This is a genomic window from Herbidospora cretacea (assembly GCF_001570605.1).
GTDB lineage: Bacteria > Actinomycetota > Actinomycetes > Streptosporangiales > Streptosporangiaceae > Herbidospora > Herbidospora cretacea.
This window is the reverse complement of record NZ_BBXG01000003.1, coordinates 1-113,208: the sequence shown is the minus strand read 5'-3', so window position 1 is coordinate 113,208 and position 113,208 is coordinate 1. Positions and strand designations below refer to the sequence as shown.

At 71.3% G+C, this 113,208-nt stretch carries 108 protein-coding genes and 1 tRNA gene (1 of these 109 only partly in view); 55 read left to right on the top strand and 54 right to left on the bottom strand.

Going from position 1 to position 113,208, the window contains the following annotated elements; all coding sequences use genetic code 11:
• From AW270_RS06410 to AW270_RS06370, 9 genes are all read right to left on the bottom strand, one after another.
• Positions 1 to 100, bottom strand: the 5' end (the start) of a protein-coding gene (locus AW270_RS06410; RefSeq protein ID WP_061291682.1) for a VOC family protein. Its footprint begins 257 nt before the window's first position; the window shows 100 of its 357 coding nt (coding positions 1-100); its start codon is at positions 98 to 100; the stop codon falls past the left edge of the window.
• Positions 101 to 122: 22 nt separating this feature from the next.
• The gene (locus tag AW270_RS06405) at positions 123 to 485 is read right to left on the bottom strand and encodes an SSI family serine proteinase inhibitor (protein ID WP_061291680.1); all 363 of its coding nucleotides are present in this window, start codon (positions 483 to 485) and stop codon (positions 123 to 125) included.
• An 84-nt stretch (positions 486 to 569) separates the two neighbouring features.
• Positions 570 to 1,676, bottom strand: a complete 1,107-nt coding sequence (locus AW270_RS06400; protein ID WP_082801387.1) for an ATP-binding protein — start codon at positions 1,674 to 1,676, stop codon at positions 570 to 572.
• A gap of 5 nt (positions 1,677 to 1,681) precedes the next feature.
• Positions 1,682 to 2,335, bottom strand: a complete 654-nt coding sequence (locus AW270_RS06395; protein WP_061291676.1) for a response regulator transcription factor — start codon at positions 2,333 to 2,335, stop codon at positions 1,682 to 1,684.
• Between the two features lie 35 nt (positions 2,336 to 2,370).
• On the bottom strand, positions 2,371 to 3,561 hold the full coding sequence (locus tag AW270_RS06390) for an ABC transporter permease (protein ID WP_061291674.1): 1,191 nt from the start codon (positions 3,559 to 3,561) through the stop codon (positions 2,371 to 2,373).
• Complete coding sequence (locus AW270_RS06385; protein ID WP_061291672.1) at positions 3,554 to 4,222, bottom strand: ABC transporter ATP-binding protein; 669 nt, start codon at positions 4,220 to 4,222, stop codon at positions 3,554 to 3,556. The genes AW270_RS06390 and AW270_RS06385 overlap by 8 nt, the downstream gene beginning before the upstream one ends.
• Complete coding sequence (locus AW270_RS06380) at positions 4,219 to 5,238, bottom strand: peptidoglycan-binding protein (RefSeq protein ID WP_245674588.1); 1,020 nt, start codon at positions 5,236 to 5,238, stop codon at positions 4,219 to 4,221. Before AW270_RS06380 ends, AW270_RS06385 begins: the two co-directional genes overlap by 4 nt.
• Positions 5,235 to 5,738: a hypothetical protein gene (locus AW270_RS41035; RefSeq protein ID WP_063819118.1), complete on the bottom strand. Its 504-nt coding sequence runs from the start codon at positions 5,736 to 5,738 to the stop codon at positions 5,235 to 5,237. The genes AW270_RS06380 and AW270_RS41035 overlap by 4 nt, the downstream gene beginning before the upstream one ends.
• Before the next feature lie 170 nt (positions 5,739 to 5,908).
• Positions 5,909 to 7,591, bottom strand: coding sequence for a S1 family peptidase (locus AW270_RS06370; protein ID WP_061291668.1), 1,683 nt, complete (start codon positions 7,589 to 7,591; stop codon positions 5,909 to 5,911).
• 126 nt (positions 7,592 to 7,717) lie between these two features.
• On the opposite strand from AW270_RS06370, the gene AW270_RS06365 reads away from it, so the two are divergent.
• Together AW270_RS06365 and AW270_RS38515 are read left to right on the top strand one after the other, a co-directional pair.
• Positions 7,718 to 9,571, top strand: a complete 1,854-nt coding sequence (locus AW270_RS06365) for a C1 family peptidase (RefSeq protein WP_061291666.1) — start codon at positions 7,718 to 7,720, stop codon at positions 9,569 to 9,571.
• A 270-nt stretch (positions 9,572 to 9,841) separates the two neighbouring features.
• Positions 9,842 to 10,477, top strand: coding sequence for an Abi family protein (locus tag AW270_RS38515; protein ID WP_061291664.1), 636 nt, complete (start codon positions 9,842 to 9,844; stop codon positions 10,475 to 10,477).
• A gap of 136 nt (positions 10,478 to 10,613) precedes the next feature.
• Here AW270_RS38515 and aceE read toward each other — a convergent pair whose 3' ends face one another.
• Entirely contained in the window at positions 10,614 to 13,361 is a 2,748-nt protein-coding gene (aceE, locus tag AW270_RS06355) for a pyruvate dehydrogenase (acetyl-transferring), homodimeric type (RefSeq protein ID WP_061291662.1), read from the bottom strand.
• A 270-nt stretch (positions 13,362 to 13,631) separates the two neighbouring features.
• Here aceE and AW270_RS06350 point away from each other — a divergent pair, with 270 nt between their 5' ends.
• The 5 genes from AW270_RS06350 (at position 13,632) to AW270_RS06330 (ending at position 16,373) form a co-directional block, all read left to right on the top strand.
• Positions 13,632 to 14,042, top strand: a complete 411-nt coding sequence (locus tag AW270_RS06350) for a secondary thiamine-phosphate synthase enzyme YjbQ (protein WP_082801354.1) — start codon at positions 13,632 to 13,634, stop codon at positions 14,040 to 14,042.
• A 122-nt stretch (positions 14,043 to 14,164) separates the two neighbouring features.
• Positions 14,165 to 14,590, top strand: a complete 426-nt coding sequence (locus AW270_RS06345; RefSeq protein ID WP_174549852.1) for a DUF3052 domain-containing protein — start codon at positions 14,165 to 14,167, stop codon at positions 14,588 to 14,590.
• 65 nt (positions 14,591 to 14,655) lie between these two features.
• Entirely contained in the window at positions 14,656 to 15,099 is a 444-nt protein-coding gene (locus tag AW270_RS06340; protein WP_061291658.1) for a peroxiredoxin, read from the top strand.
• Positions 15,100 to 15,111: 12 nt separating this feature from the next.
• Complete coding sequence (locus tag AW270_RS06335; protein WP_061291655.1) at positions 15,112 to 15,444, top strand: hypothetical protein; 333 nt, start codon at positions 15,112 to 15,114, stop codon at positions 15,442 to 15,444.
• A gap of 14 nt (positions 15,445 to 15,458) precedes the next feature.
• Complete coding sequence (locus AW270_RS06330) at positions 15,459 to 16,373, top strand: ROK family protein (protein WP_061291653.1); 915 nt, start codon at positions 15,459 to 15,461, stop codon at positions 16,371 to 16,373.
• Between the two features lie 116 nt (positions 16,374 to 16,489).
• Here AW270_RS06330 and AW270_RS06325 read toward each other — a convergent pair whose 3' ends face one another.
• Complete coding sequence (locus AW270_RS06325; protein WP_157521735.1) at positions 16,490 to 17,881, bottom strand: amidohydrolase family protein; 1,392 nt, start codon at positions 17,879 to 17,881, stop codon at positions 16,490 to 16,492.
• Between the two features lie 119 nt (positions 17,882 to 18,000).
• Between AW270_RS06325 and AW270_RS06320 the strand changes: the two genes are divergently transcribed.
• The 7 genes from AW270_RS06320 to AW270_RS06290 all read left to right on the top strand — a co-directional run bounded on the left by AW270_RS06320 (position 18,001) and on the right by AW270_RS06290 (position 22,994).
• Positions 18,001 to 18,810: an IclR family transcriptional regulator domain-containing protein gene (locus tag AW270_RS06320; protein ID WP_061291651.1), complete on the top strand. Its 810-nt coding sequence runs from the start codon at positions 18,001 to 18,003 to the stop codon at positions 18,808 to 18,810.
• Positions 18,811 to 18,879: 69 nt separating this feature from the next.
• Positions 18,880 to 19,986, top strand: coding sequence for a CaiB/BaiF CoA transferase family protein (locus AW270_RS06315; protein WP_061291650.1), 1,107 nt, complete (start codon positions 18,880 to 18,882; stop codon positions 19,984 to 19,986).
• On the top strand, positions 19,983 to 20,735 hold the full coding sequence (locus AW270_RS06310) for a citryl-CoA lyase (RefSeq protein WP_157521762.1): 753 nt from the start codon (positions 19,983 to 19,985) through the stop codon (positions 20,733 to 20,735). The genes AW270_RS06315 and AW270_RS06310 overlap by 4 nt, the downstream gene beginning before the upstream one ends.
• Before the next feature lie 13 nt (positions 20,736 to 20,748).
• Positions 20,749 to 21,612, top strand: coding sequence for a DODA-type extradiol aromatic ring-opening family dioxygenase (locus tag AW270_RS06305; protein WP_061291646.1), 864 nt, complete (start codon positions 20,749 to 20,751; stop codon positions 21,610 to 21,612).
• The gene (locus tag AW270_RS06300; RefSeq protein ID WP_061291644.1) at positions 21,609 to 21,971 is read left to right on the top strand and encodes a hypothetical protein; all 363 of its coding nucleotides are present in this window, start codon (positions 21,609 to 21,611) and stop codon (positions 21,969 to 21,971) included. Before AW270_RS06305 ends, AW270_RS06300 begins: the two co-directional genes overlap by 4 nt.
• Positions 21,968 to 22,903: a quinone oxidoreductase family protein gene (locus tag AW270_RS06295; RefSeq protein ID WP_061291642.1), complete on the top strand. Its 936-nt coding sequence runs from the start codon at positions 21,968 to 21,970 to the stop codon at positions 22,901 to 22,903. Before AW270_RS06300 ends, AW270_RS06295 begins: the two co-directional genes overlap by 4 nt.
• A gap of 16 nt (positions 22,904 to 22,919) precedes the next feature.
• Positions 22,920 to 22,994, top strand: a tRNA-Val gene (locus AW270_RS06290).
• Positions 22,995 to 23,532: 538 nt separating this feature from the next.
• On the opposite strand, the gene AW270_RS06285 is transcribed toward AW270_RS06290, so the two are convergent.
• The gene (locus AW270_RS06285) at positions 23,533 to 24,162 is read right to left on the bottom strand and encodes a hypothetical protein (protein WP_157521734.1); all 630 of its coding nucleotides are present in this window, start codon (positions 24,160 to 24,162) and stop codon (positions 23,533 to 23,535) included.
• A gap of 207 nt (positions 24,163 to 24,369) precedes the next feature.
• Positions 24,370 to 25,098, bottom strand: coding sequence for a LysR family substrate-binding domain-containing protein (locus AW270_RS06280; RefSeq protein ID WP_061291638.1), 729 nt, complete (start codon positions 25,096 to 25,098; stop codon positions 24,370 to 24,372).
• A gap of 55 nt (positions 25,099 to 25,153) precedes the next feature.
• Here AW270_RS06280 and AW270_RS06275 point away from each other — a divergent pair, with 55 nt between their 5' ends.
• On the top strand, positions 25,154 to 25,525 hold the full coding sequence (locus AW270_RS06275) for a DUF5997 family protein (protein ID WP_061291636.1): 372 nt from the start codon (positions 25,154 to 25,156) through the stop codon (positions 25,523 to 25,525).
• 414 nt (positions 25,526 to 25,939) lie between these two features.
• Here AW270_RS06275 and AW270_RS06270 read toward each other — a convergent pair whose 3' ends face one another.
• Positions 25,940 to 26,326: a hypothetical protein gene (locus AW270_RS06270; RefSeq protein WP_061291634.1), complete on the bottom strand. Its 387-nt coding sequence runs from the start codon at positions 26,324 to 26,326 to the stop codon at positions 25,940 to 25,942.
• 526 nt (positions 26,327 to 26,852) lie between these two features.
• On the opposite strand from AW270_RS06270, the gene AW270_RS06265 reads away from it, so the two are divergent.
• From AW270_RS06265 to AW270_RS06240, 6 genes are read left to right on the top strand one after another with little or no spacing between them, the layout of a single operon-like run.
• Positions 26,853 to 27,248, top strand: a complete 396-nt coding sequence (locus AW270_RS06265; protein ID WP_061291632.1) for a GntR family transcriptional regulator — start codon at positions 26,853 to 26,855, stop codon at positions 27,246 to 27,248.
• The gene (locus AW270_RS06260; RefSeq protein WP_061291630.1) at positions 27,245 to 28,102 is read left to right on the top strand and encodes an ABC transporter ATP-binding protein; all 858 of its coding nucleotides are present in this window, start codon (positions 27,245 to 27,247) and stop codon (positions 28,100 to 28,102) included. Before AW270_RS06265 ends, AW270_RS06260 begins: the two co-directional genes overlap by 4 nt.
• Positions 28,099 to 29,139: an ABC-2 membrane transporter-related protein gene (locus tag AW270_RS06255; RefSeq protein ID WP_061291628.1), complete on the top strand. Its 1,041-nt coding sequence runs from the start codon at positions 28,099 to 28,101 to the stop codon at positions 29,137 to 29,139. The genes AW270_RS06260 and AW270_RS06255 overlap by 4 nt, the downstream gene beginning before the upstream one ends.
• Positions 29,136 to 30,434 (top strand): S41 family peptidase, encoded by a 1,299-nt coding sequence (locus tag AW270_RS06250; protein ID WP_061291626.1) that lies wholly within the window; start codon positions 29,136 to 29,138, stop codon positions 30,432 to 30,434. Before AW270_RS06255 ends, AW270_RS06250 begins: the two co-directional genes overlap by 4 nt.
• On the top strand, positions 30,434 to 31,537 hold the full coding sequence (locus AW270_RS06245) for an alpha/beta hydrolase family protein (protein WP_061291624.1): 1,104 nt from the start codon (positions 30,434 to 30,436) through the stop codon (positions 31,535 to 31,537). Before AW270_RS06250 ends, AW270_RS06245 begins: the two co-directional genes overlap by 1 nt.
• Complete coding sequence (locus tag AW270_RS06240) at positions 31,534 to 31,878, top strand: hypothetical protein (protein ID WP_061291622.1); 345 nt, start codon at positions 31,534 to 31,536, stop codon at positions 31,876 to 31,878. Before AW270_RS06245 ends, AW270_RS06240 begins: the two co-directional genes overlap by 4 nt.
• Before the next feature lies 1 nt (position 31,879).
• Here AW270_RS06240 and AW270_RS06235 read toward each other — a convergent pair whose 3' ends face one another.
• Positions 31,880 to 32,353: a MarR family winged helix-turn-helix transcriptional regulator gene (locus AW270_RS06235; RefSeq protein ID WP_061291619.1), complete on the bottom strand. Its 474-nt coding sequence runs from the start codon at positions 32,351 to 32,353 to the stop codon at positions 31,880 to 31,882.
• Positions 32,354 to 32,411: 58 nt separating this feature from the next.
• Here AW270_RS06235 and AW270_RS06230 point away from each other — a divergent pair, with 58 nt between their 5' ends.
• Both AW270_RS06230 and AW270_RS06225 read left to right on the top strand, forming a co-directional pair.
• Positions 32,412 to 33,296 (top strand): LLM class flavin-dependent oxidoreductase, encoded by an 885-nt coding sequence (locus AW270_RS06230; protein ID WP_245674587.1) that lies wholly within the window; start codon positions 32,412 to 32,414, stop codon positions 33,294 to 33,296.
• A gap of 65 nt (positions 33,297 to 33,361) precedes the next feature.
• Positions 33,362 to 33,898: a PDDEXK family nuclease gene (locus AW270_RS06225; protein ID WP_061291617.1), complete on the top strand. Its 537-nt coding sequence runs from the start codon at positions 33,362 to 33,364 to the stop codon at positions 33,896 to 33,898.
• On the opposite strand, the gene AW270_RS06220 is transcribed toward AW270_RS06225, so the two are convergent.
• The 3 genes from AW270_RS06220 to AW270_RS06210 are packed head-to-tail and all read right to left on the bottom strand — an operon-like array spanning position 33,895 to position 35,805.
• The gene (locus AW270_RS06220) at positions 33,895 to 34,272 is read right to left on the bottom strand and encodes a hemerythrin domain-containing protein (protein ID WP_061291616.1); all 378 of its coding nucleotides are present in this window, start codon (positions 34,270 to 34,272) and stop codon (positions 33,895 to 33,897) included. The genes AW270_RS06225 and AW270_RS06220 overlap by 4 nt on opposite strands.
• A gap of 22 nt (positions 34,273 to 34,294) precedes the next feature.
• A complete protein-coding gene (locus tag AW270_RS06215; RefSeq protein WP_061291613.1) occupies positions 34,295 to 34,753 on the bottom strand; it encodes a helix-turn-helix transcriptional regulator in 459 nt (152 codons plus the stop codon).
• Positions 34,754 to 34,800: 47 nt separating this feature from the next.
• Positions 34,801 to 35,805 (bottom strand): PHP domain-containing protein, encoded by a 1,005-nt coding sequence (locus AW270_RS06210; RefSeq protein WP_061291611.1) that lies wholly within the window; start codon positions 35,803 to 35,805, stop codon positions 34,801 to 34,803.
• Between the two features lie 94 nt (positions 35,806 to 35,899).
• Here AW270_RS06210 and AW270_RS06205 point away from each other — a divergent pair, with 94 nt between their 5' ends.
• From AW270_RS06205 to AW270_RS06190, 4 genes are read left to right on the top strand one after another with little or no spacing between them, the layout of a single operon-like run.
• Positions 35,900 to 36,349 (top strand): hypothetical protein, encoded by a 450-nt coding sequence (locus AW270_RS06205; protein WP_245674586.1) that lies wholly within the window; start codon positions 35,900 to 35,902, stop codon positions 36,347 to 36,349.
• Between the two features lie 3 nt (positions 36,350 to 36,352).
• Positions 36,353 to 37,522 carry a glutathionylspermidine synthase family protein gene (locus tag AW270_RS06200; RefSeq protein ID WP_061291607.1) on the top strand — a complete coding sequence of 390 codons (1,170 nt, stop codon included), beginning with the start codon at positions 36,353 to 36,355 and terminating at the stop codon, positions 37,520 to 37,522.
• Positions 37,519 to 37,962: a DUF350 domain-containing protein gene (locus AW270_RS06195; protein ID WP_061291605.1), complete on the top strand. Its 444-nt coding sequence runs from the start codon at positions 37,519 to 37,521 to the stop codon at positions 37,960 to 37,962. The genes AW270_RS06200 and AW270_RS06195 overlap by 4 nt, the downstream gene beginning before the upstream one ends.
• 56 nt (positions 37,963 to 38,018) lie before the next feature.
• On the top strand, positions 38,019 to 38,405 hold the full coding sequence (locus AW270_RS06190) for a VOC family protein (RefSeq protein ID WP_061291603.1): 387 nt from the start codon (positions 38,019 to 38,021) through the stop codon (positions 38,403 to 38,405).
• Here the strand turns inward: AW270_RS06190 and AW270_RS06185 are convergent.
• The gene (locus AW270_RS06185) at positions 38,365 to 39,039 is read right to left on the bottom strand and encodes a helix-turn-helix domain-containing protein (RefSeq protein WP_174549851.1); all 675 of its coding nucleotides are present in this window, start codon (positions 39,037 to 39,039) and stop codon (positions 38,365 to 38,367) included. The two genes, AW270_RS06190 and AW270_RS06185, sit on opposite strands and share 41 nt — an antisense overlap.
• Positions 39,040 to 39,152: 113 nt before the next feature.
• Here AW270_RS06185 and AW270_RS06180 point away from each other — a divergent pair, with 113 nt between their 5' ends.
• The 6 genes from AW270_RS06180 to AW270_RS06155 all read left to right on the top strand — a co-directional run bounded on the left by AW270_RS06180 (position 39,153) and on the right by AW270_RS06155 (position 45,243).
• Positions 39,153 to 40,253 carry a PucR family transcriptional regulator gene (locus AW270_RS06180; RefSeq protein WP_061291602.1) on the top strand — a complete coding sequence of 367 codons (1,101 nt, stop codon included), beginning with the start codon at positions 39,153 to 39,155 and terminating at the stop codon, positions 40,251 to 40,253.
• Positions 40,254 to 40,369: 116 nt separating this feature from the next.
• Positions 40,370 to 41,281 (top strand): ACP S-malonyltransferase, encoded by a 912-nt coding sequence (locus AW270_RS06175; protein ID WP_061291600.1) that lies wholly within the window; start codon positions 40,370 to 40,372, stop codon positions 41,279 to 41,281.
• Positions 41,278 to 42,234, top strand: a complete 957-nt coding sequence (locus AW270_RS06170; RefSeq protein WP_061291598.1) for a beta-ketoacyl-ACP synthase III — start codon at positions 41,278 to 41,280, stop codon at positions 42,232 to 42,234. Before AW270_RS06175 ends, AW270_RS06170 begins: the two co-directional genes overlap by 4 nt.
• Positions 42,235 to 42,289: 55 nt before the next feature.
• A complete protein-coding gene (locus AW270_RS06165; RefSeq protein WP_061291596.1) occupies positions 42,290 to 42,529 on the top strand; it encodes an acyl carrier protein in 240 nt (79 codons plus the stop codon).
• A 40-nt stretch (positions 42,530 to 42,569) separates the two neighbouring features.
• Positions 42,570 to 43,802 carry a beta-ketoacyl-ACP synthase II gene (gene fabF / locus AW270_RS06160; protein ID WP_082801350.1) on the top strand — a complete coding sequence of 411 codons (1,233 nt, stop codon included), beginning with the start codon at positions 42,570 to 42,572 and terminating at the stop codon, positions 43,800 to 43,802.
• A 16-nt stretch (positions 43,803 to 43,818) separates the two neighbouring features.
• Positions 43,819 to 45,243 (top strand): acyl-CoA carboxylase subunit beta, encoded by a 1,425-nt coding sequence (locus AW270_RS06155; RefSeq protein WP_061291594.1) that lies wholly within the window; start codon positions 43,819 to 43,821, stop codon positions 45,241 to 45,243.
• A gap of 352 nt (positions 45,244 to 45,595) precedes the next feature.
• On the opposite strand, the gene AW270_RS06150 is transcribed toward AW270_RS06155, so the two are convergent.
• On the bottom strand, positions 45,596 to 46,294 hold the full coding sequence (locus AW270_RS06150) for a DUF305 domain-containing protein (RefSeq protein WP_061291592.1): 699 nt from the start codon (positions 46,292 to 46,294) through the stop codon (positions 45,596 to 45,598).
• A gap of 226 nt (positions 46,295 to 46,520) precedes the next feature.
• Here AW270_RS06150 and AW270_RS06145 point away from each other — a divergent pair, with 226 nt between their 5' ends.
• Positions 46,521 to 47,912 (top strand): LVIVD repeat-containing protein, encoded by a 1,392-nt coding sequence (locus AW270_RS06145; protein ID WP_061291590.1) that lies wholly within the window; start codon positions 46,521 to 46,523, stop codon positions 47,910 to 47,912.
• A 465-nt stretch (positions 47,913 to 48,377) separates the two neighbouring features.
• On the opposite strand, the gene AW270_RS06135 is transcribed toward AW270_RS06145, so the two are convergent.
• Positions 48,378 to 48,875, bottom strand: a complete 498-nt coding sequence (locus AW270_RS06135; RefSeq protein WP_061291586.1) for a DUF3145 domain-containing protein — start codon at positions 48,873 to 48,875, stop codon at positions 48,378 to 48,380.
• A gap of 300 nt (positions 48,876 to 49,175) precedes the next feature.
• On the opposite strand from AW270_RS06135, the gene AW270_RS06130 reads away from it, so the two are divergent.
• The 3 genes from AW270_RS06130 (at position 49,176) to AW270_RS38510 (ending at position 52,652) form a co-directional block, all read left to right on the top strand.
• Complete coding sequence (locus AW270_RS06130; RefSeq protein ID WP_061291584.1) at positions 49,176 to 49,733, top strand: RNA polymerase sigma factor; 558 nt, start codon at positions 49,176 to 49,178, stop codon at positions 49,731 to 49,733.
• A gap of 53 nt (positions 49,734 to 49,786) precedes the next feature.
• A complete protein-coding gene (locus tag AW270_RS06125; RefSeq protein ID WP_245674585.1) occupies positions 49,787 to 50,248 on the top strand; it encodes a hypothetical protein in 462 nt (153 codons plus the stop codon).
• Positions 50,249 to 51,641: 1,393 nt separating this feature from the next.
• Positions 51,642 to 52,652 (top strand): CHAT domain-containing protein, encoded by a 1,011-nt coding sequence (locus tag AW270_RS38510; protein ID WP_157521733.1) that lies wholly within the window; start codon positions 51,642 to 51,644, stop codon positions 52,650 to 52,652.
• Positions 52,653 to 52,656: 4 nt separating this feature from the next.
• On the opposite strand, the gene AW270_RS06115 is transcribed toward AW270_RS38510, so the two are convergent.
• The 5 genes from AW270_RS06115 to AW270_RS06095 are packed head-to-tail and all read right to left on the bottom strand — an operon-like array spanning position 52,657 to position 58,752.
• The gene (locus AW270_RS06115) at positions 52,657 to 53,637 is read right to left on the bottom strand and encodes an endonuclease/exonuclease/phosphatase family protein (RefSeq protein WP_063819131.1); all 981 of its coding nucleotides are present in this window, start codon (positions 53,635 to 53,637) and stop codon (positions 52,657 to 52,659) included.
• Positions 53,638 to 53,643: 6 nt separating this feature from the next.
• Positions 53,644 to 54,450 carry a sulfurtransferase gene (locus tag AW270_RS06110; protein WP_061291579.1) on the bottom strand — a complete coding sequence of 269 codons (807 nt, stop codon included), beginning with the start codon at positions 54,448 to 54,450 and terminating at the stop codon, positions 53,644 to 53,646.
• Positions 54,447 to 55,535, bottom strand: a complete 1,089-nt coding sequence (locus AW270_RS06105) for an alkaline phosphatase family protein (protein WP_061291577.1) — start codon at positions 55,533 to 55,535, stop codon at positions 54,447 to 54,449. The genes AW270_RS06110 and AW270_RS06105 overlap by 4 nt, the downstream gene beginning before the upstream one ends.
• Positions 55,532 to 56,116, bottom strand: coding sequence for a DUF5998 family protein (locus AW270_RS06100; RefSeq protein WP_061291576.1), 585 nt, complete (start codon positions 56,114 to 56,116; stop codon positions 55,532 to 55,534). The genes AW270_RS06105 and AW270_RS06100 overlap by 4 nt, the downstream gene beginning before the upstream one ends.
• A gap of 56 nt (positions 56,117 to 56,172) precedes the next feature.
• On the bottom strand, positions 56,173 to 58,752 hold the full coding sequence (locus AW270_RS06095; protein ID WP_061291574.1) for a bifunctional acetate--CoA ligase family protein/GNAT family N-acetyltransferase: 2,580 nt from the start codon (positions 58,750 to 58,752) through the stop codon (positions 56,173 to 56,175).
• A gap of 148 nt (positions 58,753 to 58,900) precedes the next feature.
• Between AW270_RS06095 and AW270_RS06090 the strand changes: the two genes are divergently transcribed.
• On the top strand, positions 58,901 to 59,794 hold the full coding sequence (locus AW270_RS06090) for a carbohydrate kinase family protein (RefSeq protein WP_061291572.1): 894 nt from the start codon (positions 58,901 to 58,903) through the stop codon (positions 59,792 to 59,794).
• Positions 59,795 to 59,888: 94 nt separating this feature from the next.
• Positions 59,889 to 60,500, top strand: coding sequence for a DUF2306 domain-containing protein (locus AW270_RS06085; protein ID WP_061291570.1), 612 nt, complete (start codon positions 59,889 to 59,891; stop codon positions 60,498 to 60,500).
• Here AW270_RS06085 and AW270_RS06080 read toward each other — a convergent pair.
• The 4 genes from AW270_RS06080 to AW270_RS06065 are packed head-to-tail and all read right to left on the bottom strand — an operon-like array spanning position 60,484 to position 65,452.
• On the bottom strand, positions 60,484 to 61,122 hold the full coding sequence (locus AW270_RS06080) for a response regulator (RefSeq protein WP_061291568.1): 639 nt from the start codon (positions 61,120 to 61,122) through the stop codon (positions 60,484 to 60,486). The genes AW270_RS06085 and AW270_RS06080 overlap by 17 nt on opposite strands.
• The gene (locus tag AW270_RS06075) at positions 61,119 to 62,186 is read right to left on the bottom strand and encodes a sensor histidine kinase (protein WP_082801349.1); all 1,068 of its coding nucleotides are present in this window, start codon (positions 62,184 to 62,186) and stop codon (positions 61,119 to 61,121) included. Before AW270_RS06075 ends, AW270_RS06080 begins: the two co-directional genes overlap by 4 nt.
• A 4-nt stretch (positions 62,187 to 62,190) precedes the next feature.
• Positions 62,191 to 63,381, bottom strand: coding sequence for an endo-1,4-beta-xylanase (locus AW270_RS06070; RefSeq protein ID WP_061291564.1), 1,191 nt, complete (start codon positions 63,379 to 63,381; stop codon positions 62,191 to 62,193).
• Positions 63,382 to 63,394: 13 nt separating this feature from the next.
• A complete protein-coding gene (locus tag AW270_RS06065; protein WP_061292380.1) occupies positions 63,395 to 65,452 on the bottom strand; it encodes a RecQ family ATP-dependent DNA helicase in 2,058 nt (685 codons plus the stop codon).
• A gap of 44 nt (positions 65,453 to 65,496) precedes the next feature.
• On the opposite strand from AW270_RS06065, the gene AW270_RS06060 reads away from it, so the two are divergent.
• On the top strand, positions 65,497 to 65,985 hold the full coding sequence (locus AW270_RS06060; RefSeq protein WP_218009112.1) for a GNAT family N-acetyltransferase: 489 nt from the start codon (positions 65,497 to 65,499) through the stop codon (positions 65,983 to 65,985).
• A gap of 28 nt (positions 65,986 to 66,013) precedes the next feature.
• The gene (locus AW270_RS06055) at positions 66,014 to 68,464 is read left to right on the top strand and encodes a DNA gyrase/topoisomerase IV subunit A (protein ID WP_439649041.1); all 2,451 of its coding nucleotides are present in this window, start codon (positions 66,014 to 66,016) and stop codon (positions 68,462 to 68,464) included.
• Positions 68,465 to 68,713: 249 nt separating this feature from the next.
• On the opposite strand, the gene AW270_RS06050 is transcribed toward AW270_RS06055, so the two are convergent.
• The 4 genes from AW270_RS06050 to AW270_RS06035 all read right to left on the bottom strand — a co-directional run bounded on the left by AW270_RS06050 (position 68,714) and on the right by AW270_RS06035 (position 70,298).
• Positions 68,714 to 69,205: an SRPBCC family protein gene (locus tag AW270_RS06050; RefSeq protein ID WP_061291561.1), complete on the bottom strand. Its 492-nt coding sequence runs from the start codon at positions 69,203 to 69,205 to the stop codon at positions 68,714 to 68,716.
• A gap of 3 nt (positions 69,206 to 69,208) precedes the next feature.
• Positions 69,209 to 69,511, bottom strand: a complete 303-nt coding sequence (locus AW270_RS06045; RefSeq protein ID WP_061291559.1) for an ArsR/SmtB family transcription factor — start codon at positions 69,509 to 69,511, stop codon at positions 69,209 to 69,211.
• A 32-nt stretch (positions 69,512 to 69,543) separates the two neighbouring features.
• The gene (locus tag AW270_RS06040; RefSeq protein WP_061291557.1) at positions 69,544 to 69,906 is read right to left on the bottom strand and encodes a VOC family protein; all 363 of its coding nucleotides are present in this window, start codon (positions 69,904 to 69,906) and stop codon (positions 69,544 to 69,546) included.
• A gap of 104 nt (positions 69,907 to 70,010) precedes the next feature.
• On the bottom strand, positions 70,011 to 70,298 hold the full coding sequence (locus tag AW270_RS06035; protein WP_061291554.1) for a hypothetical protein: 288 nt from the start codon (positions 70,296 to 70,298) through the stop codon (positions 70,011 to 70,013).
• Positions 70,299 to 70,435: 137 nt separating this feature from the next.
• Between AW270_RS06035 and AW270_RS06030 the strand changes: the two genes are divergently transcribed.
• Positions 70,436 to 70,954 carry a beta-class carbonic anhydrase gene (locus AW270_RS06030; protein ID WP_061291552.1) on the top strand — a complete coding sequence of 173 codons (519 nt, stop codon included), beginning with the start codon at positions 70,436 to 70,438 and terminating at the stop codon, positions 70,952 to 70,954.
• Positions 70,951 to 71,700, top strand: coding sequence for a GNAT family N-acetyltransferase (locus tag AW270_RS06025; protein ID WP_061291550.1), 750 nt, complete (start codon positions 70,951 to 70,953; stop codon positions 71,698 to 71,700). The genes AW270_RS06030 and AW270_RS06025 overlap by 4 nt, the downstream gene beginning before the upstream one ends.
• A gap of 1,371 nt (positions 71,701 to 73,071) precedes the next feature.
• Here the strand turns inward: AW270_RS06025 and AW270_RS06020 are convergent.
• Positions 73,072 to 75,138, bottom strand: coding sequence for a DNA gyrase/topoisomerase IV subunit B (locus AW270_RS06020; RefSeq protein ID WP_245674584.1), 2,067 nt, complete (start codon positions 75,136 to 75,138; stop codon positions 73,072 to 73,074).
• A 248-nt stretch (positions 75,139 to 75,386) separates the two neighbouring features.
• On the opposite strand from AW270_RS06020, the gene AW270_RS41030 reads away from it, so the two are divergent.
• Both AW270_RS41030 and AW270_RS06015 read left to right on the top strand, forming a co-directional pair.
• Complete coding sequence (locus AW270_RS41030; protein WP_082801348.1) at positions 75,387 to 75,617, top strand: DUF7455 domain-containing protein; 231 nt, start codon at positions 75,387 to 75,389, stop codon at positions 75,615 to 75,617.
• A gap of 362 nt (positions 75,618 to 75,979) precedes the next feature.
• Positions 75,980 to 76,711: a YaaA family protein gene (locus AW270_RS06015; RefSeq protein WP_061291547.1), complete on the top strand. Its 732-nt coding sequence runs from the start codon at positions 75,980 to 75,982 to the stop codon at positions 76,709 to 76,711.
• Here the strand turns inward: AW270_RS06015 and AW270_RS06010 are convergent.
• The 4 genes from AW270_RS06010 to AW270_RS05995 form a co-directional block, all read right to left on the bottom strand.
• Positions 76,701 to 77,603: a hypothetical protein gene (locus AW270_RS06010; protein ID WP_245674583.1), complete on the bottom strand. Its 903-nt coding sequence runs from the start codon at positions 77,601 to 77,603 to the stop codon at positions 76,701 to 76,703. The genes AW270_RS06015 and AW270_RS06010 overlap by 11 nt on opposite strands.
• Positions 77,604 to 77,803: 200 nt before the next feature.
• Entirely contained in the window at positions 77,804 to 79,471 is a 1,668-nt protein-coding gene (locus AW270_RS06005; RefSeq protein WP_061292376.1) for an RNA polymerase sigma factor, read from the bottom strand.
• A 218-nt stretch (positions 79,472 to 79,689) separates the two neighbouring features.
• The gene (locus AW270_RS06000) at positions 79,690 to 81,783 is read right to left on the bottom strand and encodes a SpoIIE family protein phosphatase (protein WP_061292374.1); all 2,094 of its coding nucleotides are present in this window, start codon (positions 81,781 to 81,783) and stop codon (positions 79,690 to 79,692) included.
• Between the two features lie 177 nt (positions 81,784 to 81,960).
• The gene (locus AW270_RS05995; RefSeq protein ID WP_061291543.1) at positions 81,961 to 82,527 is read right to left on the bottom strand and encodes an HhH-GPD-type base excision DNA repair protein; all 567 of its coding nucleotides are present in this window, start codon (positions 82,525 to 82,527) and stop codon (positions 81,961 to 81,963) included.
• 170 nt (positions 82,528 to 82,697) lie between these two features.
• Here AW270_RS05995 and AW270_RS05990 point away from each other — a divergent pair, with 170 nt between their 5' ends.
• From AW270_RS05990 to AW270_RS05970, 5 genes are all read left to right on the top strand, one after another.
• The gene (locus tag AW270_RS05990; RefSeq protein ID WP_061291541.1) at positions 82,698 to 82,940 is read left to right on the top strand and encodes a hypothetical protein; all 243 of its coding nucleotides are present in this window, start codon (positions 82,698 to 82,700) and stop codon (positions 82,938 to 82,940) included.
• A 126-nt stretch (positions 82,941 to 83,066) separates the two neighbouring features.
• The gene (locus AW270_RS05985; protein WP_061291539.1) at positions 83,067 to 84,569 is read left to right on the top strand and encodes a hypothetical protein; all 1,503 of its coding nucleotides are present in this window, start codon (positions 83,067 to 83,069) and stop codon (positions 84,567 to 84,569) included.
• 10 nt (positions 84,570 to 84,579) lie between these two features.
• Positions 84,580 to 85,320, top strand: coding sequence for a LamB/YcsF family protein (locus AW270_RS05980; RefSeq protein WP_061291537.1), 741 nt, complete (start codon positions 84,580 to 84,582; stop codon positions 85,318 to 85,320).
• Positions 85,317 to 85,904, top strand: a complete 588-nt coding sequence (locus tag AW270_RS40460; protein ID WP_061291534.1) for a 5-oxoprolinase subunit B family protein — start codon at positions 85,317 to 85,319, stop codon at positions 85,902 to 85,904. The genes AW270_RS05980 and AW270_RS40460 overlap by 4 nt, the downstream gene beginning before the upstream one ends.
• Positions 85,901 to 86,749 carry a 5-oxoprolinase subunit C family protein gene (locus AW270_RS05970; protein WP_061291532.1) on the top strand — a complete coding sequence of 283 codons (849 nt, stop codon included), beginning with the start codon at positions 85,901 to 85,903 and terminating at the stop codon, positions 86,747 to 86,749. Before AW270_RS40460 ends, AW270_RS05970 begins: the two co-directional genes overlap by 4 nt.
• Here AW270_RS05970 and AW270_RS05965 read toward each other — a convergent pair whose 3' ends face one another.
• Both AW270_RS05965 and AW270_RS05960 read right to left on the bottom strand, forming a co-directional pair.
• Positions 86,750 to 87,379, bottom strand: coding sequence for a response regulator (locus AW270_RS05965; RefSeq protein WP_218009111.1), 630 nt, complete (start codon positions 87,377 to 87,379; stop codon positions 86,750 to 86,752).
• A complete protein-coding gene (locus tag AW270_RS05960) occupies positions 87,376 to 89,328 on the bottom strand; it encodes an ATP-binding protein (protein ID WP_157521731.1) in 1,953 nt (650 codons plus the stop codon). Before AW270_RS05960 ends, AW270_RS05965 begins: the two co-directional genes overlap by 4 nt.
• Before the next feature lie 132 nt (positions 89,329 to 89,460).
• Between AW270_RS05960 and AW270_RS05955 the strand changes: the two genes are divergently transcribed.
• Complete coding sequence (locus tag AW270_RS05955) at positions 89,461 to 89,874, top strand: hypothetical protein (RefSeq protein WP_061291528.1); 414 nt, start codon at positions 89,461 to 89,463, stop codon at positions 89,872 to 89,874.
• A 7-nt stretch (positions 89,875 to 89,881) separates the two neighbouring features.
• The gene (locus AW270_RS05950; protein ID WP_157521730.1) at positions 89,882 to 92,335 is read left to right on the top strand and encodes an AfsR/SARP family transcriptional regulator; all 2,454 of its coding nucleotides are present in this window, start codon (positions 89,882 to 89,884) and stop codon (positions 92,333 to 92,335) included.
• A 7-nt stretch (positions 92,336 to 92,342) separates the two neighbouring features.
• On the opposite strand, the gene AW270_RS05945 is transcribed toward AW270_RS05950, so the two are convergent.
• From AW270_RS05945 to AW270_RS05885, 13 genes are all read right to left on the bottom strand, one after another.
• Positions 92,343 to 93,416, bottom strand: a complete 1,074-nt coding sequence (locus tag AW270_RS05945; RefSeq protein ID WP_061291524.1) for a DNA glycosylase AlkZ-like family protein — start codon at positions 93,414 to 93,416, stop codon at positions 92,343 to 92,345.
• Between the two features lie 38 nt (positions 93,417 to 93,454).
• Positions 93,455 to 95,128, bottom strand: a complete 1,674-nt coding sequence (locus AW270_RS05940; RefSeq protein ID WP_061291522.1) for an ABC transporter family substrate-binding protein — start codon at positions 95,126 to 95,128, stop codon at positions 93,455 to 93,457.
• Positions 95,125 to 96,804 (bottom strand): dipeptide ABC transporter ATP-binding protein, encoded by a 1,680-nt coding sequence (locus AW270_RS05935; RefSeq protein ID WP_061291519.1) that lies wholly within the window; start codon positions 96,802 to 96,804, stop codon positions 95,125 to 95,127. Before AW270_RS05935 ends, AW270_RS05940 begins: the two co-directional genes overlap by 4 nt.
• Positions 96,801 to 97,676 (bottom strand): ABC transporter permease, encoded by an 876-nt coding sequence (locus AW270_RS05930; protein WP_061291517.1) that lies wholly within the window; start codon positions 97,674 to 97,676, stop codon positions 96,801 to 96,803. The genes AW270_RS05935 and AW270_RS05930 overlap by 4 nt, the downstream gene beginning before the upstream one ends.
• Positions 97,673 to 98,617 (bottom strand): ABC transporter permease, encoded by a 945-nt coding sequence (locus AW270_RS05925; RefSeq protein WP_245674582.1) that lies wholly within the window; start codon positions 98,615 to 98,617, stop codon positions 97,673 to 97,675. Before AW270_RS05925 ends, AW270_RS05930 begins: the two co-directional genes overlap by 4 nt.
• 50 nt (positions 98,618 to 98,667) lie before the next feature.
• A complete protein-coding gene (locus tag AW270_RS05920) occupies positions 98,668 to 99,621 on the bottom strand; it encodes an ABC transporter permease (RefSeq protein WP_061291515.1) in 954 nt (317 codons plus the stop codon).
• A gap of 3 nt (positions 99,622 to 99,624) precedes the next feature.
• Positions 99,625 to 100,545 (bottom strand): ABC transporter permease, encoded by a 921-nt coding sequence (locus tag AW270_RS05915; protein WP_061292368.1) that lies wholly within the window; start codon positions 100,543 to 100,545, stop codon positions 99,625 to 99,627.
• A 117-nt stretch (positions 100,546 to 100,662) separates the two neighbouring features.
• Positions 100,663 to 101,625: an ABC transporter ATP-binding protein gene (locus tag AW270_RS05910; RefSeq protein ID WP_218009109.1), complete on the bottom strand. Its 963-nt coding sequence runs from the start codon at positions 101,623 to 101,625 to the stop codon at positions 100,663 to 100,665.
• Positions 101,622 to 102,551 (bottom strand): ABC transporter ATP-binding protein, encoded by a 930-nt coding sequence (locus tag AW270_RS05905; RefSeq protein WP_061291512.1) that lies wholly within the window; start codon positions 102,549 to 102,551, stop codon positions 101,622 to 101,624. The genes AW270_RS05910 and AW270_RS05905 overlap by 4 nt, the downstream gene beginning before the upstream one ends.
• Entirely contained in the window at positions 102,548 to 104,305 is a 1,758-nt protein-coding gene (locus AW270_RS05900) for an ABC transporter substrate-binding protein (protein ID WP_061291510.1), read from the bottom strand. Before AW270_RS05900 ends, AW270_RS05905 begins: the two co-directional genes overlap by 4 nt.
• Before the next feature lie 59 nt (positions 104,306 to 104,364).
• The gene (locus AW270_RS05895; RefSeq protein WP_061291508.1) at positions 104,365 to 106,710 is read right to left on the bottom strand and encodes an AAA family ATPase; all 2,346 of its coding nucleotides are present in this window, start codon (positions 106,708 to 106,710) and stop codon (positions 104,365 to 104,367) included.
• A 55-nt stretch (positions 106,711 to 106,765) separates the two neighbouring features.
• Positions 106,766 to 108,553: a tetratricopeptide repeat protein gene (locus tag AW270_RS05890; RefSeq protein ID WP_157521728.1), complete on the bottom strand. Its 1,788-nt coding sequence runs from the start codon at positions 108,551 to 108,553 to the stop codon at positions 106,766 to 106,768.
• A 60-nt stretch (positions 108,554 to 108,613) separates the two neighbouring features.
• Entirely contained in the window at positions 108,614 to 109,645 is a 1,032-nt protein-coding gene (locus AW270_RS05885; RefSeq protein WP_061291504.1) for an alpha/beta hydrolase, read from the bottom strand.
• Positions 109,646 to 109,800: 155 nt separating this feature from the next.
• On the opposite strand from AW270_RS05885, the gene AW270_RS05880 reads away from it, so the two are divergent.
• The 3 genes from AW270_RS05880 to AW270_RS05870 all read left to right on the top strand — a co-directional run.
• The gene (locus AW270_RS05880) at positions 109,801 to 111,324 is read left to right on the top strand and encodes an MFS transporter (protein ID WP_061291502.1); all 1,524 of its coding nucleotides are present in this window, start codon (positions 109,801 to 109,803) and stop codon (positions 111,322 to 111,324) included.
• Between the two features lie 66 nt (positions 111,325 to 111,390).
• On the top strand, positions 111,391 to 112,143 hold the full coding sequence (locus tag AW270_RS05875; protein ID WP_061291500.1) for a DoxX family protein: 753 nt from the start codon (positions 111,391 to 111,393) through the stop codon (positions 112,141 to 112,143).
• Between the two features lie 130 nt (positions 112,144 to 112,273).
• On the top strand, positions 112,274 to 113,208 hold a 935-nt coding region (locus AW270_RS05870; RefSeq protein WP_061291499.1), incomplete at its 3' end, for an isopenicillin N synthase family dioxygenase.

Genomic DNA, 113,208 nt, shown 5'->3' with positions numbered 1-113,208 from the left:
TCGGGAAGAAGGTGGGCGCGCCGCCGAGCAGTCTCTCGTACCAGTCGACGGCCGCCGCGAAGTCGGAGACCGGGATCCCGGCGAACAGATCGAGTTCCATCCGGCCATCCTAGGAACCGCTTCTAGAAATCGAAGACGCTTCCGGTGGCGCCGGACATCACGCAGCGGTTGCCGAAGGTCTTCCGCCAGACGACGAGCCGGCCCTGCCAGGCGCCGAGCGCGATGGCCGTGTGCGGCAGATACTCCTTGGTGCAGATGGCGTCGGGTTTGACGTTGAGCGCCTCGAAACGGCCGCCGGCCCGGCGCAGCTCCGCACACGCCTCGGCGGCGCGCGGATGGGTGCTCCCGGCGCCGTCGCAGACCAGCGTGGTGGTCACCTGCGTCTGACCGTCGACGCTCCTGGCCAGCACGAACGCCGACGGCGTCTCGGCGGCGGCGGGCGTGGCGGTGAGCATGACGAGGGCGGCGGCGAGGACGGTGCGCACGTGATCTCCTTCTGATTCCTTGATCACTACGGACAGTAGCCGCTAATGATCATGGAGTCACGCGCGCCGTGAGCCGTGTCCCGGTCAGCCGGGCAGAGCGGCCGGCAGGCGGATCGTCACGAGCAGGCCGCCGCCCTCGCGCGGGCGGGCCTCCGCCGTGCCGCCGTGGGCGCGGGCGATGGCGCGGACGATGGACAGTCCCAGGCCCGCGCCGCCCGCCGAGCCCGTGCGGTCGGCGTCGAGGCGGATGAAGGGGTCGAACAGGCGGGCCGCCTGGGCGGGGGCGATCTCGCGGCCGGTGTTCTCGACGGTCACGTAGGAGTGGCCGGCGGCGCTGCCCGTCCGGACGGTCACCTGTGCGCGCTGGTCGTTGTAGGCGACCGCGTTGTCGACCAGGTTGCGGATCATGCGCTCCAGCAGGACCCCGTCGCCCACCACCGGGGCGGGCAGCCGCCGGGGCAGCGCGAGGCCGTGGGCGAGCAGGGAGGGTTCGGCGAGGTCGGCGAGGTCGCCGGGCTCCTTGCCCGTCAGGTCGCGCTCGCTCAGGGCCAGGGTCAGCAGGCCCTCGATGAGGCGCTCCTGCCGGGAGTTGGAGGCCAGCAGCTCGTCGCGGACCGGCCGGAGCGACTCGGGGATCGCCCCGTCCGACATGGAGACCTGGAGCAGCGCGCGGTTGATGGCCAGCGGGGTGCGCAGCTCGTGGGAGGCGTTGGCGACGAACCGGCGCTGGCCGTCGAAGGCGTTGTCGAGGCGTTCCAGCATGGAGTCGAAGGTGTCGGCCAGGTCCTTGATCTCGTCGTTCGGCCCGGCCATGGAGATGCGCCGGTGCAGCGTGTCGGTGGACAGGCGGCGGGCCGTCTCGGTGACGCGCTGGAGCGGGTCGAGGGCGCGCCGGGCCACATACCACCCGACCGCCAGCGCGACGAGGCCGACGAGCACGGTGGCCAGCAGCGACCACTGGACCAGGGAGCTCAGCACCGTCGAGTGGTAGTCGTCGATCTGCTTGTTGAAGACGCCGAAGAACAACTGCCGCTTCTCGCCGGAGGGCGACGGCAGCTCGGGCGGGAGCCGGATCAGCAGCCGCTCGCTGAGGCGGCTGCTGACCACGAAGTAGTTGATCAGCACGAGGGCCAGCGCCGCCGCGAAGAACAGGCTCCCGTAGACCAGGGTGAGCCGCCACCTGACCGGCATGCGGTTCACAGGCGGTACCCGGCGCCGGTGATCGTCTCGATGACCGGCGGGTCGCCGAGTTTCCTGCGCAGGGTCATCACGGTCACCCGCACCGAGTTGGTGAAGTAGTTGGCGTTCTCGTCCCAGGCCTTCTCCAGCAGGTCCTCGGCGCTGACCACCGTCCCGCCGGCCCGCAGCAGGATCTCCAGCACGGCGAACTCCTTCGGGCTGAGCCCGACGTAGCGCCCGTCGCGGAACACCTCGCGGCGGGCCGGGTCGAGGGTCACCCCGGCCCGTGCCAGCACCGGCGGGTGGGCCAGCGGCGCCCGGCGGGCCAGCGCCCGGAGCCGGGCGACCAGTTCGGGGAAGTCGAAGGGCTTGGGCAGGTAGTCGTCCGCGCCGATCGACAGGCCCTCGACCTTCGACCGCAGGTCCCCGGCCGCGGTCAGCATGATGATCCGCGCCGGGATCCGCTGCGCGACCAGGCGGCGGCACACGTCGTCGCCGTGCACCGCCGGCAGGTCGCGGTCGAGCACGATGACGTCGTAGTCGTGGGTCATCGCGCGTTCCAGGGCGGCGTCGCCGTCGTGCACGACGTCCACCGCCATCGTCTCTCGCCTCAGCCCGGCCGCCACGACCCGGGCCAGCACCTTCTCGTCCTCGGCCACCAGCACCCGCATGGTCCGCATCCTGCCGGTCGGGGGGTAAACACCGGTTAAGTACTGCTGAGGGCGAGGGTGGGCGACATGCGGGCGGCCCGCATCGCCGGGTAGATCCCGGCGACCGTGCCGACCAGCAGCGTCGCCGCGAGCGCGCCGCCCGGCGCCCAGGCCGGCACCGTCGGGGGCAGCCCCGTCCAGGTCGCGTACGCCACCGTCACCGCCCCGCCGAGAACCGCTCCGGCCACCCCGCCCAGCCCGGAGAGCAGCAGCGACTCGGTGAGGAACTGCCCGCGCACCTGCCCCCGGGTCGCCCCCAGCGAGCGGCGCAGCCCGATCTCGCGACGCCGTTCGAGCACCGAGATGACCATGGTGTTGGCCACCCCGACCCCGCCGACGAGCAGCGCGACCGCGCCGATCCCCAGCAGCAGGTTGGTGAACGCCGAGTCGGCCGCGGCCCGCGCCGCCAGCGCGTCGGACGGACGGCTCACCTCGACCTCCTCCGGGCTCTCCGGCGCCGCCGTGGCCGGGAGGACCGCCCGGACCGCGTCGACCTGGCCGGGGTCGGTGCGCGTGTAGATCGTGGTCGGATGCCGGTCGAAGTCCAGGTACGTCTCCGCCGCCCCGAAGCCGACCAGCGCCGACCGGTCGACCTCGGGCGCCAGCGGCGACGACGCCAGGATCCCGACGACGGTCCACCACCGCCCGCCGATCCACACCTGTCCCCCGGCGGCCCGCACGCCGAGCCGCTCCGAGGCCACCGCGCCGAGCACGACGGCCCGCTGCCGGGCGGTCGCGGCGTTCAGCCAGACGCCGTCGGCGACGCCGGTCTGCAGCGCTCGGAGCAGGTCCAGCGAGGCGGCCCGGGTGGTGAGCCCGGCGGTCCGCCGGGGGTCGATCCGGTCGGTGCGGAAGACGGGCGTCCCGGTGTCGCCGGTCGCGCCCGCGACCTGGACCGGGCCGATGCGCCCGACCATCGCCGGCGCGGTCTCCGGCAGCGAGGTCGGCTCGCCGAACAGGCTCTGGCCGGGGGTGACCCGCAGCAGGTTGGTGCCGAGCCGGTCGAGCTCGGCCAGCAGCTGCGCCTTCGACGAGGAGGAGACGCCGACGACGGCGACCATGGTCGCGATGCCGATGGCGATCCCGAGCGCCGACAGCACCGCCCGCGCGGGCCGGGCCCGCAGCCCGGCCGCGCCGACCCTGACCAGGTCGCCCCAGGTGAGCCGGGCCGGTCGCAGCTCAGCCATCCGACACCACCCTCCCGTCGCGCAGCCTGATCCGGCGCGGCGCGGCGGCGGCCACCTCGGCGTCGTGCGTGATGATCACCACGGTGGTCCCGGCCGCGTTCAGCTCCGCCAGGAGGGCGAGCACGCCGGTTCCGGAGACCGAGTCGAGGTTCCCGGTCGGCTCGTCGGCGAGCAGCAGCGCCGGTTCGCCGACGACGGCGCGGGCGACCGCGACCCGCTGCCGCTCGCCGCCCGACAGCTCGTTCGGCCGGTGGCTCAGGCGATGGCCCAGGCCGACGCGGGTGAGCGCCTCGGCGGCCCTCTCGCGGCGTTCGCGGCGGTTCGTCCCGGCGTACAGAAGGCCGTCGGCGACGTTGTCGAGCGCGCTCACGCCGTCGGCCAGGTGGAACTGCTGGAAGACGAACCCGATGCGCCGGGCCCGCAGCGCCGACAGCTCACGGTCGGAGAGCGCGGCGACGTCGTACCCGGCGATCCTGACCACGCCCTCGGAGGGCCGGTCGAGGGTGCCGATGAGGTGCAGCATGGTCGACTTGCCCGACCCCGAGGGCCCGGCGATGGCGACCAGTTCGCCCGCCTCGACGCGCAGGTCGACGCCGTCGAGGGCGCGGACGCCCCCTGAATAGACCTTGGCGGCCCCGGCCAGTTCGATGACGGCGGTCATTCGGCGGGCACCTCGACCTTCATGCCCTCGGCCAGCCCCGGGCCCTCGATCTCGACCCGACCGGCCGCGAACAGCCCGGTCTCCACGACGACCACCGCGCCCTTGTCGACCTTGACGCCGTAGCCGCCCTCGCGCAGCGCCAGCAGCGCCTCGACCGGCACCGACAGGACGTCCTTCCTGGTCTCGCTGGTCAGGCCGACGTCGACCGGGGCCTGGTCGAACCGGCCGAGCCCGCCCCGGGCGGTGATCTCGACGTCGACCGTCGCCTCCCCGCCCGGCTCGGCGGGCGGCTTCGCGACCGTGCCGATCGAGGTGATCCGTCCTTTTCCGGTACGCCCGTCGGGCATCTCCAGCGTCACCGCCGCGCCCAGCCGGGCGAGCTGCTGGTCGGAGGCGGCGAGGTCGACGTGGACGACGCGCTTGGTGCCGGTGGTGGCGATGACGGACCGCCCGGCCGGCATCCCGGGCTCGGTGGTGACCTCGGCGACCCGGACCGCGCCGGAGGCGATCACCACCTGCTCGGGCCCGACCACCCCGGTCTCGTCGAGGTTCCGGTCCTCCTGCCAGTCCCGTACGGCCGACCGGGTGGACCAGGTGAAGTCGCCGTCGACCGTGCCGGGGTCGTAGCCGAGCGCCTTGAGGTTGCGCTCCAGCTGGAGGACGTCGCGCCCGCTCGTGCCGGTGGTGAGCTCGCGGTACATGGGCATGGTGCCGTACAGGAGGACGACGCTCTTGCCGGAGACGGCGTAGAGCCGCTTCCCCCTGCGGACGACGGCGCCCTCCTCGGGCGTCCAGGTGACCGTGCCGCGGGCGGCGTTGGGCAGTTCGCGGCGGTTCTCGTAGCCGAGCGTGCCGCCGACGGTCTCGGCGTCGGCCAGGTCGCCCCGGGTGATCTCCGCCGTCGCGACGGCGGCCGGGGAGGGCGGCGGGGCCGACCGGTCGAGGGAGGCCGCCGCGACCCCGCCCCCGGCCAGCGCCGCCACCGCCACTCCCCCGGCGAGCAGCCCCTTCCTCACTTCGGTCCCCCGCCGGGCAGGTGCTTCTCGCAGATCTCCCGCGCCTTCTGCGCCTCGGGCGAGTCCATCTCGCCCTTCGGCCCCTTGATCATGACCCGGCCGCCGTCGACCTGCGGGTCGGGCATGTCGACGCCGTTGTCCCGCATGCAGGCGGTGAATTTCTGCACGGCGTCCGCGAACGCCGCGTCGTTCACCCCCGGCCCGCCCCCGATCGGCCGGTATTTCGCGCATTCCTCGTTGGCCTTGTCGACGGTCGCCGGATCGACCCCCTCGCCGACCCGCACCCGGACGGCGTTGCTCCCCGGCTCGGGGTCGGGCACGTCGATGCCGTGCTCCCGCATGCACTGCGCGAACTTCACCCCGTCCCCCGAGGCGCTGGGGCTGGGCGCGGCCGAGGCGGCCCCGCCTCCGGCGGTCGCCACACCGCCCGTCTGAGGGGTTCCACAGGCCGCCAGGAACAGCGGCAGCGCCGCGACGACGGCCATTCCGATTCGTTTCATGTGCGATTTCTAGCGAGGAGCCGTTAAACACCCCTTAAGCGAATTCGCTTATCCGATGTTTATCCGCACGGAAAAGGCCGGCGTGCTCCGGAGAGCGGCCGGCCACTCCGGAGGCGTAACGGAGAATGCCTTTCCCGACGACACGGCCCGCGCCGATGAGCGGTCCCGCGCTACTGCGGCGGCCGGTTGCCGAGCTGGCGGCGGAGCTGCTCCAGCTCGCGCTCCAAGTCGGCGACGTTGCGGTCCTGCGGCTGCGGGACGGGTCCGCCTCCTTGCTGCTGCCCGTAGGGGTTGCCGTGTTGCTGCTGGTAGGCCTGGTAGGGCTGCGACGGCGGGCGGTAGCGCGTCGTGCTCTCGGCCGGGGGCAGCGGGTGGGCCTGCGGCGGCTGGTAGGCCGGGATCTGCTGGGCGGCCTGGTAGGGCGGCGCGCCGTGGTAGACCGGGATCTGGGCGCGCTTCCTCCGCTTGGCGTTCTTCACCAGCAGGCGGAGCAGGACCAGGCCGAGCAGGATCGCCACGATCACGCCGGCGCCGACCAGCAGCCAGAAGCTCGACGACTGCGGCGTCTCGTCCTTGCCGGCCGTGATGGCCTGCTGGGAGTTGGTGATGTACTCGGCGACCCACGGGTGGGTCGGGTGCAGCGCCTGGACCTCGCGGAAGATGGGCAGCGCCTGCGAGTAGTGGTGCAGGAAGAAGGCGTCCAGCGCGGCGTTCCAGCGGGTCGTGGTGGCCGAGGCGGTGGGCTTGATGCCCTTCTCGTTCAGCTTCTCCTTGATGACCGAGACCGGCAGCACGAACGACTCGTTCTCCGAGGCCTCCCCGCCCTGGGACACGGTCCCCGCGATCAGCATGCCGATGACGTCGCCGTCCTTGGAGAACACCGGGCCGCCGGAGTTGCCGTGGTAGGACGGCGCCTGCGTCTGGATGTACGGCACGCCCTTGTCGGTCGTCCGCAGCGCGTTGTACGGCCCCTCGGTCAGCGCCGGGTCGAGCTTCGACTCCAGGCTGAAGAACGGCGTGTTGGTGACCAGCCCGGGGAACCCGCTGATGTAGACCGTCGACCCGACCTGCACGTCGGCGTCGTTCCCGAGCGGCACGGTCGGCAGGTTCTGCTGCCCGTTGACCTTGAGCAGCGCGTAGTCCTTGCCCGGGTAGCTCTCCCCGACGTCGACGAGCTCGGCGACGATGGGCTTGGCGGTCTTGTCGACGCCGCCGCCCGGGTGGGCCTGGACGACCGCGATCTCCTTCTTCAGCCCGTTGACCTGCATGTTGGCCGCGTTGAAGTTGATGAAGAGGTTCTCCGCGAGCTTGATCATCTCTTCGTCGGGAGAGAGGTCCTTGACCATCTCCAGGATGCCCTGCGCGTCCTCCTCGTAGAACTTGGTCAGCGCCTGCTGGGCGAAGACGTCGTTGAGCTCCTTGTCGCCCATCTGGACGCAGTGCGCGCCGGTGACCATGTACCCGTCCGGGGTGACCCACCAGCCGGTGCACATGCCGCCGACCTCGGCGTCCACGACGCGGTTCGGCGTGCCGGGCACGAGGTAGGCGCCCACGTTGGCGTTCATCTGCTCGAACATGTACTTCGCGATGCTGCGCTGGTCCTGCGCGATCTTCCCGGCGAGCACGTCATTGGTGATCTTGTCGACCAGGGCGTAGAGGTTGGCCTCGTTGACGGCCGGGGTCGGGACGCTCACCTGGCCGGTGTAGGTGAGGCTGGTGAGCTGGACGGCGGGGTGGGTCTTCGCGGCGAGCCTGGTGCCGATGGGGACGTCTGGCGTCTCGTCGGCGTACGCGGGAGATGCGGCGAGCACCGACACCGCCGCGGTGGCGACGATGATTTTTCTGAGGTTCACGGAATGATCGTGGGATACGCGCCTTGTCCACCACTTGTGAGTGACTTGGGGTTTCCATTACCCGAGGGATAACCCCAGGGCAGACCCCGTGGCGGCGGCCCCTGGCCCGTTCCTACCGTGGCGGACATGGCCAAAGCCGTCCCTCCCGGGACCGTCACCGTCGGCGGCCGCCCCTTCGTCGCGGCCGTCCTCCCCGATGTGTACGACGCCCGCGACCTCACCTACCGCCCCCTCCTGCGGCCGCTTCCCGACGTGGTGGACAACCGCGCCGGACGGCGGGTCCTCACCCAGGAGGGGGCCTCCTGCACGGGCCACGCCCTCGCCGCCGTCATCGCCTCGGCCCGGCGTGGCCTGGCGGTGAGCCCGTACATGCTCTACCGCCTCGGGCGGCGCTACGACGAGTTCGCCGGCGAGGAGGACGTCGGCTCGTCGCTCCGGGGCGTCCTCAAGGGCTGGCACCGCCACGGCGTGCTCCCCGAGGCGGCCTGGACGACCCCCGAGCCGGACCTCGCCGACCCCCTCGTGGCCGCCGAGGCGGCCAGGATCCCGATGGGCGCCTACTACCGCGTCACCCCCGGACGCCTCGACGACATGCAGTCGGCCATCGAGGAGGCCCGCGCGGTGTGCGTGTCGGCCGTCGTCCACGAGGGCTGGACCCGTCCCGTCGTGGAGAACGGCGCCCACGTCATCCGCCGCCTGAACGGCCACGCGACCCTGGGCGGCCACGCCTTCGCGCTGGTCGGCTACGACGAGACGGGTTTCCTGGTCCAGAACTCCTGGGGCCCCACGTGGGCCGCAGGCGGCTTCGCGACCCTCCCGTACGAGGAATGGCTCGCCACCGCCTACGACGCCTTCGCGGTCCGTCCAGGCGTCCGGGGCACCCCTCTGACCCTCCGCGCCCGCCCGGCGGAGGACGCCCAGACGGGCGCGGCCGGGACGGACCTGGCCCCCCACGTGGTGAACCTCGGGAACGACGGCCGCCTGGCCAAGATCGGCTCCTTCGAGAGCTCGCCCCGCCAGATCGAGGCCGCCCTCACCCGGATGGACGCCGCCCACGACAAGTGGGGCGGCTCCGAGCACCACGTGGTCCTCTACGCGCACGGCGGCCTGACCAGCGGCGGCACCGGCCAGGACATCGCCCGCCGGGACCTCGGCTGGTGGCTGGCCAACCAGGTCTACCCCCTCACCTTCGCCTGGCAGACCGGCGCGACCGAGACCCTCCTCGACCAGCTCGCCGACCTGGCCCGCCGCTTCCTGCCCGCCGGCGGCCCGGCCGAGTGGCTCACCGAACAGGCCGACCGCGCCGTGGAGGTCGTGGCCAGGAGCAGCCTGTCGTGGGCCTGGGACCAGATGAAGCAGAACGCCCGCGCCGCCTCCGCGCCCGTCTCCGGCCCGGTCGACTGGACCGCGACCCGGTCGGCCCAGCCCGGCGCGACCCTGACCGCGCTGGCCCTGAGGAACCACCTGCGCCCCGGCACCCGCGTCCACCTGGTCGGCCACAGCGCCGGTTCGATCTTCCTCGCGGCGCTGGCCGAGCGCCTGGTGGCGGCGGGGGTGCCCATCGCGTCCACGACCTTCCTGGCCCCCGCGATCACCGTGGCGGACTACCGCCGGACCCTGGCGCCCCTGGCCGGCCGGATCGGCCGCTTCACCACCTTCGCCCTGACCGACGAGCGGGAACTCGACGACACGTGCGGCGCCGTCTACCGCAAGTCGATCCTCTACCTGGTCTCCCGCGCCTTCGAACGGCCCGAGCAGCCCGGCGGGGAGGTCCCCCTGCTCGGCATGGCCAAGCACCTGGCGGGGCTCGACCTGCCCCGCGCGCAGGTCGTCCTGTCGGGCACCATGACCCCGATCACCGACCACTGCGCCGCCAGGGGCCACACCGACTTCGACACCGACCCGGCCACCATGACCTCAGCCCTGCTCCGCCTCCTCGGCCGCCAATCCCTGGACGCGACCCTCACGCCCTATCACTGACCGTGTACGGCTGACTCCGCGCCACTGTCACGAGGAACGACGACCAGGGAGCCGAAACCCGTCAGGGCCTCATTTACCGAGCACATCTCGCCATGCCCGATATGCGCATTACGCAGGGAATTGCGTGCATTCGCACGCAACCTCATCAACGCAAGGGTTTGCAGGAGAGCGAAAGCACTGCAGAAACAGCTGTGCCCCGGGTGCGTGCAGAGCAGAGGCAACACCGGGGCTTATACAAGCACGGTATCACGCCGTTGAGAGGAAGTCAGGATGCATGCCGAAGAGGCCACCCGGCTTCATGGAGGGTTGTCCACGACACGTATGAGCGAGTATTTGCTGCGGTGTGGCGGCGATCATGTGGCGGCACTGCGCCTTCACTGCTGGAACACCGAGATCTCGGAGGCGCTCTATGGACCGTTACAGTACTTGGAACTCGCGACGCGCAGCAGTATGACCGCGCGCTTATGCTCACATTTCGGGCGAAACGACTGGTGGGACGATCCACGAGCGAACTTGAACCGCGTTGCGCAGGACAAGGTGTCGGGGGTGAAAGATCAGGCCGCCCGCGGCGCCGCTTTCCGTCCACTGACCATTACCGAAAGTCTCTCTTTCGGTTTCTGGGTCTCGCTGCTGGGGCGGGGCAACGATTATGAGAAACACCTCTGGCGCCCCGCCCTGCACCGGGCGTTTCCTCACTGGGGCGGCAACCGCAGCGGTCTCCACAAGAAGCTCGACTACCTGCGCGTCCTGCGCAACAAGATCGCACACCATGCGCCGATTCATCATCGACATCTCCTGGCCGATCACCTGGGGATCATCGAGTGCCTGGGATACATCGATCCGGGGCTCGCCCGCATGGTCGGGCGCCACAGCCGGTTCCCTGAGGTACTGGCCCGCCGCCCCTGATCACGGCGGCTCAAGATCGGAGACGGGTTTTCACCCGGCGCGACCGGCCCGCCGGATCACTGACCCCGGCGGTTGAATGTGCCCGAAACGAAAAGGCCCCCGAGGGTTCTCGGGGGCCTTCTGAGAGTCGCCTGGGCTAGACGCCCATCGCCTCGGTGTCGTTCGACTCGGCGGTGGTGCCGATCTCGGTGACGCCGTTCTTGAGGTGGTAGCGGGCGATCGCGTCCTTCAGCGTCTCCTGCTTGACCTCACCACGCCTGGCGAGCTGCGTCAGCACCGCGAGGGTGATCGACGCCGCGTCGACGTGGAAGTGGCGGCGCAGCGCCGAGCGCGTGTCGGACAGGCCGAAGCCGTCGGTCCCGAGCGAGCTCCAGTCTCCCGGCACCCACTGCGCGATCTGGTCCTGCACGGCCCTCATGTAGTCGCTGACGCCCACGAACGGCCCCGGCACGTTGGACAGCTTGGTCGTGACGTAGGGCACCTTCTGCTCGGCGTCAGGGTTCAGCAGGTTGAACTCCTCGCACGCGAGGGCGTCGCGCCGCAGCTCCGACCACGAGGTCGTCGACCACACCGAGGCCGCCACGCCCCACTCCTCGGCCAGCATCCGCTGCGCCTCCAGGGCCCAGGGGCCCGCGACGCCGGAGACGAGGATGTTGGCCTTCGGCCCGTCGCCGGTGGCGGGGGCGAAGAGGTAGAGACCCTTGAGCAGGCCCTCGACGTCGAGGTTGGCCGGCTCGGCGGGCTGCTGGTAGGGCTCGTTGTAGACGGTCAGGTAGTAGAAGATGTCCTCGGCGTTCTCGCCGTACATCCTCCGCAGGCCGTCGCGGACGATGTGGGCCACCTCGTAGCCCCAGGCCGGGTCGTAGGACACGGCCGCCGGGTTGGTGGAGGCGATGAGCGGCGTGTGGCCGTCTTCGTGCTGGAGGCCCTCGCCGTTCAGGGTCGTGCGGCCCGCGGTGGCGCCGAGCAGGAAGCCCCGGCCCATCTGGTCGGCCAGCTGCCACATCTGGTCGGCCGTGCGCTGCCAGCCGAACATCGAGTAGAAGATGTAGACCGGGATCATGTGCTCGCCGTGGGTGGCGTACGCCGAGCCGACCGCGATCGTGGAGGCCATCGAGCCCGACTCGGTGATGCCCTCGTGGAGGATCTGACCCTCGGTCGACTCCTTGTAGGACAGCAGCAGGTCGCGGTCGACGGCCTCGTAGGTCTGGCCGTAGGGCGAGTAGATCTTCGCCGTCGGGAACATCGCGTCGATGCCGAAGGTGCGGGCCTCGTCGGGGATGATCGGCACGAACCGGTGGCCGATCTCCTTGTCGCGCATGAGGTCCTTGAGCAGCCGGACGAACGCCATGGTGGTGGCGACGTTCTGCTTGCCCGAACCCTTGGAGAGCTGCTTGTAGGCGTCGTCGCCGGGCAGCTTCAGGGTCTTGGCGCGCACTACTCGCTTCGGCAGGAAACCGCCCAGCGCGTGGCGGCGCTCCTTCATGTAGGCGATCTCGTCGCTGTCGGCGCCCGGGTGGAAGTAGGGCGGCAGGTCGCCTTCGAGGTCCTTGTCCGGGATCGGAAGGTAGAGCCGGTCGCGGAACTCCTTGAGCTCCGCCTTGCTCAGCTTCTTCATCTGGTGGGTGGCGTTGCGCGCCTCGAAGTCCTTGCCCAGCGTCCAGCCCTTGATCGTCTGAGCCAGGATGACCGTCGGCTGGCCGACGTGGTCACGGGCCGACTTGAAGGCCGCGTAGACCTTGCGGTAGTCGTGGCCGCCGCGCGACAGCTTGCGGATGTCGTCGTCGGACAGGTGCTCGACCATCTTGCGCAGGCGCGGGTCACCGCCGAAGAAGTGATCCCGGATGTAGGCGCCGTTCTCGACCGAGTAGGTCTGGAACTGGCCGTCGGGCGTGGTGTTCATCTGGTTGACCAGGACGCCGTCGACGTCGGCCGCGAGCAGCGGGTCCCAGTCGCGGCCCCAGACGACCTTGATGACGTTCCAGCCGGCGCCCCTGAAGTAGGACTCCAGCTCCTGGATGATCTTGCCGTTGCCCCGGACCGGGCCGTCGAGCCGCTGCAGGTTGCAGTTGATGACGAAGGTCAGGTTGTCGAGCTCCTCGCGGGCCGCGAGACCGATGGCGCCGAGCGACTCGGGCTCGTCCATCTCGCCGTCGCCGAGGAACGCCCACACGTGGCTGCGCGAGGTGTCCTTGATCTTGCGGTCCTCCAGGTAGCGGTTGAACCGCGCCTGGTAGATCGCGCCGATCGGGCCCAGCCCCATGGAGACCGTGGGGAACTCCCAGAAGTCGTTCATGAGTCGCGGGTGAGGATAGGACGGCAGGCCCTTGAACCCGTGGGACAGCTCCTGCCGGAAGGCGTCGAGCTGGGTCTCGCTGAGGCGGCCCTCCAGGAAGGCGCGCGCGTAGATCCCCGGGGCCGCGTGGCCCTGGAAGAACACCTGGTCGCCCGACTCGCCGTGGTCCTTGCCCCGGAAGAAGTGGTTGAAGCCCACTTCGTAGAGCGAGGCGGCCGAGGCGTAGGTGGCGATGTGGCCGCCCACGTTGGTGCGGGCGTTGGCCCGGGTCACCATGATCGCGGCGTTCCACCGGATGTACGCGCGGATGCGCCGCTCGACGTATTCGTCGCCGGGGAACCAGGGTTCGCGCTCGGGAGCGATCGTGTTGATGTAGTCGGTGCTGCGCAGCCCCGGGACGCCGACCTGATGCTCTCGCGCCCGTTCAAGCAGGCGGAGCATCAGGTAGCGCGCTCGGGTTCGCCCCTCCGTCTTGACGACGTTGTCGAGCGACTCAAGCCACTCCTGGGTCTCGCTTGGATCGACATCAGGAAACTGGCTGGGTAGGCCGTCACTGATGATCGAGAAACGCTGGCGTCCGGAAGCCACTGGGTCTCGCCTTCCGAGAATGGACTTTTGTCGGTCTAGGGTTCGGGTTCCATCCTGGCTGGTCCCTACGGAAGATGCATCTCTACCGTGGGGTAACCGGGGTGGTCTATGGGTCTAGACCACCGATGGTAGGACGATTTTCGCCCAAGCTCGCACATCCTGCCACCGCCGGGTGTGCTCACTTCGTCAGCGTAACGTTTTGACCTAGGTTGTCCCTCACCTGGTCGCGCGGTGCCGAATAACGGGCAGGCCGCACCTTAGTATCCCGATGTGAGATCTCAGGTCATCGAGGTGCGGACGGGCTCCCGGGAACGGGTGCACGACATCACCGCGGAGTGCGCGAGGTTCGCCGAGGAATGCGGGGGCGACGGCCTTCTCAACGTCTTCGTGCCTCACGCCACGGCGGGCGTGGCGCTGATCGAACTGGGCGCCGGCAGCGACGACGACCTGCTGGCGGCGCTGGGCGACCTGCTCCCGGCCGACGACCGCTGGCGGCACGCCCACGGCTCCCGGGGCCACGGGCGCTCCCATGTGATGCCGGCCCTGATTCCGCCCTATGCGACGGTGCCCGTCATCGGGGGGCGGCTGGCGCTGGGCACCTGGCAGTCGATCGCCGTCGTGGATCTCAACGTGGACAACAGGGAACGGAGTGTCCGTTTGTCCTATTTGTCCGAATCGTAGATAACGGTGCGGGTCACTGACCGTGGCGACCGTTGACGACGATGGGTCACAGCGTGTGGACTGTGCCGAACGATACCCGCAGCGGTTTTCCAGCGGGGTCGATCCGAGCAGGAGGGATGAGAGTGAGCGCGACCGCGGGTCAGGCGCAGGGCGAGCGCGGCCTGGCCGAACGACTCGGCCTCAAGCCGGGTCAGGTGGTGCAGGAGGTCGGCTGGGACGAGGACAGCGACGAAGAGCTTCGTCAGTCCATCGAGGAGCTGACCGGCAACGAGATGGTCGACGAGGACTTCGAAGAAGTCGTCGACGTGGTGCTGCTGTGGTATCGCGACGGGGACGACGATCTGTTCGATGTCCTGAGCGACGTCATGACCTCCCTGGCTGACGGCGGCCAGATCTGGCTGCTGACGCCGAAGGCGGCCCGTCCCGGCCACGTCGAACCGAGCGACATCGGCGAGGACGCCACGACCGCCGGTCTGGCGCAGACCAGCAGCATCAGCGCGGCCAAGGACTGGTCGGGCACGAGACTCGTCTTCAAGGGCCGCCGCTAGGCGGTGGAGCCCCACCTGCCGTACGGCCGCCGCCGTACGGCAGGATCACTACGGGCGGAGCGATCATGGACATGCTGACCGCCGGGTCATTCGCGCCCGATTTCGAGCTGAGCGACCAGCACGGCACGCCGATCCGGCTCTCCGGCCTGCGCGGCCGGAACGTCCTGCTGGTCTTCTTCCCGTTCGCCTTCACCGGGGTGTGCCAGGGCGAACTCCACGACCTCGCCGGATTCGGCGGTGACGCGGAGGTCCTGGCCGTCTCGGTCGACTCCACGTTCGCCCAGCGGGCCTGGGCCGACCGGGAGCGTTTCGACGTCACACTGCTCTCGGACTTCTGGCCCCACGGTCAGGTCGCGCGTCTTTATGGTGTTTTCGACGAGGTGAAGGGGGCCGCCTCCCGGGGGACCTTCGTCATCGACGGCCAGGGCGTGGTGCGCTGGACGGTCGCGACCGCGATCGGGCAGCCGCGCGACGTCGCGGAATACCGGAAAGTCCTCAGCGAGCTGTAGGGGGAGGCCGACATGCCCTGCTACCGATGCGGGGCCCGGCAGACCGACCCGGTTCGTGGCGCGAGCCCGTGGAAGCGCGGGGTCAGCGCCGACGCCCAGGTCCTGATCTGCCCGGAATGCCAGCGATCGCACGACCTCGACCTCGACACGTGCTCCTCGTGCGCCTCGACGGCCCTGATCTGCCGCCTCGGTGAGGTCGAGTGCCGCTCCTGCGGCCACGTCCGCAGCGCGGGCGAGGGGCAGGGCGGGGGGCAGGGCGAGTGCCTGCCGAAGAGGCCGTCCGTGCCCGCCGATCTCGCGGCGGAGGTGGAGGCGGCCCTGTCTCGCGTACTCGGCCGGTCGTGAGATTAGATGTCCGGATGAGTTACGTGGTCGCCCTTGATGTGGGCGGAACATCGATGAAGGGCGGCCTCGTCAGCGAATCGGGCGAGGTGACCGTTTTCCCCGGTCGCCCGACCAGGCGCGACGACGGGCCGGACACCGTGGTCGCCGACATCAGGGACTACGTGGCCGAACTGGCCTCGCAGCACGCCGAGCCCCCGATCGGGGTGGGCGTGGCCGTGCCCGGCATCGTCGACTCCGGCACCGCGCTGTTCTCGGCCAACATCGGCTGGCGTGACGTCCCGGCGGCCGCGTTCGTGCCCGAGGGGCTGCCGGTCCGGCTGGGCCACGACGTGCAGACGGCCGGTCTGGCCGAGAGCGTCTTCGGGGCCGGGCGCGACGTGACCGACTTCCTCTTCCTCCCCATCGGCACGGGTATCGCGGGCGCCCTGATCATCAAGGGCGAGCCCTACGGGGGCGTCAACGGCTGGGGCGGCGAGATCGGCCACACCCCCGTGTGGCCCGACGGCGAGCGCTGCGCCTGCGGCCAGACCGGCTGCCTGGAGACCTACGCCTCGGCGGCGTCGCTGGGCCGCCGCTACACCGAGCGCACCGGCAAACCGGCCACCGCCGTCGACGTGATGTCCAACGCGGCCACCGACCCCCATGCCTACGCCGTGCTGGCCGAGGCCGTCGAGGCGCTGTCGATCTCCCTGGCGTCGTACACGCTGCTCATGGACCCGGCGATGATCGTGATCGGCGGCGGCCTCGGCGAGGCCGGCGAGGCCCTGCTGATGCCGCTGCGCGACCGGATGACCGAGCGCCTGAGCTTCCGCAAGCCCCCGCCGCTGCGCCAGACGGCACTGGGCGTGCGCGCCGGGATGCTGGGAGCGGGCATTCTTGGCTGGCGCGCGGCGGGCGTGCAGGACTGGGCGCCTCAGCTGGACCTGTAGTCGGTGCAGGTACGGGCGGGTTGTCGAGGGCCGCACCCCCGGCCGGCGCCTCAGCTCGACCTGTAGTCGGTGCATGTACGCGCGGGTTGTCGAGGGCCGACCCCCGGCCGGCGGCCTCAGCTCGATCTGTAGTCGGTGTACGTGTACGGGTTGTCGAGAATCTTGGTCTCCGGGATGTCGGGGTTCATTCCGGAGAGCCACGAATCGCCCAGTTCGCCCTGGAGGTAGTCGACCGTCTGGGCGACGGCGGCGCGGGCCTTGGCGATGCCGTCGACCTTGCCGTCGCGCTTGACCACCTCGCCGTTGACGACGACGGTGTGCACGTCGCCGCGCTGGGCCTGGAAGGCCACGTGGCCATAGGGGTTGAGGATCGGGAACATGACCGGCGAGTCGTCGTTCTTGATCAGGACGATGTCGGCCTTCTTCCCCGGCTCCAGGCTGCCGATCTTGTCCGACAGGCCGAGCGCGGCGGCCCCGCCTCGGGTGGCCCATTCGACGACCTGCTCGGCCCGCAGGTGGCAGTGGGTGACGGTCTCCGACCTCAGGTGGGCCTCCAGGTGCTCCCGTGACCGGTCGGCGCCCAGGGTGGAGCGCATCGCGGAGAACAGGTCGCCGCTCCACCACACGCTGGTGTCCATCGACAGCGACACGGGGATGCCGTGGTGGCGCAGCTGCCACGTGGGCGGATAGCCCTGCCCGGCGCTCTGCTCGCTCTCGGTGGAGACCGAGACCGACCCGCCGGTGGCGGCGATCCGGTGGTAGGAGTCGGCCGAGAGCGTGGCGGCGTGGACGTAGACGGTCTCGGGGGTCATGAAGCCGTTCTCGTACATGAGCCGGATGCCGTCGTCGTTGGTCGCGCCCCAGACGCCCGCGTGGGTGGTCACGGGCAGGCCGAGGTCGCGGGCGGCCTCGAAGGCGGCCTTCTCGGGGAAGGCGGGGTCACCGGTGACGTCGAAGGCGAGCTGGAGGCCCAGCATGTCGTCCCAGGACCGCCGGCCGATGAAGTTCCGCAGGTCGGCCGAGGGCGCCCAGTCCCAGGGGGCCTGCTGGATGTTGCCGTACGCGAGCACGAAACGCCCCGGGACCTCCTGGAGGGCGTCGGCCGCCGCCTCGGCGTGGTCGACGGTCTGGAGTCCGTGTGACCAGTCGACGGTGGTGGTGACCCCGGCGTCGAGGGCCTCGACGGCGCCGAGGAGGTTGCCGGCGTAGATGTCCTGGGGGCGGAACCTCCGGCCCCATTCGAGGTAGTACCAGACGAAGTACTGGGTCAGCGTCCAGTCGGCGCCGTAGCCGCGCATCGCGGTCTGCCACAGGTGGCGGTGGGTGTCGATCATGCCGGGCAGGACGATCCCGCCGGCCGCGTCGATCTCCTCGGTGCCCTCGGGGACCGCGAGGTCGGGCCCGACGGCGGCGATGGTCTCCCCGTCGGCCAGCACGTCGCCGCGCGCGAGCACGGTGCGCCGGTCGTCCATGGTCAGCACGAGTCCGTTGCGGAGGACGATGGGCATAAGACTGCCTCCCAGAATCGCGGACCACTGTCCGCCTGGCGGTCGCAGAAACGTGAATGCAACAATGCGAGCCCCCTCGGCCGATGTCAAGGCACTCGGGGCGGTCTAAAGTCGACGGCATGCCACGCAAGGACACCGGGCCCGACTTCATCGAAGCCCTGGCGAGGGGCCTCGACGTGATCAAGGCGTTCGGCCCGCGCCAGCGGATGATGACCCTGACCGAGGTCGCCACCGCGACCGGACTGGCCCGCCCGACCGCCCGCCGCATCCTGCTGACGCTGGAGGAGCTGGGGTACGTCCGGGCCGCCGAGGGCGGGTTCGCGCTGACGCCCCGGGTGCTGGAGCTGGGGGTCGCCTACGTCCACTCGATGGGCCTGTGGGAGATCGCCCGCCCCCACCTGGAGCAGTTGTCGGCGCTGACGCGCGAGTCGTGCTCGATCGCCCAGCTCGACGGCTCCGACATCGTCTATGTGGCGCGGGTGGCGGTCCCCAAGATCGTGACGCTGTCGGTCAGCATCGGGACCAGGTTCCCCGCCCTCCAGACCTCGCTCGGCAAGGTCCTGCTGGCCGCGCTCCCGGCGGCCGAGGCCGACGCGGTGCTGGAACTGCCGAGCCAGTCGGGCATCACGCCGCGCTGGCGGCCCACGGCCGAGGAGCGCCACGCGGCGCTGCGCGCGGTCAGGGCCAGCGGGTGGGCGGTGACCGACGAGCAGCTCGCGCCGGGCATCCGGTCGGTGGCCGCGCCCCTGCGCGACGGCCACGGCCGGGTGATCGCGGCGATCAACGTGAACGCCCACTCGGCCGAGACCTCGATGGAGACGCTCACCGGCGACTTCCTCCCCGCCCTGCTCCGCACGGCCGGCGCGATCGGCGCCGACGTGGCCCTCCACGAGTCGATCCCCCAGTCGACCACCCAGGTCCCTGCTTGACACGACCTTCGCCGCCCGACAAGACTCGGGATCGCGGACACCTGTCCGCCACACGGACGAAGGGACCTCATGGGCGCACTCGACGGCATCCTCGTGGCCGACTTCTCCCGGGTTCTCGCCGGGCCCTACGCCACGATGCTGCTGGCCGACATGGGCGCCGACGTCATCAAGGTCGAGTCGCCCGGCGGTGACGACACCCGCAACTGGCTGCCCCCCGCGCGGGACGGCGTGTCGACCTACTACCTGGGCGTGAACCGGGGGAAGCGGTCCGTCGCCCTCGACCTGAAGGACCCGGGCGACCAGAAGCTCGCCCACGAACTGTCTGCCCGCGCCGACGTGTTCATCGAGAACTTCAAGCCCGGCGGCCTGACCGCCTACGGGCTCGACTACGCGGCGGTCCAGGAGCGGAACCCCAAGGTGGTGTACGCGTCCATCACCGGCTTCGGCACGGAAGGCGGCGCCCATCTGCCCGGGTATGACCTGATCGTGCAGGCGGTCTCCGGATTGATGAGCCTGACGGGGTCGGCCGACGGGCCGCCCTACCGGGCCGGCATCTCGGTGTTCGACGTGATCACCGGGCTCCACGCCGTGTCCGGGATCCTCGCGGCGCTCTACGCCGGGGGCGGGCAGCGGGTCGAGGTCAACCTCATGTCGTCGGCGCTGTCGGCGATGGTCAACCATTCGAGCGCCGTGGTGGCCGGGGAGGTCACCCCGTCGCGGATGGGGAACGCGCATCCGTCGCTGTTCCCGTACGAGCCGCTGGAGTGCGCCGACGGGGAGCTGGTGATCGCGGCGGGCAACGACGGGCAGTTCCGCAAGCTGTGCGAGGTGCTCGGGGTCCCCGGGCTGGCCGAGGACGCGCGCTTCGCCCGTACCAGAGACCGGACCGCGAACCGGGCGGCGCTGAAGCCGCTGCTGGTCGCGGAGCTGGGGAAACGGACGCGAGCCGAGCTGTTCGCGGCGCTGAGCGCGGCAGGCGTGGCCTGCGGGCCGATCAACACGGTGACCGAAGGCGTCGCGCTCGCGCGGGACCTGGGCCTGGAGCCGGTGGTCGAGCCGGGCGGGGTGCCGTCGGTGCGCCACCCGATCACCTTCTCCGGCACCCCGGCGGGCTACCGGCTGCCGCCGCCGTCGCTGGACGAACACGGGGAGGAGATCAGGACGTGGCTGAGATGAGCTTTCCCACCGGGATCGGGACGTCGGACGCCGACTCGATCAGCCTGCTGGGACAGGACCTGGCGCATGACCTCATGGGCAACGTCGGCTTCGGCGAGCTCGCGTTCTGGCTGGTCGCCGGGCGGCGGCCCACCCCGGGCGAGACGCGGGTGTTCGAGGCGGTGCTGGTGGCGCTGGCCGACCACGGCTTCACCCCGACGGCCATCGCGGCGCGGCTGACCCTGCTGAGCGCGCCGGAGAGCGTCCAGGGAGCGCTGGCCGCCGGGCTGCTCGGCGGCGGGTCGCGGTTCCTCGGCGTGACCGAGGACGCCGGGCGTTTCCTCCATGACCTCGTGGCCGCCCATGAAGGCGACTGGGACGCGGTGGCTCTGGAGGCCGTGCGGGCGGCCCGCGCCGAGAAGCGGCTGATCCCGGGGCTGGGACATCCCGTCCACAAGATCGAGGACCCCCGGACCCCGGTGCTGTTCGCCCTGGCGCGGGAGGAGGGGGTGTTCGGCCCGCATCTGGCGCTGTTCGAGGCGATCGGGCGGGTCCACCCCGAGGTGCTGGGCCGGAAGCTGCCGCTCAACGGGGCCGGGGTGTGCGGGGCGGCGCTGGCCGACCTGGGGCTGCCGGTCGACCTGCTGCGGGGCTTCGCCCTGCTGGCCCGCGCGGCCGGGCTGCTCGGTCACCTGGCCGAGGAGCGGCGGCGGCCCATCGGCATGGATGTCTACCTGAGCGTCGACCGGAACGCGACGTACGAACCGTAGAAGAGGTGCCCGCATGGCAACACTGGCCGCCGTGATCGCGTCCACGCACCACCCGTTCTACTACAAGGCCAGCACCGCGCCCCCGGAGGAGCGCCCGCCCTTCGCCGACGCCTGGGTGGCCAAGATCCTGGCCTTCCGCGAGACGCTGACCCGCGCCAGGGCCGACGTGCTGGTCATGGTCGGGTCGGACCACTTCCACCAGCTCTGGCTCGACAACATGCCCCAGTTCCTGGTCGGCAAGGCGCCCTTCTACGACGCCAACTGGCACAACGAGGAGCGCGAGTTCGGCCTGCCCCGGATGCTGCTGCGCGGCCACGAGGAGCTGTCGTCGCACATCCTGCGCGGCGGCCTGGACGAGGGCTTCGACCTGGCCTTCTCCAACGAGCTGCGGATCGACCACAGCATCACCTGCCCGATCATCACGCTGCGGCCCGAGGCCGACCTGCCGATCGTGCCGATCTACACGAACATCTTCGCCCCGCCGCTTCCCCGGCCGGGCAGGTTCGTGGAGCTGGGCCACTCGATCCGGCGGCTGATCGAGACGTGGCCCTCCGACCTGCGGGTCGCGGTGATCGGCACCGGGCACCTGTCGCTGGAGCTCGGCGGCCCCCGGCAGTTCGGCCCGCACGGCCCCGACCCGGAGTTCGACCGGAAGGCGGTCGAGTGGATCGCCTCCGGCGACATCGAGCGGGCCTTGGCCGAGGTGACGCTCGACTCGCTGTGGACGCCCGGCAACGCCACCCACGGGTTCATGGACTTCATGCTGATGATGGGCGTAGCCGGAGAGGGCGCCAAGGCCGACTACGCCGACTCGCTCGACCTGTTCCACACGATGGAGGCCTACTTCACCTGGTATCCGAACGGGGTCCCGGCATGAGCAAGTACCTGCTGAACAAGTTCCTGTTCACCGTCGACCGCGACCCCGACCTGGTCGAGCGCTACCGGTCGGCCCCCGGGGAGACGGTGGCGTGGTGGGAGTCCACCATGGCCGGCGAGATCCTGGGCTGCCACGGCGGCGAGGCCAGCACGTGGCTGTCCTTCACCGACGTCGAGCGCGACGCGCTGGCCGCGCACGACTACGTGAAGCTCTTCGAGCTCGGCGCCCACCCGTTCCTCACGCTGACCCTCTTCATCGCGCTGTTCGAACGGGACTACGAGGAGCCGCTGGCCTTCCAGAAGGAGTACGCGGCCCGGCTGTCCCACTTCTCCCTGCCCTACCCGGATATCTCCACATGAGAGCGGCGGTGGTCGAGGAGTGTGGTCGGCCGCCGGCGGTGCGGAGCGTCCCCCGGCCTCTTGCGGGGGCCGGGGACGTCCTGGTGTCGGTGACCTGCGCCCCGATCACCCCGCTCGACCGGCTGTGCGCCACCGGCGTCTCCTACTTCGGCGCGCCCGCGCTGCCCTATGTGCCCGGCGTGCAGGGCGTCGGCCTCGCCCCCGACGGCTCACGGGTGTGGTTCCCCACCTCGGCCGGGATGGCCCCCGGAGACGGGAGCCTGGCCGAGGTCTGCGCCGTGCCCTCCTCGGATCTCGTACGCCTGCCCGACGGCTGCACCGACGTCGCCGCCGCCTCCCTGGGCCTCTCCGCCGTCGCGGCGTGGATGGCGCTGACGTGGCGGGGACAGCTGGTGGCCGGGGAGAACGTGGTCGTCCTCGGCGCGGGCGGGGCGGTGGGGCAGGTGGCCCTGCGGGCCGCCCGGCTGCTCGGGGCCGGGACCGTGGTCGGGGTGTCCCGGCTGGCCAGGGAGGGGTGCATCCCACTGGATCCCGTGTCGACGCTGGCCGAGCGCCTTCGGGACGCCATCGGATCCGCCGACGTGGTGATCGACCCCGTCTTCGGCGAGCCGGCCGCCGCCGCGGCGTCGGTGCTGGCGGCCGGGGGGCGGCTGGTGAACCTCGGCGGGTCGGCGGACGACTCCGCCGTGTTCTCGTCGTCGCTACTGCGAGGGCGCGGCATCTCCGTGCTGGGATACTCGAACAACGCGCTGAGCAGGTCGGAGCGCGCCGAGGCGCTGGAGATCATCTTCGGGTACGCGGCTTCGGGTGATCTGTCGGTTGATCACTACGTTGCCGGGCTTGACGAGGTTGGCGAGGCTTGGGACTCGACCCGGGCGGGACGCGCCGTCGTACGGGTTACCGAGGTGCCTTCGGCCGTGCGAGTGCCGTAAGGTGTAAGCGGTCCGGGGGCGGTTAGCTCAGCGGTAGAGCACTCGCCTTACAAGCGAGGGGTCACTGGTTCGAACCCAGTACCGCCCACCAGGAGACGGCTACCCATGGTCGCGCTTTTGGCGCTTCGCGGGTCTCCTTCCCTCATACGGGGGGCGACCCCCGAACCCCCGATGTCAGGGGGCTCTCGCCCCCTCACGCTCCCCCTGGTCCGCTGTCGCGGCCCCTTCGTCGCATTCGCTCCTCGCGAGGGGCTTTGCCCCTCGCACTCCCCGGCCAGGCGTCGCTTTGCTTCGGCTGCTCTCGACCGGCGTGCGGGTGATCTTGAGACACGCGGCCATCACCTAGGCCGGACAAGGGCCACGTATGCATCGCCGCATCCGGGGGCGGTCGTTCTTTGCCGTGTTCTCGCTGGCACGAGGACCGCTGGGCCACGTCAGCCCCTCTTGTCGGTCACCTGCCAGGGGTTGCCCATGGCAGGTCCCGGCTCCTTCGCTGGGTGGACCGTTGTCCGGCCGCGCTCCGCATCCCGGGAACGCCGGAGGCGTGGATCAGCGACTAGGTCGCTGGAGCGAGTCCTCCGGCGCAGGCCTGGGTGATCACCGCTTCGGGCTTGGCGGATCAGGCGGTCCTACAAACCGTGCTTGCTCCAGAGGAACAGGGATGCGCCGTGGAGTTTCACGAACTGCCACTCGGTCGATGTCAGGCCGGCCTTGATGTCCGTCAGGATCGGCGTGACATTGGCTTTGGTGAGATATCCGGCCACCATCACGTGGACCTGTTTGGCGCATTCCGACTGCGTCTTCCCGCTCTTTTTCATGGCGAGAATCTTCTGACTGATGTTTTTGTAATATGGCTCGAACCTGCGGAGCAGGACCGCGTTGACCTTTGTCAGCGGAGCCCCGGTCGAACCGCTCGCCAGCTTGACCAGGACCAACGTTTGAGCTGCGGTGAGACCAGCCGAGGTGATGAGAGTGGCGGAGGAATCCTTGAGCGACTTGTTGGCGTAGATGTCCGCCGCCAGCCTGTCGAGGATTTTGGACAGTTGCTGGTCGGTGAAGAATGTCGTCAGCAGCGCCTTGGTCTTGTCGATGGCCGTCTGCTTGGGCGTGACAGTGGTCTGCGATCCCTGTGACAGGGCCGCTGTGGCCGACATCGATGCGTGAGCAGAAGACGATGAAGCCGCGCTTACCGGTGAGGTATTCGCGATGCAGGCCGACACCGCGAGGGCGGCGACCAGAAGAGAGGAGGTTCGTGGCACCGGCGTCACGGTACTCATATCTTCGACGCCCGTCCACGCGACGTCGCAGCGCCAGGCTTGGGCGCGCAGACCGCCAATGCCGAGGCCGACCGGCTGGTGCGTGGAGCGTGAATCCGCCGTCCTGCGGATGGCATAGGCGGCGCGAACCCGAGCACTCTCTGTGCGGCGACACGCACAGATCGATGCAGCGAGGTCACTCCGTTCCGGTCAGCGGGGGCGGTTGGGCTTCTTCTTGCGGCCGGTGGGCGTGGTCCGGCGGGTGGAGCCGCTCTGCGTGGGTTTCTTCGCCTGTCGCTGGGCCGGTTTCGCCGCGGGGGCGGCGGGGGCGCGGCCGCGTGAGCTGTTCGCCGTCCGGCCGCGGACGATGCCGATGAAGTCCTCCACCAGGTCGGTGGTCGCGGCGGTGGGCCAGGCCAGTGCGACCTGGGACTGCGGGGCGTCCGGGACCGTCAGGTAGGTGAGGTCCCTGCGGTGGTGGAGGCGGGCCAGTGACTGCGGGACCAGGAGGAGCCCGCTGCCTGCCGCCACGAGTTCGATCGCGTCGGCCGTGCTCGGCGGGCGGGTGAAGGCGGGCAGGCCGGGGCGGACCGGCCAGTCGATGGTGTCGTCCAGAGGATGGAACACCTCCTCGTCGGCCAGGTCGGCGACGGCCACCTCGTCGGCCTCGGCCGCCTCGTGGTCCTTGGGCAGCACGACCACCGTGGTCTCGACATAGAGGGGGATCACGCTGAGCCCGTCACGGTCGACCGGCAGCCGGACGAACCCGGCGTCGGCGCGGCCGTCGCGGAGGAGCTCGACCACCTCGGCCGCCGGCACGGCGAGCAGGGTGATCGGCACGTCCGGCATCCGCTCGGTCCAGACGTTGACCCATTTCGCGGGGGTCACCCCGGGCACGTATGCCAGCCGGAACGCTCCGCCGGTCTCCCCATCAGTCACCGGCCCAGCGTATCGATGTCCGGGACCCCCGTTCCGACTGACTATTCTCGACGCCATGACCTCGTCCAAACCGAAGACCGTCCAGACGATGAAGCCCGAGACCGCGGCCAAGAAGCTGGACGTCCTGCTGTCGGCCACTCCCGCCGAGTTCCAGGAGGGTGTCGTCTCCAGGGACGAGCTGAACAAGCTGCAGGCCGAGCCGCCCGCCTGGCTCGTCGACCTGCGCCGCAACGGCCCACACCCCAAGCAGGTCGTCGCCGCCAAGCTCGGCGTCTCCATCTCCGGCCTGCTCAGGGGCGGCATCACCGAACCGCTGACGACGGCCGAGATCAACGCGCTGAAGGCGGAGAACCCGGCATGGCTGGAGCGCGAGCGAGCCGTCCAGGCCGAGACCCGCAAAGAGGCCCTCCGCCTCAAGCAGCGCTAGCACCGCCGTTTCACATTCCGACGTCGAACGGGCTGGGTCCGCCTGGTCGGGAATCGACAAGCCGCGGGAGAGACTGGTCCGCCTACACAGGCTCGAGTCCTGAGAATGCTGGGTCCGCCTGGTCGGGATTCGATCAGTCGCTGGGCGGCTGGTCCGCATACACAGGCTCGGGTCCTGAGCGGGCAGCCACACAAGTCGCCCAAGGCGGTTTCATGTGCAAGACCTAATGGAACTTGGTGACATCCGGCTTATGGATGGCCTGCCGCCAAGGGCTGAGCGCTGACAGGTGGTGTTGTAGTACTCCAGCCAGGGGCCGAAAGCCTAGGGCGCGGTCCTGGTTGCGGGAGCGGGCGCGGATCGCCCAGAAGGTGCGCGACTCACTTTCCGCGAAGCGCACACCCTCACTCGGGGTGGTCAAGGGGAGATTCCCAGGCCGGCCGCGAATGCGGCGGTGAAGACGACCACCACGTCGTCCGTCCCCAGGAGGAAGCCATCTTCCGGTCGCCCGACAGCGATCCACACCGCCGTTTCCCGTGAGCGCAGCCGAACCGCATACGGTGTCCGCACGGCCCCCTGGTCCTCGGACCAGACGATCTCGATGTGGGTCAGCTTCTTCCCGACCAGCGCTGACCAGCGCGGGTGTCCGGTCACGTCCACCGCCGCCGACCCGAACGCCTCCCCGATTCTCAGCAGATGGGCGGTCATCGGCTCGGGGAAGATTTCAAGCCCGTAGTGGTCGAAGCTGCTGTCCCAGACCGCCGAAGAGCAGACCTCGTCGTCGGTGATCAGTTCCACGCCCATGGTCGGCTGCCATGGGCCGAAGTCCTACTCTTCGACTTCGAATCCGTCGTCTCCACCCCGTCAGCGGGGGTAGACGACTCTCCGGATGCGCCTGCCGCGCAACAGAGCAGTCGCCCTTGCGTAATTCACCGCCGGCGCAGACGACATCACCACAGCATCGCCGACGGCTGACCATCCCGGCGTCCACAGTGCCCTGGTTCCGCGTGCATCCATGGATGATGCGGCGGCGAGGGATCCCAGCGAGCAGGCGCATAGCGATCGCCGCACGACGAAACAGCGCTGGTCGTGTGCTTTTCAGAGCGATGACGGCTCCGCCGGGTTCAAGCGGTCGACTTGAAGCCGGGCTCTTGCCGCGCGCATCGCCGGCTGCGGGTCAAGGGGCCGGCCGCAGCCGACGTCGACGGCCGCCGACCCAACCGCACCGGCGTGCAGAGAGGGCCCGGCGCCGCCCACAGACCTCCGCCTTATGCGCGCTTAACATCTAGAGTCCTAAAGTACTAGGAGACTAGATAAATGGAGGACTCTGGTGATCGAGTTCCATCTCGACGGCAGGTCGGGAGTCTCGTCCTACCTGCAGCTGGTGCAGCAGGTTAGGCAGGCCATGCGCCTGGGGATGCTCCGCGAGGGCGACCAGCTCCCCACCGTCAAAGAGGTCGTCGCGCAGCTCGCGATCAACCCCAACACCGTGCTCAAGGCCTACCGCGAACTGGAGCATCAGGGTCTCGCCGCGGCGAGGCCGGGTGTCGGCACGTTCGTCACGAAGACCCTCACCGACGCCTCGCGGGCGGCGGCGCACGGGCCCCTCCGCCAGGATCTGCGGCGCTGGCTCGGCAAGGCCCGCAAGGCCGGTCTCGACGACGAGAGCATCGAGGCCCTCTTCATGACCACCTTCCGGACCGTCGCACAGGAGGACATCGCGTGACATCCGTCCTTTCGGCCCACGGATTAGGCAAGAGGTACGGCCGGCGCTGGGCACTGCGCGACTGCACCATCGACATCCCGGCCGGTCACGTGGTCGGCCTGGTGGGGCCCAACGGCGCGGGCAAGACGACGCTGCTGAAGCTGGCCTGCGGTCAGCTCGTGCCGACCGAGGGGACCATCGAGACGATGGCGAAGGTGGGGTTCGTCGCCCAGGACACCCCTGTCTACGCCGGTCTGACGGTGGCGGAGCACCTCACGCTGGGAGCCCGGCTGAACTCCGGGTGGGACGCCGCCCTGGCCCGGGAGAGGATCGCCCAGCTCGATCTCGATCCGGGGCAGAAGGCGCGCAAGCTGTCCGGCGGGCAGCGCGCCCAGCTCGCCCTCACGCTCGGGCTGGCCAAGCGGCCCGAGCTGCTGATCCTCGACGAGCCGGTGGCCTCGCTCGACCCGCTGGCCCGGCGCGAATTCCTGCAGGGTCTCATGGAGGCGACGGCGGCGGCCGAGTTCAGCGTCCTGCTGTCGTCGCATCTGGTCGCCGACCTGGAGCGGACCTGCGACTACCTCGTCGTGCTGGTCGACTCGCGCGTGCAGGTGGCGGGAGAGGTGGAGGAGCTGCTCGCCACCCACCACCGGCTGACCGGTCCGCGCCGCGACGAGAGCCGGATGCCCGGTGACCAGTACGTGGTCTCGGCCCGGCACACCGACCGCCAGAGCACCTACGTGGTCCGCACCTCGGCGCCGATCCTCGACCCCGCCTGGGCGGTCAGCCGGCTGACCCTGGAGGACCTCGTGCTGGCGTACATGGAGAAGAGGCCCGCCGAGCGGCGGCGGGCAGGCCTGGAGGCGCTGCGATGATCTGGCTCACCTGGCGGCAGTTCCGCGCCTCGGCCGTGACGACGGCGGCGGCGCTGGCCGTGCTGGCGGCGGCGCTCGTGCTGACCGGTCCCGGACTGGCCGACCGCTACGCGGCCGGGATCGCCGAGTGCACGCTCGACGACACGTGCCCGCGCTTCTACGACCTGTTCTTCGACGACTACCAGATGACCTTCACCGTGCTCAACCTCGCGCTGCTGGCGCTGCCCGCCCTCATCGGGCTGTTCTGGGGGGCGCCGCTGATCACCCGCGAACTGGAGGCGGGCACCCACCTGCTCGTGTGGAACCAGGGCGTGACCAGGGTCCGCTGGCTCACCGTGAAGCTGGCGCTCATCGGGCTGACGGCGGTCGCGGCCGCGTGTGTGACCGGCATGCTGGTGACGTGGTGGTCGCGGCCGCTCGACAGCTCGGCCGTGCCGGAGCTGGCGCAGATGAGCCCGCTGGTCTTCTCGGCGCGGGGCATCGTCCCGATGGGGTACGCCGCGTTCGCGTTCGTCCTCGGGGTGTCGGCGGGCATGCTGGTCCGCCGCACGCTCGCCGCCATGGCCCTCACACTGGCGGTCTTCGTGGCCGTCCAGATCGCGATGCCGATGGTGGTGCGGCCCCATCTGATGACCCCGGTCACGGCCGTCCACGAGCTCAGCCGCGAGAACGTGGGCGGGATCAGCGTCCGGAGGGGCGGTGGGGAGGTCCGGGTCCAGTTGAAGAACGCCGTCCCGGGGCAGGCCGGCGCGTGGGTGCTGGCGAGTGAGCTGCTCGACCCGTCCGGGAAGGTGATCGCCTCCGACGGCGAGGACAGCCCCACCACCGTGTCCGGCACGTCGGGGCCCTGCGCGCCCGGCGCCTCGCCCGACGGCTGCCCGGGGGAGATCAGCGCGCAGGGGTACCGGCAGCAGGCGACCTACCATCCGCTCGACCGCTTCTGGGCCTTCCAGTGGATCGAGACCGGCATCTACGCCGCCCTCACGATCGGGCTGACCTGGTTCTCCTTCTGGTGGATCCGGAGACGCCTGTCATGAGGGCCGCCGGGGTCGCCCTCTCCCTCCTGCTGGCGGCGGCCTGCTCGGCGCCCGCCCCGCCGCGCGCCGAGGTCACCGCCTCGGTCTGCGCCCCGCCGCAGGGCCCTGCCGCCGAGGAGACGCCCACCACGATCGACGTCGTCGAGCAGGCCTACTTCTGCATCCTCGGCAACTACGTGGACGGTCCCTCCCTCGACGGCCGCACCTTGCTGACCAGAGCCTTCGCGGCGCTGACCACCGAGCTCGACCGGACCGGCCGCGACGTGCCCCACGCGTCCGCGCCGGCGCTGACCGGCGACGAGAAGGCCGACTGGGCGGCGTTCGAGGCGGTCTACCGCACGATCACCGACGAGGAGGACCTGGCCGTCGTCACCCTGGAGGCGATGGTGGCCGCGCTCGACGACAACCACGCCCGCTGGACGCACGACGTCAGCAGGCCGCCCGGTTACTACGACGGCGACGGCTACGGGCTGGGCTTCCAGGCGGCCACGTACCGCGACCAGGTCTTCGTCGCCGCCGTGGAGGGCGGCGCGGCCCGCGCGGCGGGGCTGCGGCCGGGCGACGTCATCGAGAACGTCACGGACCTGCGCACGCTCAGGCCGCAGTATCCGGACGCCGACCCGGTCGAGCTCCGCGTCGGCCGCCGGACGGTGACCCTCAAGCCCGGCCTCTACCAGCGGAACCTGGCCGACGTCCAGGTGGTGCGGTCACGGCTGCTCGAAGGCGACATCGCTTATGTACGCATTCGCGGTTTCTCCCCCGACGCCGCGAACCGGGCCTTCCGGGCGATCGCGAGAATGCGTACCGGCCGGACCCTCCAGGGAGTCGTGCTGGACCTGCGCGGGAACGGCGGCGGCAGCCCGGCCGAGGCGACCCGGCTGGTGAGCGCGTGGGCGCACGGCGGGACCACCTCCCACCTGTGCAACGCCGACGACCGCTGCGAGCCGGGCCGCACCGACGACACGGTCGAGCTGATCGGGCTGCCGCTGGTCGTGCTGACCGACCGGGGGTGCGCGTCGGCGTGCGAGCACTTCAGCTCCGCCGTCAAGGACCTGCGCGTCGGCACCCTGGTCGGGACCCGCACGGCCGGGGCGATCTCCGGCCCGGCGGAGCCCCACCTGCTGCGGAACAACACGATCCTGAGCTTCCCCACAAGACGTCACCTCGGCCCGGACCGCGAGGTCGTCGACCGGATCGGGGTGCCGCCGGACCACGTCGTCCCGCTGACCCCCGAAGACGCGGCGGCCGGCCGCGACCCCGCGCTCGCCCGGGCGCTGACCCTGCTGGAGGGATGATGAGACGCCTCCTGGCCGCGCTGCTGGTGCTGACCGCCTGCTCGCCGCCCGCCCCGCCCCGCCCGGCCGCCGCCCCGCCGCCCTCACCCGGCCCCGTCACCCTGGCCGCCCCGACCGGGGACCACCCCGTCGGGACCAGGGTCCTGCACCTGACGGACGCCTCCCGCGCCGACCCCTGGAACCTCGACGCCGAGGCCAGAGAGCTCCGGGTCACCCTCTGGTATCCCGCCGGGCGAGGGGAGGGCGAGCGGGCGGCGTACCTGAGCAAGGAGGAGTCTGACCTGGTCATGAAGGGGTCGCGAGCCGTGGGCGACCTGAGCACGACGATCGTGCACGCCACCACCGGCCCTCCCGCGGCGGGAAGGTTCCCCCTGGTGGTGCTCTCGCCCGGCTTCACCAAACCGGTGAGCACCCTGACGTCGCTGGCCGAGGACCTGGCCAGCCGGGGATACGTCGTGGCCGGGATCGACCACACCTACGAGAGCTACGCCACGACCCTGGCCGACGGCACGGTGGCCGGCTGCCTGGCCTGCGACAGCGACACCGACCCCGGTTTCGGCACGGGCGTGGTCCGCAGCCGCGCCGCCGACGTGTCGTTCGTCCTGGACGAGCTGCTGGAGTCCGACGTGGCCGACCCGTCGAAGATCGCGATGGTGGGCCAGTCGATCGGCGGCGCGAGCGCCCTGGCCACCATGGCGTCCGACCGGCGCGTCCGCGCCGGGGTCAACCTCGACGGCACGACCTACGCCCGCCTCCCCCACGGCCTGGACCGCCCCTTCCTCTTCGTCGGCACGCCCCAGCACGCCCCGGGCGGCCGCGACACCTCCTGGGACCGCGACTGGAGACTGCTGACCGGCTGGAAACGCTGGCTCGTCGTCAAGGGCGCCGACCACCAGTCGTTCACCGACCTCCCGCAACTGATGCCCGCGCTGGGCCTGAAGCCGCTCCCCGGCGCCCCCTCGGCCGAGCGGCTGGCCGAGATCACCCGCACCTCCGTGGCCTCGTTCCTGGACGAACACCTGAAGTCCCGGCCGGGCCGGGTGGAGCACCCCGAGGTCTGGGTGGCCCGCACGGCCGCCTCCTCTGGTACTACGGATCAATGACGCGCAGCCGCAATTACCAGGTTCTCTCCGCCGCCAAAGCCGTCGCCCGCGCTCTCGGCCACGATCCCGCCGACGCGAACCGCCTGGCCGTCGAGCTGGCCGCCGAGGGGCGGCTCGACTGGAACAACAGCGAGCTCCTGCTGCTGGCGCTGGAGCGGCTCGCGGGGACGCCGGCGCCCGAGCTGGTGGGGGTGGCGCAGGCCGGTGAGATCCTCGGCGTCTCTCCCGAGCGGGTGCGGGAGCTCGCCGGGCGGCCCGATTTCCCGGAACCCCGCTGGGACAGGGACGCCCTCATTGAAGTTCGGGATACGAACCATTATGGTTCGTACAACGAACAATGATTCACGCCGGGGGGTGGATGTCGTCGTCCCAGTCGAGGAAGATCGTGCTGACCGTGTTGTCCATGACGACCCGGCCGAGCAGGTCGGCCAGCGCCGCGCGCTCCCCCTCGTCGAGGGCCGACGGCACCTCGGCGATCCGCTCGCAGGTGTCGGTGTAGAACTTCCCGGCGGTCGAGGCGCCGTCGTCGGTGAGGACGACGACGACCGCGCGCCCGTCGGACGGGTCGGGCTCCCGGCGCACCAGCCCCCGCTGGGCGGTCCGGTCGACCAGTTCGGTGAGGCTCGACTTGGCCAGGCGCAGCGTCGTGCCGAGCTCGGTCATCCGGTGGGGGCGGCTCATCAGCACGCACAGCAGGTGGCCCTGCTGGTGGGTCAGCCCGTGGTCGCGGGCGCTCTCCGCGTAGACGGCGGAGACCAGAAAAGACGCGCGCACCAGACCCGCGACGACCCCGGGATTCTTCTCCGCACCATCCATGCGGGCCAAGCTACCAGCGTGGTTCGCCATCCGAACTAGTCAGGAAGGGAAGCGTGCCGTGAGACGTGGCATCTCGTTCGGCGTCGGCGTTTCCAGCGCGGCCGGAGAGGCCCGGCGGACCGTGGCCGAGGTCGTCCAGGCCGACCACGACGGGCTCGACCACTTCAGCGTCTCCGACCACCCCTATGTGGGCGACCGGCTGGACGCCTACTCGATCGTCGGCTTCGCCCTCGGAGCGACCACGCGGATCTCCGGGCTGGTCAACGTCACGAACCTGCCGACCCGGCCGGCTCCCATGCTGGCGCGCACGGTCACGTCCCTGTCCTCCCTGTCGGAGGGCCGGATCATCCTGGGCATGGGCGCGGGCGGCCTCCTGAACGACATCGCCCGGGTCGGCGCGCCCCGGCACAGCCCGGCCGAGGCCGTCCGGGCCTTCGCCGAAGGCATCACCTTGGTCCGGGCGCTGTCCGGCGGCGGCGATCCGGTGACCTTCGAGGGCGAGTTCTACCAGGTCACCGACCTGGCCCCCGGTCCCGCTCCGGCCCCGCCGATCTGGACGGGCTCCAACGGCCCCAAGTCCCTGGCCGTGACCGGGCGGCTGGCCGACGGCTGGATCCCGGGCCACGCGGCCGACTGGCTGAGCGACCGCTACCGGTGGTCCCGCCCGCTGATCGACGAGGCGGCGTCGGCGGCCGGCCGCGACCCGGCCGACGTCGTAACCGTCTACAACACCACCGGCCGGATCACCTCCTCTCCGCTGAAGGCCACCCGCGACGACGAGCGGAAGTGGCTCGGCGGCTCGGCCGGTCAGTGGATCGAGGAGCTGACGGGAGCGGTGCTCGACCACGGGGCGGCCGGGTTCACCTACTTCCCGGCTGACGACACGATGAGGAAGCTCTGGGCCCAGGAGATCGTCCCGGCGGTCCGCGCCGCCGTGTCCTGAGCGGGCTTTTCCACAGGCCCGTCCGGCGGGCGGAGCGGGGCCCGCCCGGCTGGCAGGGTGCCGGGATGGACATCAGTGCGGTGCCGCTCGTCTACGACGGCGTCATGTTCCGCTCGACGCTGGAGGCCGACTGGGCCGCGACCCTCGACGCGCTGGGCGTCTACTGGCAGTACGAACCGCTCGCCCTCCGGCTGCCCAGCGGCGCGATCTACGTCCCCGACTTCTACCTGCCCGCGCTCAACGCCTGGGCCGAGGTCAAGGGCCCCCACTGGGAGCGCATCACCAAGCCCGCCGAACTCCGCTCCACCCTGTCGGTCGCCGGGGGCGCCGGGTGGTGGGAGCAGGTCCACGTCATCGTCCTGGAGGCCCCCGGTCCGGGCGACGCGGCGAGCTGGCACGTCCCCGTCGGGTCGTGCTGGCTGGTGGAGTGTGGCGAGAGGCAGAACCGCTTCGCCTGGTACGACGGCCGCTGCTGGGCCTGCCACCGGCGGGAGCTGGGCGGGCTGCACCACTTCTACCGCCCGGCCCGAGCCCTGACAGCGGGCCCGACATGGCGGATGACCCGGGCGCCCCGGCCCGAACCGCTGCGGCGGGCGGCCTAGTGCCTCATCGTCGACAGCACGGCCCCGAGCGCCTCCTCCTCGTACGCCAGGTGCTCCAGGAACCGGTCGGCCAGCGCGTCGAGCGCCTTGACCAGCCGCTCCCGGCTCTCGGCGTCGCGGGCGGCGGCGCCGACCTCGTCGAGCAGCCCGGAGACGGCGGCGTGGTCGGCCTCCAGCCGGTCGACGGCCGCGTTCAGGTCGGGCGCGATCCTGCGGATGCGCGGGAAGAGCGTCGCGCTGGAGAGCTGGACCAGCCCCTTCCTGACCTCGGCGAGGTCGCCCCCGGCCGCCGCCGACTCGGCCATCCGCCGGATCTCGGCCAGGTCGCGGCGGAGCATGTTATGCACGAACGTGAGCTCGGACAGCAGCGACATCCGTACAGACTAGGGGCAGCCGTCAGAGCGGGAGGGCTGAGCTCAGGTCGGTCAGGCGCTGCTTGTCCGGTTCCGGGTAGCGCTCGTCGAGGACCTCGGCCCGGGTGATCCGGTCGACGCGGAACACCCGCACGTCCTCACGCAACCGGCACCACGCCACCAGATACCAGAAGCCGCCGCGGCCGCCCAGCATGATGCTCGGCTCCACGTCGCGGGTGGAGACCACGCTCTTGCTGTTCAGGTAGTCGACGCGGAGCACCCGCCGCCCCGTCAGCGCGCGGTCGATGGCGCGTTTGACCTCTTCGGTCCCGTCGATGGTGTATCCGCCGGGGTCGAGCCGGATGGGCACGCCCTCGGTCTGGAGCCGGGCGATGTCTCTGATCACGGTCCGTTTGCTCACCTCGAGCCGCTCCGCGAGGTCTTTGGCGGACAGCTGCCCGTTGCTCCGTAACTCCTCTACCAGCGCACGTCGACGGTCCATAACGCCGACGTTACGTGCGGTGAGCGACAAATCCTGGTATTTCGCATCTAACTCAGCGGCCACATACCCGTATTGACCACCCGATCCGCCTCCACACCACACAGGGCGGCGCGCTCACATCCGTACACGAGCCAGTCGAGCTGTCCCGGAGCGTGGGCGTCGCTGTCGATCGCGAACACGCAGCCCATCTCGTAGGCGAGCCGCAGCAGCCGCTTGGGCGGATCGAGCCGGTCGGGCCTGGAGTTGATCTCCACCGCGACCCCGAACCGGCGGCACGCCTCGAAGACGAGCTCCGCGTCGAACCGCGACTCCGCGCGCAGCCCGCCCCGCCTGCCCCCGGCCTTCACGATCCGCCCGGTGCAGTGGCCGAGCACGTCGACGTGCGGGTTGGCGACGGCGGTGACCATGCGCCGGGTCATCTCGGCGGGCTCCATCTTCAGCGACGAGTGCACCGAGGCGACCACGCAGTCGAGCCGGGCCAGCAGCGCGGGATCCTGGTCGAGCGACCCGTCGGCGAGGATGTCCACCTCGATGCCGGTGCGGATCTCGAAGGGCGCGAACCGCTCCCGCAGCCCCTCGATGACCTCGATCTGCTCCTCGAGACGCGCGGCCGACAGCCCGTTGGCGACGGTCAGCCGGGGCGAGTGGTCGGTGATCGTCAGGTAGGAGTGGCCGATCGCCCGCGCCGCCTCGGCCATCTCCTCGATGGGAGACCCGCCGTCGCTCCAGGTCGTGTGGCTGTGCAGGTCGCCCTTCAGCGCCCGCCGCAACTCCTGGGCCGCCTCCGGCAGGTCGGTCCCGGACGTCGCCTCCAGCCGCCGCAGATAGGTCGGCACCTGCCCGGCCAGCGCCTCGGTGATCGCCAGCGCGGTCACCTTGCCGACCCCGGGCAGCTCGGTCAGCGTCTCGGCCAGCGCCCTTTCCTCCAGCTCCGCGCGCGGCAGCTCCTCGACGACCTTGGCCGCGCCCCGGAACGCGCGGACCCGGTAGGTCGGCTCACCGGCCCGTTCCAGCAGGAACGCGATCTGGCGCAGCGCGTCAAGGGGCTCCATGCCGAAGACGTTATCAACCGGCCAGAATTGATGTTTGTAGCGTTCTAAGCGTCACCGGTAGGCTTGCCCGACCTCAAGGAATCATGGAGCCTTCATGGCCGCCACGCCCCCGCCGCCTCCGCCGCCCCCGCCACCGGGGCCTCCGACGTTCCCCATGGCCGGCGGCCCGCCCCCTCAGAAGAAGAAGGCGTCGACCGCGGTCAAACTGGGCGCCATCGGCGTGCTGTCGGTGCTGGTCGTGGGGTTCTGCGCGGCCACCGACGACGACTACGAAGAGGTCGACGCCGACTGCGTCGACATGAACAACCCGCTGGCCGACGGCTCCTACCCCATCGTCGACGACGACCTGTGCGACGACGACGGCCGGACCTACGTCGGTTCCCACGGCGCCTACGGCTGGTACTACGGCGGCGTCCGCTCCGGCTCCCACATCCGTGGCGGCACCACCCTGCGGCCGTCGAACGCGCAGATCTCCACGCGGTCGGGCAAGGTCATCCAGCGCGGCGGGTTCGGTTCCCACGGCAGCAGCAGCAGCGGCAGCTGACCCGTGCGCAGGGAACGGTCGGCGCCGCGCGAGGGCTGGGAGACCACGGTCGAGGCCCATGGGCTGGCCTATCACCGCTCGGCCCATCCCGGCGGGCTCGCCCGGCCCTACTGGGACGAGAGCGTCCACTACGTCTTCTCGATGGACGAGGTGCTCGCCCTGGAGGCCCAGGTCGAGGAGCTCCACCGGATGTGCCTGGAGGCGGTCGACCACGTCGTGGCCACCGGCCGCTTCCACGACTTCGCCGTGCCGCCCGAGTGGGTGCAGGCGATCAAGGACTCCTGGTACCGCCGCGACCCCCACCTGTTCGGCCGCTTCGACCTCCGCTACGACGGCACCGGCCCGGCGAAGATGCTCGAGTACAACGCCGACACCCCGACCAGTCTGCTGGAGAGCTCGGTCGTCCAGTGGTACTGGCTGCAGGACGTCTTCCCGGACGACGACCAGTGGAACTCCATCCACGAACGCCTGGTCGACCGCTGGAAGGCCGTCGCCGCGACCCTCCCGACGGGCCCCTCCCACTTCGCCTGGACGAGCCTCGACACCTCCGGCGAGGAGGCGATGACCCTCGGCTACCTCCAGGAGACCGCCGCCCAGGCCGGTCTGGTCACCGTCGCCATCGCGATGGAGGACATCGGCTGGGACGCGCTCAACCGCCGCTTCGTCGACGTCGAGGAACGCGTCATCCGGTCGCTCTGCAAGCTCTATCCGTGGGAGTGGATCGTCCACGAGCCGTTCGGCGCCCACGCGCTGCGGCTGATGCCGTCGATGACGTGGATCGAGCCGCCGTGGAAGATGCTGCTGTCGAACAAGGCGCTGCTGGCGGTGCTCTGGGAGCTCTACCCGGGCCACCCCAATCTGCTGCCGGCCTACCTCGACGGCCCCCGCGACCTGGCAGGATTCATCCGCAAGCCGCTCCTGGGCCGTGAGGGGGCGTCGATGACGATCATGTCGGCCGACCACTCCCTGGAGACCGGCGGCTCCTACGGGGCCGAGGGGTTCGTCTTCCAGGAGTTCCAGGCCCTGCCCGATTTCGACGGCCAGCGACCCGTTCTGGGCGCCTGGGTGGTGGAGGACGAGTCGGCCGGGCTCGGCATCCGAGAGACAGCCGGCCTGATCACCGACGACACCTCGTCGTTCGTCCCCCATCGAATCAAGGAGCAGGGTCCATGAACACCGCCACCACCTTCGGCGAGGTCCTCGGCAACGGCGCCCTGGCGATCGCCGCCTACGCCGTCCTCGGCGTGCTGCTGCTGATCGCCGGTTTCTACGTCATCGACATGGCCACGCCGGGCAAGCTCAGCAAGCTGATCCGTGAGGAGCGCAACCCCAACGCCACCGCGCTGACCTCGGCGGGCCTGGGCGCCGTCGGGCTGATCGTGGCGGCCTCGATCTTCTCCTCCGGCGGCCGGCTCCAGGAGGGCCTGATCGCCACCCTGGTGTTCGGCCTGATCGGCATCGCCGTGCAGACGCTCGGCATGTTCGCCTTCGACAAGGTGGCCGGGATCTCCATCCGCGCCCTCGTCCACGAGCCGCAGCTCCAGCCCGCCGCCATCCTGCTGTCGGTCACCCACGTCGCCATCGGCCTCATCACCGCCGTCGCCGTCATCTAGGGCGGCCGTCCGATTCCTTCAAGACGGTCGTGGACGCGGTCTCGTACCGTCGGACCATGGCTATCCAGTTCAACGTCATCGGCCTCGTCGTCTCCGACATGGGCCGCTCGCTCGCCTTCTACCGCCGCCTCGGCCTGGACATCCCGGCCGAGGCCGACGGCGCGCCCCACGTCGAGGTGACCCTGCCCGGCGGCTTCCGGCTGTGCTGGGACACCGAGGAGACCATCAGGTCCTTCGACCCCGGATGGACCCCCGGCCCCGGCCGGACCGGCCTGGCGTTCCAGTGCGGCAGCCCGGCCGAGGTCGACAAGACCTACGCCGACATGGCGGAGTTCGGGCACCTCCAGCCCTGGGACGCCTTCTGGGGGCAGCGCTACGCCGTCCTGTCCGACCCCGACGGCATCAGCGTCGACCTGTACGCCCCACAAGATCCGTCAGCGTGACCCCGGCCAGCGCCCTGACCTCGCGCGCGAGGTGGGCCTGGTCGGCGTAGCCCTCCTGGTGGGCCACGTCGGCGAGGGGAGAGCCGGTGCGGGCCCGTTCGAGCGCCCGGTTCATCCGCAGGATGCGGCCCAGCGTCTTCGGGCCGTAGCCGAAGGCGCGCAGGCAGAGCCGGTGGAAGCGGCGCTCGCCCAGGTCCAGCCTCTCGGCGGCGGCGGCCACGCCCAGCCCGCCGCCGATCAGCGCGGCCGCTCGGCGGACCACCGGGTCGGGCCTCAGGCCGGCGGCGACCGCCTCGATCCCGCCGCCCCTGTGCAGCGCGTTCTCGAGCCCGCGCACCCGGCGGGCGGCCCAGATCTGGTCGAGCGGCACCCGGCTGTCGCGCAGCTCACTGGCGGCCACGCCGAGCAGCTGGGGCGCGTCGCCCGGCGCGAACCGCAGGCCGGTGTAGTCGTCGGCGGGGCCGACCGGGGTGACGTACGCGACCGAATCGGGCCCCGCCACGACGAGCCGGCCCGAGGTCCACAGCAGATCCATGCAGCCGTCGGGAAGGACGCGGCGCCGCACCGACCCGGGCGTGCCCGGCGCCTGCCACACCACCGCGCCCGGGATCACCGACGGACGTTCCCGGTACACCGCTCCAGCTTGCCACGGGCCTACCGTTGGCGAATCCGCGCAGGCGACCTGGCACGCTAGTAGCCGTGAACGACAGGGTGCGTGAGGACACGGCGCGACGGCTCGACCGCGCGATGGGCAGCCTGGGCACCGCCGCGATGGCCCGCATGGAGGAGCAGCTCGCCTGGTACCGCGCGCTGTCGGCCGAGGACCGCTCCTGGGTCGGCCTGGTCGCGCAGGCCGGGATCGCCGCCTTCGTCGAGTGGTTCGGCCATTTCGGCCAGGGCCGTCCGACCCCGAGCATCGAGTTCTTCGGCACCGCCCCCCGTGAGCTCAAACGCAGCGTCTCCCTCCAGCAGACCGTCGACCTGGTCCGCATCGTGGTCGAGGTGGTCGAGGCCGAGGTCGAGGACCTGGCCGCCCCCGGCGGCGAGGAGCAGCTCCGCAACGCCATGCTGCGCTACACCCGCGACGTGGCGTTCGCCGCCGCGCAGGTCTACGCCCGCGAGGCCGAGGCGCGCGGCTCCTGGGACGCCCGCCTGGAGGCCCTGATCGTCGACGCGCTGGTCCGGGGCGAGGTCGACGACGGCCTCCACTCGTGGGCCGCGGCCCTCGGCTGGACCTCCGCCCCGGTGGTCGTCTTCGCCGGCCACTCCCCCAGCGACGACTCCCAGAGCGTCATCGACGGCCTGCGCGACCGGGGCCGCCGGGCCGGCCACGACCTGCTGGCCGGTGTCCAGGGCGACCGGCTGATCGTGATCGTCGGCGGGGCCGACAGCATGAAGGAGGCCGCCCGCCTGGTCGTGCCCCGCTTCGCGCCCGGCCCGATCGTGATCGGCCCCGAGGTGCCCGACCTCCACGCCGCCGCCCGGTCGGCGCGGGCCGCCATCGCCGGGCTGCGGGCCGCCTCCGGGTGGCCCGACGCGCCCCGGCCGGTGCTCGCCGACGACCTGCTCGCCGAACGCGCGATCGACGGCGACGAGGACGCCCGCGCCGCCCTTGTCGACAACGTCTACAGACCGCTGGCCGGGACCCCGCTGCTCGACACCCTCGCGACCTACCTCGAACAGGGCACCTCCCTGGAGGCCACGGCGCGGCTGCTGTTCGTCCATCCGAACACGGTGCGTTACCGGCTGCGGAAGATCGCCGAACTGACCGGCTACACGCCCACAGAGGGGCGGTCCGCATTCACCCTTCAGGTAGGGCTGATACTCGGTCGACTGACCGTAATCTGACCGTCGTCAGTTAATTGCGGAGAAACCGGAACTGTAGGGATTCCACAACAGAGGCAGGCAAAAGTTCGTTCGCTTCCCCAGCTCTGTGTCGAAGGGCTACAGGGCAGGGTGGTACCGTGCTCGTCATCGTCGCGCCGGGACAAGGCGCCCAAACTCCAGGGTTCCTGAGTCCGTGGCTGGAGCTCCCCGGATTCCGTGACCGTCTGTCAGCATGGTCGGAGATCGCGAAGCTCGACCTCGTCGCCTACGGCACCACCGCCGACGCCGACGAGATCCGCGACACGGCCGTCGCCCAGCCGCTTCTCGTGGCCGCCGCGCTGGCCGCCTTCGAGGAGCTCGGCGTCGCCCCCGATCTGGTCGCCGGCCACAGCGTCGGCGAGTTCGCCGCCGCCGCGCTAGCCGGAGTGATCACCGCCGACCAGGCCGTCTCGCTCGTCGCCGAGCGCGGCCGGGCGATGGCCGAGGCCGCCGCCGTCACCGCGACCGGCATGACCGCCGTCCTAGGCGGCGTCGACGTGCTCGACGCCCTGGCCAAGCACGGGCTGACCCCCGCCAACAACAACGGTGCCGGCCAGATCGTCGCGGGCGGCACCCTGGAGCAGCTCGAGGCCTTCAAGGCCGACCCGCCGCAGCGCGCCCGGCTGATCGCCCTGTCGGTCGCCGGCGCCTTCCACACCAGCCACATGGCCCCGGCCGTCGAGCGGCTGCGCGCCGCCGCGACCGGGATCGCCCCGGCCGACCCGGCGATCCGCCTGCTGTCCAACGCCGACGGCGCGGTCGTCCTGTCGGGCCAGGACGCCCTCGACCGCATGGTCAACCAGGTCAGCAACCCGGTCCGCTGGGACCTGTGCATGGCGGCCATGGCCGAGGAGACCGGCGACACCCCCATCACCATGATCGAACTGCTGCCCGGCGGCACCCTGACCGGCCTGGCCAAGCGTGGCCTGCCCGGTTCCAAGACCGTCGCGCTGAAGACCCCCGCCGACCTGACCCCGGCCATCGACGCCGCCAAGGAGGCGATCCAGTGAAGCTGCCCGCGGGGGCGCCGGGTGCGAAGGTGCTGGCCTTCGGTCACTACCAGCCCGCGAACGTGGTCACCAACGACGATCTCGCCAAGATCATCGAGACCAACGACGAGTGGATCCAGAGCCGGGTCGGCATCAAGGAGCGCCGGTTCGCCGGTCCCGAGGAGTCCGAGATCGACCTGGCCGTCCAGGCCGGCGGCAAGGCGCTGGCCGCGAGCGGCCTGGCCGCCTCCGACATCGACCTGGTGATCGTCGCCACCTGCACCCCCGAGGCGCCGATCCCCAACCTGGCCGGGCGGGTCGCCCACCGGCTGGGGGTCCAGGCTCCCGGGGCCTACGACCTCAACGCGGCCTGCGCGGGCTTCTGCTACGCCCTCGCCGCGGCCAGCGACTCGATCCGCGCGGGCTCGGCGAAGAACGTGCTGGTCATCGGCACCGAGAAGCTCACCCAGTGGGTCGACATCAACGACCGCGCCACCTCGGTGATCTTCGCCGACGGGGCGGGCGCGGCGGTGGTCGTGCCGTCCGAGACCCCGGCCATCGGCCCGGTGGTCTGGGGCAGCGCCGGCGACAAGGCCGACGCGATCATGATCCAGGACCGGTCGTCGTCCCTCCACCAGGAAGGTCAGACGGTGTTCCGCTGGGCCACCACGGCCCTTCACCCGGTGGCCAAAGAGGCTTGCGAGCGTGCGGGCGTGGCTCCCGCCGACCTGGCGGCGTTCGTGCCCCACCAGGCGAACCTGCGCATCATCGAGGCCATCGCGCGCAAGCTCGGCGCGGACAAGGCCGTCGTCGCCCGCGACATCGTGCTGGCCGGCAACACCTCGGCCGCGTCGATCCCGCTCGCGCTGTCCCGCATGATCGAACAGGGTGAGGTGCCCTCGGGCGGCCTCGCCCTCCTCCTGGGCTTCGGGGCGGGCCTGACCTACGCCTCCCAGGTCATCGAGATCCCTTAAAGCTTGTACGGTCTTCGCCGTACGAAAACCCAGAAACACCACTCAAAGGAGAGACATGGCAGTCACCGAGCAGGAGATCCTGGCCGGCCTCGGCAAGATCGTCAACGAGATCACCGGAATCCCGGCCTCCGAGGTGACCCCGGAGAAGAGCTTCGTCGACGACCTGGACATCGACTCGCTGTCGATGGTCGAGATCGCCGTGGCGGCCCAGGACGAGTTCGGCGCGGAGATCCCCGACGACCAGCTCAAGCACCTGAAGACCGTCAAGGACGTCGTCAACTTCATCCAGAACTGATCCACGCTCAACCGTTCGACCGTAGAGGAGTGCAACCAAAGTGAGTACCAACCGGGTGCGAGTCGTGGTCACCGGACTCGGCATGACGACGCCCCTTGGTGGAGACGTCGCCTCATCCTGGTCGGCGCTCCTCGACGGGCGGTCGGGAATCCGCACCCTCACCGACGAATGGGTCGACACCGTCCCGGTGAAGTTCGCCGGACTGGCGGCGGTCGACCCCGGTGAGGTGCTGCCCCGCCCCGAGGCCAGGCGTCTCGACCGCTATGAGCAGTTCGCCCTGATCGCCGCCCGGCAGGCCTGGCAGGACGCCGGTGCACCCGAGATCGAGCCCACCCGGCTCGGCGTGGTCGTCGGCTCCGGCATCGGCGGCATCAACACGATCCTCAACGCCTACGACACCTACCGGGACAAGGGGTGGAACCGGCTCTCGCCGTACACCGTCCCGATGCTCATGCCCAACGGCGCCGCGGGCTGGATCTCCATCGACCTGGGCGCCCGCGCGGGCACCCACGCCACGGTCAGCGCCTGCGCGACCGGCGCCGAGTCGATCGGCTACGCCATCGAGATGATCCGGTCCGGCCGCGCCGACGTCGTCGTCGCCGGCGGCAGCGAGGCCGCGATCCACCCGCTCAACATCGCCTCGTTCGCCGCGATGCGGGCCATGTCGACCCGCAACGACGAGCCCCACCGCGCCTCGCGCCCCTTCGACAAGGGCCGCGACGGGTTCGTGCTCGGTGAGGGCGCCGGCATCGTCGTCCTGGAGTCGGAGGAGCACGCCAAGGCTCGCGGCGCGAAGATCTACGCGGTCGCGGCCGGCGTCGGCATCACCTCCGACGGCCACCACATCTCCGCACCGGAGCCGACCGGCATCGGCGGCAAGACCGCGATGCTGACGGCCGTCGCCGACGCGGGCCTGTCGGCCGCCGACATCCGCCACGTCAACGCCCACGCCACCTCGACGCCCGTCGGCGACGAGATCGAGGCACGCGCGATCCGTGAGGCGCTCCCCGGCGCCCCGCTCGTCACCTCCACCAAGTCCATGACCGGCCACCTGCTGGGCGGCGCCGGCGGCATCGAGTCGATCTTCACGATCCTGGCGCTGAGCGAGCGCCTCGTACCGGCCACCGCCAACCTCGACGACCCGGCCGACGGCCTCGACGTCGACCTCGTGGTGGGCGAGCCGCGCAAGCTCCCCGACGGCCAGCTCGCCGCGATCAACAACTCCTTCGGCTTCGGCGGCCACAACGTCGCCGTGGCCTTCACCTCTGCTTGATCTTGAGAGGGACGCAATGACTGTCGTTGACAACAGGGTGGTGACCGCCGCCTCCGACCAGGAGGCGGCCGACCCCCGCGATCCCGTCGTCCGGCTGGGCCACCTGCTCGACGAGGGTTCCATGCGGCTCATCACGCCGCAGGACAAGAGCGGGGCCCTGGCGGTCACCGGCCGCGTCGAGGGCGTCCCCGTGGTGGCGTTCTGCAGCGACGCCCGCTTCCAGGGTGGCGCGATGGGCTCGGAGGGCTGCGAGCACATCGTCCACGCCTACGACGTGGCCGTCCGCGAGCGCGTGCCGATCATCGGCGTCTGGCACTCGGGCGGGGCGCGCCTCGCCGAGGGCGTGGAGTCCCTCCACGCGGTCGGCCGCGTCTTCGCGGCCATGACCAAGGCGTCGGGCATCGTGCCGCAGATCTCCGTCGTCGTCGGCGCGGCGGCGGGCGGCGCGGCCTACGGCCCCGCGCTGACCGACATCGTGATCCTCGCCGACGAGGGCCGCATCTTCGTGACCGGCCCCGACGTCGTCCGTTCGGTGACCGGCGAGACCATCGACATGGCCTCGCTGGGCGGCCCCGAGCCGCACAGCAAGCGCAGCGGCGTGGTCCACGTCGTGACCAAGTCCGAGCCCGAGGCCCTGCTCAAGGCCCGGCAGCTCGCGACCCTGCTCGGCCACCAGGGCCGGGTCAGGCTGAGCGAGGTCGGCGAGGTCGACTTCTCCACCCTGCTCCCCGAGAACGTGCGCCGCGCCTACGACGTGAAGCCGCTGGTCAACGGCCTGCTCGACGAGCCCGGCGTGGAGCTCCACCCCAAGTGGGCGCCGAACATCGTGACGACCCTGGGCCGTCTCGGCGGCCGTACCGTGGGCGTCATCGCCAACAACCCGATGCGCCTGGGCGGCTGCCTCGACTCGACGTCGGCGGAGAAGGCGGCCCGGTTCGTCCGGATGTGCGATGCCTTCGGGGTTCCGCTCGTCGTCCTGGTCGACGTGCCCGGCTACCTGCCCGGCGTGGGCCAGGAGCACGACGGCGTGGTCCGCCGCGGCGCCAAGCTCCTCCACGCCTTCGCCGAGGCCTCGGTGCCCCGCGTGACGCTGGTGACCCGCAAGTCCTACGGCGGCGCCTACATCGCCATGAACTCCCGCGCCCTCGGCGCGACCAAGGTGTTCGCCTGGCCGACGGCCCAGATCGCGGTCATGGGCGCGGTCGCGGCGGTCCGCATCCTCAAGCGCCGCGAGCTCGCGGCCGCTCCCGAGGAGGAGCGCGCCGACCTCGAACACCGGCTGGCCGAGGAGCACGAGAAGATCGCCGGCGGCCTCGACAAGGCCATCGACCTGGGCGTGGTCGACGAAGTGATCAAGCCCGAGGAGACCCGGGGAGCCATCGCCAAGGTGATCGCCCGGGCGACCCCGGCGCGCGGCGCCCACGGGAACATCCCGCTGTAGTTCTTCTCCGTACGTCCGAAGCGCCGTCTCTCCTGGTGGAGGGGCGGCGTTTCGGCGTTCCGGCGGGCTGGGGACCCATCGGCCATCGGTTCGAACCGGTGACCCCTCGCTTGCAAGTCAACCCAGGAGGAGACCGGACCAGCGCCTTTGGTCGACGGTGGCGGCCTCCCTCAGCCCGAGGCGGTCGGCGATCGTGATGACGACCGCGTCGCAGGGCCGAGAGCGCCTGGAGCCGCCCGGGGCAACCGGCGATGACATTACATCGGCACCCTCGACAACGCCTGGGCTCACTCGCAACCGAGGTCAGCACAGGTGCAGGGCGCCACCCGCCGACAAGATCCTCAGCGGGCTGCTAGCCGAGCAGGCGCTGGAGGCGGGTGATCTCGGCGCTCTGTTCGGCGACGACGTCCTGGGCCCAGGTGAGGACGCGGTCGTGGGAGCCGTTGATCAATTGGGTCTCTGCCATGGTGATGGCGCCCTTGTGGTGGGCGATCATCAGGGTGAGGAAGAGGGTGTCGAAGGATTCGCCCTTGGCGTTGCGGAGGTCGGTGAGCTGGGCGGGGGTGGCCATGCCGGGCATCGTGGCGTGGTCGGCGTGGTGGTCGGATTCGCGCAGACCCTCTTCTTCGAGCCAGGTGGTCATGGCCTTGATCTCGGGGCCCTGGGCGTCGTGGATGCGGTCGGCCAGGGACTTCAGGCGGGGGGACTGGGCGCGGTCGGGGGCCAGCGCGGCCATTTCGAGGGCTTGGCGGTGGTGGACGATCATGTCCTGGACGTAGCGGACGTCGGTGGCATTGATCGTGGGGGACGGCAGGGGGGCGAAAGTCTGGCCGGGGCTGAGGGTGGCGGCGACCTCGCCCGGTTTGCCGGGGACGATGACCGGGGCGTCGGTGATGACCTTGGGCGGGTCGGCAGGAGACGAGCAGGCGGTCAAGAGCACGGTGGCCCCCGCGATGCTCAGGAGAGCCCTGACCGCGGTGGTCCCGGCCTGGCGGAGCGGGAGAGCTCCGAGCGCATGGGGATCGGCGCTCGGGGCGGGAACGCGGCGCATTTCGGTCCTTCCGGCTGTGGTCGCGGAGCGATTGTGCCTGGTCATGATGAGGGGATATGTGCGCACCCGTCCCCCTTTCGGGCCTCCTGAGGAACCTAAGGCCTGGGCTTGTGACAGTAAAGGAGGCGGATCGTAGGAAATATGTGACATATTGACGACTTGATTGAGGGCCTGGGTAAAGAAACCATAAGGGGTGTTTGCCACCTTTTACCCGGAGGTTCCCTCAATGTCCCCCCTCCGCAGAGTTGGGCGTTTACTCGCCGTGCTCGGTGCCGCCGGAGCGCTTACGCTCTCCACGACACCGGCTCAGGCCGCTGACATCCTGCCCCCCGGCGCTATCGACATGAGCGACAACGTCCAGCACGTCGCGAACCTGCCGCGACCCGACTCCCTGCTCACCACCATCAACACCGACATCGCCTTCCAGGGCGACTACGCCTACGTCGGCAACTACGGCGGCTTCTCCGTCTACGACATCAAGCACCCGAAGAAGCCGAAGCTGGTCAGCTCGGTGCTGTGTCCCGGGTCGCAGATGGACATCTCCGTCTACGGCAACCTGCTGTTCGGTTCCGTCGACTCCTCCCGCAGCGACGACTCCTGCACCAGCGTGAGCCAGTCGGCCGCGATCAAGTCGTCGTGGGAGGGTATCCGGGTCTTCGACATCAGCGACAAGGCCAACCCGCGCTACGTCAAGTCGATCGAGACCAACTGCGGTTCGCACACCCACACGCTCGTCCCCGGCACGGACAAGGCGAGCGTCTACCTGTACATCTCCTCCTACAGCCCCTCGGCGTCGTTCCCGGACTGCCAGCCGCCCCATGACCTGATCTCGATCGTCAAGGTGCCGCTGAACGACCCGACCGCCGCCTCGGTCGTCGCCACGCCGAATCTGTTCCCGGACGGCGGCAACCCGGGCGAGAACCTCCCCTACCCCTACCGCACGTCGGCCACCACCGGCTGCCACGACATCACCGCGTACCCGGAGAAGGGCGTCGCGGCGGGCGCGTGCATGGGCGAGGGCATCCTGCTGGACATCCGCAACCCGGAGGCCCCCGCCGTTCTCGACGTCGTCCGTGACGACGAGAACTTCGCCTTCTGGCACTCCGCCACGTTCAACAACGAGGGCGACAAGGTCATCTTCACCGACGAGCTGGGCGGCGGCAGCGCCGCCACCTGCAACGAGGCGATCGGACCGAACCGCGGCGCGAACGCCATCTTTGACATCGCGGACGGTCAGATGACCTTCCGCAGCTACTTCAAGATCGCCCGCCACCAGGCCGACACCGAGAACTGCGTGGCCCACAACGGCTCGCTGATCCCGGTCAAGGGCCGCGACATCATGGTCCAGGCCTGGTACCAGGGAGGCGTCTCGATCTGGGACTTCACCGACTCCGCCAACCCGCACGAGATCGGCTACTTCGAGCGCGGTCCCGGCGAGAACCTCGGTGACGGTTACTGGTCGGCCTACTACTACAACGGTTACATCTACGGTTCCGAGTTCACCCGGGGCTTCGATGTGCTCAAGATCAACGACCCCCGTACGAACCAGGCCAACAGCGTGAAGATGGACGGCTTCAACGTGCAGACGCAGCCGTCCTACAAGGACAAGAAGCACTAGTCAGCCCTGATTCGCGGCCCTCGCCCCGTCGGGCGAGGGCCGCATTCGCGAAGCCGCCTTCGGCGGGGGCATGAGTAACTCGCCGTCTACGTCCGGCAGTCCATCCGGCGGACGGGAGACACCAAGACCGTCAAGTCTCATCGGCCGCTCAAGCTCCCGCGCCGGTGCGTGGAGGCACTCAAGGCTCTCCATGAGAAACAGGCCGACCATCCGGCCGCCTCGGATCTCGTCTTCCGCATGAAGACGGGATCAGCAACTGGATCTTCGCGCAGGTGGGCGGCACGGGGTTCGAACCAGTGACCCGTCGCTTGTAAGGCGAGTGCTCTACCGCTGGGATCACTGGGCTACACGCGCGGATCCTCAGTTCTCGCGGAACGGCCGAAGGCGCCCGGCACAGGGCCGGGCGCCGTTCGCGCGGGGAGGGTGGCGGCCGGGTAAGGCGGGCCCGGCCGGGGTGTCTTCGGGTCAGACGGCGGCGTGGAGCCAGCGGACCGGGGCGCCCTCGCCCGCGTAGCGGAAGGACTCCAGTTCCTCGTCCCACTGCTTGCCGAGCAGTTTGTCGAGTTCGTCCTCCAGCACGGCGCGGCCCTGGGCGGCCATGAGCATGACGTTCCGGAGGCGGTCCTCCGGGATCATGATGTCGCCGTTGGCGCCGATGGGCGCGGTGAAGGCCCCCAGGGCAGGGGTGTACGCATGGCGCGCGCCGTCGCTACCCTGCGATGGATCCTCGGTGATCTCAAAGCGGATGCGCTGCCACCCCATCAGCGATGAGGTGATCTTGGCGGCGACGCCGGCGGGCCCCTCCCATTCGGCCTGGGCGCGCAGGGCCCCGGGCGCAGCGGGCTGGGGCGTCCACGTCAGGTCGACGGGAACGCCAAGAATGCCTGCGACGGCCCACTCGATATGTGGGCACAGCGCAGGCTGAGCCGAGTGGACGTACAGGACGCCACGTGCAGCAGCCACCGGACCTCCCGATTCGTACGAGGTACGCCTTCCCCAACGGCCTCATACAGGGATGATCACTAGTGACTCTAGGAGAGACTACCGTCCGTCGCGGCGAGGCACCAGAGGAGGGTCATACCGATTACCGGAGGGCCGGCCGAACCCTGGGGCCTCAAATCGCCGCGATCACGGAAGTTGACCACCCTTCCGGAATTCGCCGATCCCACCGGGCCGCGCCGGACACCACGGCTAGAGTTGCTCACGCAACGCTCCTCTGTCAGCACAGTCGGTGAAGTCCGGTGCGGAAAGGGTAAGGGACGCGTGCTTTTCGAGGTTCACGACGAATCGATCCCCCTCGATCTGCTCGACGACCACGCGTGGTCCGAGTTGGTCGCCTGCTTCAACAGCCGCATGTGGGCCGTGGCACGGGCGGCGGGCCTGGGGACGGCCGACGCGGCGGACGCCGTACAGGGAGCGTGGCTGAGGCTGGTCGAGAGCGTCGACCGCATCCGCGACCCGCAGGCGATCGGCGCGTGGCTGATGACCACCACCCGCCGCGAGGCGCTCCGGCTCGGCCGCAAGGCCGGCCAGGAGTTCCCCACCGACCCACCTGACCTGTACGAACACCCCACGTTTCTGACGCCCGACCCGACGACGGAGATCGTCGACGCCGACTACGGGCGCACGCTGTGGTCCCGCGTGTCCCGCCTGGACGAGCCCTGCCGGACCATGCTCCGCCTCTTCGCCCTCAACCCCGACGCCCGGAACGCCCAGGTCGCAGCCCGGATGCAGCTTCCGGTCGGCAGCGTGGGCCCCACCAAGAAACGATGTTCGGCCAAACTCCGGACCCTGCTCGCGGAGGACCCCGTTGAGCACTGACCCGAGCCACGCAGGTCCGGCCGGCCAGGAACGATGACGGGAGGGGATCCCCCTTGACCACCGACGACACCGCGCTGGAGACCTATCTGCTGGCCTCGATGCGCCTGGCCGCACACGCCGACCCGGCTCCCCGCCGGCTCGCGACCGACGCGATGGCCGCGCTGGCCATGCGTCTGCCCGGCTGCGTCGTGGCGGCGCCGGCCGATCTGGCGGCGGCCTCCGGCGCCCGGGCTGATGGGAGGCCCCAGATGCACCGTTTCGCGGCCGGGGAGACGACCCTCGACGTCGAGACGACCGTCACCGACGGCCTACTGGAGATCGCCGGGCAGGTCAGTCCCCCACCGGCTCCCAGCGCCTACGTCGAGATCCGCACCCCCCACCTGGCGAAGGTCCGGGTCCCCTCCTCAGACGGCCAGTTCGCGGTGACCGGCCTGCCGCCCGGCTGGGTGAGCGTGGCCTACCACCGGCCGAGCGATCCCCCGGTGGTCACCCGCTGGCTGCGTGTCCGCGCCTGAGCCCTACGGCCCGTTCGCCGCGGCCCGGCGTGCCGACATCCTGGCGGCGTTCGACGTCCATCTCGCGGCCGAGGATCGCCTGTACGACTCCCCGGACCGTCTGGCCCTCACCCGCGCCGCCTTCGCCTCGGCACTCGTCGGAGCACGCCTGCCCGGTGAGGCGCGGATGCTCCTGGAACTCGCCCTGCCCGACCTGACCTCGCCCGGCCCGACGGCATCCGCCCGGCTCCTGCTCGCGACGGTCGAACTGCTGACCGGCGACGTTCGCCGGGCCGAGGACACGGCGTCGACGGCCCTCAGGGAATTCCGGCGGCTGGGACGCGCGGGGTGGGAGCGGAGAGCCCTCGACGTTATGCTCCGGGCACGGGTGGCCCAGACCGAGACGAGGCCGGACGACGTGCTCCTCGGCGAGTGCGCGGCGGGGGCGGATGAGCTGGAGGGGTCGGGCTGGCGCTCGGAGGCCGACGAACTGCGGCTCTTCGTGGCGTCGACGGTCGTGCGCCGATCCGGCCGGGGACCTGCTGATCTGCTTGCGGCCCGAAGGCAGGCGACGGTAGACCTTGCGAAGGTCGCGCCGATCCTGGAGCAGGTTCGGAACGGGTCCGAGTGCACCGGGTCGCGGCTCCATGCGGAGGCGTTGGAGAGGTGGGCTAGGGGCGACCTCGCAGAAGCCCTCGAAGTAGCCCAACAGGGGTTCTCCGCGTCACTTCAGGAAATGTCGCGCTTAGCTTCGACGGGTTCCGAGTCGGATGGCCAACGACAGGCGGAACCCTCGCATGAGCCATTCGACACGGAATGTCCAACCGTGATGCCGCTCTTCGGAGATGACCGACCCGACAGCGTCGCCGCAGAGCCGATTCACGCTTGGGCCGGGCTCACGGCGGAGGCACGGATAGGCGTCCATACAAGTGCCCTCTCCCAAGACAAGCCGACATCGACGCCCAAGGTGGGAGCCGACCAACCCCTTTCGACACCCAGGATCGAGGCCAACCAGCCCACAGCGAGGCCCGAGACCGAAGCCAACCAGCCCACATCCACACCTGAGCCCCAAGCCGACCAGCCCACCTCGACACCCGGGACCGAAGCCAACCAGCTCACATCCGCACCCGAGCCCCAAGCCGACCAGCCCACGTTGAGGCCCGAGGCCGAAGCCAGCAAGCCGACATCGACATCCCAGCCCGAAGCTCACCAATCCATATCGACGCCCTGGACCGAAGCCGACCAACCCACACCGACACCCAGAGCCGAAGCTGAGCAGCCCACAGCGAGGCCTGGGGCCCGAGCGGGTCAGCCAGTTACCACCTCTCCTCGTGCAGGTCAGGGTGCTGTAGCAGTGGGGAGGCGGCTCGCTGATGAGCGGTGGCGGGTTTCTCGGGTGGCGGAGGAGATCGCGATGCTTGGGCTGGAGTTGGCCGTCGGCTCGGGGAGTGCCGAGGAGGTGCTGCTGTGGTCGGAGCGGTGGCGGGCGCTGGTCAGCGGTGCGGAGCCGGTGGCGGCGCGGCCTGAGGTGCTGGTCGAGCTCGTACGCGGCCAAGACGCCCTCCATGCCGTCGTCGCCCACGGTGATCGAGTGTCGCTCCATGGACTGGGTTCGCTGTCGTGGGTCACCGAGGCGATGGTGCGGATCCGCTACAACCTGCGGCGGCGCAACCTCCGCGACACCCGGCCCGAAGGCGAGGAAGGACTCTCCCCCGGCCTGCTCCGGGAGCTGACCACCCTCGACGACGTTCTGATCCGGCCCCTCGACCTGCCGCGGAGAGCGGTCAGCGTGGTGCCCACGGCCGCCCTGCACTCGCTGCCCTGGTCGCTGCTGCCGTCGCTGTGCGGGCGGCCGGTCTCGGTGGCCCCCTCGGCCGCGATGGCCGTGGTGGACCGGGAGATCGACGGGCCCGTGATCGCTCTGGCCGGGCCCGATCTGGCCCATGCGGAAGACGAGGTGGCGGCGGTGGTCTGCGTACACGAGAAAGGAGAGCGGGTGCCCGCCACGCGGGACGCGCTCCTGGAGGCGCTGGGGCGTGCCGGGGTCGTGCACATCGCCGCCCACGGCATCTTCTCCGGGCGGCGGCCGATGATGTCGAGCATCCTGCTGGACGACGGCCCGCTCCTGGTGCACGAGTTCTTCCGGCTGGCGCGGGTGCCGCCGTTGGTGGTCCTGTCCGCCTGCGACGCGGGCATGGCCTCGGCCCCCGCCGACGGAGCGGCGTTCGGGCTGGCCGGGGCCTTCCTCGATCGCGGCGCACGGGCCGTGGTCGCGGGCATCGTCCCGGTCAGGGACGACGAGGCGGCGAGACTGATGGCGGAGTTCCATCGCCTGCTGGCCCTGGGGCAGGGCCCCGCTGCGGCGCTGGCGGGCGCGGCGGTCGCCACAAGTGTGCCGGGCTTCGCCTGCTTCGGCACCGGCTGAAGGCCTAGCCGGGTGGTAGTTCCACGTCGGCGAAGACGGCTTTGTGGTCGGTGTCCGGGAGGAGGTGCACCGCGAAGGCGTGGACCGCGGTGCGGTCGTCGACGAAGACGTGGTCGAGGGTCACGGGCGGGATGGGGAGCACGCCCTGGAACTCGCGTGGGATGGCCGGCCAGGTCGTCCGTAGGCCGTCTCCGGTCAGGTCGGCCGCGTCGCGGTAGCCGGAGTCGAGGAGGTCCCGCACTCTGGCGTGGTCGAGGGTGGCGTTGAAGTCGCCCGCCAGGATCCTCGTCGTGCCGCCCGCGCGGGGCAGCGCGTCGAGCCCGTCGCCCCAGCAGCGGTGGGAGGTCGCCACGTAGGGGGCGCACGGATGCACGGACACCACTTCCACCGACGTCCCCTCCACCTCCAACCGGCCGACGAGCTGGCCGAATCCGCCGAAATCGAGCAGGCCGACCTTGGCCGCCGGAAACCGGGAGTAGATCCCGGACCCACCCGTCCCCGGCCGGGCCTCGGTCACCTGGTGGGGCAGCAGCGCGCCGACGCCCGCCTGCTCCATCGCCGCCACGGCCGCCGGAGTGAGCTCCTGGAACGCCACCACATCGGCCCGCACCTCCCGCACCAGCCGCACCACCTCATCCCCCGGAACCCCGCCGACCAGCAGGTTCACCGACAGAATCCGAAGACGCGGCCCTCCGCCTCCGGACGCCGCCCCCTCCCCGAGCATCCGCGGCACGACCAGCACCGCCAGGACGAGGCACACCACCAGCGCGACCGAAGCAGCCGCCCACCGGCGGGTCAGCAACGCGAGCCCGACCGGAAGGAAGGCCAGCGAAGCCACATAGGGCGTGAACGCCACCAGTTGCACCCAGAGGAAGCCCACGTCAGCGGGGATCAACCGCAGCACGGTCCATCCGACGAACACCGCAGTGATCACCCAGATCACCACGGTCACCCACCGCCGCCGGGCCTTCGGCGCTGTCGGCATCACCTCTTAGGACTTCTCCACCGGACGGGCAGGGTTGGTGATCCACTCGGACCAGGAGCCCGCGTACAGGGAGGCTCGGATGCCTGCCGTCTCCAGCGCCAGCACCTCATGGGCCGCCGTCACGCCGCTCCCGCAGTAGGCCCCCACCGGGATCCCCTCGACGGCCCCCAGGGTGTTGAACCGCTCCCGGAGGAACTCCGGCTGGTGGAAGCGCCCGCCGGGCTCCAGGTTCTCGGTCGTGGGCGCGTTGACGGCGCCGGGGATGTGGCCGGCCACGGGGTCGACCGGCTCCACCTCGCCGCGGTAGCGCTCCGGCGCGCGGGCGTCGAGCAGCAGGCCGTCTTCGGCCAGGATCGCCGCCTGGTCGGCGTCGATCAGCGGCATGCCGCCGGGCCGGGCCGTGAAGTCACCGGGGGCGACGGAAGAAGCGTCTTTGGAGAGCTCTCCGGTCCAGGCCCTCAGGCCGCCGTCGAGCACCCGGACGTCGCGGTGCCCGAAGTACCGCAGGCACCACCAGGCGCGGGCCGCCGCCAGGGAGTTCCAGTCGTCGTACACGACGACAGGGCGCTCGTCGGAGACGCCGAGCGCCCGCATCGAGGCCTCGAAGGCCTCGGCGGAGGGCAGCGGGTGCCGGCCGCCCGCACCGGCCGGAGCGGCGAGGGCGGTGTCGAGGTCGCAGTAGACGGCCCCGGGGATGTGCCCGGCGGCGAACTCGGACGGGCCGGAGGGGCCGCCGAGACGCCAGCGGACGTCGAGGAGGGTCACCTCGCCCAGGGTCGAGGCCAGGTCGGTCGCGGTGATCAGTGGGCTCATCGTCGGATCTCCAGGAAGGGCACGTTCTGCTCGGCGGGTGTGAGGGACCCGTGGAACCCCATCATCGACCACACCTGCGGCTCCGCCTCGGCGGACGCGATCACGCTGCCGCCAGCGGCCACCACGACCACGTCGCCGATCCGGTCGAGCAGGGCGGGGTTCACCGGGCCGAACCAGCCGGAGCCGACCGCTTCCGGCCGCGTGGCGACCAGCGCCCGGTCGCCGAGGACCGAGCGCCACGTCTGCGCGACGCCGTCGGCGGCGCCGGGGTGGGTGTAGAGGTGGCGGGCCCGGGGCTCTCCCCCGACCAGCGCGACGCCCTCGGTCAGTTCGGGGGCCAGGTCGAGGTCGATCTTCTCGGTCGCGTTGACCATGCCGTGGTCGGCGGTCACATAGAGGACGCCGCCGGGGGGCAGCGCGGCGGCGATCCGTTCGGCCATGCCGTCGACGAGGGAGAGCTGGTCGAGCCATTCGCGCGACCCCCAGCCCATCATGTGGCCGGTCATGTCGAGGTCGCCGTAGTAGCAGGTGACGTAGGCCTTGGGGGTGGCCCGCAGGGCGGCGTGGACGCCCTCGACGCGTTCGTCGACGGTGTCGGCCGGGATGTAGCGGACGCCCCGGTAGACCGCCCGGGTCAGCCCGGCCCCGTCGTAGGCGCCGGGCGCGACGTAGGAACAGGCCACGTCGAGGTGGGCGAGGCGCTGGAACACCGTCTGGAGGGGCTGCCAGCTCGCGGGGTCGACCGGGGGGCCTTCGGTCGTCCAGCGCAGGCAGTTGAGGAGGCGGTTCTCGCCGGGGACGGCCACCTGGATGCCCAGCATCCCGTGGTAGCCCGACTGCACGCCGGTGCTGATGGTCGCCAGGCTGATCGGGGTCGACGACGGGAATCCGGCCGTCAGGACCCGGGCGAGCGCCGAGGAGAGGAACGGCGCGCGGGACGGGTGGGCGGCCAGCAGGTCGGCCCCCAGGCCGTCGACGATGAACAGGCACACCTTGTCGGCCGGGTGGAGCCCGAGAGTGCCGCCGCCGGTTCCGTCGAAGGTGGCGTAGACGGAACCGGCGATGTCGGCGAGGGTGCCCGTCACGTGCGGGCCGTCGCCTCCGACAGGGCGCCGGCGAAGGCCAGGACGTGGCGCACGGCCTCGGGGCCGTCGGCGGCCTCGCTGACCCGCAGTTGCAGGTCGTCGGCGGTGATCGAGCCGGTGTAGCCGTGGTCGGCCTCGCAGTTCTCGTCGCCGCAGGTGGCGGGTTCGAGGTCGACGTGGGAGATCGCGCCCCAGCCGATGGTGAGCGTGACCTCGCTCGGGGCGACGCCGGGGGAGTATGCGGCCGGGTCGGGCACCAGGCGGGTGAGCGCCACCGACTGGACCCGGCTCAGCCGGACCGCCTCGGTGGTGGTGGAGGCGTGGGAGGCGGGGTTTCCCTCGGCGGGCGGATGTTCGTCGGTGTGGCAGACGAGCAGCCGGGTGGGCGACAGCACCAGCACCGTGACGTGGCGGCGGACCTCCATGGCCGGGTCGAAGGTGGCCTCATGGTGGACGACGTAGGCGCTGACGCTCTCTTTCCCCAGAGCGGAATCGACGGCGTCGGCGACCAGATCGGGGTAGTAGCCACTTCGGTCGATGGCCTCGCGCAGACCTGCAGCCGAGACTCGGGTATCCCTCATGGGACCATCCTGCCCTGTCAAGCACCCTGATTTCACCGGGCTGACGCACCGGGCATTCAGGAGGGGAGCCGCCGGGGACCGACGTCGGGCCGGGGTCCGGTGACCGCTTTCAGGACCGCCCGCGCGCCGAGCACGTGCACGCCGTTCTCCCCCACCAGGACCGGATCGAGCCGCAGCGTCGCGACCTGCGGATGCGCGTCGGCCAGGCGGCCGATCCGGCACAGCAGGTCCTCCAGCGCGCCGACGGCCACCGGCGGATAGCCGTGCTCCCCGAACAGCAGCGGGGCGGCCCGGGGCGCGCGGACCAGCGCGGCGGCGTCTTCCGCTGTGAGCGGAGCGAGCCGGTAGGCGTCGTCGGCGAGCAGCCGCGCGGCCACCTCGCCGAGCCCGAACGACACCACGGCCCCGAAGTCGCGGTCCTGGACGGAGGTGACGACCGTCGCCACGGCCGGCTGGGGGGCCATCCGCTGCACCGCCAGCCGGGCTTCCGGTCCCAGGAGTTCCCGCAGGTCCCGGTACGCCCGGGCGACCGCGCCCCCGTCGGACAGGGCGAGGCGGACCGTCCCGGCGCGACCGGTGCCGTGCCACTTGACCACGACGGGGTAGCCGAGCCGTTCGGCCGCCACGACGGCCTCCCTCGGCGACTCCACCACCTCACTGGGCCAGACCTCGACGCCGTAGGCGGCCAGCAGGCCGGTGGCGTCGATCTCGGCCGGGTCGTCGGCCGCCCGGCAGGCGATCTCCCGGGCGGCCACCACGTCGATCCCGCCGAGCTCGGGGATGGCGCCCTCGGGCTGGCGTCGCCACTGCGCATGGCGTACGGCCAGGGCCAGGGCCCGGACCGCCTCCTCGGGCGCGGGATACGACGGGATCGAACCCCGCGCGGGACCTTCTCCCGGCGCGCGCAGCGCGGCCGGGACCCCGGCCTCCCCCCGGAAGGTGGCCAGCACCGGCTTGCCGCTCTCCCCCGCGACCCGCAACAGCTCGGCCGCGACCTCGGCGTCGGGGCCGGGCACCGGCGGCATGTAGACGACCACGGCGGCGTCCACGTCGGGGACGACCGACGACAGCGCCCGGCCGAACGCGGCCGCGTCGGCGCGCGCGCCGAGGTCGACGGTCGTCGGGGCGAGGCCCGCGTCGACGCAGGCGTGCGCGGCCAGCCGGGCCAGCGCGTCGGAGTTGCTCACGATGCCGACCCTCGGCCCCTCGGGGAGCGGCTGGCAGGCGAGGAGCTGGGCGACGTCGAACAGCTGGGTGAGGTCGTCGACGCGGACCACTCCGGCCTGCTCGAACAGCGACGACACCGCGCTGTCGGGCAGCCCGAGCTCGGCGGCCTGCGACTTGACCGCGACGATCGGCTTGGTGCGGGAGATCCGCCGGGCCAGCCGGGTGAACTTGCGCGGGTTGCCCATCGACTCCAGATAGAGGAGGACGACCTCGGTCGCGGGGTCCTCCTCCCAGTACTGGAGCAGGTCGTTGCCGGACACGTCGGCCCGGTTCCCGGCGGAGACGAAGGTGGAGATGCCGAGCCCGCGCTGGCCGACGCGGTGGAGCAGTGCGGTGCCCAGCGCGCCCGACTGGCTGAAGAAGCCGATGCGGCCACGCGCGGGCAGGTGTTCGGCCAGGGTCGCGTTGAGCCTGATCGACCGGTCGGTGCTGGCGATGCCGAGGCAGTTGGGCCCGACGACCCGCATGCCGTAGGCGCGGGAGATCCGCACCAGCTCCTGCTCGCGCCGCAGCCCCTCCTCGCCCGTCTCGGCGAAGCCGCTGGAGACGACGACCAGTCCCTTGACGCCCTTCTCCGCGCACTCCTCGACGACGTCGAGCACGCTCTCGGCGGGGACGGCCACGACGGCGAGGTCCACCTCGCCGTCGATCGCGCTCACGCTCTTGTACGCCCGCACCCCCGCGACCGCCCGCACCTCCCGGTGCACCGGGTAGACCGGCCCGGTGAACTCGGCCCGCAGCAGGTTCCGCAGCACCGTCTGCCCGATCCCGCCCGGCTCCCTGCTGGCCCCGATGACCACGACCGACTCGGGCTTGAGCAGCCGTTCGATCGACCGCGCCTCGGCCCGGTGCTCCCGGCCGGTCATCGCGTCCACCGAGTCGGGGGTGCTGGCCAGGTCGAGCGTCATCCGGACGACGCCGTCCTCGAACGTGCTCTGCGCGGTGTAGCCGGCCTGCCGGAACATCTGCGTCATGCGGTGGTTGGCCGGCAGCACCTCGGCGACGAAGGTGCGGATGCCGCGTTCCCGCGCGGCGGCGCGCAGGTGTTCGAGGAGCACCGCGGCCAGGCCGCGCCCCTGGTGGGCGTCCTCGACGAGAAAGGCGACCTCGGCGTGGTCGGCGGGCTTGACCCGGTCATATCGAACGACCGCCACCATTTCCGTTCCGATGGTGGCGATCAGGGCGAGCCTGTCGTTGTAGTCGACCGTTGTGAAGCGCGTCACTTCCCGATCTGACAAGCGGGGTCGGGGGCCGAAGAAACGAAAGTAGATGGACTGGTCGGAGAGACGGGAGTAGAAGGTCCGCAGCGCTTCGGCGTCGTCGGGGCGGATGGGCCGCAGGTGAGCGGTGCCGCCGTCGGAAAGGACGACGTCAGCCTCCCAATGGGCGGGATACGGTGCTTCCACCATTCGAGGGTATCTGTGCACAATCGCGGTGGTTGGGCAACGGATGTGCATCGACTGTGTACGAGTGTCCGCCTCACCCCCCACGAAGCTTGCGGAAGCTGTTAAGTTTTGCGGGGTCAGCGTCGATTTGCAGGGGCAAGGTGGTGACATCATGACGCGGGTCGTCGTGGTGGGCGATCTCATGACCGACGCGGTCGCCCGCGCCAGGTTCCCTCTCGCCCGGGCTAGCGACACCCCGGCCGTGGTGACCATGCATGGCGGTGGTTCAGGGGCGAACATCGCGTCCTGGCTCGCCGTGGAGGGCTCCGAGGTCGCCTTCATCGGGCGGCGCGGCGCCGACATCACCGGCCGCAACCGCGACATGGAGCTGATGGGCTACGGCGTCGACGCCCGGCTCGTCATGGACCCCGAGCGCCCCACGGGCACCTGCGTGGTCCTGGTCACCCACAAGGGCGAGCGCACGATGCTCTCCGACCCGGGCGCCAACGCCGCGCTGTCGCCGGAAGACCTGCCCCGTGACCTGTTCACACAGGGCAGCCACCTCCACATGTCGGGTTACACCCTGATCTGCGAGGGCTCCCGCGACGCGGCGCTCGCCGCCCTCGACCTGGCCCGCCGGGCGGGCATGTCGATCTCGGTCGACTGCGCCTCCTCCGCGCCGGTCGAGCGCACTGGCGCCGAGCCGTTCCTCGAGTGGACCCACGGCGCCAAGCTGCTGTTCGCCAACGCCGACCAGGCCAAGGTCCTGACCGGCCGCGACGACCCCGAGGCCGCCGCCAAGGTGCTGACCGCCTGGTTCCCCCAGGTCGTCATCAAGTGCAACGCCGACGGCGCGCTCTGGTACAGCAACAACCGGTCCGACGCCGTCAAGGTCCCGGCCGAGCAGGTCGAGCGGGTCGTCGACGGCACCGGCGCGGGCGACGCGTTCGCCGCCGGGTTCCTGCCGAGCTGGCTCGACGGCAAGCAGCCCGCCGACGCCTTGGCCGCCGGCAACGCGCTGGCCGCCAAGTGCCTGGTCAACCTGGGCGCCCGGCCTCGCCTCTAGCCGAAAGTACGCCCGGTTGCCGGCCCTTGGAACGATCGGGCCGCAGCCGTTGGCGCGATGTGACGAGGGGCCTTGGATCGCGACGATCTGAGGCATGACCGTCAGGCGCCAATGGGCGCTCCCTACCGGGCTCGTCCTGCTCGCCCTGATCCCCACGCTGGGCGGGGCGATCCGGCTCGAAGACCTTTCCTCCGGTGGCCCTGTCACGCCGGAGAACGCCCGGTTCTTCGACATGCCGCTGCCGGTGATCGCCCACATCTTCGGCGCGGTGATCTACAGCCTGCTCGGGGCGTTCCAGTTCGTCCCCTCGCTGCGGTCCCGGCCGTGGCATCGGCGGGCAGGGCGGGTCCTGGTCGTCGCCGGACTCGTCGTGGCGCTCAGCGGGATCTGGATGACCCTCCGGTACGACATGCCCGACATCGACGACGATCCGCCGATCACGGTCCTGAGGCTGGCCGTCGGCGGCGTGATGGCCTTCGCGATCGTGCACGCGTTCCTGGCGGTCCGCCGGCGAGACTTCCGCACCCACCGGGCCTGGATGATCCGGGCCTACGCGCTCGCCATGGGCGCCGGAACGCAGGCCTTCACCCATCTGCCCTTCGCGGTCACCGGCGCCGCTCCCGACGCGACCGGGCGCACGATCGCCATGGCCGCCGGGTGGGCGATCAACATCGCGGTCGCCGAGTGGGCTATCCGGCGTTCCTGATCCGGCCGGTGTCGTGGGCCCACATCGCGATCTCGACACGGTTCCGGGCGCCGAGCTTGCCCATCAGGCTGGCGACGTGGGTCTTCACCGTGCTGACCGAGATGTGCATCTCGTCGCCGATCTCGTGGTTGGTCCGGCCCCTGGCGACGGCGGCGAGGATCTGCTCCTCGCGGTCGGTGAGCGCCTCGACCGGCTGGACGGGGTCGGCGGTCCCGGCGAACGCGCGCAGCAGCCGGGCCGTCACGCTCGGCGCGATCAGCGCGTCGCCCTCGGCGGCGGCCCTGATCGCCTGGGAGAGCAGCGCCGAGCCGGCGTCCTTCAGCAGGAAGCCGCGGGCCCCGGCGCGCAGCGCCGCGTAGACGTACTCGTCGAGGTCGAAGGTGGTGATGACCACCACGGCGACCTCGCCGGAGAGCCTCCGGGTGGCCTCGATGCCGTTCATGCCCGGCATCCGGATGTCGAGCAGGCACACGTCGGGCCTGAGGCGGCGGGCCAGTTCGACGGCGCGTTCGCCGTTGGCGGCCTCGCCGACCACCTCGATGTCGTCCTGGGCCTCCAGGATCATCACCAGGCCGGTCCGGACGATCTCCTGGTCGTCGGCCACGATCACGCGAATGGTCATGCGGTCCTCGGGAGCACGGCGGTGACGGTCCAGCCACGGCCGGGGTTGGGCCCCGCCTCGCAGGTGCCGCCGAGGAGGGTGGCGCGTTCGGCCATGCCGAGCAGACCATAACCCGTCGCGCCCGGCGCGGTCGCCTCCCCGTCGTCGGTGACCTCCAGCCTGATCGCGTCGCCGCAGGCCGCGACGACCACCCTGATGCGGGTGGCGTGGCGGGCGTGCCGCCGCGCGTTGGTGACCGACTCCTGGGCCAGCCGGAAGATCGCGGCGCCGGTCGACGGCTGGAGGTTCCCGACGTCGCCCCGGATCTCGACCTCCACCGGCACCCCGGAGCCCCGCTGGAGTTCGGCCAGGTCGGCCACGCCGCGCGCCGGGTCGAGGTCGGCGGGCTGCCGCAGCACCCGGACCATGGTCCGCATCTCGGCCAGCGCGCGGGACGCCTCGGCCTCGATGACCTTGAGCGCCTCCACCGCCGCCCCGGGGTCCTTCCCGGCGCGGGCCAGCCCCGCCTGGGCCCGGATCGCCATCGCCGACACGTGGTGAGCCACCGTGTCGTGAAGGTCGCGGGCCAGCCGTTCGCGCTCCAGCAGCTTCACCTGGTCGCGTTCCCGCTGCCGCAACCGCGCCCGGAACCTGACGGCGAGCCCGGCGAGCAGCGCCATCGAGACCACCGCGAAGGCCCCGGCCAGGTCGGCCGGCCCCGCCATCGACAGGGCGACGTTCACCAGGACGACCGCCGCCCCCGCGAGGATCTCCCGCCCCGACCCCCACCGGCTCAGGCTGTACGGCAGGATCAGCAGGAACACGCCCGTGTACGAGTCGGGGTCGTCCCCCAGCACCAGCCGCGCCACGAGCGTGGCCCCGAACCCGGCCACGACCACCCACAGCGGATGCGACCGCCGCCACCACAGGGTCGGCAGCAGGGCGATCGTCAGCGCCACCACCTGCCAGGGCAGCTCCGGCCGCAGCACCCCTTCGAGCACGGCGGCCGGGGCCAGCAGCCCGATCAGCGCATGGTCGCGCCAGACCCGTCGTGGCGCGCCGGGGGGACGCGGCTCGTTCCACACGCCGTCATGGTACGAGTTCGCACTCGATTGCAGATCCGCCCAAAGTACTACCGTTCCCGAGGGTCACCATGCCCGTCCTGCCCAGGGCCTCGATCGTGTACGTCCCCCGGAAGCCCCGCAGCGGCAACCGGCCCTCGTCGTCGGTCCTCATGGTGGTCTCGGGCAGCCACCACTCGCCCCTGATGAGGTTCTGCAGAGCGTGGTAGGACGGCTTGGCGCTGCCGTCGGCCCGGACGAACCCGCCGGGCGCGCCCAGCCACGCGCCGTCCTGGAGGCCCCAGTAGGTGATCCCCCGCACCGCCGGATGGCCCACGAGGGTCCGGTAATGCCGGGCGATCTCGTCGGCCTGGCGCTCCTCGCCCTCCGGCGTGGTCGGCCAGTCGTCGATCTGGTAGTCGTTCAGGTCGACGATCTCCGGCGGCATCAGGTGCCCCGACACGATCGTCGTCTCGGTGAAGTGGATCGGCAGGCCGTACCGGGAGAACCGGTCGAGGACCGAAAGGGTGTGCTCCTCACCCCAGTAGCCCTGGTGCATGTGGCTCTGCAGGCCGAGCGCGTCGATGCGGACGCCCGCCTCCAGCACGCCCTCGATGAGGCACTCGTAGGCGGCCGACATGTCGAAGTCGTTGAGCAGCAGCGTCGCGGCCGGGTTGGTGTGGCGGGCGGCGTCGAACACCAGGCGGATCATCGGGATGCGGCCGATGTCGCGGCACAGGCGGGTGATGCCGTTCTCCTCCTTGTCGAAGATCGGCATGATGACGACCTCGTTGATGACGTCCCACATGTCGATCACCCCGGCGAAGTCGCCGACCTCGCGGGTGACGCGTTCGACCTGGGCGGCGGCGATCTCGCCGTTGTTGCGTTCGAGCAGCCAGTCGGGGGCGAGGGTGTGCCAGGCCAGCGGGTGGCCCTTGACGACGCAGCCCCGGTCCTTGAAGAACCGGGCCATCTCCATCAGCTTCTCCGTCTGGGGGCTGCCCGCCTCGCCCTCGAACTGGCCCCAGTAGAAGGGCAGCGTGGCGAAGTTGAACAGCCCGAACCACTGGTCGGCCAAGGGGATGTCACGTTCGAAGCCGGTGCAGCCGAAGAGGAACTCGTGATCGGTCTGCCTTACGAGAACGTCCTGCCCGGCGACCGGTGCTCGGTCGGCGGTGACGGTGACGAGGGCGTCCGCGACGCGGTGGGAGGGAAGCACCCCTCCCCTATACCTACGTAGCGGCCGCCAACACCAGCGGGAGCACTTCGGTTGCGCCCGCGTGGCGGATCTGTGCGGCGGCGAGCGTGAGCGTCCAGCCGGTGTCGGCGCGGTCGTCGACGAGCAGCACCGGGCCACCGGCCTCGGCGATCTTGGCGGCGAGGTCGCGCGGCATCGCCAGGGTGGCCCTGATGGCCTGGACCCGCTGGTTGCTGTTGAACTGCTTTCCCGGACTGCCGTCGCGGTAGCCGAGCTCGCCCAGATAGGTGAGGCGGCCGATCTGGGCGAGGCGCTCGGCGAGGCTGCGTACGAGCTGCGGTTTGGAGACGGACGGGACACTGACGACGGCGACCGGCCGCCGCTCCCAGCCCCAGCCCTTGAGCACCTCGACGACGGCCTGGAAGACGTCGTCCGGCACGGCCTGGTCGGGTCCCGCGAGCAGTTCCCTCAGCCGGGTGCCCCAGCCGATGTCGGTGAGCCGCCCGAGCGCGCGGCCGGTGCCTGCCGACAGTTCCGGCTTGATGCGCCCCTTGAGCTCGTCGAGGCCGGTCGGCCACTGGCGGCGGGGTTCGAGGTCGATGCCGGGCCTGACCAGGCGCTCGTGGGCGCTCTTCACCGCGGTCTCGGCGACGCCCGCGTCCCAGTGGGAGCCGGTGCAGTTGTCGCAGCGGCCACACGGGGTGGCGGTGTCGTCGTCGAGGTGGCGGCGCAGGAACATCTCGCGGCAGCCGTCGGTGGTCAGGTAGGCGAGCATGGCCTGCTGCTCGGCGGTGCGTTCGGCGGCGACGCGTTTGTAGCGGTCGGCGTCGTAGGCCCACTCCTCACCGGTGGACTCCCAGCCGCCCTTCACCCGGCGGACCGCGCCGTCGACGTCGAGCACCTTGAGCATCATCTCCAGGCGGGTGCGGCTGAGGTCGACGCGGCTCTCCAGAGCGGCGGTGGAGAGCGTCTGGCCGTCGAGCGCCGCCAGCGCGGCCCGGACCTGGTTCTCCGGAGGGAAGGCCAGCGAGCCGAAATAGGCCCAGATGTCGCGGTCTTCGGCGCCGGGAAGGAGGATGACCTCGGCCCGCGCCACCCCGCGCCCGGCGCGGCCGACCTGCTGGTAGTAGGCGACCGGCGAGGCCGGCGCGCCGACGTGGACGACGAACCCCAGGTCGGGCTTGTCGAAGCCCATCCCAAGCGCCGAGGTGGCGACGAGCGCCTTGACCCGGTTGGCGAGCAGGTCGTCTTCGGCGGCGAGGCGCTCCGACGGCTCGGTCTGCCCCGAGTAGGCCACCACCGGGAACCCCTGGTCGCGCAGGTAGGCGGCGATCTCGGAGGCGGCGGCGACGGTCAGCGCGTAGATGATCCCGGAGCCCGGCAGCTCCTTGAGCGTGGTCGCCAGCCAGGCCAGCCGCTTCTCGGCGCCGCCCGGGTTCACCACCGAGAGCCGCAGGCTGTCGCGTTCGAGCGGCCCCCGGAGCACGAGCGCGTCGCCGAGCTGCTCGGCCACGTCGCGCGTCACCCGCGCGTTGGCCGTCGCGGTCGTGGCCAGCACCGGCACGCCGGGAGGCAGTTCCTCCAGGAGTGTGCGCAGCCGCCGGTAGTCGGGCCGGAAGTCGTGGCCCCAGTCGGAGATGCAGTGGGCCTCGTCGACCACCACGAGCCCGGCCGACTCGGCCAGCTCGGGCAGCACCTGGTCGCGGAACTCGGGGTTGTTCAGCCGCTCGGGGCTGACCAGCAGCACGTCGACCGCGCCCTCGGCGACCTGGCCGTAGATCTTCTCCCACTCGCCCGGGTTGACCGAGTTCACGCTGACGGCGTGGATCCCGGCCCGCTCGGCGGCGGCGATCTGGTTGCGCATCAGGGCCAGCAGCGGCGAGATGATCACCGTCGGCCCCTCGCCGAGCTCGCGCAGCAGGGCGGTGGCGATGAAGTAGACCGCCGACTTCCCCCAGCCGGTGCGCTGCACGACCAGCGTCCTTCTCCGGTCCATGACCAGGGACTTGATCGCCGTCCACTGGTCGTCGCGCAGGGTGGCATGGTCGCCGGCGAGCGCCCGCAGGCGTTCCTCGGCCTCCTCGCGCAGCATCTCCTCTTCGCTCACGGTGTCCTTAGTACCAGTAAATTCCTCATGTGGACGTCACCACCTGGTACCTCGAACAGACCTCCCCCTCCGATCTGCGCCCCGCCCGGCCGCCGCGCGACGATGTCGACATCGTCAGGGCCGAGATCCCGTCGGCCGATTTCCACCGGTTCCTCTACGGCGCCGTGGGCGGCGGCTGGCAGTGGACCGACCGCCGGTCGTGGACCGACGAGCAGTGGCTGTCGTGGCTGGACCTGGGGGTCGAGACCTGGGTGGCCTATCTGCGCGGCACACCGGCGGGCTACATCGCCCTGGAACCGCAGAGTTCTTCGGTGGAGATCGCCTATTTCGGGCTGATGCCCTTCGCGATCGGGAAGGGCCTCGGCGGGCACCTCCTCCATTACGGCGTCGAAAGGGCCTGGAAGATCGCCACCGACCGGGTCTGGGTACACACCTGCTCCCTCGACTCCCCCGCGGCGCGCGGAAACTACGAGGCCAGGGGATTCCGCCTCTACAAAACGGAAGTTACGGCGGTCTGAGTCGCGGGTGTCGGTGGGGACCGGCAAAATGTTCGACATGGCCCGACGAACGACCAGCCCCCCGCCCGACGAGGACTTCGAGGAGCGGATCGTCGACATCGACGTGTCCGCGGAGATGCGCACCAGCTTCCTGGAATACGCCTACAGCGTCATCTACCAGCGCGCCCTCCCCGACGCCCGCGACGGGCTCAAGCCCGTGCAGCGCCGCATCCTCTACTCGATGAACGAGATGGGGCTGCGTCCCGACCGGGGCCACGTGAAGTCGTCCCGCGTCGTGGGCGAGGTCATGGGCAAGCTCCACCCCCACGGCGACGGCGCGATCTACGACGCGCTGGTCCGCCAGGCCCAGCCGTTCTCGATGCGGCTGCCGCTGGTCGACGGCCACGGCAACTTCGGTTCGCCCGACGACCTGCCGGCCGCCATGCGCTACACCGAGGCCCGCCTGTCCGACGCGGCGATGCTGATGGTGCAGTCGATCGACGAGGACACGGTCGACTTCAAGCCCAACTACGACGGCCAGGAGACCGAGCCCTCGGTCCTGGGGTCGGCGTTCCCCAACCTGCTGGTCAACGGCTCGACCGGCATCGCGGTCGGCATGGCGACCAACATGGCGCCCCACAACCTGGTCGAGGTCGTGGCCGCCGCGCGGCACCTGCTCAAGCACCCCGACGCGACGCTCGACGACCTGATGAACTTCATCCCGGGCCCCGACCTGCCGACCGGCGGCTACATCAACGGCCTGGGCGGCATCCACGACGCCTACCGCACCGGCCGGGGCACCTTCAAGATGCGGGCCACCGCGACGGTCGAGAACGTCACGCCGCGCCGCAAGGGCCTGGTCGTCACCGCGCTGCCCTACAACGTCGGCCCCGAGCGGGTGGTCACCAAGATCAAGGAACTGGTGACGTCCAAGAAGCTGACCGGCATCGCCGACCTGAAAGACCTCACCGACCGGCACAAGGGCCTCCAGCTGGTCATCGAGATCAAGAACGGCTTCAACCCCGAGGCGGTGCTGGAGGAGCTCTATCGGCTGACCCCGATGGAGGAGACGTTCGGCATCAACAACGTGGCTCTGGTCGACGGCCAGCCGCGCACCCTGGGTCTGCGCGAACTCCTCTCGGTGTACGTCGACCACCGCATCGACGTCGTCCGCCGCCGCTCGCTGCACCGGCGGCGCAAGCGCGAGGAGCGGCTCCACCTGGTCGAGGGCCTGATCGTCGCCCTGCTCAACATCGACGAGGTCATCCGGGTCATCCGGACCTCCGAAGACTCGGCGGCGGCCCGCACCGGCCTGATGGAGACCTTCTCGCTGAGCGAGATCCAGGCCAACTACATCCTCGACACCCCCCTGCGCCGCCTGACCCGCTACGACAACCTGGAGCTCGACAAGGAGAAGGAGACCCTGACCCGCGAGATCGCGGAGCTCAGCGAGATCCTCGGCTCCGACCTGAAGCTCCGCAAGGTCGTCTCCGACGAGCTGGCCCAGGTCGCCAAGACCTACGGCACCCCCCGGCGCACCCTCCTGCTGGAGGGCGGGGTGGCCACGCTCGCCCCGGTGCCGCTGGAGGTCGCCGACGACCCGTGCCTGGTGCTGCTCTCCTCCACCGGCCTGCTGGCCCGCACCTCCGACGCCTCCCCGCTGCCCGCCTCGGGCGACCGGACCGTCCACGACGTGCTGGTCTCGGCGGTGCGGTCGACGGTCCGGGGCGAGGTCGGGGTGGTGACCTCGCTCGGCCGCATGATCCGGGTGTCGGTCGTCGACCTGCCGACCCTGCCCGCGTCGGCCAACCCGCCGTCGCTGGCGGGCGGCCACCCGGTGGCCGAATACGTCTCGCTGGCGGCCGACGAGTCGGTCGTGGGCATCGGCTCGCTCGATCCCGACGGGCCGGGCCTGGCGCTCGGCACCGAACAGGGCGTGGTGAAGCGGGTCGTGCCCGACTATCCGGCCAACCGCGACGAGTTCGAGGTCATCACCCTTCGCGAGGGCGACACCGTGGTCGGGGCCGTGGAGCTCACCTCCGAAGACCACGACCTGGTGTTCATCACCTCCGACGCCCAGCTGCTGCGCTACTCCGCGACCAACGTCCGCCCGCAGGGCCGCCCGGCCGGCGGCATGGCCGGCATCCGGGTCGAGCCCGGGGCCAAGGTCATCTGGTTCGGCGCGATCGACCCGGGCCGCGAGTCGTGCGTGGTGACGATCGCCGGGTCGTCCACCGCCCTCCCGGGCACCCAGATCGGCGGCGGCAAGATCTCCGACTACGCCGAGTTCCCCGCCAAGGGCCGCGCGACGGGCGGCGTCCGGGCCCAGCGGTTCCTCAAGGGCGAAGACGTGCTCCTGCTGGCCTGGGCCGGGCCGAGCCCCGCCAAGGCGGTCTCGTCGGTCGGCAAGCCGGTGCCCCTCCCCGACGAGATCGGCCGCCGCGACGGTTCGGGCGTCAGGCTGACCCACACGGTCTCAGCCATCGGGGGCGCCCTCTAACGTCTGAGGCCCCGGTCCCTTAGTCGGACACCGGGGCCTCGGGTTCAGGCGGACGACCGGGGCCTCGGGTTCAAGGCGGATTTCGGGGCCTCGGGTTCAAGGCCGACACCGGGGCCTCGGGTTCAAGGCCGACACCGGGGCCTCGGGTTCAGGCCGACACCGGGGCCTCTGGCTCTCTGCGCCGGGTCGCATGACCTTTGGGGCCGGAACAGCCGTTCCGGCCTCGGAAGGGCCGCCGTGGACGTCTGGTCAGGAAAGCTTGGCCGTGTAGGCGTCGCGGAGGTCCTGCCAGTCGTGCTTCAGGGCGTCCTCGCCCACGACACGGCCCTGTGGGGTGCCCGCGAGGAGCAGGTCGGCGGTGTCGAGGCAGACGTGCCAGCCGGCCGCGTTGCGGGCCGCCCACTCCGGGCCCGGCATGGTGTGGGAGAGGCGGAGGCGGGTGCCGGTCTCCGTGGGCTCCAGCTCCCAGCGCAGGAGATCGCCGCCCCACGTGTATTCGAGCAGATGGGGACGGTCGGCCTTGGTGACGGTCTCGTCGGTGCCGGCGCCGTCCATGACCAGGGTCGCCTCGCCCGGCTCGCCGAGGTCGCGGCTGGGCTCGAACGGGGCCCACTCCTTGAGTCGGCCCGGTTCGGTGAGGGCGTCCCAGACCTTCTCCGGCGGGTGGGACAGGTCGCGGGTGAACACGAGGGTCCAGCGGCCGTCGCCTGCCGGATGAGCCGACACGTCTGCGAGTTCCATGGCCTACTCCTGCTGGTCGAGGTGGGCTTCGAGGGCGTCGAGACGGTCGTCCCACAGGCGGCGGTAGGGCGCCAGCCACTCGTCGAGTGCCGCCAGCGGACGGGGCTCGATGCGGTAGATGCGCTGCTGCGCGGCCGTGCGCGAGGAGACCAGCCCGGCCTCCCGGAGCACCTTGAGATGCTTCGAGACGGCCGGCTGGCCCATCGACAGCTCCCGCACGAGCTCCCCGACGCTGCTCTCCGACCGGCGCAACCGGTCGAGGATGCGGCGCCGGGTCGGCTCCGCGAGCACGACGAACACGTCCACCTCGCTATATTCCCCTTAAGGAATATGCGCTGTCAATCGCAGAGGCAGAACGGGTGGCCCGCCGGGTCGAGATAGACGACGAAGCCCTTCTCGTCGCCCGGCTGGTGGTGGTGCTTGACCGCCCCCAGCGCCGTGACCCGCTCCCCCGCCTCGGCGAGGTCGGCGACGGTGACGTCGAGGTGGGCCTGCTGGGGGTGGTCGGGCTGCGGCCAGACGGGGGGCACGTAGTCGGCGGCGTACTGGAACGCCATCTGCACCGGGCCGCCGTCGCCGATCACGACCCAGTCGGTGTCGTCGCGCACGATCTCCCAGCCGAGGAGCTCCTTGTAGAACTCGGCGAGGGCGCGGGGGTCGGGGCAGTCGAACACGAACGAATGGAGGGTGGCGATGGCCATGGACGTCACTCACTTTCCCGTATGAGGTAACCGGTGAAGACGTTATACCGGTGTCGCTGGATAATCCAGGCAATATCCCCCGACCTGCCCCGCCCGCCCGCGTCCTATCGCGCCAGCGCGGCCAGCAACTGGGCCGGGTCTCCCCCGGACCACTCCGCCAGCAGCTGGGCCTCCCGGTCGCCCGGCTCGAAGCCGTCGGGCTTCAGCATCCCCGTCTCACGCAGCGCGACGATCACCGGATCGTCCTCCGGCAGCGTGTCCACGTAGCAGGCCGCGTCGATCAGGGCGAGGGCCAGGCGGGCGTTGCGGCCCTCGTCCGACGGCTCCACGCGGTCGAGGCGACGGCGGGCGTGGGCGCGCAGATGGTCGGAGAGGGGCGCGGTGGTGCTCATGTTCTCGGGTCTCCTCAAACGGTCGGCGACTTTACGTCACGGATAATTACCTAGGGTGACACGAGTTCGGAGGTGGTTCACCGCATTGGTAGACCCCGGGAAAGGTCACGAAAGCGGTTTGCGGGAACATTCGGTACATGAACGGTGCCTTCGATGACCTCCTGGCCGCCAATGAGGCCTATTCCGCCACGTTCACGGGTTCCGGCCTGACCGGCACGGCCGCCCGGGGCCTGGCCGTCGTCACGTGTATGGACTCCCGCATCGACCCTCTCGGCCTGCTGGGCCTCAAACCCGGCGACGCCAAGATCCTCCGCAACGCGGGGGCCCGCGTGACCGACGACGTGCTGCGCACGCTCGTCGTCGCCGTGTTCGTCCTCGGCGTCAACCGCGTCCTGGTGATGCCCCACACCGACTGCGGCATGACGAAGGTCACCGACGACGACATCCACGACCTGGCGAGGGCGCAGGGGGTCGACACCCGCAGCCTCGACTTCCACACCGTCCCCGACCAGGACGCCGCCCTCCGGCACGACCTCATCCGGATCCGCACCAGCCCGTTCCTCGACGGCGTGGTCTCCGTCGGCGGCGCGATCTACGACGTGCGGTCCGGCAAGCTCACGCCGATAGAGGAACTCCGCCGGAACGCCGCCGCATGAGCGAACTCGCCCGCGTCCTCCGCTTCAAGGAGGACTACATCCGCTCCCAGGCCGACGACGTCCAGGAGCACCCTTTCGGGTTCACCGTGCGCAATTTCCGGTACGCCTCATCACACCACCACAACAAGGTCGTGATCACCGGCCCGGCCGACCCGCGCGACATCCTCGCCCTGGCCGACCGGGCGCTGGGCGACGTCGGCCACCGCCTGGTGGAGATCGACCACGAGCCGACCGCGAAAGCCGCCGCGGCGGCGCTGACCGAGGCGGGCTACGGCCACGAGACCAACGTGCTGATGCTCCACCAGGGCCCTGTCCCGCCTCCCGCACCCCAGGTGGTGGCCGTGACCATGGAGGACCTCCACGAGGTCGTACGGGCCGCCTGGGCCGCCGAATACCCGCAACTCACCGCCGAGGAGCTCGACCAGCTCACCGATCGCCGGGCCACCCTCGTCCAGGAGGGCTACGACATCACCTTCCTGGCGGTCCGCGACGGGAAGACGATCGTCTGCCACGGCGACCTCTACGTCCACCGGGCCTCCGGCATGGCCCAGTTCGACGACCTGATCACCGACCCGTCCCACCAGCGGAAAGGCCACGCCCGCGCGGTCGTGACCGAGGCGATCCACCGGGCCGGCGACCTGACCCTCTTCCTGGAGGCCGACCAGAACGACTGGCCCAAGGACTTCTACGCCCGCCAGGGCTTCACCCCCATCGGCCAGACCAACCACTTCCGCAAGTTCTCCTGACCCTGAGGGAGGGGCGCGCCGTGTCCCGAAATTTCGTGACACGGCGCGCCCCTGGCCGAACCAACCGGCCGACCCCATCACGGCCGTGGCCGCGACCAGCAAGCCCGAGGCACGGACGACGCCACCCCATGAACTGCCTGCCGCCACCGACATGCAATCCCATGGGCACGACAACACTCAGATCGCTGCATGGTGATCGCGATCAGCCATAACCCGAAGCGGCCCCCAGCCAGGCCTCCAGCAAGCAGCCGCCAGCGCTGTCGATAGAGTGCCGCCGCCGACGTGGCACCGCGCAGCAAGGCCCTGTGCGCGGTCAGCGCTACGGGACATCGGGATACCGGCGGGCACCAACCGCCGGTCGTCTGCCAAACCCGGCTGAAGCCGATCACGGGCCGGACCGACATGTCGGTCGCGCCGCCCATCACCTGGCCCGGTCCAGCCGATCCCCGGGCCGAGGGGCATGATGTCAGTCACATCACCCGCCACCAGGCATGGTCCAGCCGACCACGGGCCAGGGCGGCATCATGTCCGTCGCACTACTCGCCACCAGATGGGGTCCAGCCGATCCCCCGAGCCGAGGCGGCGTCACGTCGGTCACCCCGCCCACCATCAGAGGCGGTCCAGCCGATCACGGGCCCAGAGCGGCACATGCCCGTCGCGCTACCCGCCACCAACGCGGTCCCGAGCCAGGCGCATGACGTCGATCACCCCCGCCACCAGACACGGCCCAGCCGATCACGGGCCAAGGCGGCATCACGTCCATCGCGCCTGCCCACCACCAGGCACGATTCAGCCGATCACGGGCCAAGGCGGCATCACGTCCATCGCGCCTGCCCACCACCAGGCACGATTCAGCCGATCACGGGCCAAGGCGGCATCACGTCCATCGCGCTACCCGCCGCTAGACGCGGTCCAGGCCATTCCCCGAGCCGAGGCGGCATGACGTCGGTCACCCCGCCCACTATCGGACGCGGTCTACCCGACCGCGGGCCATGGCCGCATCATGTCCATGCGCCAGCACGATCCATCCAATAGCGGGACTGCACCGCGTGATGTCGGTCACGCCGTCCGCCACCAGGCACGGTCCAGCCGGTCCTCCAGGCCGAGGCGGCATGGCGTCGATCGCGCTGCCCGATCCATCCGATCGTGGGCCGGAGCGTCACGACGTGCGATGAGGCTGCCCGGACACCGTCCGGCCGATCACGGGCCAGGCCGGCATGAGGTTCGATCGCACTGCCCACCAGGCGCGCTCCCAGCTGGCCGAGGCCGCCACTGAGAAATTCCAAACGCCCCAGGCAGCCTCAACCCGTCCACAAGCCGCCGAGCCCATCTCAGGGCCCCAAACAACCCCGTCAGCGGGCGAAACCCCCGTCAGGCGTCGATGGCGTCGCGGTCGATGTCCGAGGCCGAGCTCACGATGAACTCCCGGCGCGGCGCCACGTCGCTCCCCATGAGCAGGTCGAAGATCCGCTCGCCCTCTTCCACGTCCTCGATCCTGATGCGGCGCAGCACGCGGTGGCGGGGGTCCATGGTCGTCTCGGCCAGCTGGTCGGCGTCCATCTCGCCCAGGCCCTTGTAGCGCTGGGGCGGTTCCTTCCACTTCTTGTTCCGCTTGCGGAGCCCCGCCAGCACCTTGTGGAGCTCGGCGTCGGAGTAGCAGTAGATGTACTTCTCCTGCCCCCGCCCGGGATTGGTCAGCTCGACCCGGTGGAGCGGCGGCACGGCGGCGAAGACCCGCCCGGCCTCGACCATCGGACGCATGTAGCGGTGGAACAGCGTCAGCAGCAGACACCGGATGTGCGCCCCGTCGACGTCGGCGTCGGCCATGAGAATGATCTTCCCGTAGCGCGCCTGCTCGATGTCGAACGTCCGGCCCGAGCCCGCCCCCACGACCTGGATGATCGCCGCGCACTCGGTGTTCTTGAGCATGTCGCTCACGGACGCCTTCTGCACGTTGAGGATCTTGCCCCGGATGGGCAGCAGCGCCTGGAACTCGGAGTCGCGGGCCAGCTTGGCGGTGCCCAGCGCCGAGTCACCCTCGACGATGAACAGCTCGCTGCGGTCGACGCCGTCGCTGCGGCAGTCGACCAGCTTGGCCGGCAGCGCCGAGCTCTCCAGCGCGGTCTTGCGCCGCTGGTTGTCGCGGTGCTCGCGGGCCGCGATGCGCGCCTTGGCCGCCGCGACGATCTTCTCGAGAACGGCCCTGAGCTGCTGCTTGGCCCCGCGCGGCGGGTTGGTGAAGATCTCGCGGAGGTCCCGCGAGACGACCGTCGAGACGATGCGGGTCGCCGCGGAGGTGCCGAGCACCTCCTTGGTCTGCCCCTCGAACTGCGGTTCGGCCACGCGCACGGTCACCACGCCGGTGAGACCCTCGAGGATGTCCTCTTTGGTCACGCCGTCGTCGTTGGCCCTGAGCAGCCGGGACTCACGCAGTAATTCGTTCATCGTCCGCACCAGCGCGCGCTCGAACCCGAGCACGTGGGTGCCGCCCTTGGGCGTGGCGATCACGTTGACGAACGACCGGACGGTCGAGTCGTAGCCCTTGCCCCAGCGCACCGCGACGTCGACGACCATCTCGCGCTCGACCTTGGTCGGCGTCATGTGGCCCTGCTCGTCGAGCACCGGCACGGTCTCGTGGAAGTGGCCCTGCCCCTGCATGCGCAGCACGTCGCAGACGGCCTCGTCGCGCGCCAGGAACTCGGTGAACTCGCTGATGCCGCCGTCGAACCGGAAGGTCTCCTCGGAGACCTCCTCGGTGCGGCTGTCGCGCACCGACAGGGTCAGGCCGGGCACCAGGAAGGCGGTCTGCCGCAGCCGCACGTGGATCTCGTCGAGCGAGACCTCCGCCTCGGGCAGGAAGATCTGGCGGTCGGCCCAGAACCGCACCCGCGTGCCCGTGACCCGGGCCCCGAGCGGGCCGCCGTCGCGCAGGCCGGACTTCTTCTTGAACTTGGCCGAGGGCCCCTCGCCCTCGAAGACGCCGGGCACCCCGCGCCGGAAACTGATCTCGTGGACCCGCCCGTCGCGGTCGACCTCGACGTCGAGCCGGGACGACAGCGCGTTGACCACCGAGGCGCCCACGCCGTGGAGACCGCCGGAGGCACCGTAGGACCCGCCGCCGAACTTCCCGCCGGCGTGGAGCTTGGTGTAGACCAGCTCGACACCCGCGAGCCCGCTCTTGGGCTCGACGTCGACCGGGATGCCCCGCCCGTCGTCGCGCACCTCGACCGAACCGTCGGGATGGAGCTCGACCTCGATCAGGGAGCAGTATCCGGCCAGCGCCTCGTCGACGCAGTTGTCGACGATCTCCCACAGGCAGTGCATGAGCCCGCGGCTGTCGGTCGACCCGATGTACATGCCTGGGCGCTTGCGGACGGCTTCGAGACCCTCAAGAACCGACAGATGACGAGCCGTGTAACCCGTCTCCGCTACCGTCACTCCAGCTCCCACGCTCAACAGTCGAACACGCGTACGCAGCTTAGCGCTAGGCGTGGTTTTACGCCTACCAGCTTGCCAGCTGTCGAGGGCTTCTCGTTACCTGCGGTGTGATCCACGTCACCTTTCGGAACATTCCGCTCTCGGCGTAGTCAGGAGGTGATTGGGAACGCCCTCATCCGGTTAGATGTTGTCCCAAGTGACTGTGACGCCAACATCCCCGGTCAACGGGGTGACCCGAAAGGCGATACGTGACTGGAGCTCTCGCCCCCACCAAGCCGCTGACCGCCCTAGACCGCTGCGACCGATGCGGCGCTCAGGCCTATATTCGCGCGATTCTTCCGGTAGGCGCTGAACTCCTGTTCTGCGCACACCATGGCCGACAGCACGTGGCCGCATTGCGCGACAAGGGCGCTGAGATCCAGGACGAATCAGCCCGACTCAGTTCGACATCCGCATCCGCCGCTCCCGACGAGCGGTGATCCGGCCACCGACACCGACAACGGCGTGATCAGGCATCCCCTGATCACGCCGTTCTCATTTCTCCGTTACGGCTCCGCCCACCCCGGCCCTGACCACCGCCCCCGCGCCGCCCGCAACCAGCGCCAACCACCCGCTCCTGCCCCGCCCCGCAACGCCGTCAGCTCAGCCATAGACCCGCCGCTGACCTGAAACGTCCGCGAACGCCGCCGACCAACCTCCCCGACGGCCGCAGATTGTCCCTGATGTGGAATCAGGCCCGCGCCGCCGATCCGCAACGGACTGGAACCTACGCTGGCCGTGTGCTCCTGTGGCCCCGGTGACGGCGTGCTGTTGGCCTGGGGTTTCGCCCTAGGCTGGGGAGGTGCTGATCCTCCTGCCGCCCTCCGAGGGCAAGGCGGCCTCGGGCCGGGGTCGTCCCGTCGATCTGGAGTCCCTGAGCTTCCCCGAGCTCACCTCGCCCCGCGAGAAGGTCCTCGACGCGCTCGTCGAGCTCTGTCACAGCCCCGAGCAGGCCCACCAGGTCCTCGGCCTGCCTCCGGGGCTCGCTGGGGAGATCAGCCGCAACCGGGGGCTGCGCACCGCCCGGACCGTCAAGGTCTCCGAGCTCTACACGGGGGTGCTCTACGACGCCCTCAGCCTCGCCACGCTCGACGCCAAGGCCAAGGCGCGCGCCACGAAGAGGGTCGTCGTCTTCTCGGGCCTCTGGGGCGCGCTGAGGCTGGGCGACCGGGTTCCGCCCTACCGGCTGTCGATGGGGGTGCGGCTTCCGCCGGTCGGCGGGCTGGCCGCGTTCTGGAAGCCGAGCCTGGGCCCGCTCCTCGACCAGGCCGGTGGGCTCGTGGTCGACCTGAGGTCGGCCACCTACGCGGCGGCCTGGAAGCCCAGGAGGGAGACGGTCGCGGTCAGGGTGCTCACCAAGGACCGGACCGTCGTCAGCCACATGGCCAAGCACACCCGGGGGCTGATCGCCCGGTCGCTGGTGGAGAGCCCCGCCACGGCGAAGGACGCCGGGGAGCTCGCCCACCTGCTGACCAGGCTGGGTCACGCCGTCGAGCTCCACCCGGGCAGGCTCGACGTGGTGCTCAGTTCGTGATGACGTTGAGTTTGCCGCAGGCCCGCTGGAACTGGTTCTCCGGCTCTCCGCCGAGGTGGGACCACGGCAACCGGCTGAACCGGCCACCTGTCCGCGTCAGATGTCCCCTCGCCGGACGTCGCAGGTCGGACAGGTAGAAGGCCGCTCCGAAGGCGTTGTGGCCCTCTATGGAGCGGGGATGGGCGGGGCCGATGCGGCGCTGCGACCACTGGCCCGCCGCGGCGACGATCTCCCGCTGCGCGTCGAAACCGAACCAGGCCCCGCGGGACATGGGAGTGCGCTGCGCGGCGGCGACCTCGAAGTGGGCCAGCGGGACGAGTGCAGGAAGAGGGCTTCCCTCAGGGGCGTGGGAGGCGACCGTGCGGGCGAATTCCAGCATTTCGGTCGCGGTTCCTCCCCAACCGGGAGAAAGAGTGATTAATCGGGCCACATTGGCCGAATAGAGGGTCGGCCAGCGCCGGGCGCATTCGTACCAGACCGAATCCTTGTCGACCCGGGGCCGTTCGAGACCGAGAGCCAGCCAGAGCATCGACTCCCACGGAACGGGGTCGGCGGGCATCAAGCCGGCCGCCGTGACCAGAGGCTGCCGGGCGCTCTCCATGGCCGCGTGGTAAGCCTCCAGCCGCTGGGCCTGGACGGCCCGCGCCTTCACCTCGGGCTTGATGTCCCAGGCCTCCTCGATCCTGGTGCGGCCCAGCCACAGCCAGAGATCAGGATTGGCCTGATCCCGGGCGATCAGGCTTTCGATGCCGCGGCTCATCCCCATGGCCGCGCGCGAGAGGGCTTCGATCCGCAGAGCCCGCACTTCCGGATCGCCCCTGGTGGCGGCCAGCAGAGGGGCGGCCGCCTCGAGATTACGGCGCTGAACGGCCAGAACCGCGTCGTCCAGCATGATGTCCGCCCATGGGCGGTCCGGGATCACTCGTGGCCCCCGAGCACGTGCTCGATCCACTTCGATTACTCCCATGGGGCGGCAGCATAGAAGCCACCGATGGGACAGGCGCTACTTTCGTGTTACGCCCGAGTAAAACCCCAACGTAAAACGGACTCGGCACGCAATATTGCGCGCCGAGTCTCGTTTACGGATATCCCTTAGTCGAGGTAGTCGCGCAGAACCTGCGAACGCGACGGGTGACGCAGCTTCGACATGGTCTTCGACTCGATCTGGCGGATGCGCTCGCGCGTCACGCCGTAGACCTTGCCGATCTCGTCGAGGGTCTTCGGCTGACCGTCGGTGAGACCGAACCGCATCGAGACGACGCCCGCCTCGCGCTCGGACAGGGTGTCCAGAACGCTGTGGAGCTGCTCCTGGAGCAGCGTGAAGCTGACGGCGTCGGCCGGGACGATGGCCTCGGAGTCTTCGATCAGGTCACCGAACTCGCTGTCGCCCTCCTCGCCGAGGGGGGTGTGGAGCGAGATCGGCTCGCGGCCGTACTTCTGGACCTCGATGACCTTCTCGGGGGTCATGTCGAGCTCGCGGGCCAGCTCCTCCGGGGTGGGCTCGCGGCCCAGGTCCTGGAGCATCTGCCGCTGCACGCGGGCCAGCTTGTTGATCACTTCGACCATGTGGACCGGGATGCGGATGGTCCGCGCCTGGTCGGCCATGGCCCGGGTGATCGCCTGCCGGATCCACCACGTGGCGTAGGTCGAGAACTTGTAGCCCTTGGTGTAGTCGAACTTCTCGACGGCGCGGATGAGACCGAGGTTGCCCTCCTGGATCAGGTCCAGGAACAGCATGCCGCGGCCGGTGTAGCGCTTGGCCAGCGAGACCACGAGGCGGAGGTTGGCCTCCAGCAGGTGGTTCTTGGCCCGGCGGCCGTCTTCGGCGATCCACTCGAGCTCGGCGCGGACGTCGACCGGGAGCTGGTCACCGTCGGTGCCCAGCTGCTCCTCGGCGAACAGGCCGGCCTCGATGCGCTTGGCGAGCTCGACCTCCTGCTCGGCGTTGAGCAGCGGGACCTTGCCGATCTGCTTCAGGTAGTCCTTCACCGGGTCGGCGGTGGCGCCGGCGGCGGCGACCTGCGCCACGGGGGCGTCGTCGTCGTCGTCGGTGAGGATCAGGACCTCTTCTTCGACCTTGGCCACGACCTCGGCGCCCTTGGGCTCGTCGGTCGTCTCCTCTTCGGAGTCGCCCTCGGTCTCGGCCTCTTCGCTCTCGACCTCGACCTCGACCTCTTCGATGTCCTCGATGTCGAAGTCTTCGATGTCGACGTCTTCGATGTCGTCGTCGTCTTCACCGGACGGGTCGGCCGACTTGGGCTTCGCGTCGGCCTTGGCGCCGGGGACGGCGGGACCCGTGGTCGGCGCGTCAGCGCCCTTGGCGCCGGGGGCGGTCTTCTTCGCGGCCGCGGTGGGCTTCGCGGCCGGGGCGGCCTTCTTCGCGGCCGGCTTCTTCGCGGCCGGAGCGGGCGCCGGATCGGTCACCACGGCGGTGACGGTCTCGGGCTGCGACTCCTTGGCGGCGGCGGCCTTGGTGGACGTCTTCTTGACGGGCGCGGCCTTGGCACGGGTCTTCGCGGGGGGCTTGGCTTTCTTGGGCCCCGCGGAGTCCTCGGCGGTGAGCCTCACGATGATGCCCTCTTTGCTGAGGCTGCGCAGGATTCCGGCGACTTGCGGCACCGGGATGTCCGCTTCCTCGACGGCCCGGCGGACATCCTCGGCTTCGAGGAAACCCTGCGAGCGCCCACGCTCGAGGAGCTGCTGAATCACTGGCTCGTTCAGCTCCGACGGCTTCGAGCGAGTCGAACTTGCAGGCGACACGAACACCTCTCGAACGAACGCATGGCGAGAATGGACCCAGGTGGTTGCTTCTTCTCCGATGGCGAGGCCGCGCGGTGGGCGACATGCCATTCTGACACGCCGCCAAACCCCGTACGGCCGCCTCCGGCCGGTTGCCCTCCACCCTAGGCCGACCGAAGGACTGGTGCGTACGGAAGCCAGTCACCGATACCCGAAAGCAACCGTTATGACTGATTCATTCAGTCACTCTTCGTGGCAGCGGGGACATGGACCGCAAGCACCGTGACGTCATCATCCTGTTCATACCCGGACAACATCCGGTCCACCAGGAAATCAAGCAACATATGGGGACTTGTCAAGATCTCCTCAGGCGCCTCCGCGACGACGGCGGAGAGCTCCCGCAGGCCGGCGTCCAGGCCCCGCTTGCGGTTTTCGACGAGACCGTCGGAGTAGAGCACCGCCGTGTGGCCGGGCGGCACAGAGAAACGGAACTGCTTGCGGCTGGTGGCCCAGCCGAGCGGGGTGCCGGGCTCGCACTCCTGGAGGATGGCGGTGCCCTGCGGGGAGACCAGCAGGGGCGGCGGGTGACCGGCCAGCGCGAGGGTGCCCTCGCCGGTGGTGGGCTCGACGACCATGTAGGCCAGCGTCGTGACCTGCTCTTCCTCCTCGGTCGCCTCGAAGACGCGGTCGAGGCCGGTGAGCACGGCCGCGGGCGGCGGGTTGGTCAGCGCGAGGGCGCGCATCGCGTTGCGGATGCGGCCCATCCCGGCGGCGGCCTTGACGCCCTTGCCCATGACGTCGCCCACCACGGCGGCCACGCGGCCGTCCTGGAGGACGAAGGCGTCGTACCAGTCGCCGCCGACCTGGACGTGGCGCGAGCCCGAGCGGAAGCGCTGGGCCAGCACGAGGCCGCGGACGACCGGCAGCCGCTCGGGGAGCAGGCTGCGCTGGAGCGTTTCGGCGGTGCGGTGCTCGCGCTCGAACAGGGTGGCCCGCTCGACGGCCAGCGCGCACTGACCGGCCAGGGCCTCCAGGAACACCCCGTCTTCCTGGGAGATCTTCTGGGGGCGGGTGAAGGAGAACCGGAGCGCTCCCAGCGCCCGCCCGGCGGCGAGCAGCGGGAGGCCCACCCAGGCCCGCTCCTGGGTGTGGGCGAGGAAGCCGTTGATCTGGTCGGTCTCGCCGCCCGCGTCGGCGAGCTGGGCGCGCAGGCTCTCGGGCGACTCGGCGAAGACCGGGCGGCGGCTGTTCACGGCCATGGTCATGACGCTGGAGCGCGACAGGGAGATGTCCTCGCCGGGCGCGCCGCCGGCGTCGGGGATCGCGCCGGAGTTGATCACCTTGAGGGTGCCGCGGTCGGGGTCGAGCAGCGCGACGGCGGAGTGGTCGGCGGCCAGGGCGGTGCGGCCGACGTCGATGATGACCTGGACGACCTGCTCGACCGTGAGGGCCTCGGCCAGGATCGCGGTCGCGCCCTGGAGGCGGGCGGTGCGCAGGGCGGCGGCGCCGAGCTGGTCGGTGAGACGGCCGCGCATCTCCTCGGCCTCACGCTGGGCGGTGACGTCGGAGTTGGCGCCCACCCACTCGATCACGCGGCCGTGGCGGATGATCGGGACGGCCCGGACCTCGAAGTCGCGGTAGCCGCTGGCGCGGGTGCGAACGCGGTAGGACCACTCGAACATGGTCCGGCCGCGCAGTGCCTCGCGCCAGGCCTCCTCGGCGGCGGCGCGGTCGTCGGGGTGGACGGCGTCGAGCCAGCCGTGGGCGAGGTACTCCTCCAGCCCCTGGCCGGTGATGGCGCGCCATTCGGGCGCGTCCTCCATGACCGCGCCGCTGGGCGAGGTGATCCAGACGAGCTGCTGCTGCGACTGGACGAGCGAGCGGTAGCGCTCCTCGCTGCGGCGCAGGTCGTCTTCGGTGTTCTGGCGTTCGGTGAGGTCGACGCCGAACAGGGAGGTGCCGATCGCGGCGCCCTCGTCGTCGTGGAGCGGGAAGAACGAGATGGTCCAGTGGCGGGTGTCGCCGTTCTCGGCGCGGGTGCGAAGCCGCTGGTCGGTGACGGGAAGACGGTCGTCGCCGATCCTGCGCAGGGCGGAGTCGATCACGTTGGCCAGGTCGGCCGACAGGATGTCGGCGGGGAAGCGGTCGATATGCCGGTCGACAGGCATCCCGGTCAGCTCGGTAAAGGTCGAGTTGACACGGACAAAACGGCCAGAGACGTCAAAGAACGCGAAGGCGTAGGGAGCCTCCGCCATGAGGCCCTTGAACAGGGCAGAGTCTGAGATGTCCAAACCCGACTCCCGGGGACGGGGCACGGAGGTTTCGGCGCTCATGGTCGGCACCTCCGTCGCGTGCCAGGGTCTCCCACGAGGCACATCTCCATAACTGTATTGAGTAGCGCAGTTCTGCCCTACATCATCGGCGATGGGCACGCATGGACGGAAGCCCCGCCCGGCATGCGGTCAACGCATCCTGTCAAAAAAGCGCCACCTCGCGCAGCAAGATAAGACTTACTTTTTGGCGGCCCTCTTCGCTTCCTGCTTGGTCGCCCGCACTTTGGCGAGGCTGCCGGCGTCGACCACGTCGGCGACCGACCGGAACGACCCCTCCTCGCCGTAAGCCCCCGCGGCCTCGCGCCAGCCCGGCGGCTGCACGCCGAGCTGTTTGCCCAGCAGCGCCAGGAAGATCTGCGCCTTCTGCTTGCCGAACCCGGGAAGGTCCGTGAGGCGGCGCAGCAACTCGGCTCCGCTGCCCGCGTCGGCCCAGACCCGCTTGGCGTCGCCATCGTAGTGGTCTGCCAGATGGGCCGCCAGTTGCCTGATCCGCCCGGCCATGGAGCCCGGATAACGGTGCACGGCCGGTTTCGCCGAAAGTATCGCGGCGAAGGCTTCCGGGTCCATCGCGGCGATCTCGTGGGCGTCGAGATCGTGGCCCAGCCGCTCGGAGATCGTGTACGGCCCCTGGAAGGCCCACTCCATGGGGATCTGCTGATCGAGCAGCATGCCCACGAGCAGCGCCAGGCCACTGCGGCCGAGAAGCTCGTCGGCCTCGGGACGCTGTGTTAGCCGGATGTACATGTTTCCAGCTTCGCACGCGTCACCCTGGTGTGTTTGGCTCATGTAACAAAACCACGCGGAGGGTTGACACCAGCGCGGAAAGTTATGGAATGAGAGACGGCACTTTCGCCCGACAACCGGTGCCCCACCGAGCACCGGAATTCCCACATTCAGCGAGGATGCCTACCTCTATGCCTACACTCGCCACGAGCTCCACAGCCGCAGGAACACGCGCTGGAACACGTGAGGCCGTCACCGCCCGGCTCACCGAGGAATTCATCACCGTTCCCCTGGTCACCGTCGAACGCTGCGTCGACGACGTCTGGGCGTGCACGGAGCACCTCGGTGTCGACGTCACTCCCGTGAGCATCGAGCGCATCGCACGGGAACACCTTCTCGCCCTGGTCAACTCCGCTCCGCCCGGCAGGAGATAAATAACGGGCTAGTCACCGGGCCGCGTTACGGTGCCTTTTGGCGTCGTAATGCGAGAAGGTGGAACAGTGAGTCGAAGACGGAGACGAGATCCCCGGGAGAATCCGCCGGACGACGTCTTCGCGGAGATGCTTCTCGCGGCCCGCGAGCTGCTCGCGGTCCGGAGCCCGCTGGACGCCGAGCTCATGGTGTCCGACATGCTGGGCGCCTGGTGGGGGAAGCGGCTGCGCGGCGGCGACGTCGAGCAGATCCTCGGTGAGGGCCTCGTCGACTACGCCGCCAAGGCGGGCACCCCCGCCGCGCTCACGCTGCTCATCTCGGTGGCCTACCTCGGCACCGCCCGGCAGGCCGCCAAGGCCGAGGGGGCCGCGCTGGCCCTCATGGAGTCCGACGTCGCGCGCCCCGGCTGGGCCGACCGGGTCGGGGCGGTCAAACCGCAGGGCTGCTATGTCTCCCGCGACATCTACGGCGACCAGGACACGGTGGTCAGCACGTTCGCCTACAACGGCGACGACGTCCACGCGCTGGTGCTCGTCGTCGACTACAACATGCGCGGCATGGCCCGCGACGCCTGGGTCTCCACCCAGGTCGACAAGCTGCTGGAGCAGGCCGGTCTGGAGGCCGCGGGCAACCCGATGCTGCGGTTCGAGGAGATCGAGCCGCAGCAGGCGCGGGCGCTGCTGGAGTTCGCCATGAAGGCGGCCCGCGAGGAGGCCTACGACCGCAAGGCGCCCAAGGTCGTCAGCGACAGCTACTCCGCCTACCACGCCTTCGCCCGGTCGCGGATCAAGGCGCTGCCCCCCGGGCGAAAGCGGCCGGCCCCGGCCCACTCCGAGGCTCCGTACACGAGGGAGCGGCGGGCCATGCTCGCGGCCGAGTTCCTGGCCAGCGACGCGGCGGAGAACCTGTCCGACCCCTCGGCGGCCTCGCGGTGCGCCGACCACATCATCGACTACGGCTGCGACCGCGACTTCGGCCGGCCCCACCGGGTCAGCCCGGCCAAGTGTGAGACGTTCCTGCTCGACTGGCTGCCCCGCAAGATCATGCTGACCCCCGCGCAGCAGGACGCCATGCCCCACGTGCTGGCGGCCTGGGTGAGGTTCGCCGGGCAGCGCATCGGCCTGCCCGACCAGGCGATCCGGGCCACCCTCGACGCGGTCTGGGAGGCGACCGGCCGGTTCGGCGTGGCCTACCGCGACCCGACGTCGTTCGGGCTCGACCGGGAGTTGGTGGAGCGGCTGCTGCCCGACGGCGACCTGTCGGCGCTGGCGCGGCGGGCGTTCGTGTTCCCGGTCCTCCAGGGCACCTACGGCGACGTCGAGCTCGACCGGCTCAACCCGGCCGACGAGGCCGACCGGCGGATCCTGCTGGAGATGGACCACGCGGGCGAGCTGTCCCGGCCCGACTTCGCCGAGCACCTGGCCTGGCACGAGGAGATCGCCAAACGTCTCTGGGACGGCGACCCGCCCCAGATGTGGGAGGCCGCGCAGCGCCTGATCGACCTCGGCCACGACCGCCACGACGTGCTCCACGTGCTGATCGAGATCGCCGAGCGCATCGGCGACCACCCCGACGAGCTCGCCGCCGCGCTCGACGACATCGCCGACATCCCCGACGAGCCGCCCGTCTAGGCTGGGGATCATGAGGATCGACCTGAACGCCGACCTCGGTGAGGGGTTCGGGGCCTGGAAGCTGGGCGACGACGACGCTCTGCTGGAGATCGTCACCAGCGCCAACGTGGCCTGCGGCTTCCACGCGGGAGACCCGCTGACGATCCGCCGCGTCTGCGAGGCCGCGGTCGCCCGGGGGGTGGCCGTCGGGGCCCAGGTGTCCTACCGCGACCTGGCCGGGTTCGGACGGCGGGAGATGGACGTGCCGGCCGAGGAGCTCCGGGCCGAGATCCTCTACCAGCTGGCGGCGGTCGACGGGATCGCCCGCGCCTGCGGGGGCCGGGTCACCTACGTGAAGCCGCATGGAGCGCTCTACAACCGGGTGGTCTGGGATCCCGTGCAGGCGCGTGCGCTGGCCGAGGCGGTGGCCGACCACGGCGGCCTGCCGATCCTGACCCTGCCGGGGTCGGCCGTCCACGGCATGGGCCCGCCCACCGTCGCCGAGTGTTTCGCCGACCGCGCGTACACCCCCGAGGGGACCCTGGTGTCCCGGCGGGAGCCGGGCTCGGTCCTGCACGACCCCGAGGAGGTGGCCGCCCGCGCGGTCCGGATGGCCCGCGACGGCGTCGTGGTGGCGGTCGACGGTTCCGAGGTGCGGGTCGCGGCCAGGTCCATCTGCGTGCACGGCGACACCCCCGGTTCCGTACGGCTGGCGCGCGCCGTCCGCCACGCGCTCACCGGCGCGGGTGTGGCAGTGGAGGCGTTCGCGTGATCAGGCGGGTGGGCGAGCGGGCCCTGCTGGTCGAGACGGGGTCGCTGGCCGCCTCCCACCGGCTCGACGCCCGGCTGCGGCTGCTGGCCGACGTCGAGGAGATCGTCCCGGGGCCGGAGACGGTCCTGGTCGTGGGCGGCCGGGCCGACCGGCTCATCCCGCTGATCGAACAGCTCGACCACTCGCCGCTGCACGACCCCGACGGGGAGCCGGTGGAGATCCCGGTCGTGTACGACGGCGCGGACCTGCCCGACGTCGCCGCGCTGGCGGGGATCTCCGTCGACGAGGTGATCGCCCGCCACACCGCGTCGGAGTTCGTGGCCGGATGGCTGGGCTTCGCCCCGGGGTTCGCCTACCTGGTGGGCCTCGATCCCACCCTCCACGTCTCCCGCCTCGACCGCCCCCGGACCGCCGTGCCGGCCGGGTCCGTGGCGATCGCCGGGGCCTACTCGGCGGTGTATCCCGCCGCCTCGCCGGGAGGCTGGCGCCTGCTGGGACGCACCACCCTCCCGGTGTGGGACGTGACGAGCGACTCCCCCGCCCTGCTGAGGCCGGGCACCCGGGTCAGGATGGTCGCCACGTGACCCCTGCCGTGGAGGTCGTCGCCCCGGGTCCCTACGCCACCGTCCAGGACTTCGGGCGGCGGGGTTACGCCCATCTCGGCGTCCCCCGCTCCGGGGCGGCCGACCTGCCGAGCCTGCGGCTGGCGAACCGGCTGGTGGGGAACGCGGAGGACGCCGCCGCGATCGAGCTCACGTTCGGCGGGGCGGTGCTGAGGTTCCGGCGCGGCGCGTGGGTGGCGCTGGCCGGGGCGCCGGCGCCCGCGTCGGGGGGCGGCATGTGGGCGCCCTTCTGGATGTCCCCGGGGGCGACGCTGTCGGTCGGGATGCCTTATGAGGGGTTGCGGACGTATGTGGCGATCCGGGGCGGCGTGTGCGTGCCGCCGGTGCTGGGCAGCATGTCGACCGACTCGCTCTCCGGCCTGGGGCCGCCGCCGCTGACGGCCGGAACGGTCCTGGCGCTGGGTGAGCCGATGTCCGCGATCCACGCCGACGTCGCGCCGCAGCGCCCCATCTCGGCCGAGCCGACCGTCCAGGTGGTGCGGGGACCCCGGGACGACTGGTTCACCGACGACGGTTTCGCCACGCTGTGCGCGGGGGCGTACAGAGTGAGCCAGGACAGCAACCGGGTCGGGGCGCGGCTGGCCGGGACGGCGCTCAGGCGGGCGCGGACCGGGGAACTGCCCAGTGAGGGCATGGTCGCCGGGGCGGTCCAGGTGCCGCCGGACGGCCAGCCCATCGTGTTCCTCGCCGACCACCCGCCGACCGGCGGCTATCCGGTCATCGGCGTGGTCACCGTGGCCGACCTGCCGAAAGTGGCCCAGCTCCGGCCCGGCGACCTGCTCAGGTTCCGGCCCGCCCGGCCCTAGTCAGCGGCGGGCGTCGCGGGCCCGCGCCACGGCCTCCGCGCGGCCGGAGACGCCGAGCTTGGCGAAGATGTTCGACACGTGGTTGCGGATCGTCTTCTCGCTGAGGAACAGGCGCTGGGCGATGGCGTGGTTGGTCAGCCCGGCCCCGACCAGGTCGAGCACCTCCTGCTCGCGGTCGGTCAGCTCGGGCAGCGGGCGCGGCCGGACGGTCTCGGCGGCCAGGGCGGCCAGCACCCGGCCCCCGGCGGACGACCCGAAGACGACCTGACCGGCCGCCACCGCCTGGAGCGACCGGACGATCTCCTCCGGCGGCGCCTCCTTGAGGAGGTAGCCCCGGGCGCCGGCCCGCACGGCCGCGATGATGCTCTCGTCGTCCGACATCATGGTCAGGGCGAGCACCGCCACGGCCGGATGTGCGGCCCTGATCCGGGCGGTGGCCTCGACGCCGCTCATGCCGGGGAGCCGCAGGTCCATCAGGACCACGTCGGGAGCGTGCCGGCCGACCAGCTCGACGGCTGCCTCGCCGGTGCCCGCGACGCCGACGACCTCGACCTCGGGCAGGTCGCGGAACAGCGCGACGAGCCCGTCGGCGAAGATCGGGTGGTCCTCGACCACGACGACGCGGATCACGAGGTCACCAGCGGGAGCCGGACGACCAGGTGGGTGCCCGTGCCGTCGCCGCTGCGCAGCTCGAACGTGCCGCCGAGTTCCTCGGACCGGCGCCGCATGGAGGTGAGGCCGACGCCCTCGGGGGCCGGTCCGAGCCCCGTCCCGTCGTCGTCGACGCGCAGTTCCAGGGCGTCGCGGGCGCGCACCCGGATGGTGCAGCGGGAGGCCCTGGCGTGGCGGGCGGCGTTGGTCAGTGCCTCGGCGGCGATCCGGTAGGCGGCCAGCTCGATCGGGGCGGGCAGGGCCGGCAGGTCGGCGTCCACCCGGACGTCGAGGTGGTCGGCGAAGCCTCTTCCCAGGTCGGCGAGCGCACCCGCGAGCCCGAGGTCGTCGAGCGGGGGCGGCCTCAGGTCGTTGACGATGGCGCGCACGTCGCCGACGGTGGCCCGGATGCGGGCCGACAGGTCGTCCATGATCGCCTTGGCCCGGGCGGGGTCGGTGTCGACCAGCCGCCGTCCGCGGTCCATCTGGAGGGCGAGCGCCGCGAGGGTGGGGCCCACGCCGTCGTGGAGTTCGTAGCGCAGGCGGTCGCGCTCCTCCTGGCGGGCGGCGAGCAGGCGGGCGTGCGAGCGGGCGAGATCGGCGCCGAGGCGGTGGGCGTGGACGGCCACCGCGACGTGCGGGGCCAGTTCCGCCAGCAGCGCCCGGTCCTTGGGGCGCAGCCGCTCGCCGACCACGAGGGTGCCGACGTTGAGGCCCCGGTGGTGCAGCGGGACGTGTTCGGCGGCCTCGCCCCGGGAGCCCCAGGAGGCCACGACCGCTCCGTGCTCCTCGACGGCGACGTAGGGCACCCGCAGCACCCGGCCGACCTCGGCGGCCACCCGTTCCAGCAGGTCCCCGGGGGCGTCGGCATCCGACAGCCGGGCCCCCAGGCGGCGCAGCGCCCTGGCCGGGTCGTCGCGGTCGCCGTACACCAGGCGGTTGGCGGCCACCCCGGCGCGCGCGTAGAGCGGATGCACGGCGAGCGCGATCAGCACCGCCGACACCCCGGCCCCCAGGACGCCGCCGAGGGTGAAGGCGATCAGCGCGTAGGCCGCCAGCAGCAGCACGCTCACGACGCTGAGGGCCAGCGCCCGCGACAGCAGCAGGTCGAGGTCCCACAGACGATGGGCCACCACGGCCACGGCCAGCCCGGCCGACAGCGGCACGCAGGCCAGGGCCAGGATCGGCGCGCCCCACGGGACCATGAGCGCCAGGCCGAACAGGCTCACCGTCAGCAGGGCCCCGGCCACGATCCACTGCAGGCGGCGGCGCGTCTCCTCGTCGGCCCGCCGGTAGCGCACCACCAGCGAGGCCACGGCCGCCACCGCGCCGACCAGCGCGCACGCGATCCCGGCCGCGCGGACCACCGGAGGAAGCCCCGTCAGGTCGGCGAGGACGCCGGTGTAGCCGGGGGGATACATCCGGCCGACCTCTCCCATCAGGGTCACCGGCTGGAGGATCCAGTCGACCGCGTTCACCGCAATCCCGGCGAGGGCGAGGGCCGCCACGGGCCGCCACCGGGGCGAGGGCAGCCGCCCGTCGGGGAAGATCATCAACAGGATGGTCGGCACCGCCAGGTAGGCCGGCACCCAGAGCCAGTTCGACGCCCACATGGCCCAGTCGTCGCCGGGCAGCCCGCCGTCGTTGATGCCCAGCAGTCCGTACGCCCCCAGCGCGACCCCCACCGCCTGGGCCGCGCCCACGACGACCATGAGCCACCCGACCCTGCTGGCCGGCCGCTGCGCCACCACAAGCACCCCGGGCACGCCGAACGCCAGCCCCGCCACGCAGCGGAAGGCGTCGAAACGGGCCACGATCCCCGTCACGCCGAGGTGCGCCAGCCGGGGCTCGACGACGAGCGCCGCCGCCACCAGGAGCACCAGCGCGCCCACCGGGACGACCACGCGCCACGTCGTTCTGTCCGTCACGAGGGAGATGGTCCCACCCGGGGGTCCCGGCGTCACGGGACGAGAAGTCCCGTCGAGGCCGGGACCCGCGCCTCACGACACCCGGCCGTCCCGCCACGGATCCTCGGAGCGTCACCCCCGCTAGGAGGAACCATGTCGTCCCTGACATCCGTCGAGCCCCCGTTCGCCCGTGCCGTGGCCGTCGCCGTCGGCGTGCTGCTCGTCATGGACGTGACCGGCGCGCTGATCTCGCTGTCGGCGGGGCTCAGCCCCACGTTCCTGGACGCCCTCGGGCCGCAGGCCCGGCTGTCGGCGCCGATCCCGATGATGGTCGCCCAGGTGATGCTCGCCTTCGCGGTGACCCGGCGGCGCCGCGCGGTCGCCGGTCCTGCCGCCGCGCTGCTGGTGGTCGCCGGGCTGCTGGCCTTCCTGTCCGGGTTCGCCGACGGCGGGTACGCCGCCGACCTGACCGCCGGTCAGCGGGTGTTCCAGGTCGCGCTCGTCGGGGGGCATCTGGCCATGGGCGTGCTCGCCGGGCTCCGCCTCGTCGCGCTCCTGCGCAAGTGAGGCCCCGGTGACTGATCTCGTGGAGGGCGGGGCGGTGGACATCCGCGTGCTGGGGCCGCTGGAGGTCGTCGGCGGCGACGGCCGCCCGCGCGGAACCGGCACGCCCAAGCAGCGGATGCTGCTCAGCGTCCTGGCCCTGGCCGAGGGCCGGCCGGTCACCCCGGCGACCCTGATCGACCGGATCTGGGGCGACGCGCCGCCCGCCGAGGCGCACGCGTCACTCCAGGTGTACGTCTCCAACCTGCGCCGGGTGCTGGAGCCGGAGCGCCGCCCGCGCGCCCAGAGCCGCCTGCTGACCTACGACCCGGCCGGATACCGGCTCGCCGTCGACCCGAGCCGTCTGGACGCGGCCCGGTTCCTCGCCCTGGTCGCCGAGGCCGAGCAGGCCACCGATCCGGTCGCGGTGGAGCGGGCCGCGACGCGGGCGCTGCGGTTGTGGCGCGGGGAGCCGTACAGCGACCTGGCCGGGCAGGACTACCTCACGGCCTCCCTGGCCCACCTCACCGAGGCCAGGGAACGGGTCCGCGAGCTGCGGGTGTCGGCCCTCATCGGCCAGCACCGGCACCACGAGGTGGTCGGGGAACTGGAGGCGCTGACCCACGAGCATCCGCTGCGGGAGCGGCTGTGGGCGCTGCGTGCCCTGGCTCTCTACCGCTGCGGCCGGCAGGGCGAGGCCCTCGACGCGCTGCGGACGGCGGGCCGCATCCTCGCCGACGAACTCGGCGTCGACCTCGGCGACGAACTCCGCGACCTCCAGCGCGACATCCTCCGCCAGGCACCCCACCTGCGACCGGCCCGAGCCCACGCTGTGGAGCGAGTGGCGAGCCGGCACGGGGAGCTCACCGCCTTGGCCCCCGCTGTGGAGCGAGTGGCGAGCCGGCACGAGGAGCTCACCGCCCTGGCCCCCGTTGTGGAGCGAGTGGCGAGCCGGCCCGGGGAGCTCACCGCCCTGGACCACCTGCTCGACGAGGCGATGGCGGGACGGCCGCAGTTCGCCCTGATCACCGGGGAGCCGGGGATCGGCAAGACCCACCTGGCCGAGGAAATGGCCGCCCGAGCGAGCGGGCGCGGCCACCTGGCGGCGATCGCCCGCTGCCCGGCGACCTCGGGGACACCCGCGTTCTGGCCATGGACCCAGGTACTCCGCCAACTGAGCCACCTCACGCCGGAGGGCACCGACGTCGGCGCAGGCAAGGGCACCGCCTTCGCAGCGGGCGAGAGCAGCGAGTTCGCAGCGGGCGAGCGCACCGCCCAAGCGCTCGCCGCCGCCGCCGCCCGCGAACGCGCGCTCCTGGTGATCCTGGACGACCTCCACCAGGCCGACCCCACCTCCCTCCGCCTCCTGAGCCACCTGGCCCAGACCTTCACCGAAGGCCGAGTGACCATCGTCGCCACCGCCCGCGACAACGAGGCGGCCGCCCAGACGTCAAGTCAGGCTCTCAACCCCCTGCTCAGCTCGACGCCCGCCTTGGCCCTCGATCCGGTTCTCAACCCGGCACTCAATCCGACCCTTGACCTGGCACTCAACCCCGCGCCGCACCTGACCTTCGACCCGATATTCGACCAGGCCCTCAATCCCGCGCTCAATCCCGCGCAGAACTCCACGCCCAACCCAGCGCCCAACCTTGCGCTCGATCCCGCGCTCAACCCAGCACTTAATCCGACCCTTGGCCTGGCACTCAACCCCGCGCCCGACTCCAAACTCAATCCCGCGCTCAACCCCGCGCCGCGCCTGACCTTTGACCCGATATTCGACCCGACCCTCAACCCCGCACTCAATCCCGCGCAGAACTCCACGCCTAACACCGCGCCCAACCCCGCGCCCAACCCCGCGCCCAACCCCGCGCCCAACCCCGCGCCCAACCCCGCGCCCAACCCCGCGCCCAACCCAGCGCTCGTCGATGTCTATGAGGCGCTGGCGCGGCGGCGGGCGCTGCGGCTGTCGTTGAGTGGGCTCACGCTGCCCGAGATCGCCCAGTTGGCCCCCGCCGGGACGCCGCGCGACGAGGTGCGGGTCCTGCGGGACCGCAGTGGGGGTAACCCCTTCTTCGCCACGGAGCTGCTCCGCCATCGGGGCGGCGGGCTGCCGCCGGGGGTGCGGGATGTGGTCGTCGGTCGGGTCGGCCGGCTGCCCGCGCCCGCAGCCGATCTGCTGCGCGTCGCGGCGGCGGTCGGCGGGGAGTTCGACGTGGCCCGGGTCGCCCGGGTCGCCGGGCTGTCCCTGGAGACCGCGCTCGACCGGCTGGAGGCCGCCATGGCCGCCGGTCTGCTCGTCGAACGCTCCCCGGGCCGTTTCGGATTCGTCCACGGCGTCGTCCGGGAGGCGCTGACCGAGGGCAGGTCCGCGCTGCGACTCGCGGTCGGCCCCGGCCCAAAAGCGGGTCACCAGCCGGTGATCAGGCGTGCCGGGGCGACGCCGCCGGGGCGGCTGTGCGGGAGGAGCCGTATCGGTCACCCGTGAGCGAAGGTCAGGCGACCACCACTTTCAGGTCCCTGCCCATCAGGGCGAGCACCTTCTCGGCCGCCGCCTCCACGCCGGGGGCAGGTTCCAGCAGGGTCGCGGTCAGGGTGCCGTCGCGGGCGTCCCAGGTGCCGACCACGCGGCCCCGGTGGACGACCACCGGGGAGATCCAGCCCGCCGCCCGGCTGACCGCCGCCTTGGCCGCCGCGGGGAGCAGCGGTTCGAGGTCGCGGGGGGCGCCCATGACGTATTGGTCGAACCCGGCCAGCAGGTACGTCTCCTCGGACGGCCGGGTCGCCCGCAGTTCGTCGACGTGTTCGGGCAGGACGAACAGGTCCTCCCCCTCGACGGTGACGGTCGCGGGGGCCAGGTCGGCGAACCACTGACGCAGGACGGCCCGCCGGGTCAGCCCCCGGAACAGCCACCCGTCGAAGGCGGCCGTGCTCGCCGGGCCGTGGGCGCCCAGGAAGGCGCGCAGCAGCGCGACCCCGCCCTCCTCGGCGGACATCTCCCCCACGCGGGGCGGCGCGGTGAAGGTCACCTTCCCGGCGCGCGGCACGCCGTGGCAGAGCTCGCCGAGGAAGCTCAAGGGCTTGAAGAGCTGCCCCCAGCCGGAGGCCAGCAGCGGGCGCAGGTGTTCGTCGCCGGTCACCGCGATCACCGCGTCGACCAGTTCCTCCCTGGTCAGCTCGGCGTCGCCGAGGGCCTCGGGGACGGCCCCGATGATGGCGTCGAGCTCCGCCGCCGACACCCCGCTGCCCCGGTGCCAGGAGGGTTTGTCCCAGTAGCGGAGAGTGCCCAGCACCGCGCGGTAGACCGGCCACGACGCGGTCGGCAGCAGGTGGAGGGTGCCCCGGATCGACCAGGTCCTGAGCAGGGTCCGGTCGGTCCAGAGCGCCTGCTCGATCTCCGGCCCGGCGGGGCGGCCGAGCCGGAGGGAGACCGCCAGCTCGGCCGAGGAGGCGACCTGCGCCTGCACCCCGCAGAGCCGCTCGGCCACGGCGACCGCGCCGGGCCCCGGGGCGGTCACGAACTGACGGCCGAGCCGCCACGCCAGCACTTGCGGCCACGTCAGGTCCATGGCCGCACGCTAGCCGAGACCTACGACAGTCCCGACGGCTATGACTTGAAGCCGATGTCGGCGTAGTCGAGGTCGCGGAAGCCGCGCGCCCCGACGTTGGCCAGGCCCGCGTTGACCGCGACGGTCTGGGGCCGCTGGTAGAGGGGCAGGACGTTGACCTCGCGCCACACGAGCCGGTCGGCCTCGTTGATCAGTTTGACGGCCTTCTCGGGGTCGAGCTCGGCCATGGCCGCCTTGAGCTTGGCGTCGATCTCGGCGTTGCCGCTGCGGCCCAGGTTGGCGTTCCACACGATCTCGTCGCCCTGCGCCCGGACGCCGTTGGCGTACGTGCCGTAGGAGGCGGAGACGGGGAACGGCGTCCCCACGTACGAGAAGGGCGCGATGTCGTAGTTGCCGGGGATGACGTACTTGGTGAAGAAGTCGTTGCTCGGGACGGTCTCGATCGTCAGCTTGACGCCCAGTTTGGCCAGCATGGCCTGGGTGATCTCGCCCTCCGAGCGGGCGAGCTGGAGGCCCGACGGGATGACGAAGCGCAGGTCGAGCTGCTTGCCGCCCTTGGCGCGGACCTTGCCGCTCAGCCGCCAGCCGGCCGCGTCGAGCAGTGCCCCGGCTCGGGTCAGGTCGGGGCCGGCGAGTTCGTCGGCGTTGGGGCGGTAGCCCTGCTGGCTGTTCATCAGGAAGTGGTTGTCGAGCAGGGTGACCGGCCAGTTCAGGCCCTTGAGGTCGCTCTTGGCGATGACCGCCCGGTCGATGCCGAGGGCGACGGCCTGGCGGACCCGGACGTCCGTGAGGATCGGGCTCTCGCCGTTGAAGGTGAAGTGGCGGAAGTCGGGCCCGGCCGCCTGGCGGACCACCGCGCCAGACGCCGACCTGGCGCGGGACAGGTCGGCCGCCGACGGGCCGATGTCGAACACGTCGAGCTCGCCGTTGGCGAAGGCGGCGACGCGGGCGTCGGACTCCAGGCCCCGGAACACGATCGAGTCGAGCTTGGCGGGGTCGCTCCACCACTTGGCGTCGCGGGCCAGGGTGAGCGTCTTGGCGCGGGTGTCGAAGCCGCCGAACCGGAACGGGCCCGCCGTGGCCGGGATCTTGCCGACCCAGCCGGCGTTGAACGCCTGCGGCGAGGAGTTGGCGCTCCTCGGGTAGAGCGGCGCGAACAGGGAGCGCCAGTCGCCGAACGGCCGGGTGAAGGTGACCACGACCTGGTGGTCGTTCGCGCCCTTGGCCACCGAGGCGATGTCCTGGTATCCGGTGACGTTGGCGACGTGGAAGGCCGGGTCGGCGCCCCGCAGCGCCTTCCACTGGGCGGCGTAGTCGGCCCAGGTGATCGGCTCGCCGGTCGACCAGCGCGCCTTGGGGTTCAGGGTGTACGTCACGACCTGCTTGGGCGTCGTCTTCGTCACGTCGGCCGAGGTCACGTAGTCGGAGTCGAGCGTGAGGGCGCCGTGTTCGTCGGCGCGGAAGGGGCGCGGCATCAGGGCGTCCATGACGGTCTTGACGTTGGCCAGGTTGCCGTCGATGTGGTTCTGGTTCCACTGGGCCGGATATTCGGTCAGGCCCCAGCGGAGGGTGCCGCCGGTCTTGATCTGGGCGCGCGGGGTCAGGTTGAGGTCGGCCGCGGTGACCTCGGCCGCCGGCCGGCCCGATTCACCCGGTTGGGCGGCGCAGGCGGCGGTCGTCAGGGCCAGTAGCAGGGCGTACGCGCGTTTCACGGTGCTTCTCCTGGATGGTGGTGGCAGGCGGCTCCCGAGTCGCCGGTGATCTCGGGTTCCTCGGTGGCGCAGCGGGATCTCGGGGCGGCGGGGAGCTCGGCGTACAGGGGACAGCGGGGACGGAAACGGCAGCCCGCGGCGATGACTGGGTCGTCGTCGCGCAGGGGGGAGGCGCGCAGCAGGGCTCTCGTGTAGGGGTGGGCGGGGGCGGCGAAGATCTGGTGGGCGGGGCCGATCTCGGCGATCCGGCCCCGGTACATGACCGCGACGCGGTCGGCGATGCGGCGGATCAGCGGCAGGTCGTGGGCGACGAACAGGTAGGACAGCCCGCGTTCGGCCCGCAGCTTCTCCAGCAGCGTGATGATCTCGGCGCGGATGGTCGGGTCGAGCGCCGAGACGGGTTCGTCGAGGACCAGCACCTCGGGGTCGAGCGCGACGGCCCGCGCGATGGCGACGCGCTGGCGCTGGCCGCCGGAGAGGTGGGCGGGGTGGCGGGCGGCGTACTCGGCCGGCAGTCCCACCTGCGCCAGCAGCTCCGGGACCCGCGCCGGTGAGCGGCCGTGGGTGGTGAGCGGTTCGGCGACGATCGCGCCGACGGTCATGCGCGGGTCGAGCGACGACGAGGGGTCCTGGAAGACGATCTGGAGGTCGCGCCGGATCCGGCGGCGGTCGCGCCGCGACACGTGGGCGGTGTCGCGGCCGAGCACGGTGATCCGGCCCCGCTGCGGCCGGGCCAGCGCCATGATCTCCATGAGCAGGGTGGTCTTGCCCGACCCCGACTCGCCGACGAGCCCGAGGGTCTCGCCCGAGCGGAGGTCGAAACTCACCCCGTCGACCGCTTTGACCCCCGGGTGGTGGCGCACCAGGTCCCGCACTTCGAGCACGGTCCGCACCGGCCGCGGGGCCGCGGGCCGGTCGCCGGCCTCCATCGCCGCGACGAGCCTCCTCGTGTACGGCTCCCGCGGCGCCCGCAGCACCTCCTCGACCGGCCCGGTCTCCACCGTCCCGCCGCCCTTCAGGACGTGCACCCGGTCAGCGGCCCGCGCGACGACGGAGAGGTCGTGGGTGATGAGCAGGACCGCCGCCCCGGTCTCCCGCTGGGCGGTCTTGAGCACGTCGAGGATGTGCGCCTGGACGGTCACGTCGAGCGCGGTCGTGGGCTCGTCGGCGATGAGCAGGCCGGGGTTGTTGGCGATGGCCATCGCGATGAGGGCGCGCTGCCGCATCCCGCCGGAGAACTCGTGGGGGTACGACCGCGCCCGCTGGTGCGGATCGCGGATGCCGACCAGGTCGAGCAGTTCCACCGCCCGCCGCGCCGCCGTTCTCCTGGGCACGCGCTGGTGCGCCCGGACGGCCTCGGCGATCTGCGCCCCGACGCGGTGGACGGGAGTGAACGCCTGGAGCGGGTCCTGGAACACGATGGCCATCGCGCGCCCGCGCAGCGCGGTGAGCCGTTTCTCCGAGGCGGTGGTGAGCTCCTCGCCGTCCAGCAGGATCGACCCGCTCGTCGTGGCGGTGCGCGGGAGCAGGCCCATGAGGGCCAGCGCGGTCGCCGACTTCCCGGAGCCCGACTCCCCGATGAGGCCGAGGATCTCGCCCCGCGCGACGGAGAAGCTCAGGTCCCGCACGGCCGGGGTGGTCCCGAAGGAGACGGACAGATCTTTGACGTCGATCACTGGGGCGCTCGCAGGGCCGGGTCGAAGCGGTCGCGCAGGTCGTCGCCGACCAGGTTGACCGCGATGATCAGGGCGATGAGCAGCCCGGCCGCCCACCAGAAGGTCCAGGGGGCGTAGAGCGCGGTCGGCGCGCCGTCGGCGATCAGCGAGCCGAGCGACACGTCGGGCGGCACGACCCCGAAGCCGAAGTAGGACAGCGTCGTCTCGGCCAGGATCGCCGCGCTCACGTTCACCGTCGCGTCGGCGACGAGCAGCGAGGCCAGGTTCGGGATGACGTGGCGCAGCACGATCCGGTGGGCGGGCACGCCCATGAACCGGGCCGCCCTGACGTATTCGCGGTCGCGCATCGCGATGGTGACCCCGCGCACCGCCTTCGCGGTCACCATCCACATGAACGCCGCCAGCAGCACGACCAGCGCGATCCACCGGTCCTGCCCCGAGGACACGACGGCGACGACGAGGAACGCCGGGATGACCAGCAGCAGATCGGTGACCCACATGAGCGTGCGGTCGACCCAGCCGAGGAAGTAGCCCGCGAACGCCCCGACGAGCGCGGCCACCGCCGTCGCCGCCACGGCCACCACGAGCCCGATGACCAGCGACTTGCGCAGGCCCAGCAGGGTGAGGACGAGGATGTCGGCGCCGGAGGCGGTCGTGCCGAAGGGATGGTTCGCCGAGGGCGGCTGGAGGAAGGCCTCGAAGTCGCGGTCGGAGGCCGTCCAGGGGATCAGGATCGGGCCGAGGACGGCGAGCGCGCCGAGGAAGCTGAGCAGCGCGAGCCCGGCGATGCCGGTCGCCGAGAACATCCTCGGCGGCGGCTCGGCCGGGGGCACGCCGGCGGGGGCGGAGACGTCGGGGAGCGTCGCGCTCATCGGGGCCTCCCGGGGTTGAGCATCCGCTGGAGCACCTCGGCCACGGCCGCGCACAGCACCAGCGCGACGGCCGCGATGGCGGTGATCCCGGCGACGGTGTTGACGTCGCTGGTGACGATCGCGCTGATGAGTCGCTGGCCGAGGCCGTGCCAGCCGAAGACGGTCTCGGTGATGGTCGCGCCGACCAGCAGCGCGCCGAAGGTGAAGGTCAGGTAGGTGGTCGTGGGGATGAGCGCGGTCCGCAGGGCGTGCCGGACGACGACCTTCCGCCGGGACAGGCCCTTGGCGCGTGCGGTGCGGACGTAGTCGGCGTTCAGCACGTCGAGCATGGCGCTGCGGTGGTAGCGGCTGACGATCGCGGCCAGCGGCAGCGCGAGGGTCAGCGCGGGCAGCACGACATGCCGGAGCCGGTCGAGCGGCCCGCCGTCGGTGAACTCGCCGCTGACCATGAGGAACCGGGTGCCGGTCGTGTCGTTGAACCAGACCGCGCCGATGATCAGGACGTTGGCCAGCACGACCGCCGGCACCGCCAGCAGCAGGAACACCACCCCGCCCGACAGCCGGTCGAACCAGCCCCGGTGGCCGACCGCGGCGAGGGTGCCGACGGCGACCCCCAGCAGCGCCCCCACCGCCAGGCCGGCCGTGACGAGCCGGAGCGTCACCCCGGCGCGTTCGGCCAGGTCGGCGCCGACGCCCGCGCCGTCCCAGGTGCGGCCGAAGTCACCGCGCGCCATCCCGGAGACCCAGGTCAGGTAGCGGTCGAGCAGCGGGTCCTTGTCGTTGAGGTTGGCCTCGGACAGGGCCGCGTCGACCACGGCGACCGCCGGCGCGGGGGTGCGGCCGGCGTAGTTGGCCCGTGGATCGAGGGTCACGGCGGCCAGCAGCCACGCCAGGCTGGAGGCGACGACGATCAACGCCGCGTAGTTCACCAGTCGCACCATGATTCCCCCCACCACCTCGCGTCACAGAGTAATGGCAGAGCGTGATCAAATCAGGCGAGCCGTACGCGTGGATCGAGGAACGAATACGCCACGTCGACGAGAATGTTCGCGAGCACGATGAACGCGGCGGCCAGGATCGCCGCGCCGATGATGACGGGCAGGTCACCGTCCCGGACCGACCGGATCATGAGCTGCCCGATGCCCTGGAGCCCGAAGACCGATTCGGTGACGACCACGCCGCCGAGGAGCGTCCCGACATCCACCCCGAACTGGGTGATGACGGGCGTCAGCGCGGCCCGCAGCCCGTGCCGGTAGGTGACCGACCGCTCGGGCACCCCTTTGGCCCGCGCCGTGCGGATGTAGTCCTCGCCCATCGTGTCGAGCATCGAGCCCCGGGTCAGCCGCACGTACACCGCCGCCTGGACCACCGCCAGGCAGATCCACGGCATGACCATGGTCGACAGGAAGGCCCCGACGTCGATGAACGGGGAGATGTACGGGCCCGGCTGGAGCCCGGTCCCCGGGAACACCGACAGCGCCAGATAGATCATCAGGATGCCCAGCACGAACGTCGGCAGCGAGATCCCGGCCAGCACCAGCACGGTGAGCGTGCGGTCGCGCAGGCTGCGCGGCTTGGTCGCCGACAGCACTCCCCCGCCGACCCCCATGAGCATCCACAGCACGGCCGCCCCGAAGACCAGCCACAACGTGCCCGGGAGGCTCTGCAGGATCAGCGTGGAGACCGGCGTCTGGCTGATGAACGAGGTCCCGAGGTCACCCCGCAGCAGGTCGCCCAGGAAGCCGAGGTACTGCGTGAACAGCGGCCGGTCGAGGCCGAGCGTGTCCTTGATCTGCTCGACGACCTCGATCGGCGCGCGCGGCCCGGCCAGGCGGCGCGCCACGTTGTCGGCCGGACCGGCGAAGAACAGCAGGAACACGGTCGTCGCCACCAGCCACAGCACGACGACGCCGAAGACGATCCGCCGGATGAGAAAGCGCCACACAGGTCACCTCTTGGGGTCGAGCGCGTCGCGGATGCCGTCCCCGAGGAGGTTGAACGCGAGCGTGGTGAGCAGCAGCAGCACGGCCGGGAAGACCAGCAGGCCGGGCGCCACCCGGTAGAAGTCGGTCGAGTCGGCCAGGATCGCGCCCCAGCTGGGCGTGCGGGGATCGACGCCGAGCCCCAGGAAGCTGAGCGTGGCCTCGAAGACGATCGAGGTCGGGATGAGCAGCGAGGCGAGCACGGTGACCGGCGCGACCAGGTTGGGCAGCACGTCGATGACCATGATCCGCAGCGGCGAGGCGCCCAGCGACCTGACCGCCTCGGTGAACTCCCGCTCCCGGTAGCCGATCGTCTGCCCTCGCACGACCCGGGCCATCGCCGCGAACGAGAAGAACGCGATCACGAAGATGGTCAGCGCCACCGAGGCCCCCACGGCGGCGACCAGCACGATCGCGACCAGCAGGTAGGGGAAGCTGAGCACGACGTCGAGCACCCGCGCGAGCACCCCGTCGACCCAGCCGCCGTAGTAACCGGCCAGCAGCCCGACGACCACCCCGAACACGGTGGCGAGCAGGGTCGCGCTCAGCCCGACGAGCAGCGAGATCCGCGCCCCGTAGGCGAGCCGCACGAACAGGTCCCGCCCGAGGCTGTCGGCCCCGAGCCAGAAGTCGGCGCCCGGCCCGACGGGGAGCCCCTCGGGCGTGAGCGCGGTCTCCGGATACTGCGTCAGCGGGTCGTGCCCGGTGATCAGCGCGAACAGCGGCGCGAGCAGCGCCAGCAGCGCGACCAGCACGATCACCGCCATGGAGATCACCGCGGCCTTGTCCCGCCGCAACCGCTCCCAGGCCAGCTGCCAGGGCCCCTTGCCGTGCACGACCTCGGCATGGACGGGCTCGGCCTCGAAAGCCGCATCAGTGAGACTCACGCCGACCACCCCTCGTCGCCGCGCGACGGCGCGCCTCGGTGCGCTGGAAAGATTTCTCTTCCGTTACGGCTCCGCCTGGCCGGCCACCCGACCGGCTCATGACGTCATGGGCGGTTCTCACCGGCCCACCTCCGCGCTCCGCAACCGCTCGCCGGGTTCCAGGGGGAAGTGGCAGGCCCACTTGTGGCCGTCGCCGAGCAGCAGCGGCTCCTCGACCCGGCACCGCTCCTGGGCCTTCGGGCAGCGCGGATGGAACCGGCAGCCCGAGGGCGGGGAGATCGGGGACGGGACGTCGCCGCGCAGCACGACGCGGTCCCTCGGCCGGTCGGGGTCGGCGACCGAGGCGGCCGACAGCAGCGCCGCCGTGTAGGGGTGCCGGGGGCGCTCGTAGAGCTCCTCGCCCGGGGCGATCTCGACGATCTTGCCGAGGTACATGACGGCCACCCGGTCGCTGACGTAGCGGACCACCGAGAGGTCGTGGGCGATGAAGACGTAGGTGAGGCCGAGCTCGGTCTGCAGGTCCTTGAGCAGGTTGACGACCTGGGCCTGGATGGAGACGTCCAGCGCGGAGACGGGCTCGTCGCAGACGACCAGCCGGGGGTTGAGCGCCAGCGCCCGCGCGATCCCCACCCGCTGCCGCTGGCCGCCGGAGAACTCGGCGGGGAAGCGGTTGTAGTGCTCGGGGTTGAGCCCGACCAGGGCCATCAGGTCGCGCACCCGGCCGCGCCGCGACGACGGGGTGCCCTCGCGGTGGATCACCAGCGGGTCGGCGATGATCGACCCGATCCGGCGGCGCGGGTTCAGCGACCCGTAGGGGTCCTGGAAGACCATCTGCACGTCCCGCCGCACGTCCCCGTCGAAGGCGATGGTCCCGGACGTGACCTCGTGCAGCCCGGTCATGCACCGCGCCAGCGTCGACTTGCCGCAGCCCGACTCCCCCACCACGCCGAGCGTCTCGCCCGCCTCGACCGACAGGCTGACCCCGTCGACGGCGTGCACCCGGCCGACCTCGCGCTGGAAGAAGATCCCGCTCTTGATCGGGAAGTACTTCCGCACGTCGGAGACCTCCAGCAGGCTCACCGCCCCACCTCCAGCCAGCAGGCGTCGGGATGGTCGTCGGGGCCGAGCATCGGCGGCTCCTCGATCGGGCAGCGGGGAATCCGCACCGGGCAGCGCGGATGGAACGAACAGCCCGAGGGCGGGCTCAGCAGGCTCGGCGGGCGGCCGGTGATGGGCTGCAGGCGCTCCTTGCCGTGGGGCAGCGAGTTGAGCAGGCCGCGCGTGTAGGGATGGCGGGGGTCGCGGAACAGGTCCCGGCGACCGGCCTTCTCGACGGGCTTGCCGGCGTACATGACCATGACCTCGTCGGCCATGTCGGCGATGACCCCCAGGTCGTGGGTGATGATGATCAGCGCGCAGCCCAGCCGCCCGAGCAGTTCGAGGATCTGGGCCCGGACCGTCGCGTCCAGGGCCGTCGTGGGCTCGTCGGCGATGATCAGCTCCGGGTCGAGCGCCATCGCCATGGCGATCATCACGCGCTGCCGCATGCCGCCGGAGAACTGGTGCGGATAGTCCCGCACCCGCACGGCCGGGATCCCGACCTGCTCCAGCCGCTCCCGCGCCACCGACCAGGCCTGGTCCTTGCTGACCTTCCGGTGGACCAGCACCGCCTCGGCGATCTGCCGCCCGACCGAGTACATCGGGTGGAGGCTCGACAGCGGGTCCTGGAAGACCATCCCGATCCGCGCGCCGCGGATGCGCCGCAGCCGCTCGGCCGGCATCCCGATCAGCTGCTCCCCGTCGAACAGCGCCGAGCCCTCCACGCGGGCGCCCGGGACCAGCCCCAGCAGCGCCTGGACGCTGACGCTCTTGCCCGACCCCGACTCGCCGACGACGCCGAGCGTCTGCCCGGCCTCGACCTCGAACGACACCCCGCGCACCGCCTGCAGGTCCCCGTCGGGCGTGGCGAAGGTCACCCGCAGCCCCGATACTTCGAGAAGGCTCATGAGGCCAGCCAGAGCTGCGTGTAGTCGAACTGCTGGGTGAGCGGCGTGTAGATCGTGTTCCGCACCCGCTCCGAATGGAAAATCGGCACGTTCTGCGAGGTCAGCGGCACGATCGGGGCGTCGGCCATGATGCGCGCGTTGGTCTGCCGCCACAGTCCCTCGGCGGCTTTCGCGTCGGGAGCGGTCAGCGCGCGGGTGATGAGGTCGTTCACCGCGGGGTCGTTGTAGGCGCCGTAGTTGGTCGAGCCCTCGGTGTAGTTGCGGCCGTCGAACAGCGGCACCACGATCGAGCGGGCGTTGTTGCCGTACCAGTCGGGGATCCACCCGGGCGCGCCGATGTCCCATTTCCCCTCGCGGCTCTTCTGGACGCTTGACAGGTAGCGGCCGTAGAAGTCGTCCGGCGCGGTCGGGATGAGCTGCGAGGTGATGCCGCACTTGGTCAGGTCGCCGGCGATCGACTGGGCGACCTTCGGGTGGTTGCCGTTGGTGCGGTAGGGGAACTGGAGGCTCAGGTTGGTCACCCCGGCCTCGGCCAGCAGCGCCTTGCAGCGGTTCACGTCGCCCCGGCCGCCGGGCGTGGCGTAGGGGCGGACCGCCGCGTCGTAGCCGATCGAGCCGGGCGGGATCGCCCCGTCGAGCACAGAGTTGATCTTCGGGCCGCCGTAGATCTGGGCGATGGCCGCCTTGTTGACGACGTAGTTGATCGCCTGCCGGACCTTCACGTTCGCCAGGGCGCGGTTGTTGTTGGGGCTCTGCATGTTGAAGGCCAGGAACGGGTTGAGCGTCGACCCCTCGTAGACCTTGTAGGCCGGGTTCCCCGTCAGGCGCGGGATGGCCGAGGTCGGCACCGGCTGGTCCCACGACAGGTCGGCCACGCCCGCTTCGAGCTGCTGCTGCACGACGTCGGGGCTGTCCTGGCCGAGGGTGACCAGGATGCGGTCGACCCACCGGTGGCGCACCGGGTCGCTGGACTGCTTCCACACCGGGTTGTGCTCCAGCATGATCTGCCGCCCGGCGAAATAGGTGGTGATCTGGTACGGCCCACCGGAAATGGTGTTCTGCCGGAAGTCCGGCCCGTCGGGGACGTATTTCTCGTATTCGACCGGCGCGGCCGACGCGAAGCCGAGCGCCATGATGTTGAGGAAATCGCTGGCCGGTGCGGTGAGCTGGATCCGCAGCGTCGTCGGATTCACCGCCTGCACGCCCCTGATAGGCGTGGAGTTCATGAACTTCGCCATCCCGGCGGCCGTCTTCGGCTGCTTCTGGAACGCGGTGAAGAACTCCTGGAAACCGTCGATGGTCTGCGTGTAATAGGAGATCCCGCCCGACGGCTGCACCGGGTTGGCCAGCCGTTTCAGCCCGCGTTCGAAGTCGGCGGCCACGATCGGGCGCGGCGGGCTGGTGTTCCACATGACGTCGGGGCGGAGCGTGAAGGTGTAGGTCTTCCCGTCGTCGCTGACCTTCGGCAGCGCGGCGGCCACGTCGGGCACCACCTCACCGGCGACCGAGATGCCGCCCCCGGCCGGGTAGGTGACGAGCTGCCGGGTCCAGGTGCGGCCGAGGTTGTAGGCGATGACCGTGTAGGACGACGACGGGTCGAGGTGGTCGACGTCGCCGGAGCCGACGACCCTGAGCATGCCGCCCTTCTGGGGGCCGCTCCCGGTGGCCGTCGTCGCACCGCCCCCGCAGGCGCCCGCGACGCCGGACAGGACCATGGCGAGGGCCGGGACCAGCAGACCGGCGCGTTTCCTCATGGTCCACCATCATGCGATCACGCCACCGATGGACCCGCAAAACCACTGCCAGGTGTCGGTCAGGACAGTTCGTCCACCGCCGACTGCACGTCTTCGCTGGTGATGGTGGTGAGCTCGGTCGCGCTCGCGCTGCCCAGCGCGGCCAGCCGCACGTCGCGCCGCATGGCGGCCCGCTCGTAGAGGGAGCGGGCGAAGCGGCCGTTGCCGAGGCCGTCGATGAGGCGCTCCTGGCAGACGTAGCCGAACACGTCGCCCAGGTCACGCCGGGCGGCGGCGTCGAACCGGTCTCCGGCGTCGGCGGCGTGGGTCTCGGCGATCTCGGCGAGCTCGCCGGGAGAGTAGCTCGGGAACACCACCCGGCTGTTGAACCGGCTGGCCAGGCCGGGGTTGGTGGCCAGCAGGGTGTCCATCTCCCGCTCGTAGCCCGCCAGGATGATGACGAGCCGGTCGCGGTCGTCCTCGGCCCTCTTCAAGAGTGTCTGTACGGCTTCCGCCCCGAACGCGTCGCCGCCCGAGTAGCCCGAGTTGATCAGGCCGTAGGCCTCGTCGATGAACAGCACCCCGCCGAGGGCCCGGTCGACCAGCTCGTTGGTCTTGATCGCGGTCGCGCCGAGGTGCTGCCCCACGAGATCGGGCCGGGACGCCTCGACCACGTCGGGCCGGGCCAGCAACCCCAGCGCGGAGAAGATCCGCCCGAGGATCCGGGCCACGCTCGTCTTGCCGGTGCCGGGCGGCCCGACGAACACGAAGTGGCGGGTCCCCGACTGGACCGGGAGCCCCTGCTCCTCGCGCATCCGGGCCACCCGCAGTTGCGCGGTGATGGCCTTGACCTGCCGTTTCACCGGTTCGAGCCCGGCCATCCTGTCGAGGTCGGCCAGCGCGTCGGCCAGCGTCGGGGTCGCCTGGTAGCCGCGGAACCGCGCGGTGATCTCGCTGAACGCCTTGGAGACGTCGGACGCCGTCGTCGTCACCAGGTCTTCGCCCCGGGGCGCTCCCCCGACGCTGATCACCCGCACGTCCCGCGCCTGCGCGGCGGCCTCCACGACGCTGCGCGCGAAGCGGGCGTTGCCCAGTTCGTCGACCAGGCCGCGCCGGTGGACGTCGTCGAACAGGCCCAGCAGCACCGGCCGGGCGGCCGGGTCGAGCCGGTCGCCGCGCTTGGCCTGGAGCGCCTCGGTGATCTCCAGCAGCTCGGCGGGCTGGTAGCTGGGGAAGCGGACCCGGGTGGAGAACCGGCTGGACAGGCCCGGGTTGGAGGCCAGGAAGGCGCCCATCTCCTTCTCGTATCCGGCGAGGATGATGATCAGGCGTTCGCGGTCGTCCTCCGCCCTCTTCAGGAGGGTCTGCACGGCCTCGTGGCCGAACCGGTCGGTCTGGCCGTCGCCGGAGTTGATGAGCGCGTAGGCCTCGTCGATGAACAGCACCCCGCCGAGGGCGCGGTCGATGAGCTCGTTGGTCTTGATGGCGGTCGCGCCGAGGAACTCGCCGACCAGGTCGGCGCGCTGGGCCTCGACGACGTAGGGGGTCTCCAGCAGGCCGAAGGCGTAGAAGATCGAGGCGAGGCTGCGGGCCACGCTGGTCTTGCCGGTGCCGGGCGGGCCGACGAAGACGAAGTGGCGCATCGGCGCGTCGGAGGTCAGGCCGGCCTCGCGGCGGAGCCGGGCCGCCTCGATGGAGGCCGCTATCGAGCGCACCTGCTCCTTGACGGGTTCGAGGCCGATCATGCCTTCGAGCTGGGCCAGGGCCTGCTCGACGGTGATCTGCGGAGGACGGTTCTGCTCTCCCTGGACGTGGGGATGGGGCGGCGGACCGCCCGCCCGCACCCGCTGCTGGGCCGGCACCTCGGGCGGGGCCTGCCGGGCCTTGGCCTGCCGGGCCAGCACGAACCGCCAGATCAGCACGACGGCGGCGGCGGCGTAGGCGCCGTAGAGCGCGGCCGGGTCACCGGCGAGCCGCAGCAGCATCCCCGCCACGGCCGCCGCGGTGAGGGCCAGGGCGGTGGTCAGCCAGGGCGGGACCCAGCGGATGAGATGGGCGACGGCCGCCACGATGAAGCCCAGCAGCCACATGGGGATGAGCAGCAAGGTCCCGACGGACTGGCTGTTGGCCATCTGGAGGGTGAACGTCGAGACCGGCGTCCACACGGCCACCACGATCATCGTCGCCGCGGCCCGGGGGAAATGCAGCGCCAGAACCGTGAATGCCAGGACTGTCAGCGATACGAAAAAGGTATTCAGCAGATCCCAGCCGAACCCCGCGCCCAGCGCTATCGAGGCGACCAGTAACACGCCGAAAATGACTCTCCGCGCGACCGCGGGAAGGGCGAAATAGCGCTGTCGCACCTGTTCGAAAGCGTTTCTCGCAGCCACTCGCCCCGTGGGGCGGGCTCGGCCGTCCTCCCGCATCCTGCCTCCCCGGTCCGCACCGGTTATACCGCACGGGAAAGGCGAATGGGTGGACCTAGCGCGTGCGAGCCTGGTGGCGGCCGGGATATTCCCGGACCAGAACCTCACGCGGGGTGATCCTCAGAACGTCGTTGTCGGCGATGGCGACGCCGCGCACCTCGGCCCAGAACCGGGGGTCGCCGACGAACACCGACACGCGCGGATCGCGCTCGACGGCCTCCCACGCCTCGTCGCCGGCGATGACCCGCATCTCGCCCGACGGGCTGACCGACGTCACCGCGCTGACCGCGACCGAGCGGGGGCCCGCCGGGCCGGCGTAGGAGAGCACGACGCTCCGGGAGAACGTGGCGGCGTGCCGCACCTCGTCGCTGAGGCCCGACGACGGGCCGAGGTCGGCGGGCGGGTGGTCGCGCGGCACCAGGGAGGACCGGGTCGGCCCGGGTGCGCCGCGCCACCAGGCCAGCGCGCCCCTGACCGCGAAGGCGACGGCCACCCCGCCGAGGGCGGCCCAGCCGCCCTGCCACGCCCGGGTCAGACCGGGGCTGAACCCGGCGGCGGCGAAGCAGACGGCGGCGGCCACCAGCAGCGTGAAGGCGGCGGCCAGCCACCGGTCGCGCCGCAGCACCCGCCCCGGCCGGGTGCGCCGCCCGGCCAGGACCAGCCCGATCGGCACCGCCAGCACGGCGATCCCCAAGTGGGGCCAGGCCAGGAGACCGGGCGTGAGCCCGGACGCGAGGGTCACCCACCACGCGCGCCCGGCGATCACCCACAGCGTCACGTCGGTGTCCCGCCAGGCGACGGCGTCGCCCGGCACCCGGGCGAACTGCGCGAGCGCCTTCACCGGCCGCCCCCGCCACGCCTCCACCAGCAGCCGCAAAACGAGCACGGCGGGCGCGTTGAACAGCACGAACCCGAGCGCCCCCGCCCACTCTCCCCCGGCGGCCGGGGCCAGGAACGACCCTGCCAGGTGGATCTCCAGCGCGGGCATCCCGGCCACCCCGATGACATAGGCGGCGATCGTCATCACCGCCACGGTCACCGAGACGCTCAGCCACAGGTCGCGCCCGAGCATGGCCGGGACCAGCGGCCACACGGTGACCTTCGCGGCCTGCCGGACGGTGATCAGCGCGACCGCGCCGAGGACGGCGTACCCGGCGATCCTGGCCTCGTCGTGAAGGGCGAAGCCGAGCCCGGCGACCGACACGGCCACCAGCGCGACCGCCAGCAGCAGCCGGATCCGCCGCGACCAGACCTCCAGCGCGCGGCGGGCCCGGCCGGTCTCGCGCGGGTCGGCCTCCCAGGCCGGGTCGTGGTGGTCGCGGTGGCGGTCCCACCGCAGGTGGGTCAGGCCCAGGTTGACGCGGGCCCCGGGCTGGGCCGGATCTCGCCTCAGGGCGGCGCGGTAACCGGCGGCGGCCGACTCGTGGTCGCCCCGGATCAGCGCCAGGTCTCCGGCCAGGGCGTGCGGTCCGGCCTGCTCGGGGGCGTAGCGGACGGCCAGCCGGACCTCCTCCACGGCCTCCCGCCAGCGGGCCGGGTGGCGGCGCAGCGCCCCGGCCAGCCGGAGCCGCGCGGCCCAGGAGCCCGGCGCGAGCCGGACGGCCTCCTGGGCCGACGCGACCGCCTCGGAGTCGCGGCCGAGACGTTCCAGGGAGAGGCTCGCCAGGCGATGCCCCCACTCGCCGTGCGGATCACGGTCGACCGCCTGACGAGCGGCCTCCAGCGCCTCCTCGGGCCGGTCGCGGCGCAGTCGTGCCGCCGCGACCCCGCACCAGGCCCGCGGATCGGCGCGGTCGCTCGGGAGCGGCACCTCGGGCGCGTGATCCTGGGCATCGCTCCCCACCCCCGAATGATCTGGTGGCCGGACCGGCGTGGCTAGGCCCTGGAATACACCTCTATCTCTCTAGAGAGGTCGCCCCGGAGTCAAGCGCGGCGACAGCCACTTGACGGCCATCACGTAGCGGTGTTCAAGGTCGGAATGGGTGCCCTCGAACAGTTCGAAGAACACGTTCTCAGCGGGCACCCCGGCCCGCTCCACCTCGTCGCGGAAGGCCACGGCGCCCATGTCCAGGTAGTGTTCGTCGCTCCTCCCGGCGTCGATCCAGATGCTGTGCAGGTCCCGGAGCGCCTCGGCCCGGCCGCGGGCCATGACGACGGGGTCATATTCCAGCCACCTCGACCACACGTCCGGAACCAATCTGCCGACGGAATCGAACGGCATGTCAACCGAGCCGTCGGGGTTGGCGGAGTAGGAGGCGGCGTTGCCGTACAGGAGGATGAGGTCGGAGCCGGGGCAGCGGCCGCCGGTGGCGTGGAAGCGGTCGAGGAACCTCGGCCAGGAGCCGTCGTACTCCTCGCGCAGGACGCGGGCGGCGGCGACGAACTCGCGGGGATAGAGCACCTCGAACAGGGCGTCGCCCGCGTGGGTGGCCAGCGCGCCGAACAGGCCGGGGCGGAGCATCGGGGTGATCATGGCGCCGTAGCCGCCGCTGGACTTGCCGGTGATCGCGCGGTGCTCGGGGGCGGGGAGCGTGCGGTAGTGCTCGTCGACGAACGGGACGACCTCGTCGCAGAGGTAGGAGTGGTAGGCGCCGTGCCCGTGGGAGTCGACGAACTGGCTGCCGCCGAGGCGGGTCCAGGCGTCGGCGAAGACGACGATCGCGGGCGGGGCCTCGCCGTCGGCGAAGAGGCGGTCGAGCAGCTCGGGGTAGGTGCGCCGCCACGGACGGCGGTTCCCCCACATGACGACCTGGCCCGAATAGCCCTGGATGACATAGATCGTCGGGTAGGCGGCGGCGCCGTCGTCGTAGCCGGGCGGGAGGTAGACCCACAGCGGGCGCTCATGGGGGTCGCCGAGAGGGTTGTCGCGCAGGACGTCGCTGACCACGGTCACCTCGTCGACGCGTCCGGACATTTCCGCGTTCCAGGGCAGCATGCCTCTCACACTATGACGAGGCCCGAAGTCCCTCACAGTTGTGCTCGGCGGCGTGTGACGACGGCGATGCCGGGACCTTTGAGGCGATATCCGGTGAGAGGCCAGTCTTCGCAACCGCCTGAGTGATCTTCGATCGATCGCCTAGGCTGCGGCCCATGTCCCCGAGGGCCGACCGGTGGGCGATCCTCGCGCTGCTGTGCTTCAGCCTGCTCCTGATCGCCGTCGACGCGACAGTGCTCCACATCGCCGTCCCGGCGCTGACCGCCGCCCTCGAACCGACGGGCGTGCAACTGCTGTGGATCATCGACGTCTACTCGCTCGTGGTCGCGCCGCTGCTGGTCACCTTCGGGACGCTCGGCGACCGCTACGGGCGGCGCCGGCTGGTGCTGCTCGGCTACGTCGTGTTCGGGATCGCGTCTCTGGCCGCGGCGTTCGCGGCCACGCCCGAGGCGCTGATCGCGGCGCGGGTGTTCCTGGGCGTCGGCGGGGCGATGATCATGCCCGCGACGCTCTCGATCATCCGGCAGGTCTTCACCGACCGGCGGGAGCGGGCGATCGCGCTGGGCGTCTGGAGCGCGGTGGCGGCCGGGGGCGCGGCGGTCGGGCCGGTGCTCGGAGGGGTGCTCGTGGAGCACTTCTGGTGGGGCGCGGTCTTCCTGATCAACGTGCCGCCGCTGGTCGTCGCGCTGCCGCTGGCCGCCCGGCTGATCCCCGACGTGACCGAGTCGCACGGCCATTCGTGGGACGGGCTGAGCGCGCTGCTGTCGGTGGCGGGTGTGCTCGCCGTCGCGTTCGGGCTCAAGGAGGCCGGATACGGCCACACGGTCGGGCGGGGCGCGGCGGTGCTGATCCTGGCCGGCGGGGTGGCGGTGCTGGCGTGGTTCGTCGCCCGGCAGCGCGCCCTGTCCTCGCCGCTGCTCGACCTCGGGCTGTTCGCCGACCGGGCGTTCGCGACCGGGGTGGCGTGTGTGCTGTTCGCGGTGTTCGCGCTGGTGGGGCTGGAGCTGGTGCTGGCGCAGTACCTCCAGCTCGTGCTCGGGCTCTCGCCGCTGCACGCGGCGCTGCGGATGCTGCCGCTGATGGTCGCGGCGACCTGCGGCGGGCTCGCGGCGGCCCACGTGCTCCACCGGATCGGGCTGCGGGCCACCATGAGCGGCGGGCTCGCACTGACCGCGCTGTCGCTGCTGCCCACGCTGGGCTGGGGCGTCGAGGACCACCCGGTCGCGCTGACGCTCTGTTTCGCCGGGATCGGCTTCGGCATCGAGGTCGCCCTGCTGGCCGCCTCCGACGCCATCATGTCGGCCGCGCCGCAGGAGCGGGCCGGCGGCGCCGCCGCCGTCGAGGAGACCGCCTACGAGCTGGGCGCGGGCCTGGGCATCGCCGTTTTGGGCACGGTCACCACCCTCGTGTACGCCCCCGCGATCGCCGGTGTCGCCGGGGTGCCCGCCGACCTGCTCGCGAAGGCCGAGGGGTCGCTCGCGGCGGCCGCCCACGTGGCCGACGAGCTGGGCGGCACGGCCGGAGCGGCCCTGTCCGAAGCGGCCCGGTGGGCGTTCGTGTCCGGGCTGCACGCCGCCGTCGGGGTGAGTGTGGTGTTGCTGCTGGCCAACGCGCTCCTGGTCGGAGTGCTGGTGCCCGCACGCGAACGGCGGGCCGAAAAGGAACGTCTCTCCGTCTGACATAGGAGCGTGGGTTATGGGGCAATTGCCTCGAAAGCCAACCCATAACCCCTCAGAATGAGTCACGTGAAGAAAACCTTCCACGACCTCGCCACGCTCGCGGCCCGCATAGGCGTCGGCGGGATCTTCTTCGCCAACGGCTGGGCCAAGCTGCGGGCCGGCCTGGACGCCACCGAGACCCAGTTCCTCCAGCTCGACGCGCCGATCCCGGAGTTCTGGGCGGCCGCCACGATGCTCATCGAGCTGCTCGGCGGCGCCCTGCTCATCGCCGGAGCGGCCGTGAAGGTCGTCGGCGTGCTGCTGTTCGCCGAGGCGCTCGCGGTGTTCATCCTCGCCGCCGGGGACCCCGGCCTTCCCCTCACGGGCGGCAGTGTGCAGCTCGTGGTGGCCCTGGGCGCGGCGTCGGTGCTGCTGTCGGTGAACGGCGCCGGGCGGCTTTCGGTCGACCAGATGGTCATCATCAAGCGGCGCGACGCCGAGGCGGCCGACGAGATGGCGGCCGACCTGGCGGCCGACGACGTCATCAACTCGCTGCGCGAACCGGCCCGGGGCGAACCGGTCCAGCCGAAGCCCGCCCAGCCCAAGCCGGCCCAGTCGAAGCCCGCGCCGGAGACCGAGAAGACGGAACCGCACAAGGGCCCGGTCACCTTCCCGAACCAGCCGGAGGAGTCGACCGCGCCCCATCCCAAGCCGAAGCCGGCCCCCCGCAAGCCGACCCGCCGCGACACGACCACCGAGAGCCGGAGCGAACCCGTCGTCAAGGGCGGAGAGCCGGGCGACACGCTGGTCGCCGGACGCCGGAGCGGCAAGACCGACTGACCCACCCGCGGCCAGGCCTTCCGCCGTCGCGGCGGGAGGCTGGCGCGGCCGGTGCGCGCCGGGTGCGGACGGTCCCGGGGAGGGCGGGCGGGGGCGGGGCAGGCAGAGCCGTAACGGAGAAAATGGGGTTATGGCACTTCCAGTCATCGACGTGAGCCCACTGCTGTCCGGCGGCCCCGCCGACCGGGTCGCCGCCGAGATCGAGGCCGCCTGTGTGGACAGCGGGTTCTTCTACGTCACCGGGCACGGCGTCCCGGCCGAGTTGGTGGCCGAGCTCGACGACTGCGCGCGGCGGTTCTTCGCGCTGCCCGAGGAGTCCAAGCTCAGGATCGCCATGTCGCGCGGCGGCCGGGCCTGGCGCGGGTTCTTCCCCGTCGGCGGCGAGCTGACCTCGGGCCGGCCCGACCTCAAGGAGGGCGTCTACTTCGGCGCGGAGCGCGAGCCCGACGGACGGCCCCTGCACGGGCGGAACCTGTTCCCCGAGGAGATCCCGGAGATGCGCGGCGTCGTGCTGCGCTATCTCGACGCGGTCGAGGAGGCGGCGCAGGCCGTCTTGGGCGGGGTGGCCCTCAGCCTCGGGCTGCCCCGTGACCACTTCTCGGCGGGCTCGACGGCCGACCCGACCGTGCTGTTCCGGATCTTCCACTATCCGCCCGGCGTCGACGACTCGTGGGGCGTCGGCGAGCACACCGACTACGGGCTGCTGACGCTGCTGCTCCAGGACGCCAACGAGGGGCTCCAGGTGCGCACCTCGCGGGGATGGACGGACGCGCCGCCGATCCCGGGCACGTTCGTGTGCAACATCGGGGACATGCTCGACCGGCTCACCGGCGGGCACTACCGGTCGACGCCGCACCGGGTGTTCAACTCCAGCGGGCGCGACCGGCTGTCGTTCCCGTTCTTCCTCGACCCCGGCTGGGACAGCGAGCTGCCGCCGCTGCCGCCCACCGCCAAGGGCTTCCGGCGGTGGGACGGGCAGGACCTGCGGGCCTTCTCCGGCACCTACGGCGACTACCTGCTCGGCAAGGTCTCCCGGGTGTTCCCCGAGCTGCGCGGAGAGATCGT

Bases quoted from the DNA above. Each gene is read 5' to 3' on its own strand.
- AW270_RS06400 (WP_082801387.1), bottom strand. From the start codon at position 1,676: ATGCCGGTCAGGTGGCGGCTCACCCTGGTCTACGGGAGCCTGTTCTTC.
- AW270_RS06395 (WP_061291676.1), bottom strand. From the start codon at position 2,335: ATGCGGGTGCTGGTGGCCGAGGACGAGAAGGTGCTGGCCCGGGTCGTG.
- AW270_RS06390 (WP_061291674.1), bottom strand. From the start codon at position 3,561: ATGGCTGAGCTGCGACCGGCCCGGCTCACCTGGGGCGACCTGGTCAGG.
- AW270_RS06385 (WP_061291672.1), bottom strand. From the start codon at position 4,222: ATGACCGCCGTCATCGAACTGGCCGGGGCCGCCAAGGTCTATTCAGGG.
- AW270_RS41035 (WP_063819118.1), bottom strand. From the start codon at position 5,738: ATGAAACGAATCGGAATGGCCGTCGTCGCGGCGCTGCCGCTGTTCCTG.
- AW270_RS06365 (WP_061291666.1), top strand. From the start codon at position 7,718: ATGGCCAAAGCCGTCCCTCCCGGGACCGTCACCGTCGGCGGCCGCCCC.
- AW270_RS38515 (WP_061291664.1), top strand. From the start codon at position 9,842: ATGCATGCCGAAGAGGCCACCCGGCTTCATGGAGGGTTGTCCACGACA.
- AW270_RS06340 (WP_061291658.1), top strand. From the start codon at position 14,656: ATGGACATGCTGACCGCCGGGTCATTCGCGCCCGATTTCGAGCTGAGC.
- AW270_RS06335 (WP_061291655.1), top strand. From the start codon at position 15,112: ATGCCCTGCTACCGATGCGGGGCCCGGCAGACCGACCCGGTTCGTGGC.
- AW270_RS06330 (WP_061291653.1), top strand. From the start codon at position 15,459: ATGAGTTACGTGGTCGCCCTTGATGTGGGCGGAACATCGATGAAGGGC.
- AW270_RS06325 (WP_157521735.1), bottom strand. From the start codon at position 17,881: ATGCCCATCGTCCTCCGCAACGGACTCGTGCTGACCATGGACGACCGG.
- AW270_RS06320 (WP_061291651.1), top strand. From the start codon at position 18,001: ATGCCACGCAAGGACACCGGGCCCGACTTCATCGAAGCCCTGGCGAGG.
- AW270_RS06315 (WP_061291650.1), top strand. From the start codon at position 18,880: ATGGGCGCACTCGACGGCATCCTCGTGGCCGACTTCTCCCGGGTTCTC.
- AW270_RS06310 (WP_157521762.1), top strand. From the start codon at position 19,983: ATGAGCTTTCCCACCGGGATCGGGACGTCGGACGCCGACTCGATCAGC.
- AW270_RS06305 (WP_061291646.1), top strand. From the start codon at position 20,749: ATGGCAACACTGGCCGCCGTGATCGCGTCCACGCACCACCCGTTCTAC.
- AW270_RS06300 (WP_061291644.1), top strand. From the start codon at position 21,609: ATGAGCAAGTACCTGCTGAACAAGTTCCTGTTCACCGTCGACCGCGAC.
- AW270_RS06295 (WP_061291642.1), top strand. From the start codon at position 21,968: ATGAGAGCGGCGGTGGTCGAGGAGTGTGGTCGGCCGCCGGCGGTGCGG.
- AW270_RS06275 (WP_061291636.1), top strand. From the start codon at position 25,154: ATGACCTCGTCCAAACCGAAGACCGTCCAGACGATGAAGCCCGAGACC.
- AW270_RS06270 (WP_061291634.1), bottom strand. From the start codon at position 26,326: ATGGGCGTGGAACTGATCACCGACGACGAGGTCTGCTCTTCGGCGGTC.
- AW270_RS06255 (WP_061291628.1), top strand. From the start codon at position 28,099: ATGATCTGGCTCACCTGGCGGCAGTTCCGCGCCTCGGCCGTGACGACG.
- AW270_RS06250 (WP_061291626.1), top strand. From the start codon at position 29,136: ATGAGGGCCGCCGGGGTCGCCCTCTCCCTCCTGCTGGCGGCGGCCTGC.
- AW270_RS06245 (WP_061291624.1), top strand. From the start codon at position 30,434: ATGAGACGCCTCCTGGCCGCGCTGCTGGTGCTGACCGCCTGCTCGCCG.
- AW270_RS06240 (WP_061291622.1), top strand. From the start codon at position 31,534: ATGACGCGCAGCCGCAATTACCAGGTTCTCTCCGCCGCCAAAGCCGTC.
- AW270_RS06235 (WP_061291619.1), bottom strand. From the start codon at position 32,353: ATGGATGGTGCGGAGAAGAATCCCGGGGTCGTCGCGGGTCTGGTGCGC.
- AW270_RS06225 (WP_061291617.1), top strand. From the start codon at position 33,362: ATGGACATCAGTGCGGTGCCGCTCGTCTACGACGGCGTCATGTTCCGC.
- AW270_RS06220 (WP_061291616.1), bottom strand. From the start codon at position 34,272: ATGTCGCTGCTGTCCGAGCTCACGTTCGTGCATAACATGCTCCGCCGC.
- AW270_RS06215 (WP_061291613.1), bottom strand. From the start codon at position 34,753: ATGGACCGTCGACGTGCGCTGGTAGAGGAGTTACGGAGCAACGGGCAG.
- AW270_RS06210 (WP_061291611.1), bottom strand. From the start codon at position 35,805: ATGGAGCCCCTTGACGCGCTGCGCCAGATCGCGTTCCTGCTGGAACGG.
- AW270_RS06205 (WP_245674586.1), top strand. From the start codon at position 35,900: ATGGCCGCCACGCCCCCGCCGCCTCCGCCGCCCCCGCCACCGGGGCCT.
- AW270_RS06195 (WP_061291605.1), top strand. From the start codon at position 37,519: ATGAACACCGCCACCACCTTCGGCGAGGTCCTCGGCAACGGCGCCCTG.
- AW270_RS06190 (WP_061291603.1), top strand. From the start codon at position 38,019: ATGGCTATCCAGTTCAACGTCATCGGCCTCGTCGTCTCCGACATGGGC.
- AW270_RS06180 (WP_061291602.1), top strand. From the start codon at position 39,153: ATGGGCAGCCTGGGCACCGCCGCGATGGCCCGCATGGAGGAGCAGCTC.
- AW270_RS06165 (WP_061291596.1), top strand. From the start codon at position 42,290: ATGGCAGTCACCGAGCAGGAGATCCTGGCCGGCCTCGGCAAGATCGTC.
- AW270_RS06155 (WP_061291594.1), top strand. From the start codon at position 43,819: ATGACTGTCGTTGACAACAGGGTGGTGACCGCCGCCTCCGACCAGGAG.
- AW270_RS06150 (WP_061291592.1), bottom strand. From the start codon at position 46,294: ATGCGCCGCGTTCCCGCCCCGAGCGCCGATCCCCATGCGCTCGGAGCT.
- AW270_RS06145 (WP_061291590.1), top strand. From the start codon at position 46,521: ATGTCCCCCCTCCGCAGAGTTGGGCGTTTACTCGCCGTGCTCGGTGCC.
- AW270_RS38510 (WP_157521733.1), top strand. From the start codon at position 51,642: ATGCTTGGGCTGGAGTTGGCCGTCGGCTCGGGGAGTGCCGAGGAGGTG.
- AW270_RS06115 (WP_063819131.1), bottom strand. From the start codon at position 53,637: ATGCCGACAGCGCCGAAGGCCCGGCGGCGGTGGGTGACCGTGGTGATC.
- AW270_RS06110 (WP_061291579.1), bottom strand. From the start codon at position 54,450: ATGAGCCCACTGATCACCGCGACCGACCTGGCCTCGACCCTGGGCGAG.
- AW270_RS06100 (WP_061291576.1), bottom strand. From the start codon at position 56,116: ATGAGGGATACCCGAGTCTCGGCTGCAGGTCTGCGCGAGGCCATCGAC.
- AW270_RS06095 (WP_061291574.1), bottom strand. From the start codon at position 58,752: ATGGTGGAAGCACCGTATCCCGCCCATTGGGAGGCTGACGTCGTCCTT.
- AW270_RS06090 (WP_061291572.1), top strand. From the start codon at position 58,901: ATGACGCGGGTCGTCGTGGTGGGCGATCTCATGACCGACGCGGTCGCC.
- AW270_RS06085 (WP_061291570.1), top strand. From the start codon at position 59,889: ATGACCGTCAGGCGCCAATGGGCGCTCCCTACCGGGCTCGTCCTGCTC.
- AW270_RS06080 (WP_061291568.1), bottom strand. From the start codon at position 61,122: ATGACCATTCGCGTGATCGTGGCCGACGACCAGGAGATCGTCCGGACC.
- AW270_RS06065 (WP_061292380.1), bottom strand. From the start codon at position 65,452: ATGCTGCGCGAGGAGGCCGAGGAACGCCTGCGGGCGCTCGCCGGCGAC.
- AW270_RS06055 (WP_439649041.1), top strand. From the start codon at position 66,014: ATGTTCGACATGGCCCGACGAACGACCAGCCCCCCGCCCGACGAGGAC.
- AW270_RS06050 (WP_061291561.1), bottom strand. From the start codon at position 69,205: ATGGAACTCGCAGACGTGTCGGCTCATCCGGCAGGCGACGGCCGCTGG.
- AW270_RS06040 (WP_061291557.1), bottom strand. From the start codon at position 69,906: ATGGCCATCGCCACCCTCCATTCGTTCGTGTTCGACTGCCCCGACCCC.
- AW270_RS06035 (WP_061291554.1), bottom strand. From the start codon at position 70,298: ATGAGCACCACCGCGCCCCTCTCCGACCATCTGCGCGCCCACGCCCGC.
- AW270_RS06030 (WP_061291552.1), top strand. From the start codon at position 70,436: ATGAACGGTGCCTTCGATGACCTCCTGGCCGCCAATGAGGCCTATTCC.
- AW270_RS06025 (WP_061291550.1), top strand. From the start codon at position 70,951: ATGAGCGAACTCGCCCGCGTCCTCCGCTTCAAGGAGGACTACATCCGC.
- AW270_RS06010 (WP_245674583.1), bottom strand. From the start codon at position 77,603: ATGCTGGACGACGCGGTTCTGGCCGTTCAGCGCCGTAATCTCGAGGCG.
- AW270_RS06000 (WP_061292374.1), bottom strand. From the start codon at position 81,783: ATGAGCGCCGAAACCTCCGTGCCCCGTCCCCGGGAGTCGGGTTTGGAC.
- AW270_RS05995 (WP_061291543.1), bottom strand. From the start codon at position 82,527: ATGTACATCCGGCTAACACAGCGTCCCGAGGCCGACGAGCTTCTCGGC.
- AW270_RS05990 (WP_061291541.1), top strand. From the start codon at position 82,698: ATGCCTACACTCGCCACGAGCTCCACAGCCGCAGGAACACGCGCTGGA.
- AW270_RS05985 (WP_061291539.1), top strand. From the start codon at position 83,067: ATGCTTCTCGCGGCCCGCGAGCTGCTCGCGGTCCGGAGCCCGCTGGAC.
- AW270_RS05980 (WP_061291537.1), top strand. From the start codon at position 84,580: ATGAGGATCGACCTGAACGCCGACCTCGGTGAGGGGTTCGGGGCCTGG.
- AW270_RS05955 (WP_061291528.1), top strand. From the start codon at position 89,461: ATGTCGTCCCTGACATCCGTCGAGCCCCCGTTCGCCCGTGCCGTGGCC.
- AW270_RS05945 (WP_061291524.1), bottom strand. From the start codon at position 93,416: ATGGACCTGACGTGGCCGCAAGTGCTGGCGTGGCGGCTCGGCCGTCAG.
- AW270_RS05930 (WP_061291517.1), bottom strand. From the start codon at position 97,676: ATGAGCGCGACGCTCCCCGACGTCTCCGCCCCCGCCGGCGTGCCCCCG.
- AW270_RS05925 (WP_245674582.1), bottom strand. From the start codon at position 98,617: ATGGTGCGACTGGTGAACTACGCGGCGTTGATCGTCGTCGCCTCCAGC.
- AW270_RS05905 (WP_061291512.1), bottom strand. From the start codon at position 102,551: ATGAGCCTTCTCGAAGTATCGGGGCTGCGGGTGACCTTCGCCACGCCC.
- AW270_RS05900 (WP_061291510.1), bottom strand. From the start codon at position 104,305: ATGAGGAAACGCGCCGGTCTGCTGGTCCCGGCCCTCGCCATGGTCCTG.
- AW270_RS05895 (WP_061291508.1), bottom strand. From the start codon at position 106,710: ATGCGGGAGGACGGCCGAGCCCGCCCCACGGGGCGAGTGGCTGCGAGA.
- AW270_RS05885 (WP_061291504.1), bottom strand. From the start codon at position 109,645: ATGCTGCCCTGGAACGCGGAAATGTCCGGACGCGTCGACGAGGTGACC.
- AW270_RS05880 (WP_061291502.1), top strand. From the start codon at position 109,801: ATGTCCCCGAGGGCCGACCGGTGGGCGATCCTCGCGCTGCTGTGCTTC.